Origin of the sequence: Flavobacterium kochi, from assembly GCF_048286715.1 — a bacterium.
Taxonomy (GTDB): domain Bacteria; phylum Bacteroidota; class Bacteroidia; order Flavobacteriales; family Flavobacteriaceae; genus Flavobacterium.
Genome location: NZ_JBLVPW010000009.1, coordinates 1 through 115,343 on the forward strand (window position 1 = coordinate 1; position 115,343 = coordinate 115,343).

Here is a 115,343-nt window from a genome sequence, read left to right on the forward strand (position 1 = left end):
GATTCAGCATCCTACCAACAATCAGTTGTCGAATTGGTAAGCCAAAGAGCGGCTTGTTTTTACATACGAAATGTAAATTCTGAATCCTTTAGAAAACATTGTGCTCTGATAAAAACACGGGAAACCATTGAAGTTAACTTTGAAAAAAAAAAGAAGTGGCTACCACAAATTACATCCCTTTTGGCGGCGATAAATCGTATAACGACAGAGGGGATGCAGAAAATTCTAATCGTTATTTACTCAATGATTTTAACGTGAATCATTTGCCTTTTCCGGACATGGATATGAATACTGTTTTCATGTACCTTATGGCAATGTGTTCTGTTCTATTTGAATGGACAAGAAAGATTTTGGTACAAAACAAAACCAAATACATCAAGCTCAATATGCGTATTAAAGCAGTTTGTTTTAATTACATAACCATCGCTTCAACCTTTGTAAATCACGCAAGACAAAGAACGCTACAGGTATTCTGAACAAGATTATAAAATATTACAAATTTAGAAACTGAATTTACTGAAGTTACTTAAAAAACTCTGTGGGGTAAGGGCGTATTGTGAACGTTTGTGATTAAAAATGAGCCTATCTTGAAAAAAAACAAAAATCTTTATCAGAACAAAAAATCTTTTTACCCATCAATAGTTTTGTTGCGACTTTTGGGTAGTACTAAAACCGTAAAAATTCCTGGTTTTAAGATCTTCAAACTTTGAATAGATATCAATAATCATGTTTTTTTTTAGTAAACAAACTCCTGATTGCTGCCACTTAATTCTGATTTTGATAGTTTTAAACTTTTTATAAAAATTTCATCTTGAATATAACTTTCAAAACTTAAGTCTTTATCAAAGCAAAAGACATATTTATAAGGTTTATCATTAGCTGCTTTATTTAAAGATACTAGGAGTTCCTCTTTTTTCACAACAATACTGTCGACCAGAACCACATTATTTTTGGTAAAAAAGACAACAACTCCTGATTTTGGTTTTTCCAATTTGTAAAACACATTTGTAAAAGGAATAAAAGCTAAGCTTTTTCCAATAGTATCGGCATAGGAATAGTAATTTTGAGCCTTTTCATTTTTGTGTGCTTTTTCTTCACGTTTTTTTTGTTGCAGTTTCATGACTTCAGGAATTACTAATCGCAAAGGCAGACGCTTGTCTACATTAAAAATCCAATTGGTAGAAATAATTTCGTTTTTCCTGTTTACTTCTGCCAAAGTGTCTTTTCCATTGGTTCTAAAAAAAATATAGATTGGCGAATGATCTTCTACATTTTTGACGATCGTTACATTGGCCTTTGGTAATAAAACAGCTTCTTTGTTTCCGCAAGAAAGCAACATAAAAAAGATACCCAGACTGAAATACTTCATAGCTATGAATGGATTTTATTAAATAAGGTAACACATTGCACGGCTTCCTTTACATCATGAACACGAAGGATCTTTGCTCCTTTAGACAATGCTAAAGTATTTAAAACTGTAGTTCCGTTTAATGCGCTTTCTGTATTGATATTCAAAACTTTAGAAATCATTGATTTTCTTGAAATTCCAACTAAAAGGGGTAATTCCAGTATGGTAAATAATTCCATTTTTTGAAATACTTCATAGTTTTGTTCCAGTGTTTTGGCAAAGCCAAAACCAGGATCAATAATTAAGTCATTGATTCCAAAACTTCTTGCCTGGGCAATTCGTTCCGAAAAATAGAATACTATTTCTTTTACAATATCGTCATAGTTAGTCAGCGTTTGCATCGTCTGAGGATTACCACGCATGTGCATCATAATATAAGGAACATTGTATTTACCAATTATTTCAATCATCTTTTCATCGAGGTTTCCTGCAGCAATGTCATTAATGATGGCTGCTCCACTTTCGATGGAGGCTTTCGCCACTTCACTTCTAAAAGTATCAATGGAGATAATCGTTTCGGGAAAACTTTTTAGAATCAAATCTATAGCAGGAACAATTCTTGAAATTTCTTCTTTTTCCGAAACAAATTCGGCACTGGGCTTGCTGGAATAAGCCCCTAAATCAATAAAAGTAGCGCCATCGATAAGCATTTTTTCAACTTGCGAAAGTATTTCCTTTTCATTTTTATATTTACCGCCATCAAAAAAAGAATTGGGTGTGACATTTAAAATTCCCATTACTTTGGGAGTTGATAAGTCGATGAGTTGCCCTTTGCAGTTAATAGTCATTTGTTTACAGTTTTAAAGACTTCAAAATTCTACATTCAAAAAAAATATGCTATTTTTGAAAAAATTTTAGACAAATATACACCAATAATGAAGAATACTTCAAAGGAATATGATACTGTGATAGCGATTTGTCGTTCGCTGTTTATCAACAAAATGAAAGATTACGGTTGTGCATGGCGTATTTTAAGATTGCCTTCACTGACAGACCAAATCTACATTAAAGCCCAAAGAATACGAAGTTTACAAGAAAACGATGTTCGTAAAATTGACGAAGATGAAACTGGTGAATTCATCGGGATTATCAATTATTCCATTATGGCATTAATTCAATTAGAATTAGGCGTCGCCGACCAACCCGATTTAGATGTTTCAAAAGCAACCGAATTATACGATACTAAAGTCAAACTGACCAAAGATTTAATGGAAGCCAAAAATCACGATTATGGTGAGGCCTGGCGTGATATGCGTGTGAGCTCATTAACGGATTTGATTTTGCAAAAACTGCTTCGTGTGAAACAAATCGAAGACAATAAAGGAAAAACATTGGTTTCTGAAGGCATAGATGCCAATTATCAGGACATGATTAATTATTCGATTTTTGCATTGATTTTAATGGATTTTGGAACTAAAAATTAAAATAAATTATGAAAAATATAATTACTCAATTCTCCCGAATTTTCGTTGGAATCTTATTTATCATTTCAGGATTAATTAAGCTCAATGACCCCATTGGTTTTTCTTATAAGCTGGCAGAATATTTTGGAGAACCGGTTTTTAACATGCCTTTCTTAGTAGCGTTTGCATTAGCAATTGCTTTATTTTTGGTTATTCTTGAAGTCGTTTTGGGTGTTATGTTGCTCATCGGTTACAAATCAAAATTTACGATTAACAGTCTGTTGTTATTGATTGTGTTTTTCACTTTCCTTACCTTTTATTCTGCCTATTTTGATGTTGTCAGAGACTGCGGTTGTTTTGGAGATGCTTTGCATATTACGCCATGGCAATCCTTCACCAAAGATGTGGTTTTATTATTTTTTATTCTTATTCTATTTTTCAATAGAAAATTAGTGAACCCGTTATTTGGAAATACAGTTCAAAATATTTTGGCTTTTGCAAGTATCGCTTCATGTACCTTTATAGGCTATTGGGTTATAAATCATTTGCCTATAATCGATTTTCGTCCCTATAAAGTAGGAACGAATATTCAAAAAGGAATGCGAATCCCTGACAATGCCCCAAAAAGTGTAGTCGAAATGGTTTTTATCTACAAAGTAAATGGTGTTGATAAAGAATTTAGTGAAAAAGATTTAATGGCACTACCTAAAGGAGCAACTTTTGTAGACAGAAAAGACAAAGTGATTACAGAAGGCTACATCCCTCCTATTCATGATTTTGCGATGGAAAAAGACGGATCTGATTATAAGGATGAGTTCTTAAATGAGCAAAAATTAGTTATGATTGTGGCTTATGATTTAGTTCATGCTGATAAAGAAGGTTTAATTAAATTAGAAAAATTGAATCAGGAAGCGAAAGCAAAAGGCTATAAAGTAATTGGGATGACAGCTTCTTCCCCAGAAGAAATTGCTAAATCAAAAAAAGAATTTGGGCTGACATTTGACTTTTATTTCTGCGATGCAACAGCTTTAAAAACAATCGAAAGAGCCAATCCCAGTATCATAGTACTTGAAAAAGGGACAATTTTACAAAAAGTACATTATAATGATATTGCAGATTTGAAGCTATAGTATAAGTTACGACTTCCAAAGACAGAAGAAAGATCATCATTCAAGGTGTTATGACAGCGCTACCGAAGGAATGAAACACCTTTAGACATGTATTTTTTGTGCCGACCAGTTTCTTTAATCACTAATTACCTAAAATATTTATTTCAGGGAACTATGAAAAGTCCAATTACAGGTAAGGAAATGGCCTTACGAACCAGTAAAATCAGTTTTCCGTAAGAAAGAGTTTGAATATTTTTATTTGAGCCATTTTTAAGATAGCGGAGAGCTATTTACAACAACCGAAATAGACGAGTTAAATTTAAATCAAGTTTACAACCAGTATAGGGATAAGTACAATCTCATTTTTGCTGAAGAGATTGTCTAAGCCTTACCTATTATATATTCATGCAGATCCCGCATTAGGCAATATATTTTACTGAAAAAGGTCTCAAAAACTAAAAAATCAGTTCGTTTTTAAAGCCCCACTTTTAACTTATTTCAACAAACGCACCATCTAATAGCTAACTATTACGATTTCACTACTTTTAACATTACAAAAAAATCATTTTTTTTGACATAACCGTTGAGTATTCAAAATTCGTCAATCTATATTCCCCATTCAAATTGTTTGTTTAACTTTGTTCCAAATTATAAAAAATGAAAAAAATATTCGTTTTATTTATTGCTTTCGTTACATTTTCTTGTACTCAAGCTCAAAAAACAGCATTTTCAAAAGAAGCCTTATCAGAAACATTATTGTCAACTAATGGAAGTCAGGTTGCTTTTAAAAATATTTTAAAAAAGCACAAAGGCAAAACTCTAGTGATAGAAGTTTGGGCGTCATGGTGTGGCGATTGTGTAAAAGCAATGCCAAAAATTAAAGAATTACAGGCTACTAACCCTACTGTGGCTTACGTATTTATTTCAATGGACAAAGCTGTTGATAAATGGAAAATTGGTATTGAAAAACACGAATTAAAAGGAGATCATTTCATGGCGAACGACCAAATGAAAGGTGTGTTTGGAAAAGCAATTGATTTGGATTGGATTCCAAGATACATCATCATTGACAAAACCGGAAAAATAGTTTTATATCGTGCGATAGAAACCGATTTTGACTTAATAAATAAAACTTTAAAAAAATTGAAATAATAGCACTATTCATTTCAAAAAACTACCTAACTAAAATAAAAAACAACAAAATGAGAAAGAAGATTGTAGCAGGAAACTGGAAAATGCATAAAAACGCAGAACAGACGGAAGATTTATTGAATGAATTAATTGCAAAAATCCCAACAGAAACTAAAGCACAAGTAATTGTAGCTCCAACTTTTGTAAACCTGGCTTCTGCTGTTGATCACTTAGAGTTTACAAATATTGACGTGGCGGCTCAAAATGTACATCAAGCTGAAAGCGGGGCTTTTACAGGCGAAATTTCTGCTGATATACTTAAAAGTGTTGGCGTGAATATCGTGATTCTTGGACATTCAGAGCGTAGAGCTATTTTTAATGAAACGGATGCTTTAATTGCGAGTAAAGTAAATACCGCTTTGGAACATGACATGACCGTTATTTTCTGTTTTGGTGAAGAATTGAAAGACCGTCAATCTAAAAACCATTTTAATGTTGTTGAAAATCAATTGCGTGATGGTTTGTTTCATATTGAGGCAAAAGACTGGGCAAACGTTGTTTTAGCCTATGAGCCAGTTTGGGCAATCGGAACAGGTGAAACTGCTTCTCCTGAACAAGCGCAGGAAATGCACGAATTCATCAGAGAAACTGTTCGTAAAGCTTTTGGAAGCGATATCGCTGAAGATGTTTCAATTCTTTATGGAGGAAGTGTAAAACCAGAAAATGCAAAAGAAATTTTCTCTAAACCAGATGTAGACGGAGGTCTTATTGGTGGAGCTGCATTAAAAGCAGATGATTTTGTTGCTATTATAAACGCAATATAATTTTTCACCCTAAATAGAACAAAGGTTTGATATTTTTATCAGACCTTTTTTTTGTTTTAATTCTTCAATAAAAAGAGATAGTACTATCTTTGCAAAAAAAATACATGTCAAACATTTATATCGGATATCATTTTACCATAGAACCAAAAGAATTAGGTTCAGAAATATTAATTGCCCAATTGGGAGAAAAAGCATTTGAAAGCTTCACTGAAACCGAAACGGGGATTTCTGCTTTTGTACAAAAGGATTTATGGGATGAAATGATTCTTGATGAGATTCAAATTTTACAATCGGAGGAATTTAAAATTGACTACACTTTCGAAGAAATAGAGCAAGTCAACTGGAATGAAGAATGGGAAAAGAATTTTGAACCTATCGATGTTGATGGCAATTGTCACGTACGTGCTCCCTTTCATCCTAAAACAGATGCCGAATTTGATATTGTAATCGAACCAAAAATGAGTTTTGGAACCGGTCACCACGAAACCACTCACATGATGATACAACATTTATTGGAAATCGATATAAATGGTTTAAAAACACTTGACATGGGTTGTGGAACAGCAATTCTAGCCATTCTTGCCGAAATGAAAGGAGCCCAGCCTATTGATGCTATTGATATTGACAATTGGTGTTATTTGAATTCCATCGAAAATGCGGAACGCAATAATTGTGAACATATTACAGTTTATGAGGGGGATGCAGCTTTGTTGAAAAATAAAAAATATGATTTGATAATTGCGAATATCAATAGAAATATTTTGTTGAACGATATGCAAAGTTATGTGGATTGTTTGAATCCTAAAGGAACGTTACTTTTAAGTGGTTTCTATGTCGAAGACATCCCATTTATCGATACTTCATGCACGGAAAAGGGGTTAACATATGTTAAAAAAATCGAAAGAAACAACTGGGTTTCATTAAAATACGTAAATTAGTTCTTTATTTTTTTATTAATAATAGAAGTACAAAAAACCTACAAAATGAGTACTAAAGAAAAAGTAAGAGAAAGAGTCAGTGTAAAAGAAATTATATCCATTGATAACGAAATTATTGTTTATAATGATGATGTAAACACTTTTGACCATGTCATAGAAACTTTAATACGCGTTTGCAATCACACTGGAGAACAAGCCGAACAATGCGCGTTGATTGTTCATTACAATGGAAAATGCACCGTAAAAACAGGTCCTTATAATAAACTAAAACCGCAGTGTACCCAACTCTTGGAAGCTGGCTTAAGCGCTGAAATTATTTAGCCGTATTTAAATTTCATGACCTGTTGTAGAATTATTACAAATAATTCAAAAAATATATACTTTTATTATATATTTGAACAACACATCTGGCTTTTATGGAAGAATACGGGAAAATTTTAGTTTTTGCAATGCCTGTTTTTTTACTATTAATCATAATAGAAAAAACATACGGTCATTATAAAGGAGAAGATACTGCTCCTACTATGGACTCCGTTTCAAGCGTAAGTTCTGGAATGATCAACTCCGTGAAGGACGTTTTAGGACTTAGTATTACCCTTATTTCTTATGATTGGATCGCTTCAAAAATCGCAATTTTCCATTTAGACGCTACTGTTCTTGCTTATATCATTGGCTTCATAGCCATTGATTTTTATGGCTACTGGAGCCATCGTTTTTCACATCAAATCAATTTTTTGTGGAATAAGCACGCAATTCATCACAGTAGTGAAGAGTTTAATTTAGCCTGTGCTTTACGACAGCCTATATCCAGTTTTGTAAATTTATTTACCTTTCTGCTGATTCCTGCAGCTCTTTTGGGAGTCCCGTCAAAAGTAATTGCGATTACACTTCCCATTCATTTATTTCTTCAATTTTGGTATCACACTAAACACATTAAAAAAATTGGCTTTCTTGAAAACATACTGGTTTCCCCATCTCATCATCGGGTTCATCATGCTATCAATCCAGAATACATGGATAAAAATCATTCACAGATCTTTATAATTTGGGACCGCTTTTTTGGAACATTTCAAGAAGAACTAGCATCAGTCCCACCTGTTTTTGGAATTACAAGACCCGCACAAACCTGGAATCCGATCCGTATTAATTTTCAGCATCTTTGGTTAATGATAACCGATGCCTGGCGTGCTGAAAACTGGAAAGATAAATGCATTATTTGGTTCAAACCAACGGGATGGCGTCCGGAAAATTTTGAAGAAAAATATCCTGTACACAAGATTAAAGATGTTTATGCTTTTGAAAAATACGACACCCTCCCTTCCAAAAAATTAATGATTTGGTCTGTCACTCAAGCCACAGTTACTTTATTACTTATCAGCTATTTATACAATTCTATTGCGATAATCGGTTTACCCAATGTGTTCGTATATGGAGCGTTTATTTTTGTAACAGTCTATAGCTATACTGAGTTAATGGATACCAAAAAAACTTCCGTCTTTTGGGAAATCCTCCGATTTGCATTTGGGATAGGCATTATTGCATATTTTGGTGACTGGTTTTCAATGAATCAAATAATCCCTTACGCAAATTATATCATTATTGGATATCTTACGTTATCCTTAATAGCCACAGTCTACTTTGTACGCGTAAATTTTGAAAAAGAAACAGTAGTTCCGGCATAATCTTAAAAAAAATTCATGAGAAGTACCTTATCATTCAAAGCCTATATCGGAATTAGTTTCGTTTATCTTTTATTAATCATTTTGGGAAGAGAAGACATTTCTTGGTTTATGAAACCTTTTTTGATTCCTTTTCTTTTTCTTGCAGTGTATTCTTGTGGAGATTTTCCCTCTAAAAAATTCCTTTTAATAGCCTTAACTTTTTCTTGGATGGGAGATGTGGTTTTAATGTTTGCTTATAAAGCTGAAATCTATTTCATAATAGGACTGGTAGCATTTCTGATCTCTCATATGGCCTATATCGTTTTGTTCAGTAAGCAATTAAGGATAAATTCGTCCAGAAACAAAGCCGTTTTTTGGGTGGGGATTACAGCTATTATTGTCTATCTAATACTAATGTTATCGCTATTACTACCGACTTTGGGTAATTTAACAATTCCAGTTTTTGTTTATGCGATCCTACTCTCAACGATGCTATTATTTGCATTTAAAGGGTATTTAAAATGGAGTAAACCTGCTGGGACCTATATATTGCTTGGCGCCTTAATTTTCGTCTGTTCGGACAGTATTCTGGCTTTCAATAAATTTTATGAGCCCGTCATTTTCAGTTCATTTCTTATTATGGCAACTTACCTGTTTGCACAATACCTGATTGTAGTTGGTATTTTAAAATTAAACAGAAAAAAATAACATTTCCTTTAAAATGCTATTCAAATTCAAATTTTAGTGGAATTAATGAGGCAATTTATCTTTAAGCAGCCCATACATAAAGGTACCTAACAAAGCGCCAAAAAGCACTAAAAGCACGCTCCAGAAACCAGCGCCGATTAGAATAAATATAGGACCGGGACAAGAACCTACAAGTGCCCAACCCAATCCAAAAAATAATCCGCCAATCCAATAACGGTAAGAACCTGCTTCTTTATCAATAATTGCTATCGGCTGTCCTTTTATATCTTTTACATTTTTTCTTTTTATAATTTGAATACCAATCAACCCTGTCAAAACAGCCACGGCAATAATTCCGTACATGTGAAACGATTGAAATTGAAACATTTCATAAATGCGGTACCATGAAACCGCTTCCGATTTCGTAAGAACAATCCCGAAAACAAATCCAACAAATAAATATTTTAATACATTCATGTTCTAAAAAATTAATGGTAATAAAAAATGAGCCATAATCAATCCTCCTACAAAAAATCCTATAACAGCTTTCAAAGAGGGAAGCTGCAAATTACTTAAGCCTGATATAGCGTGCCCGGAAGTACAGCCTCCCGCATAACGAGAACCAAAACCAATTAAAATCCCTCCTATTATTAAAATAAAAATGATTTTTGGTGATTGCCAAATTTGCGCACCAAAGAGTGCTTCCGGCATTAATTTTCCGTTCGGTGCATCGATTCCCAGTTGCGCTAATTGTACAATGGTTTTAGGATTTATAGCAACATTTGAAGCGTCACTCATAAAATGAACAGCTACAAAACCGCCTAGCATAGCTCCTAACACAACAACTAAATTCCAACGCTGTTCTTTCCAATTGAAATCAAAAAAGGCGACCCGTTTACCCAAACCAGCGATGGAACATAGGGAGCGCAAATTAGATGACATGCCAAAAGTCTTTCCGAAATAGATTAAGCAAAGCATAATCATACCGATCAAAAATCCCGAAAAATACCACGGCCATGTTTGAGAAATTAAATTCATATTCGTTCTTTTTTTACAAAAATAAGAATTCTACTTTTTAAAAATATCACAATAAAGACACAATTGTTGGCTGAAGTAACAAAACCTCTTTTATATTTGTATTTTTTTAATCAGATTGCATTAGCATACTGCTTAAATAATTATTCAGGATAAAGAAAAACAATCAAAATAATTGTTGTTTCAAGCCCATTAAGGAAGTTTAAAAAAATATTAAAATATGAAAAAGACACTACTTTTTGTCGTTTTGCTTCTCGCCTGTGTTTCTTGCGTGAGCACCAAATCTACTTTGAAAAACGTAGACAACAATGCGCCTAATCTCACCGTCACCAATCAAAATACTTTTGTGATAACGGAATACAGCAAAGACAAAAAATATGGTTACAACGAAGATTATCCCATCAATGTATTTTATAGAAATACCGCAAATGACACGATCAATCAGGAGCGTTTTCTAAATGCATTGGCTGGACCTAAAGGAGAAACAATCACTTACACAAAATTAGAAAGTTGCTGCCCTTTTCCAACAAAAAACACCGATTTAGGCGCAGGTTTTCTTGATGTGTATGAAGTAAAGTGGACCGGACTAAAAAAACCAATAAAACTCTATCTAAATATTTACGAAAAAGGTATTCTAATGGTACCTGTTGGTTTTACTTTAAAAAAGTAATTCAATAAAAATTACACTGCTGTGAGATTCCTTTTCTTTTTTGATGACAAAAAAGAAAATAGTGTAATGGCTGGCAGGAAATAGCTTCAAAAAAATACTAAATCATAATTTCTAATTATCTTTGCACCTTCAAAAAAAAAAACAAATTTTATGAACTTACAACATATTCCGCTAATCAAACATACTGAAAGTGGCAACTTTTTTCTACTTGCGGGGCCTTGTGCCATTGAAGGTGAAGAAATGGCGATGCGTATTGCAGAAAAATTAATCGGTATCACCGATAAACTGGAGATTCCATTTGTATTTAAAGGCTCTTTCAAGAAAGCCAATCGCTCTAGAATTGATAGTTTTTCTGGAATTGGAGACGAAAAAGCATTGAAAATCCTTAGAAAAGTTTCTGAGACTTTTAATGTTCCAACAGTAACTGATATCCACACCAATGAAGATGCGGAAATGGCGGCTCAATATGTAGATGTGCTGCAAATTCCAGCTTTTCTTGTTCGCCAAACTGATTTAGTTATGGCTGCTGCTAATACCGGAAAAGTGGTAAATTTAAAAAAAGGGCAATTCATGAGTCCTGAAAGCATGAAACACGCCGTACAAAAAGTTTTGGATTGTAACAATCAAAACGTAATGGTTACGGATCGTGGAACGATGTTTGGTTACCAAGACATGATTGTAGACTTTAGAGGCATTCCTACGATGCAACAATATGCCACTACGGTCCTTGATGTTACCCATTCGTTACAACAACCCAACCAAACGGCTGGAGTAACTGGCGGAAGACCAGATATGATTGAAACTATTGCCAAAGCTGGAATCGCTGTTGGTGTAGACGGAATTTTTATTGAAACTCATTTTGATCCCGCTAACGCTAAAAGTGATGGAGCTAATATGCTGCATTTAGATTATTTTGAAGGTTTAATGACCAAATTAGTCGCCATAAGGAAAACCATAAATACATTTTAGAACTTAGCTCCCCCAATTCTTTGAAACATTTTTTTTTTTATTTCCCATTTTTAATTCTACTTATTTCAATAAACACATCTGCTCAGCAACAGATTAAATCGCAAGATAAATATACCGCTCATAACAAAGGAAAATTCTTTGTATCATGGGGTGGGAACAGAGATAATTACACCAAATCTGATGCAACCTTTCGAGGTAAAGATTATAATTTTACGCTCGATAATATGATTGCTCATGATAAACCGAAAGGTTGGCATGTGGATTATATCAATCCGTCGAAAATGACAATTCCCCAAACTAATTTTAGAATGGGGTATTTCATAAATGACCATTACAGCATTGCCGTTGGATTGGATCACATGAAATATGTAATGACACAGGATCAAACGCTGAACATGACCGGAACGATTTCAGGAAATGCGCCCTATGACGGTGTTTACGACAATACACCAACTGTTATGACTGAAAGCTTCTTACTGTATGAGCATACAGACGGTTTAAATTATGTAAATACTGAATTTTCAAGGCATGATGATATTTCGTCACTATTTAAAATTGGAAATACAGATAAAATCCAGATTAATTTAACCAAAGGTGCCGGAGTCGGTTTATTATATCCAAAAACAAATACGACTCTTTTAGGAAAACCGCGTCATGACGATTTTCATGTTTCAGGTTATGGAACTTCTTTGAAAGCTGGTTTAAACATCACTTTCTTTAAACATTTTTATATTCAAGGGGAATTAAAAGGGGGCTACATCAACATGCAGGATATTAGAACTACTCAAAATCCCGAAGACAGAGCCTCTCAAGATTTTTTCTTTATGCAAAGAATAATTGCTTTTGGGGGTATTTTCAAAATATAAATAGTGTGTAACTAAATACAAAACGAGGCTGTCTGTAAAGTGGCAGCCTCGTTTTGTTTGATTAATTTTTTCATTTAAATGATGACGATTTATCTTATTTTAATTCTAAATTTGTTTTTAGCATTAGTTTTATTATTTTTATAAGTATTAGTTTTATTATTTTTATAAGTATTAGTTTTATTATTTTTATAAGTATTAGTTTTATTATTTTTATAAGTATTAGCTAAATTTGACACCACCTTTTCTTCCAAAATAATAAAAATTAAACGATCACAGTATTTCAATTTGTCTACAATCCGAACAACAAAATAACTTTTAAACGCAATGACTAAAAGAAATCCTGATTCAGATGGAGCCTATCACTTCGATAATTTTTTTAATATCTCAGCTGATTTTATTTGTATTGCAGGTTTTGATGGCTATTTCAAGAGAATAAATCCAGCTGTTTCAAAATTATTAGGTTACTCAGATGAGGAATTGTATGCAAGCCCCATAAGCAGTTTTGTTTACGCACCAGACCTTAAAATTACTATCGAAACCAGAGAGCAGGTATATAAAAACAAACCTCTTTTAAATTTTGAAAATCGGTATTTAACTAAAAATGGAGAGATTGTTTGGTTATCCTGGACGTCAATGCCTGTTGAAAATGAAAAATTGGTTTATGCTATTGCTAAAAACATTACGCATAAAAAAAAAATTGAAGAAGAACGAAACTTACTTTTGGCGAATCTGACAAAAATCAATAAAGACCTTAAGCATTTATCTTATACAACTTCACACGATTTGAAGTCTCCAGTAAATAATTTACTATCTGTATTTAGTTTGATTGATATTTCAAAAATTAATGATCCGGAAACACTTGAATTCATATCGATACTAAAATCAACAACGGAGACTTTAAGACAAACGTTAAAAAACTCTGTAGATGAATTAATTCATAAAGATGAATTAAATGCTCCTGTTGAGGAGCTCAGTTTGAATGAAAATTTAAATGAAGTGCTGTTTTCTATAAATTCCTTAATAGAAAATTCAAAAATTACAATTGACATCGACTTTTCAGCGCTCACTGAAATTAATTTTAACAAAGAATACCTGAAAAGTATATTCTTAAACTTGATTACAAATTCAATAAAATATTCGAAACCAGATGTTCTACCTTGTATTTCTATTATTTCTAAAAAAGTAAACGGAACAAGTCAATTAATTTATTCTGATAATGGATTGGGTTTTGATATGGAAAAAGTCAAAGACAAAATTTTTGGATTACATCAAAAATTTCATAATCATATAGACAGCAATGGCATTGGGCTTTACTTAATATATAATCACATTACTAATTTAGGGGGGCACATTGTAGTGGAGAGCAAAATTAATGAAGGCGTAAAATTCATCATTTCTTTTAAAAATTGAGAATTGCACGCCTTCGTAATTATTTTTTTGTTTTTTAGATTTGATAAGCTATGGCATTTCCTTGCTCACTTCAATTCCATTTTGATCTATCAAATAGAGCAATGAAGCCATTGTTGCAGCTCCAAGTTCCAGTTCTCTTTTATTAACCGCATCAAATGTATCATTTAAAGCGTGATGATAATCAAAATAACGTTGCGAATCTGGTTTTAAACCTGCTTTTACAATCGTTTTAGAAGTCAATGGCTCGATATCAGATCCACTGTGTCCTATTACAAAACTATGGATCAAATAAGGCTCAAAAAGGTTTTTCCATCCCAGTATTTTATTAAAATTAACAGCGTCACTTTCAAAAGAGAAACCTCTGGGACTGAATCCGCCTGAATCACTTTCCAAAGCAAAGATGTGGTTTTCTTTATTGGTTTGAGCCAATTCTTCATATTTTTTCCCGCCTTTTCCACCGTTTTCTTCATTCATAAAAAGTACGACACGAAGGGTGTTTTTTGGTTTGTAGCCTAAATTTTTAAAGATATTTACCACTTCCATGCTTTGAACCACACCTGCTCCATCATCATGAGAACCATCGGCTAAATCCCAGGAATCAAGATGTCCCCCGACAACCATAATATTTTCCGGATGCTCACTTCCTTTTATTTCTCCTATGACATTATAAGACAAAACATCATCCATTTGCTGACAGGATTGTTTGAAATAGAATTTCAATTTTGGATTATTTTTCAAAGTTTTGCTTAACAATTCTGCTCCGTTTGTGCTAATAGCTGCAGTCGGGATGTATTGTGATTTTGGAATATCACCATAACTTTGAGCTCCCGTATGAGGAAAATCATCCAGTCGTAAATTCATAGAACGCACAATGGTTCCGACTGCACCAAATTTTGATGCTTCTTTAGCTCCGGCATATCTTTGATCCACACAACCACTATAAGAGTTGAAGGCTTCAATATTTTCCGGTTCCATTGGCCTGTTAAAAAACACGATTTTACCTTTAATTTTAGTTCCTAAAGCTTCTAATTCTTTAATGCTATGCACTTCAACTACTTCAGCAGTAAGCCCGTTTTTTGAAGTAGCAACAGAACCACCCAGTGCACAAATAGGAACATTTATTTTAGTTTTATTGTCTTGAATGTAAGCTGTTTCTTTTTCACCCCGAACCCATTTGGGCACCATTACTTCCTGAAGGTAAACCTTATCCAATCCCAGAGTTGCTAATTGCTCTTTGGTATACTGAACCCCTTTCTCAGCACTGGCAGAGCCTGATAATCGAGCTCCGATTTTATTCGATAAATAATCCAGCCAAGAATAACATTTAGAATGGGTCAATGCTGACTTGTAAATTTCTTTGATAATTTTTTCATCATTTGTCTGCGCAAAAAGAAAAAAGCTATTTAAAATCAGGACAACAGATAGAATTGATTTTTTCATTAAATTTTTTATTACAATTTTGTATTCAAATATATTAAAAAACAAATTGGGTATAACTATCAAAAAAATAATTTATACCCAACAGATTTAATTATAAGTTGAATTTATCTACTTTCTTAAACTAGATTTTCACCAGTCTTTTTAGAAAATCGTCAAATAATCCCTAGTCATACTAGTTCACTTCTGCAATCAAAAAACCCTTCGGTACTACTACCGAAGGGCCATCACTAAATAAACAAACCACATTTATTTAATCAACTCCAAACTAACTTTCTTCTCTGTGTTTGAATCCGTGCCAACAAAAATTTGAAACGCACCTGGTTCAGCAATAAATTGTAAATCTGAATTATAAAATTTCAACTCTTCAACTGAAATTTCAAAGGTTACCGTTTGTTTTTCCCCCTTTTTAATGGCTATTTTCTGAAATCCTTTCAACTCTCTTAAAGGTCTTGTAACAGAACCCACCAAATCTCTTATGTACAATTGAACGACTTCTTTGCCATCAAAATTTCCGGTATTTGTAACATCAACGGTAACTTTTACTTTTTCGTTGAAATTCATTTTATCCGACGAAACTTTCAGGTTCGAATAGTCAAATGTGGTATAACTCAATCCAAAGCCAAAAGGAAATAAAGGCTCGTTTCTCAGGTCAATATAATTAGATCTGAATTTTTCGAACTTCCCTTCTTTATTTAAAAGCGGTCTTCCTGTATTTTTTTGATTGTAGTAAATAGGCACCTGCCCTACACTTCTGGGAAAAGTAGCAGTCAATTTTCCCGAAGGATTTTCATTTCCAAACAAAACGTCAGCAATGGCACTTCCTGCTTCACTTCCTGCAAACCATGCATTAAGAATAGCAGGAACAGTTTCGCTTTCCTGATTTAAAACCAATGGACGTCCGGTAAATAAAACCAGCACCACCGGCTTTCCTGTTTTAAGTAATTCCTGTAACAAATCTTTTTGAGCTTGCGGAATTTCTAAATTGGTTCTGCTGCTGCTTTCCCCACTCATTTCAGCAGATTCACCAAGAGCGGCAATAATTACGTCCGATTGATTGGCAATTTTCAAAGCTTCTGCAAGTAATTCTTCCTTGGTTCTGTTATCACGGTGTAAGGTTTTACCAAACATGGTTGCCTTTTCTTCGAAAACAGCATCATAATCCAAATTACTTCCTTTAGCGTAAAGTACTTTAGTTGCATTTCCTGCCACTTCTTTAATTCCAGCCACTAACGAAATAGATTTCTCCATATTAGAAGCTACACTCCAGGTACCCGCCATGTTTTCTTTCGCATCAGCCAAAGGCCCAATCAAAGCAATAGTCCCAGATTTTTTCAACGGAAGCAGTTGGTTTTGGTTTTTAAGTAAAACCAAAGATTGTGCAGCAATTTTTCTGGCTTCCGCTCTGTGATCCGTTGTAAAAATTTCAGTTTTAGCTCTTTTTTCATCACAATATTTATAAGGATCCTGAAATAATCCCAAATCATATTTGGCATTCAAAATAAGTCGGACAGCATTGTCAATTCGTTCCATACTTACTTTATTTTCGTCTAATGATTGCTTTAAAGTTTTAAGGAAACCTTCGCCTACCATATCCATTTCAACTCCGGCATTTAAAGCCAATGCGGATACCGTTTGCAAATCACCCATTCCATGATCAATCATTTCGTTGATACCGGTATAATCAGTAACCACAAAACCTTTAAAACCCCATTGCTTTCTCAACACATCGGTCAATAACCATTTGTTTCCTGTTACGGGAATTCCGTCAATTTCATTGAAAGATGCCATAACCGAACCAACTCCGGCATCAACAGCCGCCTTGTATGGAGGAAAATAATCATTGTACATTTTTATTCTACTCATGTCAACGGTATTGTAGTCACGCCCTGCTTCCGGCGCACCATATAAAGCAAAATGCTTTAAGCAGGATAAGATAGTATTGTTTTTTGACAAATCATCTTGCTGATATCCATGTACCATTGCTTTTGCAATTTGGCTTCCCAAAAACGGATCTTCACCCGAACCTTCAGAAACTCTTCCCCAACGCGGATCACGAGAAACATCAACCATTGGAGAAAAAGTCCAGTTGATTCCATCAGCACTGGCTTCCTGGGCTGCAATTTGTGCACTTCTTTCGATCAGTTTCATATCCCAGGTACAAGATAATCCAAGCGGAATAGGAAAGGTCGTTTCATAGCCATGAATAACATCCATTCCAAAAAGTAATGGGATTTTCAGTCGGCTTTTTTCAACTGCAATCTTTTGTACTTCTTTAATTTTTTGAACGGACTTGATATTAAATAAACCACCAACTTTACCTTCTTCAATATTTTTAGCCACATTAGAACTGTTGGCTGCTCCAGTTGTAATATCTCCCGAAGTGGGCAAGTTCAATTGGCCTATTTTCTCCTCCAAAGTCATTTTCGACATTAATTCGGCTACGAATTCGGTTTTGGGTTTAATTTTAACTGTCTTTTTAGCTGCCTTTTTTTGGCTGTAGCCAAAAAGTGAAAAGCCAAAGAGTAGTACAATTAGTTTAATTTTCATTTTTTATCTGTTTTAATTTGTTTGAACATCCAATCATAGATTTCTTGATTGTCATATACTTTTGACCAGCTATCGTGGCCCGCATCATCAAAGATGGTGAGCTGGACGTTGGCATAACAGGTCTTTAATTTTTTATAAATGGTAATCGCATAATCGACAGGGACAACATCATCTAACAAACCATGAAAAATTCGGATGGGAATGTTCTTGATTTTGCAGTCTTCTATCATCGGAACTCTATCTACAAATCCTGCAATAGGAACTAAGGCAGCAAATGTTTCAGGATGTGCAAAGGCTAGATTCCAGGCTCCCCAACCTCCCATGCTTAGGCCCGATAGGTAAATTCTGTTACTATCAATATTATTTTCTTTTTGAACTTTTAAAATCAGGCGATACAAAACTTCTTCATCCCAATATTCATTTTCAGGACATTGCGGCGCCAGAATATAGGCATCCAATTCGTGGCTTTTTAAGTATTTGAAAGGGCCATGGATTTTTACTTTTTCAATATCCGTTCCTTTTTCACCAGAACCATGCAGAAAAATAATCAATGGCTTTTTTTCTTTAGTATTCGCTGGAATATGTAATGCATAACCTAATTCATGTTTTTCAACAATTTCAGTTTTCATTCTTCCATTGACATCCGACTGCGAAAAGGAATGCAGTGAAAATAAAAAAGCAACTACTATAATTGTATACTTCATAATTTGCTAAAAATTATATTTCCCTGAATGAAAACCAAGTTTTACTAAACCTTGTTTTACTTCCGGTGCATTCATAAATAATTTCCATAGTAAACCCGTACGATAATTTTCAATCATTGGTGCAATTGTTCCTTGATCGATTGCTAAATAACGTGTTGTTACCCAATTATAATGCGGAGAAAAAGCATCATAAGGTCCTGCTATTCCAACTAAAGAACTCTTTTTCTCATCATATAAATAATGTAGAAATTTCATTGATTCTGTTGGTGTATAAGGGAAAGAGGATAAAGCTGCTGTTGGTGAAATTACTCCTAAATCATTATTAGGCTGATGCGCTGAATATCCTGTAGATCCATCACTATTACGCGAATAACTTGCTGTTAATCCCCAACATTTTTCAGAATAATCCTTCCACTGATGTGGATTGGCAATGCAATATTTGTTCATGATTCTTGCATGATTTTGAGTCAGTGCCCAATAATCCGCATACTGATCCGTCAGGTTTGTAGGGTCTAAGCCTAAATAGGAATAATGCGCCCAAAACATGGGACCTATATTTCCTGTAGCTCCGTTATAATTGAATATTACTGGAATTCCGTATTGTGAACCACTATTTACAATTGCTCCGTTTCTTGCCCAAGCCTGATGATAAGCTGCAGCAGGTATCGGATGAGTTGGAGAAGCGGCACCCATTACGTATGTTATCAGGCATTCATTGTATCCTTCCAGTTTAAAATTCATTTCCCAACCGTAGGTAGGTGACCAATGCCAGTACAAAGCATTTTCGCCTTTTGTATACCAGTCCCACTCTACGCCTTTCCATAAATTATCTGCTTTGATAGCCAAAGCTTGTTCTACTGTCGTTCCGTTTTTGAAATATTCTCGCACAGCTAATAAACCCTGACACAAGAAAGAAGTTTCAACTAAATCTCCTCCGTTATCTTTCGTCCCAAATGGAATTACATTACCGGTTGTCCCATTGATCCAATGCGGCCATGCACCGTGAAAGCGATCAGCATTTTCGAGAAAAGTTAACGCAGTAGCAAGTCTTGAAACAGCTTCGTTTCTACTAACAAATCCGCGCTCAACACCAACGACAATTGACATTAACCCAAAACCTGAGCCCCCGGTCGTAACAATATTAGCTTCAAAATTAGGATCATCAGTATGATACCTTTCGCGGGCTAATTTTGAATTGGTTTCAGCATAATCCCAAAAATATTTGATTGCATCCTTTTGAACTTGATCCATAGCTTCTGTATCTGTTAAAACGGGAATAGGAGTTGTAGGAGTTGTTGGCAATGGAGTACCTCCGCCACCCTTACCTTCAGGGGATGATGAAGAGCAGGAGTTGAAAAGGTTCAAAAAAATTAACAAAAATAAGCTACTTTTCATTTTTATAAAATAAGAGGATTAATAACTAAAAAATACACACCTAGTTTTAGGTAAACTAGGTGTGTCAATAGGTCTTTATCTGTTATCTTTTTCTAATTTATACAAAGCAACCACTTCATTATCAGAAAGTGCAGCGTTATAAATCCTAAACTCATCCATTAGACCGGTATAATTCAACATCCAACCATCCGGAGCACCCCAGGGCATACCTAAATGTTGCTGATATCCGCCAATAATGAATTTTGAAACATTTGAATTGGCCAGTTCACCATATCCAACTCCACCAGCAAGAGGGTCGCTGGCATATCTTTTTGCTATTGAAGCAGGCAAAGCAAGCTTTTGTCCATCAATATACATACTGTAAGTCGAACTGGCCCCACTATAGGTCCATACCACATGTTTCCATTTTCCAAACATATTAGTTAATACGTTAGCACCGCTGTGTTCAATAAACTGACCTGACCAGGCAATACTTGGAGTTACATCTTTTTGAAGGTGATTTTTCATTAACATAGTAGTGGCCGGCCCCGTACCTTCAATCAATGAGAAAATATTTCCCCAAAAATCTGTCGTTTTTGGTAACATAAATAACGATTGTGCTCCTCCTGTGTGTGGATTGGTATTGATCCACATAGCAACAGTGATGCTTTTTATACCTACCAAAGAACTTGCTACTGTACTATAAGCGATAAAAGAACTTGCAGATCCTTTATAAGCTTTCCCTTTTACACCGTTATCATACGAAACATTTGTTCCAACGCCACCGGTAATTCCATTCTTTGAATCCGTGATATTGTTCTCAAAACTCAGTTTAGCAATCAAATTAGCGGCAGCAACATCATCTGAGTTTTCATAACCTCCAATTGACTCATAAGGAATTGGGCTGTTTACTTTATCTATACTATCCTCATTACAGCTTACAAAAAATTGAGAAGCCAGAACAGAAGCAAATAAGAAAATATATTTATTTTTTTTCATTTTTACTGTTTTTAAAATTAATAACCAGGGTTTTGTGTCGATAACGTACCTGCTTGTGTAATGAATGATTGTGGCAATGGAAACAATTCATGTTTACCGGCAACAAACGTTTTTCCATCAAGAGCAAAAGCAGCTACGGCTTGTCCCGTACGCACTAAATCAAAGAATCTGTCGTGTTCAAATGCCATTTCAACTCTTCTTTCTTTCCAGATTGCAGTTCTAACAGCTGCTTGAGTTACTGCTGTTGTATTTAATAATCCGGCTCTTGCTCTGATTTGGTTCAACAATGGAATAGCTGCACCAGTTTGATTTAACTCGTTTAGTGCTTCGGCTTTCATTAATAGTACTTCAGCATATCTCAAATATTTGATATTCACATCCGTTTCCCAAGCATCGGTAAAAGCAGAAGAATACGCTTTATAATTGTATCTAGGGTTTTCGACCGTTGTTGGTACTACTCTGCCGTCATATAAAGTGCTTCCTGCAAAAATGATGGTTGCATTTTTTCTTACATCACCTGTTTCATAAGCATTTACCAAACTTTGAGTAGGTGTATTGAAACCCCATCCCCATCCACCGGCACCACGAGCACCTTGTGTAGCAGAATATCCTGAGATTCCTTTGGCCGGAGTTGAACCGGTTCCCTGAATTTCAAAAATAGATTCGGCATCATTTTCTCCAGCCAATCTAAACATAGAAGCATAATCTGAAACGATCGAATATCCTGTAATCAAATTACAGTTGTCTACCACTTTCTGCCAGTTTTTTTGATATAAATTTACTTTCGCTAGCAGTGCATAAGCAGCTCCTTTCGAAGCTCTTCCTTTTTCAGCAGCAGCATATTCTGATTTGTTTGGTAATGCAGCAATAGCCTCAGCCAAATCACTTTCGATAAAAGCATATACTTCAGCACTTGTTTTGCGTGTTAATTGCATGATTCTGTCTTCATCAGAAGATGGATTTGGCAAGTGGTTCACGATTGGCACACCTCCGTAGGTTTTTACCAAAGTAAAATACATGAAAGCTCTCAAAAACTTAGCTTCGCCCAGTAATCTGGCTCGTAAAGCCGGATTTGCCTGATCCAATTGTGGGATGATGCTTAATGCCTGATTGCATCTATTGATTCCCTCATAATTGGCCGCAAAAACCTCACTCGTTGATGGACTTGAAGCATTGTAAGTCAATGCATCCATTACATCTTTATCCGAACCTGTATCTCCAGGTGAAGATCCTTTGTCAGCATCATCAGAAGCAATGCTTGACAATCCAATCCAAGAAAATGAAGTCATGTTCCAATCTAAAAATTTACTATAGATTGCCGTTACAAAAGTAGCTGCTCCTTGATCATTGTTGAACAATGCTATATCTTTCGTAGAAATAGATTCGGTTTGATCTACATCTAAATAATCGCTTGAACATCCTGAAACAAAATATGCGGATAGCACAAACATTGATATATATATCTTTTTCATAATATTAAAATTTTAAATTAGCACCAATAACAAACGATCTTAATGTAGGATACGCATCCAACTCGATACCTTGAGTCCCGTAAGGATCGCCATCACCATTTAATTCTGGAGAAAAACCTGAGAATTTTTGAGTAATAAATGGATTTATTGCATTCACATATATTCTGCAAGAATTCAAAAATCCTCCTTTCAATGGAATTTTATAACCCAGTGTAATATTATTGATTCTAAAGAAATCCCCTGATTCTAAATAGTAAGTAGAAGCTACCGGAACCAAATTAAAGGGTGCAGGATTCACAGCAGTTGTATTGTTTGGTGTCCAGAAATCGGTAGCCAATGATTCTTCGATATTTTCTCCGGTAAAACGTTGTGCTTTTTTACCATTGTACACTTTTGCTCCAGAAGTACCATATCCGTCAACTGATAAATCAAAGTTTTTATAGTTCAACCCTAACGTAACACCATAGGTAGAAGTTGGTAAAATAGAACCTACATATTTTTTATCCGCTTCTGCTAAAACATCCTGGGTTACTTTTGCCCCAGTAGCGTCAAAATATAACATTTTACCATTTGTAGCATCTAAACCAGCATATTCATACATAAAGAAACTACCCAATGGCTGACCTATAGAACTATTATCCAGTAATTTTGTCCACTGTCCGTTTCCTAATCCACCTCCATTAATTGGAGATAATGTAGCATTTTTTAAACCTGTAAGTTCATTTTTGTTGTTAGAAAAATTACCTCCAACCCAGTAACTCAGGTTATCAGTCAGTTTATCATCCCAACGTAAAGCTATTTCATATCCTTTATTAGAAACTTCCCCAACATGCGCAGGTGAAGCATTGCTTATTCCAGAAGTAGTGTATGGTTTTGTATTTAAAATAACATTAGTTGTTTTTTTATCATAAAGATCAAACGATCCTTTCAATCTGTTATCCAATAATTCAAAATCGATACCTCCTGAAGCTTCTTCGGTAATTTCCCATGACAAACTTGGGTCAACCTGAGAATTAATAGTGGTCCCCTCATTCAATATAGAACCTCCTAAATAACTACTAAGTCCTGAAGAATAAGCTTGGTTATTAAGAGGAACATTCTGGTTTCCTAATTTACCCCACCCCGCTCTTAATTTTAATAAATTGATTCCTTTAGCATTAGCCATAAATTCTTCTTTGGTAACAATCCAACCTAAACCAAAGGCAGGAAAAGTTCCCCAACGGTAATCTTTACCAAAATTTGATGAGCCATCACGTCTAATTGTTCCGGTAAATAAATACCTGTCCATTAATTTATATTGGAATCTGCCAAAATAAGAAGCCAATTTATTTTCGTTAAAAACTTCATCCTTATAGCTAGTCACTGTACCTACATAATCAACATCTTTTAAAGACCAGTAATGAGAATCAGCATTCACATTTTTTCTGGCTATGGTCAATTTTTCTCTTGAACCTTTAACCGAAGTTTCAATACCACCGGTAACTTCAATATCATGGATTTCTCCAAAAATTTTATTGTAAGTAAAATAATTTGATAAGTTCCAATTGAAATACTGCTCTCTACCTTTAGTTAATAAATTAGTATTAGCAGTGCTGCTATATTGTGATCCGTTTCTGCTTGGATCAGCAGCTAGCCAAATATTTTTGGTGTCTTCGAAATTGTAGTTTTTCCAAGTATAATATTCTCCATTGAACTGTGAAGTGAATTTTAATGATTTTACAATTTCATAGTCTAATTTTAAACCGCCTTGCAATGTTATGCTTTTTTGTTTTTCATTAAAAAAGTCCAATTGAGCTACAGGATTCCCTACATTATTAAATGAAGAACCTGTTGTTCCTGCAAAACCATCGTTTCCGACAAAAGACACACCATATTGCCCATTTGGAAAACGAACTGGAACTATTGGAGATTGCTTGTATGCACTTGTAAAAGCACTCAATGGTTTTGGAGTTGAATTTGTAGAACCAAAACTAAAGTTTTGATTCAAAGTCAATTTTTTAGAAATTTTGTATTCATTATTATTTCTAAAAGTAGTACGACTATAATCTAAGCCATTAAGAATTGCTTTCTCTTCATAATTTCCTAAGCTGAAAAAATATTTTATATTTTCTGTTCCGCCCGAAACCGAAACATTATTTTGATTATACGATCCTGTTCTGGTAATGGCATCAAACCAATCTGTATTTAGAGGCTGATCTTGTGAAAAAGTAGTAGTTTGCAAAGCTGCATTAGAATAATGAGAATACTTATTACTACCCCCCATTTTTACTTTTTTCAGTGGTTCTCTAAAACCAGCGAAGCTTTCAAATTCTACAGAAACCTTATCGCCTTTTCCTTTTTTGGTGGTTATTATTATTACCCCATTTGCAGCTCTGGTTCCATAAATTGCTAATGAAGAAGCATCTTTCAATATCTCATATGAAGTGATATCATTGGTATTGATGTTATTAATATTCGCAGTAGGCATACCATCTACAATAAATAAAGGAGTTCTTCCCCCTAATGCAGTTCCTAAACCCCTAATAACAACAGAAGGTGTACTTCCGGGTAAGTCGGAAGAAATTACCTGAACACCCGCAGCTTTACCTTGTATTGCCTGTGACGCATTCAAAACTTTCGTTTTAGATATTTCTTCTGCTTTTAATGAAGTAATTGCAGTAGTGTTATCAATCTTTTTTCTGGTTCCGTATCCAATAACAACCACTTCTTTTAATTCGGTGTCTTTGGCCTCTTTCAAGGAAATGTTCATCGATCCGGCCGTTGCATTCACTGATATGGCATCAAAACCTACCATACTAATTTTTAATACCTCACCTACTTTGGCATTGATATTAAAATTACCGTCAAAATCAGTATCCGCTGAAGTCTTAGAATCAACAGCAAAAATCATTGCTCCAGGAATTCCAATTCCACTCTTATCCGATACCTTTCCCTTAATTACTTGACCAGACATATATGCCGGAAGTAGAATGAGTGCTAAAAAGCTAAAAATAAAATTTCTCATATATTAATAATTTGTTAAAGTTAGTGGTGCCAAATTAGATAATTACAACGTTATAGTAACCACAATAGAGTTACTACATGAATACATCAAAATAGTAAAAAACGACAAAAAATCCATGTTTTAAAGCACCTAAGGAAGGTAAAGAAGTACCACACTACATCGATATGATGTAGTAATGATGTATTATAATTTCGTAAAAAAAATGTTGAAATATTATATTATCAATAAAAATACAACTTATTTTATATCGTTAATAAAAATTTAGAAAGATTTTCTTCCTGAGTAAGATTTAATTTCTTTCTTAGTCGGTAGCGGTGCAGTTCAACGCCTCTGAAAGAAATATTCATCATGGGTGCAATTTCTTTGGAGGAAAGGTTCATTTTTAAGTAAATACAAAGCTTAATATCCTTTGAAGTAAGGTTTGGATATTTTTTGGAAAGGTTAATGATGAATTCGTTATGAATTTGATTCAGATTTGTTTCAAATGTTTCCCATTCATGCTTATTGACTGCATTGATTTTTATGGCTTTTTTTATCTCGCTTTTTAGTTTGTTGAAATCTGTTTCAGAATCTAAAATTCCTTGAATATTCTCTATCATTTCACTTTGTTTGGCTATTGAAAGAGATTTACCCGCAACTTCAGATGATTTTGATTGCAATTCCAACTCGAGAATGTGTTTTTCATATTCTTGCACGTTCAACTCGTTTTCGGCTTTTAATTCCATTTCCAGAATTTCCTTCTGATGCTTTAATTCTTCTTCCTGCAATTTCAGTTTTTGAATATATTTCATCTTATTCCATTTATAATAAAGATATAATATCAGACCTATTACGATCAGGTATACCATATTCATCCAAAAAGAAAAATACCATGCCTTTGCAACTATAAATTGAAAATTGGAAACTTTATTATAACGCAGACCATCGTTAAGATAAACAGTCACATCGTGCGAACCACTATTGAGGTTATTCAAAATAATCAGCCCTTCTTTAATAGGAATGAATTCTTTTGTCCCATTAATTTTATAAAACAAATCAGGTCTGGTCGCTCCATAAATTCCGGATATCACATTTATTTTAAGCTCTGAATTGTGCTTTATTTTTGATTTATTTTCCACCAAAATATCATTGTTGAAAGCTTCAATCTTTATGTTTATTCTTGGTTTATTTTTATATTTTAACTGAAGAGAAATAAAACCATCATCCAGATTCAAAAGATAACTGTCGTTATTCTTATATACTTTCAAATTATCATTGATGATTTTTCCTTTATAATATTTCTCCTGAATACTGTTCCTGATGAATTTATTACCATCCGCATAAACATGATACAACAGTCCCTCTTGAAGCACCATGAAGTTATTTTCGTCAATAGCAACAATATCGGAGACGTCTTTGAAATTGGAATTAAACAATTCATTCTCTTCCAATTGATTGGTGATTGAATTATAAGTGTACCAGGAATTGTGTATTAAAAAAAGAATTTCATTTCTGAACTCAAATATTTTTACACCAAAATCATTGGTGATTTTACTGCGCTGTGTAACATTGTCGATATCGATTGTCTCGTAGGCATCATTATAAAGAATGCGATACAAACCTCTGTTATTATCGGCAGCCCAGATCTCATTTTTCCTGTTTTGGGCCACATATTTGATAGGTTTCAATACTCCTTTTATAACAATCTTTTGATTCAGATCATTGGGATCACTATAAATAATTACACCGCTATAAGTAGCCTGTAAATAAGAATTATTAATACTGCTTTTTGTTAAATTCCAACCTCCATTTATAGTACTTAATTTATTAAATGATCCATTATCATAGATAAAAGTTCCTTCGTTATGGCCTATGAGGTATTTATTATTTATTTTACTGATATTCCAAGCCTGCCCTTGCGTATTTGGAATTAATGCCAGTTGCTTGCCCTCATATTTAAAAACACCATGATTGGAAGCCATCAGATAGCCCTTTGGAGTGTTTGCCACGGAATAGACAGAACCTAAAATCCCTGAACTGTCATAAAAGATAGAAATGGGAGAATTGACTTCAATATGAGCAATTCCATTATCCAGTCCCAACCATAAATCATTCTCTTTATCCTGACCAATACTTAAAATGGAATTGTTCATCAGCACATTATTTCGATTGATGTTTTTATACAAATCATCATTCAGATCAAAAATATAAACCCCTTTATTTGCGGTTCCTATTATCAGTTTATTGCTTTTTATAAACTGGGCAACGTTAATGTTTGCAGCCTTCAAAATGTCATTTAAAGGATTTTTCCAAGCAATCAAAACGCCATTTTCCAAAACATAAACACCATTTTTTTTAGTAAAAAAATAGGTTTTGTCATGGTGCTTTTGAATACCGTGAATAACATTATTTTCTAAAACGGCCCATCCCTTTACTTTTTCTATATGCCCGCTATTCATTCTATAAATTCCCTTCTCCACTGAAGCAATCAACAGTTGATTGTCTACAACAAAACAATAGGAAATAAGAAAAGGAAACTTTATTTCCCTGATTGCTTTTCCATCAAAAAGAAAAACCCCATTAAAGGACTGAAAATAAATTTTATTATTGAATTTAAATATCTTCCAAATTTCTTCATTGTTATTTTCATCAAAAACCTTATTGCCTTTGGAAATCGAAACATAATGCATCTTTCCTTCTTTTCGAAACCAATAACCAAATTCTTTATAAGAACCGGAATATATCTTATCACCGTCAACCATTATGGAGCGGATAATTGTTTTGTTAGGCAAGGTATATTTCTCCCATTTTACGCCATCGTATCGCAATAAATAATAATTGTTAGCAAAATACATGGCAGCATCATTTCCTTGAGCCACATTCCATATTTGGTTATCGCCCTGATAATTGGATTTGCTGTAATTTTCGACAAAAGGAAGTAACTCTTGAGAATAAAGTTGGAATGAAATAAAATATAATAGGGTTATTACTGTAATTCTTGCTTTCAAAATGTGGCGTTTTATCTCCAAATATAAACAGATTTCTTAAATAAAAAGCATAAAAAAAGCTTCTCTGCGGAAGCTTCTTTAGAAAACGAAATTTTTTAATTGGTCAGTAATTCAAATACCTGATTTGCAATTTCTATTTCTTCATTGGTTGGAATAACCAATATTTTAGTTTTTGAATCGGGTGTATTAATTTCTCTAATTTCCTTAGAACGAATTTCATTTTTGGATTCGTCCAATTCAATTCCGAAATAAGCCATATCCGTACAAACTAATTTTCGAATAAAGGATGAATTCTCTCCGATTCCCGCTGTAAAAACTATGGCATCAAGCCCGTTTAAAACTGCTGTATAGGAACCAATATATTTTTTAATTCTATAGGCATTCATATCTAAAGCCAACTGGCAATCAGCGTTTCCGTTGGCTGCATTCGCTTCAATATCCCTCAGATCGCTGTAGCCGGTAAGGCCTAGCATTCCGCTTTGCTTTTGCAACATGGTATTTACTGCCTCAAGTGAATAACCGAGCGAATTAACGAGATAAAAAATTACTGATTGATCCACATCTCCACTACGGGTTCCCATAATCAAACCATTCATTGGACCAAAACCTAACGTATGATCGATACTTTTTCCTTCTTTTATAGCCGTCATGCTACACCCATTTCCTAAGTGTATGGTAATAATTTTTGATCCTTTATTTTTAGAATCCCGTTTTAAATACTGGATCGCATTTTCCGAAACATATTTATGACTGGTTCCGTGAAAACCATATACCCGTATTTTATTTTCTGTTAAAAGGTAATTCGGCAACGCATATTTGTGCGCCACGACAGGAATTGTCTGATGGAATGCCGTATCAAAAACAGCCACTTGTTTTGCTGTGTTGAAAATTTCCTCAGCCACATTTATTCCTTCTAAATTCGCCGGATTATGCAAGGGTGCTAAATCAAAAAGCTGCCTAATTTTGTCTTTTACTTCAGTGGTAATAATTACGGTATTCGAAAAAGCACTGCCGCCATGCACCACACGATGCCCGACAGCTTCAATCTCATCAGTACTTTTAATCACTCCAACTGTCTCGTCCATTAACAATTGAGCAATTTTTTTTAATCCTGCTTTATGGTTGGAAATAGGCAAGGTTTCTTCTAATTTAGTTATATCGGTAACATAACTCAAATTTGAAGTTTCCAATCCTATCCGGTCAATCATCCCAGAACAAATGACTTCATTAGCCGGCATGTCAATTAATTGGTATTTTATGGATGAACTCCCTGAGTTTATAATTACTATTTTCATATGTGTTTTATAATCCTTGTGCTTGAATAGCCGTAATCACGACTGTATTTATAATATCATCTACTGTACAACCGCGGCTTAAATCATTTACTGGTTTGTTCAACCCTTGTAACATGGGACCAATTGCCAGTGCGCCAGTTTCTCTTTGCACCGCTTTATAGGTGTTATTTCCTGTATTTAAATCCGGAAAAATCAAAACGCTGGCTTGTCCTGCTACTTCTGAATTTGGCATTTTACTTTTTCCGACAGCCATATCGACCGCTGCATCATACTGAATGGGTCCTTCAATTTTTAAATCGGGACGTTTTTTTCTTACTATTTCAGTTGCTGTTCTCACCTTATCTACTTCATCACCTTTTCCTGAAGAACCGGATGAATACGAAAGCATGGCTATTTTTGGTTCTATTCCAAAAGCTAAACTGGAATCAGCGGAGGAAATTGCTATTTCTGCCAATTGTTCCGCAGTTGGATTTGGATTGATGGCGCAATCCCCAAAAATAGAAACCCGGTCTTCCAAACACATGAAAAATATCGAGGAAACCACAGATGAATTTGGTCTTGTTTTAATGAATTGTAGCGCTGGTAAAATGGTATGCTGGGTCGTGTGTGCTGCTCCGGAAACCATTCCGTCCGCATGGCCTTTATACACCATCATTGTTCCAAAATACGAAACATCCTCCATTAAATCCTTAGCCATTCCTAAAGTTACGTTTTTTGCTTTTCGCAACTCATAATAGGTATTTACATAGTCATCATAATGTTCCGATTCTATTGGATTAATAATTTTAATTTTAGAAAAATCAAAATCCAAACTGAGTTCCGAAACTTTGCTTTCTATTTGTTTTCTGTTTCCAATAATTGAAATATCAACCACATCCATCGCTAGTAAGCGTGAAGCCGCAACAATGATTCTTTCATCATTCCCTTCTGGTAAAACAATGTGCTTTCTATGCTTTCTAGCTCTTTTTACTAAGTTGTATTGGAACATTTTTGGTGTCATTCCCTCGGCTTCAAAAGTAATTAGCTTTTCTGCCAAATTATCCAAGTCCACGTATTTTTCGAAAGTATGAATCGAAGTTTCAATCTTTTGTTTGTTATTGGCGTAAATTTTGGATTTAATGGACCCTATTTTATTGGTAATATAATAGGTTCCTTCCTCTACTGCAAAAATGGGAACAACCGGAGAAAGTCCCTCTATCAATTTTAGGATACTCTGTTCAGGCAATATATTTCCCGTAAGAAGTATTCCGGAAATTGTTGGGTAATTTACCGATTCATTCGCCTGAAGCGCGCCAAGAATAATATCGGCCCTATCGCCAGGGGTAATCACCAGACTGTTTTCTTTCAAATGCAAAAGATAATTACAGAGTTGCATAGCCCCCACGCTAAAATTACCGGTCTGGTTATTTAAATAGGCTGAGCCAAACAGTACTTTAGCATCTAATTTGTTTACAATTTCCTGAATAGTAGGGTTGTTTAAATTAGAAATTAAAGGAATCGAATTCACTAATACACTATCCGGCAAACTTTTTTTCAAACCGGTACTTACCAATTCAATGTTTTGAGGCTGTACTTTGTTGGCGATTACAGCCAAAACTTCTACTTCTTTTACTTTGAATGAATCATAGGCAAGATAGAGGCTATCAATTAATTCTTCTAATGTTTTTCCAACCCCGGAGCCGACAATAATAGTTGGAATCCCCAGATTTTTGGCAATCAAAACATTCATATCCAATTCGATAACAGTTCCTTCTCCGGTAAAACTGGTTCCTTCAACCAAAACAAAATCAAATCGTTCTTCTAACTTCTTATATTTTTCAATAATTAAATCGAGAACCTCCCCTATTTTTCCTTTGTTCTTCTTTTTGATTAATTTACTTTTTGTTATGGCAAAAGCATCATCAAAATGAATATCCAACCCAAAATGACCAATCACAGTTTCTATATGATTGTCAAATCCTCCCTCTTCAAAATCTTCCACAATAGGTCTAAAATAACCTACTTTGGCTGTCTTGCCAATAAGCATGCTCATCAACCCTAAAGTTATAATTGACTTACCACTATTTTGTTCGCTTGTTGCAATATATATGGCCTTGTTCATCTTTTTGTTTTTATATTTAATTCCAAATAAATTGGATGCGTTGTTTTTTTATTCCTAAAACCAACGCCGTTTCTTAAAATAAATAATCATTCCGATTACTACTAAAAACATAATACCTACAACTATATAATACCCATTGTGGTATTTTAATTCGGGCATATTTTCAAAATTCATTCCGTAAACTCCCACTATAAAGGTAAGTGGAATAAATATTGCCGATACAATGGTAAGGGTTTTCATAATCTCATTCATCTTATGCGTTTGTGCCGAAAAAAAGAAATTAGAAGCACTTTCCAGCGAACCCATATCGGATTCAATTTGTTCCAACAGCTCTAAACTCTTTTGATGCAATCGCGCAAAAAAACTAAAATTGTCCATTTCCATTGCGTTGAACACATTATCGTCTTTTATGCTTTTTATGTCATACAAAGAATCCCGTAGCGGGATGATGGATCGTTTCAAAAAATTAAAATTATCACGATGCTTTTCAATTCTTTCCAAAATTATCGGATCGGCACTTTTCTTCGAAAGGTTAATCAATTCTTCTACTTTGTTCTCTTCATTTTCAATGGTTATATAAAAATTTTGCATGATGGAGTCCAAAAGTATATAAAGCAAATAATCTGCTTTTTTTGTCCTTACAATTCCCGAATGCGTTCGAATGCGCTCCCGAATATGAGTAAAAAAATCACTTCGCTTTTCCTGAAAAGAAATTAGGGTATCATCTTTTACCAGAAAACTAATTTGCTCCACGCTTATATTATCTGAATCTCCAGCGGGTAATAATGACTTTATATTAAAAAACAGGACATCTGATAACTCCTCTAATTTGGTTCTCCTTGTAGTATTCAAAATATCAGCCAGCATAAAATCATCTATTTTAAAGTAGTTTCCAATAGACTTTACTAATTCAACATTACTTAAACCATGTAAATTCAACCAATTTGTTTTTTGCGGATCAATATATTTATCCAAATCCGAAACTTTAAAATCTTCGTATTCAACTAAATCAAAATTGTCAAAAACAAACAACTGCATCTCGGACTCTTGAGTTTTATGAACTCCGGTATACTCAAGGTTATATGGCTGAAGTTTTCTGCCTTTTTTGTATTTAATTTTTCTCATGCAAAATCATTTATGTAGTAATATTACAAAAAACTTTTGTCAATAAATGGTTACTTTAGGAATTTGGCATTCCTAAAAATGATATTCTCTTATTGATTTATTTTATTTTGAAAAACAAAGGTATACAGAAATAACAATCCGTTTTATGAGATTAATCATGTTTCATTTACAAATATCAAAAAAAACCGAGCTAAAAATTAAACTCAGTTTTTTATCAATTCAAATTATAGCATTTATTTACCCTCAACATAATCCTGTAAATAACTAAATCTTGGAGTCAATTTTCCTTTTTCAGTTATTTTAGCTCTTTGCAAAATTCCATCTTTGTCCCCGTTGAAAAATGCCGGAATTACATGTTCCATAAACATTTCTCCAAAACCTTCACTGGCATCCTTTGGTAATTCACAGGGTAAATTATCCACTGCCATTACCACAATTGCTGCCGGATGGAAAACATCCACTTCTTTATTTTCACTTGGCAGATATCCATATAAAGGCTCTGCTATTGTTGATGATCTCAACGTAGAGGCGATTGGACCATTGACATCACAGGAAATATCCGCAACAACTTTTATTTTACAATCTTTCGACTGTAGCATTTCGCGTGTAAGGATTACAGGGGCCTCATTGGCATGAAAATGTCCCGTAATATAGATGTCTGAAACTTTAGTAAATCGTTCAAAATCGGACACATACTCTTTAGGATTTTCATAAAAATCGGTAAAATCAATTGTTTGCCCGTCTTTGCGTTTGTTGTATTCCAACACATCGATTTGAGTGTAAACAGGTTGTGCATAATTCTTTGTCAGGTAATTTTCAACTGAAACTTCCTTCACTTTAATAGCGTCCAACACTTCTTTCGCTCCATTACCCACTTTTCCGGTACCGGTAATCACAAATTTCAAAGGGGGTAATACCAATCGCTTTAGATGAGCGATTAACGCTTCTTTACCGGAAAGTGTATCCGCTTTTGGCAATTTGAACAATTCGAATTTTATCCCAAAAGCACGAATACTATTGTAAACACCTACAATTCCCGCATACTTTCCAAAACCAATTAACCTGTGATTGTGTGCATCCACAATAGTCTCATGATCGTAGAGATCAATATTTTTTTCTAAAATTGCCTGCAACAACTTTCTGTTGTAAGGCTGTTTCTTTATAGTATGTGAAAAAAAGAAATACGCTTTATCAGGAATCAGGTCTTCAACAGGAACTTCTTTCACTCCAAATAAAACATCACAATCACTGATGTCATCCGTAACTTCAATTCCTAAATTTTTATATTGTTCGTCGGTAAAAATTCGAATATCGGAACTTTCTACTTTTATCGAAACACCTTGATACAGTTGTTTTACTCTTGCTAATTCATCTGGAGAAAAAACAACTCTCCTATCTGGTGGGTTTTTTCTTTCTTTTATAATTCCGAATTTCATTTTCTATATTTTTCTATTGATTTAATATAACTTATTTCGTGCTATTTGTTACAAATATAACGATTTTAAATAAATTGATTTTCTTTTTTAAATAAATTTACAAGTCATAAACCAATTAAAAGCTGATGTCCAAAATGATACGAAACAGCAAGTATAAAACGTTGATAAAATAGTGTTAAGGTTTCGGAAAAAAGAGGAATCAAAAGGGATTGATTCTATATATTTGTCGTTCTAGTACTATGAAAATGATATTTATAAAAAAAGCAAATATACTACAATTACTCGTCCTGATAATAGTTTTGAGTTCTTGTACCAAAGAGAAAAAGAAAACAGCATTAAGTGACGCACAACTCCCAAAGAGTACATTGCCTAAAATGAAACCTTTAACCAATGAAAGTCCTAAACTAACTGCGGAATATATCGATTCTAAAAAAAGGTCCATTGAGTCTTTTTATAATAGAACTTGGCCCAATCACAGTGCTAACGGAAGTTTTCTTGTAGCTCAAAATGGTCAGATTATTTATGAAAATTATGAAGGCTATGCCAATTTCAGAAAGAAAAGATTAATAACGAGCACAACACCGCTTCATTTGGCCTCTGTGAGCAAAGTATTAACTGCAACCGCGGTTTTGAAATTAATTAATGCTAAAAGAATTGATTTAGACCAAAAAGTTAATACGATTCTAAAAGAATTCCCTTATCCGGATGTTACTGTAAAAACTTTGCTGGACCACAGAAGTGGCATGCGCAACTACGCTTATTTTACGGATCGGGACAAAACGGTTTGGGACAGACATAACAGGTTAACCAATCAAGACATATTAACCATTATGGCTACTAAAAACATTGGATTGGAATTTAACACTGATACACGATTTAGTTATTGCAATACCAATTATGCCATGCTGGCACTGATAATTGAGAAAATAACTAAACTTTCTTATAAAGAAGCGATGAAACAAATCATTTTCAGTCCGCTGGGTATGAAACATACTTTTGTTTTTGATTATGAAAAAGATAAAGATAGTATTGCCCCTTCTTATAAAGGAAATGGAGTAGAAATTGGAAAAGATTATTTAGATGCTGTTTATGGGGACAAAAATATTTATTCTACCCCTCGAGATTTATTAAAATTTGACAGAGCAAGAAATTCTACTGCTTTTTTAAATTCAAAGTTGTTTAAAAAGGTTTTTACAGGATACAGTAACGAGCGCAAAGGAGAAAAAAACTACGGCCTTGGCATTCGTATGATCAATTGGGAAACCGGACAAAATTTCTATTTCCATAACGGTTGGTGGCATGGCAACACGTCATCTTATGTCACTTTGCCAAAAGAGAAGGTTACAATAATTGCTTTATCCAATAAGTTTACAACAAAAACTTACAAAGTCAGAAAATTGGCAAGGCTATTTGGCGATTATCCATTCCACTTGGATAAAGGCGAAAAAGAGGAATGATTTTTGTTATGAAGTTAAAAGTTTAGCGATAGCAATTCAAGTTTTAAATTGTATATTTGTAAACTCAAAATAAAAAGGGGTCGACTGGTTTTGACAGCAAGTCGAATTGAAAAGTAAGCACGTCGAGAACTGGGACAATTCTCGTTAATAAAAGGTTTCAAAACACATACACGGCGAAGGAAACTACGCTCTTGCTGCATAATCTGAATTATAGTAAGATTAGCCTCGTTCCTATCAGATAGGAAAGCAGGATTTACCTCGAAAGCTTTGGTTTATAGCGGTCGATAAAGGTAAATCGTAAATTTAAACCTAGATTTCCATGAGCTTCGGGTGGATTTCGAAATTAAGAAGATAAGTCTTGTGCGACTGTTTCTGGTCAAACACAAGATCGAAAATCTAATCAGGAAATAAACGTGTAGAAAGCCTTTTAGTTGCTTGTTTGGACCCGGGTTCGATTCCCGGCGACTCCACAAAAGGAAGGTGTCGAACACCTTCCTTTTTTATTTTTTAAAGCACTTTAAATCAAGTGTTTACGAATTTAATAATTTTAAGATCGAGACAAATTCCTTAAGTATACTAAAAATCCGTTGGGAATCGAACACCTTAAAACACTAACAATCAGGGTCTAAAATATTAAAAAACAAGTGTTCGATCGAAATTTCTCACTCCCGTCCACTATCCTTCATTCTTTTCATAGAATTCTTCAAGTGTCTTTCCCACAATAACTCGGACAAACCAATCAACTATAGCAGCACGTTTTTCCTTTTCTTTACTCTTTTTTTTAATTCCATCACTTTTTTGAGACTTATTAGATTTTGGTTTCATGGCAAGACTATTAAATCAAATTGCAAAAACTTTTATCAAAGCATATAATTCAATTTAAATTGATCATTAAATAATAATGATTTTTAGATTAATACTTATTTGATTAATACAATATCTAAATATTTATCTTCGAACAGGTATTTATACCTGTTGATTTATGTAAGTTAATCAAGGTTCTGTCGCAGCTGTCGATTACAAATCTACTTATTATTGCATTCGGTGGGTTATGCTACCAATAAACAGAATGATTTAAACATAGTTATACCAGGATTAATCATCTGTTTCTTTCGTAACATATGTACAACTTCAATTCCACATAACGTTGTTTTAGCTGATTCAAAAGCTGCAAATCCTAATCCATTTAGAATTCTCCACTTGATAAAACGATGATCTTGTTCGACAATGTTGTTTAAGTATTTACATTGCCGGATCACTATTTTAGAAAATGAACCTTGATTATATACTCTGATAGCGCCTATGTTTGATCCACTTTTGTCAATATTTATTATTTCTGGTTTACCATTATTACCAATTGCTTTAATTAAAAAAGATTGGGCACTCATCCTTTGCTTTCTCTTTGTTAATAGGAAATCTACTGTATTGCCTGATTTATCAATTGCTCTGTACAAATAACACCATCTACCCTTAAACTTTTATATAGGTTTCATCAATTCTCCAACTTTTCCCAACTCTTAGTTTTCGTTTTTTCATTTGTTCCTCGATAAAAGGACTAAACTTATACACCCAAAGCTGAATTCTCGCATGGTCAACCTGAACTCCCCTCATTTTCATTATTTCCTCAACATCACGATAGCTTAACGTAAATCTAAGTTTGAAATATACAGCTTGAAGAATAATAGATTTTGGATAGCAGTGACCTTTGATATTCATGGATCGAATGATTTAAAAGCCCTAAAGATAAAAAGTTCTTGTCAGATGCGACAGAACCTGAAAAAGCGTAATGTGACGTTGATGCAAATGGATATTTCAAAGGGAAGTATATCGCTTTATTTGGGTTTTTAACCCCCTATTTTGGATAAAAAATATACCTTATCAAAAAGCCAAAAGATCAAATTCAAAAAAAAAATAGAAAATATCCGTTTGGCAGAGCTAATTCAGCCAAGCTATACCATGTAATTTTAAAAATAATGTTCAGTTCTTAAAAAAAAGTGTTATTTTTACATTTATCTTTTTTTTCATAAAACTTTTACAAATCAAATAAATTTTTAACCTAATGAAAGCAGTAATACTATTATTTTTTATTTTTTTTTCCAATATCATGCAGTCCCAAACCGTTTCTGCCAGCAGTCCCAATAAAAACATAAAACTTGATATAACGTTAATAAATGGCTCAGCGTATTATAATATCTTTTATTCCAAAGATGAATTCCTGGCTAAATCACCCCTGGGACTGACATCCTCGCTTGGCGATTTTTCTAAAGGACTTAAAATGATTAACCACATCAATAGTAAAATAAATGAATCATATACCTTAAATCATTCTAAAGTGAGTAAGGTTATATATAAAGCCAATGAAATAAAATGCACATTCACAAATACAGCAAATGACACTTTACATATTGTCTTCAGAATAACAGATAGAGATGTTGCATTTAGCTATATAATTCCTGAAAATGGAAAAGGCACTATCGACTGTACTATTAACAAAGAAATAACTGGTTTTAAACTTCCTGCAGGATCTACAACTTTTATTACACCACAGGCTCCGCCTCTAAGCGGTTATGAAAAAACCAAACCGTCCTATGAAGAAGAATACACAAGGGAGCAACCCGTGGGCATAAAATCACGATATGGGTTAGGCTATACCTATCCTGCCCTTTTTCATTTGGATAAAAAAGGATGGCTCTTAATTTCTGAAACGGGTGTCAGTCATAATTATGTAGGCACAAGGCTGAGCGATGCCTCAGCAGACGGAATTTATACAGTGGCATTCCCGCAAGAGGGTGAAAATAACAATAAAGGTGCAGTAACAGCCACTGCACCATTACCAATGCAGACTTCCTGGAAAACAATTACCATTGGTAATAATTTAAAACCAATAGTTGAATCTACTATTGCAACAGATCTGGTAAAACCGCTCATAAGCTCTACAAAAATATTCGATACCGGACGTGCGAGCTGGAGCTGGATCGTTTGGCAGGATGCCAGCTGCAACTATAATGATCAGATAACTTACATAGATCTTGCCGCAGCCTTAGATTGTGAATTTATTTTAATTGATGCCCTTTGGGACATCAATATTGGAAAAGAAAAAATGGCTGAACTTGTAAATTATGCTAAATCAAAAAATGTCGGCGTGCTGTTATGGTACAATTCGAATGGTCAGTGGAATACTGCTCCACAGACGCCTAAAGACAGAATGGATACCTCCGAGGCAAGAATAAAGGAGATGCAATGGCTGCAGCAAATTGGCGTAAAGGGACTAAAAATAGATTTTTTTGGAGGAGATAAACAAACCACAATGAAACTTTATCATGATATCCTTACAGATGCTGCTGTCTATGGGCTGACCATAAATTTTCATGGCACCACCCTGCCACGTGGATGGGAAAGAATGTATCCTAATTTTATGACCGGCGAAGCTGTACTAGCTTCAGAAAATCTGGTATTTCAGCAATCATTTAGTGACCGGTACGCCTCTACTGCAACCATATACCCCTTTACCCGAAATGCAGTTGCAGCAATGGATTTTGGGCCTGTTTTTCTTAACAGTCGACTGAACCGCAACCCTAATGAGGGTACAATACGCCGAACCACAGACGCATTTGAAATGGCGACTGCTGTTGTATTTTTTTCACCTCTGCAACATTGGGGATTAACACCAGAAAATTTAAAAGAAAAACCAAAATACTTATTTGATTACCTCAAAAAAGTACCAACAGTATGGGATGAAACCCGCTTTATAGATGGATATCCCGGTAAATATTGTGTTATAGCCCGCCGCAAGGATGCAAAATGGTATATCGCTGCTATCAATGGTGAGCATAATAAAAAAACGATTACAGTAAACTTACCTATGCTTAAAGGAAAAAAAACAGCTGTTATAGAGGATGATCAAGGTTTAGGATCTAAACTCAGCTATAAAGATTTTGGTAAAAATACCACTTTCGATTTAAAACTATCTGCAAATGGCGGAACAGTGATTTACATGCAATAAACATTTAAATATAAACTGAAACTTAGGTTTGTATTGTATCAAATTTTCGAACCATAAAAAACCTCCAAAATCAAAATTAATTTGGAGGTTTGTATTTTTGGTGGTCCATACGGGACTGTTTACGAACCATTTTTTACATGATTTAAAGAAATTAGCTTCAAAATAATTGCATAAAAAAAATCTTTATGTAATTAATTGGGTATTCCGGGGCAAACTGGATTGGGCAAGTTGTCGAATAATCCGCTGATGTAATGTTTGACATTGGTATCCCATGAAATGCGAGAAGACGAATAGATCATAAAAAATGTATCATGAATAGTCTTGCAATCCCACCACCCTCCTTTTATCAATTATCCTGAGAAATATGTACATAGCCAACATAAATGAAGCTTTTGGAACAGAAATGTCATCAGTTATAGAAAAAAAAAAAAAAAAAAAAAAAATGAAATCGATTATTGGATTTATGGTTATCATCATTTTAATGTAGAAGATTTTAACATTGGAAAACCAAAATTAATTACCAATCAATTGGGATATATAAAATACAACGAGAATGACGAAGAACCACTTTCCCTGGAACACCCACATTCGGCAAATTATTGGATTACAACTTTCTGATTAAGCAATTCAACATTAAAGTTGATTTTTGCATTTAAAGCTTTAAATACTTTAATAATTGTATCAAATCTTGCATCAGTTAAACTGTTTTCAATTTTTGAGATTTGAGCTTTTTTTACACCAACTAATTCTCCCAATTGTTCTTGAGTCAAATTTCTTTCTTTACGAATTTGTTTGATAGTTTGTCCTATTAGTTCAAGCTTTAATTCATTTTCAAAAGCATCTCTATTTTGAGTGCCTTTTTTCCCAACGAATCTATCAGTTACTTCGTCTAAATTATATGTTTTCATAATGATTTACTTTTTTTCGTTAAAATATTTAATTCTCAAAGATTCTGCACGTTCGATTTCTACTTTTGGAGTTTTGTCAGTCTTTTTTATAATTCCATGTGTTGAAATAATAATTGCATCTTGCTTGTCAGATTTGTCCCAAAATGCAAATAATCGAAAATATTGTTTATTATATAAGGTTCTGAATTCCCAAATTTCGTTATCAAGCTTTTTGAAGAGTTCGTTATCATTTACGCTTCTTGATTTCCAAATATTGTAAAGTATTTTTTCTTTCGACTTTTCATCTAACCGGTCGCTGCAAATATAAGCCGTTCTACACTCAGTTTGCTCGAAAAAGGGGAAGCTGTTACAGTTTCTACACTACTTCAGGTTTTACGTGTATTAGATTTGCTTTATATCATGGATGTTTTCAAAATACAAGAGCAAATAAGTCCAATAGAATTGGCAAAATTGGACCAACAAAAAAGACAAAGAGCTAGAAATAGCGATAATAATACAAATAAACAAACAGACTGGTAATGATAACAACGGCTTTTGTAAAAATTTGGAACGAAACCATCGGTGCTGTAGCATGGAACACAGAAACGGGTGCAGCCAGCTTTGAATTTGAACCAAAATTCCTGTCCAAAAAATGAGATATTGCGCCCTTAAAGATGTCTATTGCAAATGCTGCCCGCCAATAGAAGCTAATTCTTATGACTAGTTCTTCGGTGATTTATACCTTTCTTTTCCCTAACTTCGTTACAGTAGAGGATTTTTTTTTCCAGTTAGCCACTCTTCCTCGACTGTGAATGACAAACGGTTCAAATAACTTGTTTACAAAAAACAAACAGGATGCCAAAAACTGAATAGAGTAGGCAATAAATTCAAATCAAATCAAAATGGAAACGAAAACATTTAGCGTTGTAGCCTCCGTATCAATGGTATTAACATTTACAGTAGCAGTACTCAGTATTATTGGTATTACAATCACTGGTCTTTATCCGGGGATTATTGTGTTATTTTTAGTGGCTTTGATTCCCATTACTTCTAAGTTTTACGCAAAAAAAATTATTAGCAAGTCAAATGATTTTCAGAGAAAGTATTATACAACACTCACAATTATTAATTTACTATCAATCCTAGTCGTGCTATGGATGACATTTGTAATCGTACATGACCGTGTTCTTCATGACTGTTGTTGATTTATATCAGGCGTCACATTGATTCCTCAAAAATGGACTGATTCAATAATCACTAATTAGATAAAAAGGACATTTGAAGTTGAATACAAAGAGGCTCAAGTAAAAAGGAAAGGGATTTATTAAAAAATAAATGAGCAATTATTAAAATTTTCACCAAAATTGACGAAGAACCCGGAAAAACTACCACTTATTCCATAGCTAGTATACCACTTTATGCATGAATTAATACTGTTAACGTACTGACATTTCGTATTCCGGTAAAAGTGTACCATCTTAATTATTAAATATTTTATAAAAATACCAGCAGGAATAGTATTTGCGGAATAATCGTACAATAGATTTATAACTTATTGTATCTAATTATTTTTTATTTTGCAGTCCAATGGCATAACAATTACCATCGGCACTTCCAAAATAAACAGTATTATTGGCTATAAACGGAGAAGAAACAATAGAACCCAGCTTATAAAATTTATCCATCACCGTTTTATTGACATCATACAAGGAAAGATCTGCTCCTTTGGCCGCAAAAGAAAAATCAATGAGATTGTTATTTAGTACTTCCGGAGCAAATAACTTTCTGTTTTCTGTGCTAAAACTATTCCATTCCTTACCCGAAGATTTCGTATTTACAGCAAAAAAATTACCCGTAAAATCCCCAAAATAAGCCATTTCACCAGCTATTGCCGGAGAGGAATATACATAACCGTTTGCTTTAAACTTAAATAGCTCCTTTCCGGTTTTAGCATCCAGACCCAGCAATAAAAATGTATCTGATGTACCTACATACACTACATTGTTAGCTACAACTGCTGAACTTATTATCCAGGAATAAGCGGCATCGTATTTCCAAACCAGTTTCCCCGTTTCGGCATTTAAAGCAAATAAAAATGGATCACGAGCACCAAAATAAACCATGTCATTGGCAACTGTCACGGTGGATTGGACTCCTGTAAAACCCGTTTTCTTTCCTGTTTCGAATTTCCAGCGCTCTTTTCCGGTTTCCCTATCTATTGCGTACAGATTAGCATCCCAACTGCCAATATACAAATTGTTTTTATACAGAACGGGGCTGCAGTGAATTGAACCTTTAGCTTTGAACTTCCATTTTAGCTGACCTGTATTTGCATGAAGCGAATATACATTCCCGTCACTGCTCCCAAAGAAAACGCTTGGATTTTTCGAGTCGGGACTTATAACTGGAGATGACAAAAAGAAATCCCACAAATCGTCCATGTATCTATCAACGGGTTTCAGTCCTAAAAAACCTATTTCGCCGGACCAATGTTCACCTCCTGTTTTAAATTTCCATTTCAAATGACCTGTTTTGGTATCAATGGCATAATAATAACCATCAAAACTGCCGATGTAAACTGTGTTGTTGAAAATAACTGGCGAACTATGAACAGCGCCGCCAGTCTTAAATTTCCAGTATGTTTTTCCATTTTTTTCATTGATAGCATAAAGACAGCCGTCTTCGCTGCCTATATAAACAATTCCGTTATGAACAACTGGTGATGAAAAAATTTTACCATTTGTTTTAAAAGCCCATTTTAGGTTTCCCAAAAGTTTGTAGTTCCCCTCTTGAAAGACCCGTTTTTGAAAGGCACTTATAGTTACTTTTTTTTCTTGCTGTCCAAAAACAGCAGCAGTATTTACTACCAAAAGAATTAGTAGTATAGCTATTAAGTACGTTTCTTTTATGTGCCTCATGTTATTTTTTTAGTCCAAGATACCTATTTTATTACAAAACAAAAATAGCAAAAGCTTGCTCCCTTATTTTTCCAACTCCAACACCCACATTTTCAGGGCTGGAATAGCTGTTTTATTCAAAACATTTCGTCTTTCATCAGTAATAACATTTTTTGCAGCTGTAAAACCGGCCGTTCTTTCGTCATACTTTTGAAAGTCAATTTCTTTTTCGGTATTGCTTGTATTCATAACACACATTATAGTTTGATTTTCATCGTATCTGAAATAAACATACAAACCATCGACAGGAACATAATGCATCATTTTCCCTGTTTTAAGCGCCGAGGCATTTTTTCTGAAATTGGCCAGTTTACGAACTAAATTTTGAGTTGATTTTTCATCGTCTGTCATTCCTTTGCCTGTAAATGCATTTTTGGTATCTGCTGCCCAACCACCAGGAAAATCAGCACGAACGAGCCCATCAGGCGTTTTAAATCCTTTCATCAATACTTCCGATCCGTAATACAGTTGCGGAATTCCTCTGCAGGTCAACAACCATTGAAATCCCATTTTTTGCTTTTCGACATTCTCCCCTACTAATGAAAAAAAACGAGGCTCATCATGATTGTCTAACAAGAGTACTTTTTGCATTGGATTTTTACTCAGGAAATCACTGCTTAAAGTATAGTACAATCTGTTAACTCCTTCTTTCCATCCAAATAGCTCTGTCAAAGCAGGAATAATTCCATAATACAGACTTTGAAAATCCACTACCGACGGCAAATTGCTTTTGAAACTGGCATCCATATTATTTTGTTCAAAATAGGCCTGATTGGCCACACCGTGAACCATAACTTCTCCGAAAATGGTCATTTTAGGATACTCATCCATAATGGCCTTATTGCAACGATTCGCAAAATCCAAATCATTATAAGTATAGGTATCAAGACGGACACCGTCAATACCAAACTTTTCAATATGCCAAATACAGTTTTGAATAATGAAATTAGCCATAAATGGATTGTCTTGATTGATATCTGGCATCATTTTATCAAACCAGCCATCACTCATTCGCTTTTTATCTGATTTTGTACCATACGGGTCGAACAAAGGAATCTCTCTGTAATTCGTTTGAGTATATGTCGGCCAGCGATGTACCCAATCATTGGCAGGAGGATCCAGTTCTAAAAAATGAAAAGATCCAATATGATTGTAAACCGCATCAAAAATGAGTTTCATACCGCGCTTGTGTAATTGCTCACTCAACTTTTCATACAAAGCATCATTTCCATATCTCTTATCGATTTTATAATGATTGGTAATGGCGTATCCGTGCTCCGTTCTTTTTTCCATATCATTTTCCATAATGGGAGTAAACCATAATGCCGTAACGCCAAGTCCTTGAATATAGTCCAGATTATTCATTACCCCCTGTAAATCGCCTCCATGCCGATCATACATTTCGTTTCGGTTAAGAGACTGATCTCTCATTCCTTTTACCTGATCATTTGTCGCATCCCCGTTACTAAAACGATCCACCATAATTAAATCAATAAAATCACTCGAAGTCACTCCTTGAGCATAATGGGTTCCATTACCCGATCTGCGGTTATGAAGAGGCCATTTTATTTTTTGTCTGCCTCCTTTTTTATTCAATTCGATAATCACATCTCCAGCAAATGCCTCAGGTGCTATAACAATATCGATCGCAATATATTTTTGATTTGGAAATAAATGAGTCTTCACCACGGTTATTCCCGGATAGTTAATACTGACTGTATCCGTAGAAAAAGAATCATCCGTACTTCGAATAAGTAGTTGGATTGAATTGGTCTTCATACCTACCCACCAGTTTGTGGGATAGACTTCGGTATTCTTGGCCTGTGTTGCCACAGAAAAACCAACTAATAGCATTAAAATTAAAGCAGTTTTCTTCATAATAGTTACTTAAGGTTTAAATAGTTTGCGAAAGATATCTCCCTTTTCGGTTATCAAAAAGACATTTATTTAAACAACCTGATTGGTGTTGCAAACAACAATTTGAAACTCTTATGTCATTTAAATACGAAAAAGTGTTTTCTGTACCCGATCGATTTTGATTGTAAAACAAAACCCCTAGCTTTACATTTCAGAAAACAAATTCGAAAATGAATAATTCAGCCCTGTCCCAAAAAATAAAAATGTATGTATGCTATTGGTTGGGATACATCTTATTATTCAGTTTGATTCAAGGTTTACCAACAGCCGATTTTTGGAGAGCATTATCCAATGAATGTTATAGTGTACTGCCTAAAATAGTGTTTGTTTTAGTAATTGTTGAAATAGCCATGCCGTTTCTATTCTTCAAGAAAAAAATGGCACTCTTTATTTTCACCTATCTTTTTTCAATCCTTTTCTTTGCTTTTATTCAGCGATTAATTGACAACTACATTATTATTGCTTTTTATTTAACCGATTGGAAAGGTGAACCATTATTATCAGCTCCAGTTTACTTGTATAATGTGATTAAATTACAATTTGTTGTCACTATCCCGCTGGCAATAAAACTTGTTTATTACCTAGCTGAGGAGAAAAACAGGGTTCAATCGATTCTGTCTGAGAAGTTGCAAGCTGAATTGTCTTCATTGCTAAATCAATTCCATCCTCATTTTTTATTTAACGTACTCAATAGTTTGTACTCCAAAATCCTGAGTAAATCGGACGATTCTGCGGATATTGTACTTAAGATTTCGGATTTTCTTCGGTATTCCGTTTATGAGGTAAATACCAAATGCATTCTATTAGAAAAAGAAATTGAATATCTAAAAAACTACATCTCGTTGCAGCAATTAAGATTCGACAACCGGCTCGAACTTAGTTTCAGTACCAATGGTATTAGGGAAAATCAGGTCATCGAACCTTTTTTAATACTACCTCTTATTGAAAACAGTTTCAAATACTGTTTAGACGATGCCCATTCCCCAGCATGGATTACCATTTCTATTGCTGTTTCAGAGGAATGGCTGGTAATTAAAATCGAGAATAGTTTACCTCCTAATTTTGTGAAAAATAAAAACATTCAAAATCCATATAGCGGAGTCGGAATCACTAATGTAAAAAGGAGACTGGAATTACTCTATCTAAATCAACATGTTTTGACTATCAAAAATGAAGTTGATTCCTTTTTTGTTTCTTTAAAAATAAAAATAAATGACACCAACTAGAATCAATTGTATCATTATAGAAGATGAGCTCCCTGCCTCAATACTACTTGAAATGCATATTGCTAAATTTGATTTTCTGGAGTTGAAAGGAAAATTTATGAGTACGAACAATGCTTTGAATATTTTGAAGACTCAAAAAATAGCGTTACTCTTTTTGGATATTAATTTACCCGGAAAATCAGGAATTGAATTTGCAAAATCATTACCAAAAGATATTGGAATCATTTTTACGACTGCTAATCCACACTATGCAGTAGACGGATTCGAGTTGGAAGCGATTGATTATTTATTGAAACCTATTTCATTAGAACGATTTTCGAAAGCAATACATAAATACTGTAAAATTCAGAAAACATATCAGGAATTTGAACAATTAGGTCAGGCGCAAACGGAACGTTCTTTTATATTTGTAAAGTGCGAAAGAAAAACCCTCAAATTGTTTCTGGATGAAATTCACTATTTTGAATCGCAAGGAAATTATCTACTCATCCATACCGAAACGGATTGTTTCAAAACCTATCAATCCATTGGGGAGATGATCGAGAAATTACCGGAAGGATTATTTTGTAGAATTCATCGTTCTTTCCTGATTACACTAAAAAAAGTTTCTCAATTCAACAGTCGCACAGTAACCATTCAGAATAAAGAATTACCTATCGGACGATTATACGCTTCCAAAACGAATGCACTATTGCAATCCATTGCAAAAAATAATTCTTGATTTTTGAGGCTAAAAAATTGTTTAATTATGATTTTCTTTGCCGTTATCATCATAAATTAATACTCTAAATTTTTTTGATTCCAGTAGTCCGGAATTTTGTTCTATTTTTTTTTGATTTATCATAAGGCTTTCACCAATGATACATCATCTACGTTACAAAAGGTATTTGCTGCACCATCTGCCAGAAAACCAATCTCAACCTTTCCGGCATGGACAGGTATATTTGCAATACGGATCGTTTGCCAAGATATATTTTCCTTTTTGATACTGTATTTGAGTGTTTTGCCATTGCTTAAAGCGTACACTTCCAGATTGGAAAAACCACCGCTATTCTTTACTTTGGCAGTCAGTGTATAAAACCCATCTTCCAGTTTTACATAGGCTGAAGATGCAATGGTCTGGAATATTTTTCGCTTAAAGCTCGTTTTATCACTGATATTCAAGCTTTTTTCACCTATTACAATCTTTCTGTCACTTTCGCTATTAAAATAGTTTAAGACCGGTGACGTGGTACCGTCAAGTCCAATCTCATTCCCTTCGATAACCTCAGTGATCCAGCCTGTTAATTGCAATTGCACTGGTTTAACAGTACTGGGAATATACCTGCGGTCTCCCTCAAAGCTACCATTCTTCACATAATTGTTATCATCGGCTACTTTCCATTTACCCGTTTTGGCATTCAGGTTCCAAGAGCCGAGTGAATTGAAGTGGGGAGTTTCACCGTCAAATGAAAGTGGAAACCATTGGTTATATCCTAATCCGTTGCCAGCGAAATTAGCCCAGCGGTCTCCGCAATAAACGATTGTTTCCTGTTTGCTACCTTTTACAGAACAGAAAAAACCAGTCTGCGTCACGTGCGCGAAGTCATCTGAACTTCCTTTCATAACCAACATTTCGTTGGTGGGTGTATAAGGCCCCCTGATACTATCGGCTACTAGATAATAGGCAAAAGAAGCATCCCAGCCATAGATATTTGACGCAAACATATAATACTTGCTATTGTACTTGAACATGCAATTTCCTTCACGACTTTCGCCTTTAAAAACCTGGGTGCAGTCCAACAGATTTACCTTTCCGTCTTTCACTCCTATTTCAGAAACATATATTTTATTCCTACCGTTCCCATAAGAATAAATCAGGTACGACTTCCCGCTGTCTTCATCGGTAAATACCGTCTGATCTCCGGTGTTGGTAGTACCAATCATATCCTTCATACTTATTTTCTGATGCCATGTAAATTCACCTGTTGGCGTATCTGAAACAGTTATCAGCACTTCTTTATCGTGCTGTACAAACATCGCATATTTATTCAGTTCCGGGATGTATGCAACTCCCAAACGACCTACCCAGGTCTTCCCTGACTTATCTACTTTGTCTTTAGTTAAAACATCACCTTCAAAAGTCCATTTTACTAAATCAGTCGAGCTGTAGCAGGTAACAGATTCAAAGGTGCAATTCGGGAATGATACAGTTGGGTTGCTGCGATAACTATCTGCTTCTTTATAGTATACTCCATACCAGTAATATTTCTTAACTCCTGTACCCGGATCAGCAAATCTGAATACACCGCCACCCTGACTGTTAATCGGCTGCCCGTCTTTGGTATTCCAAAACACATCGTTTTTAACAATACCGGTCTGTGCTCTTAAATTGCTGCTGCCCATCCCTATAGTACAAGCCAATATCATGGCAAGAGTAAAAGAAAAATTATTTTTCATTCTCATATTATTTTTCCGATTGTTAAATTAATAAAATCATTTTTGACGAATTATCTAACGATTAATTTTCAAAAGATAGCGGCTAAAGTGGTCGACAGCTCTATCAGATACCGTCTACTATAACCGACATCACGGTTGCAGGACCAGCCAGAACCATTTTATTGGGACTAAACATAGTATAATTGTTGCTTTGGCAACATCCATCAGTTTATGTAACCTTTTCATTTGTCTCTGACTCCGCTGATTAATCAGGCGATTTCTCGAATTAAATAACTTTAATGATTAATTCCAGCTACATGGTAAATATATCTTTATTTAAATTCTTACTTATCCTGTGCTATCCTGTTGCCTAGCTGACTTGAATTCCTAATACTTTAAATGAGATAATCAACGATGATTCCGTCTTCTAACATCCCACTTACGCTTAGTGGATATTTCTTTTCTGGATAATTATTACTTTTGATTTCTAAGTCCTAATTTTTGGATTCTAAACATAAATTCCTGAAATTTCCGAAATATTAAAACTAAATTTAACAGAAAAGACTAATGAGTTATATTGTAGTTGATATAGAAGCAGACGGACCAATACCTGGAGATTATTCGATGATTTGCTTTGGGGCTGTCCTAGTTGATGAGAATCTTGATAAAACTTTTTATGGTAAGTTAAAACCAATTTCTGAAAATTTCAATCCTGACGCACTGGCAATTTCAGGATTTAGCAGAAATGAGACTTTAGAATTTACTGACCCCACCAAGGTGATGCATGATTTTGAAGCATGGATAGAAAATAATTCCAAAGGAAAACCAATCTTTATTAGTGATAATAACGGATTCGACTGGATGTTTATTTGTTGGTATTTCCATCACTTTATCAAAAGAAATCCATTTGGTTATTCATCACGAAGAATTTCTGATTTATATTGTGGATTAGTAAAAGATACTTTTGCACAATGGAAGCATTTAAGAAAAACGGCACACACGCACAATCCAGTAGATGATGCAAAAGGGAACGCAGAAGTATTACTTCATTTGAAAAATGAAATGGGACTTAAAATAGCTTTAAAATAACAACGAAGCAGCAAGACTTTATTAAAATAGTAACAAAGTTAAATACTGCTGCATTTAACTTTGTTGTCCTCTCACACCACGGTGCATTTCCTATCCGTTTTTTAATTGTAATGCCCTTTGCAAAAAACTCTGATTAGCAATTTTATTTTCAGCTTCATTGATAGCTTTAAGCAAATTGTTTTGATTGTCTGCAATCTCGTTAAGCACGCTGGTCATAATATCCCATACCGGTTTCATTTTTAAAATTAGCTCCTGTCCTTTGGCAGTAAGTAAGATTAAACGTTTGCGCTCGTCCTGCCTGTCTTTTTTAGAACGGATGAGTTTTTGCTTTTCCAGTTCCTTCAACAAGCTAATGGTTGAAGGGTGCGAATAACCGATCTCGTTCGCAATTTCAACCACACTCAATACCCCTTTATGGTAAAGGGTATAAATCACCGGAAACCATTTTGGCTCGAACTCAATATCAAACGATTTATAAAGCAAAGCACCATCTTTCCGCAGCTGTTCACTGAGGCGTTGCAGCCTTGTAGATATGGCCAGGATACCCGATTCGTCTATAACATTCATTATATTTGATTTAGGGTTAAATGACAAAATACATTATCCGGATTCATTAACGGGAATGCTTCGGGAAGTGCTTCCTTCTCGACACGTATAAAATTATTTCTTTCATAAAAACGCAGGGCTGCTTTCAATATCGAAACCGTTCCCAGGTACAAGTGGTGCAAACCATTTTCCTTGCTATAGGTGATTAATGTGTCCAACAGTTGTTGGGCGATAAACAGTTCTTTACCTCTATACTCTTTTTTTACAAACATTTTTCTTATTGCACCTCCATGATCGTCATATTTGACCAGGGCAATCGTACCTATTAATTCCCCATCCATAAAGGCACCCCAAAAACAGCCTCCCCTACGATGGTAAAAGTTACTAATTTCCAAAAGATCAGGCTGATCTTCCAGAGTGATCGGTACATTAAATTCCTTTTGCTGAATGTTTAAGATTAAATCAATCACCGCTTCTGCATATTCGTTTTCAATGGGTATAATTGTTGTTTTCATAGTCAAATATTTATTATACAAAACTACGTAGTTAAATACATAAAAACAAATTATTTTTATTAAAATGACCTTTTAAAAAGCAAAATAGCGTTGCGATTATTTTTAATTTGCTATTTTTCAATAGCTTAAACAATAAGTTAAAATCATTTTTTGAATTGGATTATTCAAATATTTAGTAAAACAGTAATGTATTGATACAAAGTAACAGTGATGAATGCCAGCTCTTTTGGTAAAGAATAATCTTTGAATAATGCACTTGATCATAACGGTGACAATATGAATATTGGAACCAGCATCATCCTATTTTATTTTAAACATAATTGCCTGATGGAGTCTTCTTTTAAAAGTTTAAAAAAATAAAAGGTACACTTATTTTGTATTGTCTATTACCTATTAAAAACCTTAAAAAAACCCCGAAAGTTGTACTCCCGGGGTCACTAACTAATCCATTATGTAAAATAAGGCACACTTATACCTGATGATGGATACAGACAACCAAAAGCCTGTAGTAGTTAGTTAGCATTTATATTTAGTTTACATATATGACGCTTCAATTAAGGAAAGGGTGAAAATGAATTTATCCACACGGAAAGAAACTCAGTTCAATATATTATTTACCGTCCATTTCTATAATTTTCACACTCCAGGGAGTAAGCGTTATCAGCTCGCTATTGGTGTATTTTTGATTCGTCAGGAGCTCTGTTCCGCTGCTGAAAGGGTATTTTATTTCAACTGCCTTATCAGAATAATTCATAATATATCGGATTGTCTTCCCTTCTGTATTGATTCCGTCTTTTGTAATTATTGGAAATTCCAGGTTTTGTTTCACATCCCACAACCCTGCTTTTTTAACTACGTCTTTCAGAACTTCTTCCAAAAGTTTATCAGTAGTCATGGCGCCTACATAAGTAGCCAGACCTTTACCGTACTTATTTTCAGTTATCGCAGCATAATCCTTCCAAACCGGATGGTCATAATATGCTAATACTTTTGCAGTAGTTGGTTGTATCAACTCCATCAAAGTATTGATTTTATTTTCAGCGCCTACTTTATACGGATCATCTTTAAGCGAAACATTTTCCGGTACAGTGAACTGGCTATAAGTAATACCACACGCTATATTAATGATCCCTGGCTGAAGAGAACTTCTTACTTTGGTATATTCGTTGGACGAACCACTTTGAAAAGAATAAACAACGTGCCCGCCATTCTTAACAAAGACGTTGAGTCTTTCCAGCAATTCGTCTGGCGCAGCATATAATACAGGTACCACAATAAGTTTGTAGTCTGAAAAATTCTGGACAGATGGGTCAATGAAATCTACACCAACGTTCATTTTGTAAAGCGCGTCATAATAAGGACGTAAAACATCATTGTATTTGGTTTTAAAAACCCCTTCAAAACTATTAAATGAAGTTTGTGCCTCGTTACTAAACAATAGGGCAACTTCATTTTTCTTTTTTAGGTTAACCAGTTTATTGCTAAGCTTTTGAAAGTCTTTACCTATAGTCTTCGCTTCATTGTATGTTGGATTTGGTTGAAAATCATGACCTAGTAAACCTTTCCAATAGGTTTCTGCTGAGTTATGGATAGAATGCCAGTGCCAGTAGGCTACCATGCTAGCTCCTGAAGCCAAATGACTGAAAGCTTGTAATCTTAACTGTCCCGGATAGGGAACCCATTGCGGAAAACCCTGTGCCTCGGTTTCGATAACAAAATAATTTTTCCCTCCTTTCATAGAGCGGGTAAGGTCACCTGCAAAAGAAATTTCAATACCGGTAAGGTGGTCTTGTGTAGGATGATAAATGTCTACGCCTGCAATATCCAATGCTTTGGCTGCATCGAAATGGTTGACGTTAGTTTGTATTCCATAGGAATAGCCTCTCCAGTCCAAGTCAAAATTATGGGTTACAAATTGATTCGGTTTCGCATATTCTTTTATAATAGCGGTTTGCCAGGCTAAGAAATCCGTCACTAATTTTCGCTGAAACTTAGAGAATTCAGCGCTTAAGCTGGCATTTATAGTGCCTACAGTCGACGGGAAATCATCCCAATTATTAATTCTGTTACTCCAGTAATCAAGTCCAAATGTACTATTAAGAGCATCGAGCGTAAATTTTTCTTTCATCGAAGCCACAAAAGCCTTTTGTACATTATCGCCGGCGGTATCATAATGTTTTGTTTCATTGTCAACCTGATAACCAATTATTGCTGGATGATCTTTAACGTGTTCCATTATTTTCCTAATCACCCGTTCGGCATGAAATCGAAAATGCTCATTAGTAATATCCATTTGCTGTCTTGCGCCGTATTGGTATTGTCCTCTTGCGGTTGTGGCCAAAACAGAAGGATACTTCTTAACCAGCCAGGTAGGCACTGCATAAGTGGGAGTTCCGATTATTACTTTAATTTTTGCTTTATACATCGCATCAAGCACGCGATCGATGTGCTTGAAATCAAATACATTGTCTTGCGGCTCTACCGTACTCCAGGTAGATTCTGCAATTCTAACACAATTAATGCCAGCATCTTTCATCATTTTAACATCCTGCTCCAATCGTTCGTAAGGCATGTATTCATCATAATAGGCTACCCCAAAAAGTAGTTCCCCTATTGGCTTTTGTTGCCCAATAGAACTGTTTATGGTAAGGACTAAAAAAACAACCAACAGGTATATCTTTTTGAATGTAGTCTTCATATATTATCAAATATTAAGGTTAACAATTGTGTTTAAATTCTATTTAATCGATTCTAATAGTATTGAATGAATCTGCCTGTAATGTAATTTCATAAAAGGTACCATTTAACTTAAGGGATACTTTTCTTTCATTCGGTTTTTCATTCTGAATGATAAGTACAAGACTTTTGTCCGGGTTTTCAAAAGCAAGAAGATCGTTGAACGCTCCTGTGCTTTCAAGAAATTTGGCACCGGGTAAAACAAAATGACTGATATGTTTCATCAAATAGTATTCATGATTGAATTGATAGGTATGCTTTTTTGTATCAACACTTACTAAACTATTCTGTTTCCAGCCCCAAGTACTGATTCCTCCTTCTTTTAAAGCCGTATTCCAGTACATATAGGCATTGGCTCCGTTTTTTATATAATGCTTCAGCAGATTCCAAGAGTATTTGCATGCTTTCCAGTCATTCTCACCGTTACCACACTCCTGTTCCGTCTGATACAGTCGTAAATCCGGATAGCGTTTATGAATTCCCCGAATCGCATCTTTACCTGCCCACTGAAACCCTACGCCTTCAATATATTTACTTGCAAGAGGATCTGTAAGGACTGTGTCAACAAGGGCTTCCGAAGGGCGTTCCATTGTGCCAAACATAACAGCTACGTCTAGCTTTTTCATTTCAGGGCCCAAATATTTCCCTATAAATTTAGCCAGGCCGGAAGATGTCCAGGTACAACTTGGAAAAACCTGTGCAGAATTAAATTCATTTTGCGGCATTACCATATCGATATTGATATTTTGGTCACGATAGGCCTTAATAAATTTGCTAAAATAAAGGGCATAGGCATTAAAGTATTGGTCTTCCTGTATAAACATGTTCGTCCCTTCCTTACCTTCACGTTCCACAGGCAATCCATTGTTAATCCCCCTCAAGTCCATTCCCCATTCCTTCGATTGCAAATCAGAATCCCCGAGTAAACTCTTGGCAGCATAATGCTTGTTATATTTCATCCAAGAAGGCGGTGACCACGGTGATGCCCAAAGTTTAAGGGTACTATTATATTTTAAGGCATTTTTAATGAAAGGAACCAAGGTTTCTAAATCATTAGCAATGCTAAAATTTTCCATTAAAAAATCGCTGTCGGTTTCATTATAGGAATACCATTTTTGTGCAAAATCATTAGCTGCTATTGGCATTCTGCATAGTGTAAAGTTGGCACCATATCCCGGCTCAAATAATTCCCTCATTATCGACGCTACATCAGTATCGCTTAAACTTTTAAGAGAAGTCCAGCCCAATTCATTAAAACAGGTTCCAAATCCTTCAATAGTCTGTAAGCTGTTGGATCTGTTAATAGCTATATCTGTTTTGTCCATCGATTTAACGATCTTAAATTTAGGGTTCGTTTGCCACGGTGCAGACTCCGTTGTAGTAATCATTTGTACTTTTTTTTGCGCACAAACAACTTGCGAAAAGGCAAACAAAAAAAACAGAAAATGTTTCATATTATTTTTCATAAAGTTTTAATAAAATTAATGTCAAGCTCTAGTAAAAGCCTTGCAAGTCTTTAGAAAATAGGTCCCCAGTTTTATCAACGGAGGACCTTATAGCTAAGGTGTTTAATACTAATTTTAAACAGCTAACTATTCTCTTCAGTAATCCGAATACTAATTATATCCGGCATTCTGAGGAAGAAGATTGGCATTGATTTGTATATCACCTAAAGGAATCGGTAACAGTTTATGATAGCTTTGCATATTGTAATTAAGATTTTGGAGACCTGAATTTACTTGACTATTCATTACATCTACTATCTTAATCACTCCATTTGCATCGGCACGCTTTAAATCATTCCATCTGGTACGTTCGTAAACCAATTCCAATCGGCGTTCTTTAAGCACCGCTAAAGCCAATTCGCTCTTTGTCAAAGCAGTAGTATTTGCTAATCCGGCTCTGGTTCTTATGCGGTTTAACAAAATTGTGGCCTCAGGCAGTTTTCCAAGTTGCACATTTGCTTCAGCAGCCAACAAAATGATATCAGCAAGCCTAATCATAATGAGATTATCCCCATTTGTCCAGGTGTCACTATACGAAAATTTACCACAGAATGGAATTGCTTTCGTTGGATCCCATGCATTAAAAGGCATATTAAAAGAGGCGCCTGTAACCTGCCAATTGAAAGTGGATTTGTATCTTGCCCCATTATCTCCGGCATCCTTAAATGCTTTTACAAGGTCGTAAGAACCTATCTGACGTTTGGGCCAGTTATCAAATGGACCATAGGAAAGGACATTTAGCTTCCAAACGTTATAAGGAGAGCCATTAGTAGGAACCTGTAATTCAAAAATAGATTCTGAGGTATTCTTGTTTGAAAGCCCCCATAATTTAGCATAATCATTTACTAAAGCATATGGACCTTCATCAATGACCTTATTGGAATACAGTAGACAATTTGCATAATCCCCCATCTGAGCATAGGTTTTTGCCAATAATGCTCTTGCAGCACCTTTTGTAGCTCTTCCATTATCACCACTATAAGGGGCATCGTTCAATGTATTTTCTGCATATTTTAAATCTTTAATAATTTGAGCATACACTAAAGCTGCACTGGTTCGGGAAGGATAGTAATTGCCGCCGTTTGTAGCCGAAAGAATTAAAGGTACATCACCCCATGAGGTAACCAGCCAATAATAGGCAAACGCTCTTAAAAAAGTTGCCTCAGCTAGTATTTGCTCTTTTCTGTTAGTACCTTCCCATTTTGGGTCATTAATAAGCGTTACATTATCAATTGCCGTATTTGCTGCTGTAATATGTTTATACAATTCTTCCCAACTTAATTGCACCTCACCATTGGCAGCGGTAAAGGTGAAATTTTCCAGCGGCTGCTCCACGTTATTATCTCCATTAATATACGTATTGTCCGACATACCTTCCGTAGTAAAAAAGTTACTGTAGGAATAATAATCCGGCATGGCATTATAAGCTCCATTCAATATACTTTCAGCATCACCTGCTGAAGTTAATGAGCCTGCCGCCAATTGAGACTCGGGTGCTTTTTCAAGAAAATCCTGAGTACATGACGTAAGTAGTATGGTTACTACAAAGAGAGGAATGTATTTTGATAAATTAAATTTCATAATAATATTTTTTAAAGTTGAATGTTAACACCCGCAGTAAAAGTCTTCGCTGATGGGTAGGTTCCTCTGTCAATACCAAGCGACATCAACGATGACCCAGCGCCAGCATTTTCAGCCTGATTATTGGTTCCTTGTCCGAAACCATTAACTTCAGGATAATACCCCTTGTAATTATGAAGCGTTATTAAATTTTGGGCCGTAGCATAAATTTTAAGTCCTGAAAACCCTATTTTTTCAACGATACTTTTATCAACATGATAACTTAAAGTAATATTTCGTAATCTGACAAAAGAGCCGTCTTCTATATAGTGTGAAGAAACCCTGTTTTGCAACTGTGCCGCCGCACCTGAATTAGTGGTACCATTCCCTAGTGCTCTGGGAACGGAAGTGATATCTCCCGGATTTTGCCATCTATTTAATACATTGGCACTTTCATTAGCATAACCTGATAAAGCTTCAATTTCCATTCTTGTTGCATTATACACTTTATTGCCTTGAACGGCATCGATAAGAAACGACAAAGACAGTCCCTTGTACGTAAACTCATTTGAAAAACCTACGGTGTATTTAGGTAAAGCCGATCCCAGATTCATCAATTCATTACTATAAACCAAATTACCGGTTTGCGGATCTACCCCTTCCGATTTATACCCCCAGAATGTTCCAAGAGGATAACCATTCTTAATAATTTGAGTGTAAAGAGGCACATTACTTCCTCCAATTGTTATTGGTCCTGTCTGGAAAGAGGTGTTTGAATCGATACCCTCTATCACATTTTTGTTTTTAGAAAAATTCACATTAGATGACCATGCAAAATCGTCTGTTTTAATTATGGCTGCATCTATTGATAATTCTATACCTTCATTAATATCATATCCTGGTAAATTCATTGCTGTTACAGAACTCCCTGAAGTTTTTGGCAATTGCAGCGTGAAAATCATGTCTTCCACTTTCTTATGATAATAATCTACCGTTAAATTTAAACGGCTATCTAAGAAACCTACCTCTAAACCAAGATTGGTTTGTGTTGCTGATTCCCATTTTAAGTCAGGGTTACCTAACTGAGCGGCTGGCTTGATACCAGGGGCAATATCAGAGGAATTGTAAGCATATGGAGCGCCTGCATTAAGTAAGCTGTATGAAGGATATAACATGGTGTAAGGAGGTAGATTACCCGTTTTTCCCCACCCGGCACGTATTTTTAGATTTTGCATCCATTTTACATTTTCCATGAATTTTTCATTAGAAATCTTCCATCCTGCAGAAAAGGCTGGGAAATTTCCGTACACAACATTGTTACCAACTCTGGATGATCCATCACGACGGAACGTAGCTGTAAAAAGATACCTGTTGCCATACCCGTAATTAAATCTTCCGAAATAGGAATTTGTAGACCATTCGTACTCTCCTGTTCCAATTTGAAAGTCTGAACTAGCTGCATTTAAAGTTGGTACAGCACTTGTTGCAAACCCAGCTCCGGATTGACGTGAATTCGATATTGATTCGTTCATTGCGGAAGTTCCAAAAATCACATCAAAAGAATGTTCCCCAAAGGTTTCTTTGTAATTCAATGTGTTATCCCATTGCCATCTGAAAACTTCAAAATAAGTGCTTTCACCACCACCTTGAGAACTACGTCCACTAAGGCTGCTATAAGGATCTAGGAAATAATCGTATTTTGAATTTTGAACAACACCGTTTAGCTGACTTTTAAAAGTGATGTTTTTAGGCAACTTGGCTTCTACAAAAGCGTTCCCCAATAAGTTATTCCCAATAGTTTTATTGGTATTGTTATAAATCAATGCCAAAGGATTTTCACCGGAATAAAAATTACTCACACCATATACACCTGGAATAGGTGCATTTGACGGCATATAAACCGGAATATACTCTGGAGTAACAAGTGCACTAAGTACAACGCCACCAAAATTAGCAGAAGCATTATCTGTTATTGATCTTTGATTCGTTCTGTTATAGTTAATGGACCCCCCTATTTTTATCTTTTCTGTTACATCCTGATTAACACTTAGATTAGCGGAATACCGTTTAAAATCTGACCCTACTATGATTCCTTCCTGGTTTAGATATCCCAGACCCAGGTAATAATTACCGGTATCGGAACCACCAGAAGTATTTACATTAAAACTCGTCTGACCTGCAGTACGATAAATTAAATCCTGCCAGTTGTTGTTGGTTCCTGATAAATTATAATAACTTGGAACACTAGGCTCGGTACCTAAAATCTCCGTTTGTAAATCAAACCATTGCGAATTGTTTAAAACCGGTAATTTTTTAACAATCTGTTGTACGCCACCATAGAAATTGATCTCTGTTCTGGGTTTGCCTTTTTTCCCTTTTTTAGTTGTTATCAAAACCACCCCATTAGTGGAACCGGCAGCTCCATAGATACCTGCTGCAGACGCATCTTTTAAAATGCTCATTGATTCAATATTATTAGGATCAATTGCCTTGATATTACTGGTAAGAGCACCATCTACAACATATAGAGGCTCCCCTCCATTTGGGGACCCTATTCCTCGTACACGAACAGATAGAGAACCGCCAGGAGTTCCCGATGAAGAAGAAACCTGAACCCCGGATGCCTTACCGGTAATCGCTTCAACTGCATTAACGATAGGCCTGTCGGATACATCACCCAGCTTAACAGTAGTGATTGCTGAAGTAACATCTTTTTTCTTTTGACTTCCATAACCTATTAATACGACTTCATCTAAACTTGCCGCCTGTGATTTAAGTACGATAGTTAAGGTTGTTTTTCCATTTAAAGGAACTTCCATGGTAGCAAAACCAGGGTAGCTGACTATTAATACCGCATTTTTACCGGTGCTAATTTTAAACTTGCCATCAAGATCAGTGGCAACACCATTTGAACTTCCCTTCTCTAATACATTTACACCTGGTAATGGCCCTCCTATTTCATCTGATACCGTTCCAGTAGTTTCTTTTGTCTGAGCTTGCATTATACCGGCGGCCAATAAAAATAAAATCAAAAAATATTTTTTTGTTCTCATACATTCATAATTTAGTTTTGGTTGATAATTTAGTTTCTAGTTAATAATTTAGTTTGGTTCATAAATCAATGCGTTTTTAATAATTTCATTTTTAAAAATTTTATCGTTAATATGTTGATTAATTGATGCAAAAGTAGAAACGTTTTTACGATTATAATAATTACAAAGCAATACAAAAACCATACAGACTGCATTTCACAACCATTCAAAAACCAAACAAAATCACAAATATTTATTGATTTACAGTGACTTGTACCTAATTTAATACTGTACTGCATAATTTTAATATCAAATAATAACAATACATTTGTATATTGCGTCAAATAAAGCCCTTTTTTAAAATCGGCAGTAGCAATAAGGCAGTGATTGAAGTGTTATTCTTACATAAAAAATAGTACATAAACCTATTGATACCATCATGAATTTTATAAGAACCATTATCATCCTATACTTCGTTTTATTTTCAAATTATCTGTTAGGACAGGATAAAGTGATTGGTCTGCCTGAAATCAGAAATTATAAAAAAACAGATTATAAAGGAGACCCTCAAAATTGGCAAATTGATCAGGATAAAAATGGGAACCTTTATTTTGCCAATAATAAAGGACTGTATCAATTTGACGGCTTCTCCTGGCGCAGATACGCCTTGCCAAATTCTGGTTTAATCCGGTCTTTTAAAATTGATCCATCAGGAAAGATCTATGTCGGCGGCACAAATGAATTTGGGTATTTCAAACCCAATTCAAAAGGAAAAATGGACTATTTTTCCCTATCTAAATCCATTACTAAAGATGCCCTTAAATTATTTGACATTGTTTGGAAAATACACCTCTTTAATGATGAAGTAATTTTTCAATCCTTTGTGGCAGCCTACATTTTTAAAGAAAATAAATTAACGGTATTAGTACCGCCGAGTCGGTTCCAATTTTCATTTCAAGTGAACAACCGGCTTTACTTTCAGGATCATAGAATCGGCATTCTTGAATATAAAAACGATAACCTTTTTCCTCTGAGCGGAACTGCTGTTTTAAATGGGGACGAAATTTGGGGAATGTTTCCAATGCCCGATAACAAATTATTAATTGCAACATTAAACAGTGGTCTCTATTTATATGATTACAAAAAAATAACCTCCTGGAACACGGAAGCCAATACCTTTATAAAGAAAAATGTTTGTTTGGGAGGTGTTGCACTTAAAAACAAATCTATTGTTCTTAATTCATCGATAAACGGCATTATACTATTTGATACCACCGGTAAAATAGTACAACATATAAACCATGAAAAAGGGCTTCAGAATAACACTGTACTGGCTTCATTTGCAGACGATAAAAATAATCTTTGGGTAGGATTAAATAATGGTGTTGCATTTATTAACGAAAACTCCCCTATTACGCACATGAGCTACAGTTATGGGCTTAGCAGTGTATATGCTTCGGCCATATTCAAAGAAAATATTTATGTCGCCACTGATCAAGGGCTCTACTATCATTCTTTAAAAGACAATCGGAAAGAAGAAGCTTTTAAATTTGTAGCCGGTACCTCAGGCCAGACCTGGAACATACAAGTAATCGACAATCAATTAATCTGCGGTAGCAATAAAGGAGCATTAGTAATCGATAATGGAAAAACAGTTAAGAAGATCAACAGTCTGGGCCATTTATTTTTCAAGAAAATTCCCACCAACCCTGATTATATGATTGGGTCTAATTATAATGGCTTTGACATTTTTAAAAAAGTTTCCAATAACTGGCAATTTATAAATCAGGTACAAGGAATTAACGGTTATCCCTTTGCATTTGAAATAGACAACAAATACATTTGGTATAAAAAGGATGATTTAATCTATCGGTTGACGCTGTCCAAGGACATGAAGCAATTTGAAACGATCAAAACCTACAAAAACATATCCAGTTCAAACAAAGGTATTGGAAGTATTCAAAGCATAAACAATACTGTTTATTTTCAAACCGATAATCATTTTTATACCTATTCCTCTGATAAAGAATCATTCATTGAAGATAAAAAATTAAGCAATCTATTTAAAAATAGTGCTAAAATAAAAGCATTAAATGAAGATGCCAATGGAAACTTATGGTATGTTTTTAATGAATCGATAGGCGTTTTAATGAAAGAGCAAAATGGCTCCTACAAAAATGTTGTCGCTCCTTTTTCTAATTTTGCAGGAAATCTGGTTACTAATTTCTTTTCTGTTAACACCTTTAATGCTGAAAATATATTTATAGGATTAACAGATGGTTTAGCACATTATAATGCAAAACAGAAAAAAAATTACAGTACCAAACCAAAAGCCATTATAAGAAGTTTTATTCACTCCGGGGACACCTTAATTTTAAACAATGGTCAGAAGAAAATAGAGGGATATAAACTTCCCTACAAGTTTAATAATGTAAAATTCACCTTTTCTTCACCGACCTACGAAAATCTTGACAACGTAGCATTTTCGTTTCTATTGGATGGCTTTGATACCAGATGGAGTAGCTGGTCCAACACTGCTGCGAAAGAATATACTAATTTGCGGGAAGGTAATTACACCATGAAATTAAAAGTGCGCAACAGCTATGGTGTTCAATCGGAAACGACTTCGCTGTTATTTACCATTTCACCTCCGTGGTACAGGCATCCATTAGCCTATTTCATTTATGTCGTAATCCTAATTTTTAGCATTTACATGATACGCGAAAGAATGAAAATGAAAATTAGAAAAAATCAATACTACCAGACCATCGAACAAAGAAGGCTGTATTTGGAAAAAGAAGCTAAAATAAGACAGGAGCAATACGAATTGGAAAAAGAAATCGAAAAACTTAAAAACGAAAAACTTAAGGTAAAAATCCTGGTGAAAGATAAAGATCTAGTGAGTAATTCTCTGCAAATAGTTAAAAGCAATAAAGTTTTAAATGGAATTATCAGCAAGTTAAAAGATATTAATGAAGAAGCATTTGATGAATCCACCAAATCTCAATTTACCAAATTGAAAAAAAGTATTGCAAAAGAAGTAAGTACAGATAATAACTGGGGGAATTTAGAAAAACATGTGAAAAATGTACATTTTGATTTTTTAAAACGACTAAAAGAGAAACATCCAAAAATTTCCCCAAGAGAACTTGACCTATCAACCTACCTCCTTATAAACATGTCAACCAAAGAACTTGCAGAAGTTATGAATATCTCTATTGGTGGAGTTGAAGTAGCCCGCTACAGATTGCGAAAAAAATTAGGACTGAATAATAAAGAAAACCTAAATAGTTATTTAATGAGTATTTAATAAACAACCCTGAACATAATAGATTTCTATTGGTTTTTTGGTATAAATCTTCTTAAGCAGCTGAAAGTCCTATTTCTTGTAAATCAACTGGGCCCGAGACAGAAAAAAGCAAGTATTATAATTCTTGGAAAAATCTTTAAATAATGTGCTTTTGCCAGAATCATTGGGTCCTGCAAATATTATTATTTTTTTATTACCTGGTTATGCAGCACCATTCCTTTGAATAAGACAAATCGGGTTTCAATAGCCTCTTCTCTTTTTTTATAGCTTTTTTTGAGCCATCGGCCGGAATAAGCAAAAGAAAAAACAGTTTGGACTCGAATATCCAGTTTTATTCCACAAAAAAATACTCTCGCCTTTGAATAATTCCATGCTATTTATTTTTGAAATATAATAAAATATCTTTACATCTCTAAAGAATTAACAGGAACTACTTTACCCCTATTACTTGTCGCTATGTGACGTAATATTGCGTTACAACAACTTAAAAAAGCAAACTAACTTTACAACATTATGTTAATTGACTCGATTCTAACCGACTATTTTTTAACCTATTTTAAGTGGATACGAGTGATAATTTTTATAAAACGGAAAAACAATTAAATTTGAACTTTAATTTTAATTAGTTTAACAAATAAAATGAATACTACACCAGCAAATAGGACACTAAAATTTACAAAGAATGATTTCCCCAGTAATGCAAAAGACAAAGAAAATTATATCCTGGAATTTAACGATGAATTTGAAAAAAATGAAATTGATACGACAAAGTGGATTCCCTATTATTTACCACAGTGGAGTTCAAGAGAAATGTCAAAACCAAATTATGAAATTAAGGAGGAGAATTTGATTTTGAAAATCACTGAAAATCAAAAAGCGTGGTGTCCTGAATTTGATGGCAATATAAAATGTTCTTCCATTCAAACTGGTGTTTTTTCGGGAGCACTTGGTAGTACTGTCGGGCAACACAAAATGAATCCGAATTGCATCGTCCGACAAGAACAGCATGCTGAAGAAACTTATTTACCAAAATATGGATTTTTTGAAATTAGAGCAAAATCAACGGTTACCAGATCAAATGTTGTGGCCTTATGGATGATAGGGTACGAAGACAGTCCTGAAAAATCCGCAGAAATATGTGTTTTTGAGATCAAGGGTTGGAATGTTTTAAAAAGCAAGGCAAAAATTGGCTTTGGTATTCACAAATTCAACGATAAAAAGTTGCAAGAAGCATTTTATGAAGAAGATTTTAAACTCGATGTAACTAAATTTCATATTTATTCCGCCGAATGGACCCCTGAAAAAGTAGTGTTTTATATTGACAATCAAAAAATCAAAGAAATAGCACAATCTCCAAATTATCCTATGCAGTTTATGTTAGGGGTCTATGAAATTCCAACTGACCAAAAAGATAACTCCAACGAAAAATATCCAAATGAATTTACAATTGACTATGTCAGAGGATATAAACAAAAAGAATATTTTCCCTCCGAGTTGGCGTAGCTGAACTTCTTAATCCCTAACAGCATCAAAAAAACTCATGTTAGAAAAGCAATTTAGTAGTCCATAGAAATAACGCATGATATGACAATTTCAGAACAGTAAATTAATGGATCGTTACCACAGCGCATTCCTAAAAAGTTTCCTTTGAAGTAAACCTTTTGTCCCGATGAAATAAACCATCAAAGTTCCTTATCTTTCATTTAAATTAAAAAAACTACTATATCACCTATGCGATACTTAAACCTATTACTATTCTTGTTTATACTTTCATGTTGTTCCACTGCACAATCTCAGGTTCGGACCGTTTTGCCTTTTAACGATGATTGGAAGTTCAGTTTTGTTTATACTTCTTCTAAGGATTATACAGTTAAGGACGTAACGCTCCCGCATACCTGGAATGCCAAAGATTTGGCTTTTGAGCGGACTTCGGCTGTGTATCGCAAAGAATTCCATGCAGAACAGAAGTGGTCTGAAAAAAGGGTATTTTTGTACTTTGAAGGTGTAAACACGGTGGCTGATGTATTTGTCAATAAAAAATATGTTGGTAACCACAAAGGAGGCTATACCGCTTTTGTTTTTGAAATTACCAAAATGCTTAACTACGGAGAAACCAACAGTATTAATGTGATGGCTTCCAATTCCTACCGTCTGGATGTATTGCCCCTAAACGGTGATTTTAATGTTTTTGGAGGAATCCATCGTCCGGTTAAATTGATCATCACCGATAAAAACTGTATTTCTCCATTGGATTATGCTTCTTCGGGTGTTTATATCTCCCCACGGGATGTCTCAGAAAGGAATGCTTCCATAGATGTAAAAACCTTAATTTCTGCCAAACAAAAATCGGATAAACTTCAATTGAAAGCCATTCTAAGAAAAACGAACGGAAAAATTGTGGACCAACAGCTTTCCAAAGTTTCTGATTCGGTTGTTTTTCAACATTTTTCGATAGCAAAGCCCCATCTTTGGAATGCAAAAAAAGATCCTTATCTGTATAAGATGGATATACAGTTGCTCGAGGGGGATAAAGTGATTGACCAGATTTCAGAAAATTTTGGGTTGCGTTCCTTTGATGTAGATGCTGAAAAAGGATTTTTCCTCAACGGTAAATATTATGACTTGTATGGTACAGGGTATCATGAAGACACCTTTGAGCATGCATCGGCTTATCTTCCCCAGGATTACAAAACGGATGAACGATCATTTGAAGAAATCGGAATGACTGCTTTGCGTTTGACCCACTATCCACACGGAAAGCCTATATACGATTGGGCTGATAAATCCGGAATGGTGCTTTGGACAGAAATCCCGTTAATTGGTTTTGGAGGAAATGTTGGTGAAGGTTATGTAAATTCCCCTGAATTACATAAAAATATTGAGCAAATGTTACTGGAAATGGTGCGTCAGAATTACAACCATCCCAGTGTTTTCTTTTGGGGACTGAAGAACGAACTTACGGTAAACTTTGATAATGCCAACCCGTTTTTAGCAAAGATGAATGCTATGGTAAAAAAAGAAGATCCTAGCCGAAAAACCGTTTTGGCCACCCATTTAGAAACGGGTGCTTTTGAAAACAGTACCGATTTGGTCGCTTGGAATAAATATTTCGGTTGGTATGAAGGTCAGCCGGAGGACATCGGAAAATGGATGGATAAAAAACATGCCCAAATCCCAAACAGGCCCATTTCATTGAGCGAATATGGCGCTGGCGCCAGCATTAACGATCATAGTTCAGAAGTGAAAAAGCCTGTTACCACCGCTAAATTCCATCCCGAAGGCTGGCAAACTTATTTTCATGAAATGCATTGGAAACAGCTGGCCGAACGTCCCTACATTTGGGGCAAGTTCGTTTGGGTTTATGCTGATTTTGCTTCGCATAACAGAAACGAAGGTGATACCCGCGGAATTAACGACAAGGGCTTGGTCACTTACGACAAAAAGACCAAAAAAGATGCCTTTTATTTCTATAAGGCCAATTGGAATAAAGAGCCAATGGTTTATATTGCTGACCGAAGATTTGTTGAACGTAGCGAAAAATCAACTGCCGTAAAGGTATTTTCAAACTGCGACAAGGTAGAACTATACCTTAATAACGTTAAAATCGGAACAAGCTTCCCTGATCAATATAAGACTGTCATTTGGGAAAACGTTACACTTGCCGATGGTGAAAATAAGATTAAAGCAATTGCATATAAAGGCAAAGTCAAATTAGAGGATAATTGTATCTGGAACGTGAAACAGTGAATAAAATAGTAAAACGGGTCAACTTCAATACCGTTGTTGTTGCTTTTTATTAGTATACTCTTAGCCAAGAGCCTTTAATAATAGATTAAAAAAATCAAAACTTCTCAATGACAAATACAATAACTTTCAATGGAATAAAAATGAGAAACCTTTATTTAATGCCACTATTGTCACTTCTTTTTTATTGTCAAATGACCATGGCACAGGCTACAGGGAAAACAGCATGGTTCGATCCGAACAAACCGGCATCCACTTATTGTAACCCCATTAATATCGGTTACAATTACTCTGTTGAGAATCACAATGGCATTCCTGAATCACGCCGTTCGAGCGCCGATCCTGTAATTATTACCTATAAAGGGGACTATTATCTATTCGCCACCAACCAGGCCGGATTCTTTTGGAGTAAAGATATGTCGGATTGGAAATTTGTATACGGCAGTTTTCAGCGACTTCCCGGCGATGACGATCAATGTGCTCCCGCTGCTTGGGTAGTAAACGATACCTTGTTTTATGTAGGTTCAACCTGGAAAAAAGACCATCCGGTTTGGAAAACAGCCAATCCGAAATCCGGTAAATGGACGCGCCATGTAGAAACAGCCATGTTGCCGACCTGGGATCCTGCTATTTTTCAGGATGATGATAAAAAAGTATATATGTACTATGGATCAAGCGGAAAATTACCGCTTTGCGGTGTGGAAGTAGATTACAAAGCCTGGTTGCCAAAAGGGAATCAGGCCGATTATGAAAAACTGTATGCCGCAACTGAAGTGGAAGACATTCAAAAACCGTATGGTGAAATAAAAGCAGTGGCTACTTTAGATCCTGCAGCGCATGGTTGGGAGCGTTTCGGACCTAACAATGATATGGAACCTGCTCCTTGGGGAAATTTTATCGAAGGAGCCTGGATGACCAAACACAATGGCAAATACTATATGCAATATGGCGCTCCGGCAACCGAGTTTAAAGGCTACGCTAACGGTGTTCATGTGGGTGACAGTCCATTAGGTCCTTTTGTTTACCAAAAGCACAATCCAATGTCTTACAAACCGGGAGGTTTCGTCATAGGAGCTGGCCACGGAAATACATTTGCTGATAATTACGGTAATTATTGGAATACCGGAACCTGTAAAATTTCAGTAAAAGATCGTTTTGAACGCCGCATTGATATGTTCCCTGCCGGATTCGATAAAGACGACATTATGTACTCCATTACCTCTTATGGCGATTATCCAACGCTTCTTCCAACCCAGCAGCGTGATCAGACCAAAGGCGCTTTTTCAGGATGGATGTTGCTTTCGTATAAAAAAACGGCTACGGTGTCTTCTTCTGAAGACTGCGCGCAGGTACAGACCCACAGGGTGGACACCGGTGGTAAAAAAGTATATGAGAAAATCTGCTACGATGCCATAAACCTGACCGATGAGAACATCCAATCGTATTGGTCGGCAAAAACCAGCAAAGCCGGCGAATGGCTGCAGGTTGATTTGGGAAGGAAAATGGAGATAAACGCTTTACAGATTAACTATGCCGATCACAAAGCCACACAATACAACAAGGCGATGGATATTTATTACCAATACCAAATCTTCATGTCGGATGACGCTGAGAACTGGACCTTAGTGATTGACAAATCCAATAACGATAAAGATGTTCCCCACGATTATGTGGAACTGTCAAAACCGATTGGAGCCCGCTATGTAAAAATGGTGAATGTTCACAATGCATCAGGATTGTTTGCCGTTTCTGATTTCCGTGTATTTGGAAATGGACTGGCAGCAAAACCAAAATCAGTTACCGGATTCAAAGTGGATAGAAATGCTACTGATCCGCGCAATGCAATGATTCATTGGAACAAACAAGCAGATGCTATTGGTCATACGATTTACTACGGAATTGCTCCCGATAAATTATACAACAACATAATGGTTTACGATGGAGACTCCTATGATTTTAGAGGTCTGGACAAGGGAACGGAGTACTATTTCAGTATTGAGGCCTTTAGCGAAAACGGAAAATCACCCTTAGCTACACTAGTAAAAGTCAAGTAAAAAGTACTGCCATGTAACAATCGTTGACAGTATAATTCTTCAAACAACAAAAAAATGAAAAAAATAGGAATCATTTCGGTACTGGTATTATTTACCTATTGCAGCAGCCATAAAAAAAACAGTTACAGTACCTATGATAAAAATGAAACTCAAAGCAGTATTCTTGGAAAAACGGCCTGGTTCGATCCTAATACTCCGCAAAAAACGTACTGCAATCCAATAAATATAAGCTACACGTATGGCGTAGAAAATCACAATGGCATTCCGGAATCCCGCCGCTCCAGTGCAGACCCGGTGATTGTTACTTATAAAGGAGACTATTATTTGTTTGCCACAAACCAGGCTGGATTTTATTGGAGCAAGGACATGTCGAATTGGGAGTTTGTTTACGGAAGCTTTCAGCGCCATCCGCATAGTAGTGATATTTGTTGCCCTTCGGCTTTAGTCATGAACGATACTTTGTTTCTAATTGGCCCCGACAGGAATATGCCGATCTGGAAAACAGCAAATCCAAAAGAAGGGCGCTGGACGCGTCATGTGGACAGCATTATTCATCCGGCAGGGGATCCTGGTGTCTTTCAGGACGATAACGGAAGGTTGTATTCCTATTACGGAACCAGTGGAAAATATCCATTGGTCGCCTGCGAATTGGATTATAAAACCTGGCAACCTAAAAAAGCTAAGGATTACGTTCCCCAGCCTCTTTCAACATATACCAATCAGGAAGAAGCTGTTGATTTTGATAAAAAAGGCATCAAAGAAGTTTTATGGATTCGTCCTAAAGAACACGGGTGGGAACGTTTCGGTCCGAATAACGATATGGAACCTGCCCCCTGGGGAGATTTTATCGAGGGAGCCTGGATGGATAAGCACAATGGCAAATACTATTTGCAATATGCTGCACCAGGAACGGAGTTCAAAGGCTATGCCAACGGTGTGTATGTTTCAGACAAACCATTAGGACCGTTTACTTACCAAAAACACAATCCGATGTCATATAAACCGGGAGGTTTTGTAATTGGGGCTGGTCACGGGAATACGTTTAAAGATTTAAACGGCAACTATTGGAATACCGGAACCTGCAAAATTTCAATGAAAGATCGTTTTGAGCGACGCATTGATATGTTCCCTGCCGGATTCGACAAAGATGACGTTATGTATTCCATAACTTCTTATGGGGATTTCCCGACGACATTGTCTCAAAACCAACGTGATCACTCCAAGGGGGCATTTGCAGGCTGGATGCTGCTTTCCTATAAAAAGCCAGTAAGCGTTTCTTCAACAGACACCTGCGCTTCCACTCGTACCCACAGGATAGACAATCAGGGTAAGAAAGTTTTCGAAAACCTGTGCTTTGGAGGTGAGAATGTAACCGACGAAAATATACAAACATGGTGGTCGGCAAAAACAAATAAACCAGGTGAGTGGCTCCAGATTGATTTGGGCAAAAAAATGGTACTAAACGCTTTGCAAATCAACTATGCCGATCATAAGTCGAATCAGTACAACAAGGCCATGGACCTGTACCACCAATATAGAATCTTTGTTTCAGACGATGCCCAAAACTGGAAACTGGCTGTTGATAAATCAAAAAACGACAAAGACGTCCCTCACGATTATGTTGAATTAACCAAGCCGATAACCGGGCGCTATGTAAAATTAGTCAATGTTCACACCGCAACGGGATTGTTTGCCGTTTCTGATTTTCGTGTATTTGGAAATGGACTCTCCGAAAAACCAAAACCGGTTACCGGATTCAAAGTCGATAGAAATCTTTCAGACCCCCGCAATGCAATGATCCACTGGAACAAGGAACCAGATGCCATTGGTTATTCCATTTACTATGGTATCGCTCCCGATAAATTATACAATAGCATTATGGTGTACGACGCAGACTCCTATGATTTCAGGGGGTTAGATAAGGAAACAGCCTACTATTTCAGCATTGAGGCTTTTAACGAAAACGGGAAATCAGAACTAACTAAAAAGCTAAAAATCAATTAAAAAAATAATTATGTTACCATCCAGAAAATATCCAACAGTGCTGCTATTACTGCTTTTCAGTATTTTTATGAATGCACAGCGTTTAAAAATAGTAACCTATAATATCCGTTTGGATCTTGCCTCCGATGGTGAAAATGCCTGGTCAAAAAGGAAAGATTATTTTGCCGGACAGCTTCAGTTTTATGAACCGGATATTTTTGGCGTTCAGGAGGCCACCCCGGTTCAGGTTACCGATATATCGACCTTACTTCCCCAATATGCCTCGATCGGAATTGCAAGAGATGGTATAGGGAAAGGCGAAGCTTCCAATATTTATTTTAAGAAAGACAGATTAGCGGTGATTGAATCCAGTACTTTTTGGCTTTCGGAAACCCCGGATATGATTTCAAAAGGCTGGGATGCCGCCTACAACAGGGTCTGCACTTATGGATTGTTTAAAGATCTAAAGACAAGAAAGAAATTTTGGGTTTTTAATACCCATTTAGACCACGTTGGAGAAACGGCAAAAACAAAAGGACTCCAATTGATCCTGTCAAAAATAAAACAGTTGAATAGTAAAAATTATCCCGTTGTCTTTATGGGAGATTTAAATTCGGAACCCGAAACGAATCGCATAATTGAAATAAAAAAAGTGATGAATGATTCCCGGGAAATTTCGGCTCAACCGCCTTTTGGCCCTTCAGGAACATTCAATGCATTTAGACATGATCTGCCTGTTACCCGATTAATCGACTATATTTTCCTTTCGAAAGACAGTGCCATAAAAGTAACTAAATATGCTGTTTTAAGTGATTCAAAAGATTTAAAATATCCTTCAGATCACCTGCCTGTATATATTGAAATTAATTTTAAATAAGTACTAAACTGTAAATTCCAGTGGCATTGACCAGCTGATTCCAATTCAAAATTGACTACCTGATTTCGGAGTAAATAGATTCCCTATTCAGGTGGTTTATTTTATGGAAATGCAGTTCTGGCAGCTGCAAGAATTCTATTGATAGCGACTGCCCGGGAAAGGAAAAACAAAACAATAGGTTTCAGATGTCTTCCTTCAATAAATAAAAAATTATGAGCCTATAAAATTCTAGTGAATTAGAACAAATCATCCGTCGCAATCTGGTTTGCAGACTCATAATAAAAAACTCCGTTTTTTTTTATAAACTATAATCCCGAATTGACAAGTATTCTTCATAAAATAAATAGACATCTCATCAGCTACGTCTGAACATATCCGCCCACCAATTATATCAATCAACTAAATTCTGATTAAAGTTCCCAACTAAAAAAACAAATACTTCATATATATTAACATACATCCATTAAAAGAATAATTTTAATATTGTTGATGGCAGTTCATTACTATCGACTGTAAGCCAAATCAGTACCATCAACGCAAATCCAATAATATCACTTTAACTGCCCAAATGCCCCTATATCCATTTCCAGGCATATATAGGGATCAGACGTCACCAATAGAATCACATATACAATTCAAAACTGACCACACTAATTGTCGAAAAAACTAAATGAATTAACTAACAACTGAATTAATTAATTGTAATTTCGTTTTCTTCACCATGATCCGGAATTTTAACATAAATAATTCCTGCAATTTCATCCCAGCTATAAGAAACTTTTTCAAAGTCTGCATCGACAGTTTTTTGTAATACTTCTGTTTTAACTTTTTTAATTTTTAAAGCATTAACAGTAATTCCTTTAGGTTTATTCAGTGTATGCACTTTAATTATATAATTTCTTTGGCCTACTGGTTTATACCCTTTTTCCTGTCTTGCATTAATCTTAATTGTAAATCCAGATTGGTTGGTTGAAGCGGTGAATTTTGTTTTGCAAAAAATATCTCTTTCATAATCCCTACTCTCTCCGTCATCTTCATATAACAAAAAAGAGGCTTCTTTAGTTGCTATTCCGGGGAAAACCTCTAGACTGACTGGATAAGAAGGTTTTTCATGTATGTATTGCATCACTGGCATTGTTGGTATAATTGATCCTTTTTTCACAAAAAGCGGAATTACATTTAGTGGGGCATCAACAGTTATCCATTGTCCTCCTTTATAAACCGTTTTTTTGTCATTATAATTAATCCATTCCCCTTCCGGGAAATACACCTCTTTGGTTATAGCTCCTTTTTCAACAACAGGTGCCACCAACAACTCCCTGCCAAAAAGAAACTGGCTATTTAATTTATACGTTTCTGTATCGTTAGGATATTCAAGTAATAAAGCCCGCATTATTGGCATTCCCGTATCATATGCTTCACGTGCATAGGTATAAATATAAGGGATTAGTTTATATTTTAGCTGAATAACCTCACGCGTGATATTTTCTGCCTTTGGACCAAAAACCCATGGTTCCACTGCGTTACCTCCTTCATGATGCGCACGACTCAGCGGATTGAAAACGCCAAACTGCATCCAACGAACATATAATTCTGCCATCGCATCATAATCTTTAATATCGCCACAATAACCCGAAATATCGGAAGTCCAAAACGGAATTATTCCCATACCTGCAGATAGACCTACCGGTATCTGATTGGCAAATTGACTCCAGCCCTCCAATACATTGTTACCATTACCGGAATCACCTGACCAGCCAAACGTATAACGTTGCAACCCGGCATAAGCAGCCCGTGTCATCTGAAAGATACGTTTGTTGGGATTATGTTTATAAAATTGTTCGGTGACCACCTTATCCCAAGTTAAACCATACACATTATGGATTTCGTCATGCATCCCTAAATAGTGTTTCATTTTCAGTCTGTCAGTAGCCTCTTCATTACTCCATGCAGGCTCTCCCATATCAGTCCAGAATCCACGCACTCCGTCATTCAAAGGCTTTTGCTGGTAGTTTCCCCACCAGTCTGCTACCTCCGGTTTTGTAAAATCAACTACACCACAATTACCTCCCCACGGCCACGGCATATCATAACTCTTACCTGTACGGATATCTTCAGTGAAATACCCATTAGCATTGGCCTCTTCCCATTGTTTTTTATTTACCTGTGAAATAACAGGATCCTGTGAAACGATCATTTTAAAGCCAAGATCACCCAGTTCCTTTACCATTTGTTTTGGATTCTCATAATTGCTTTTCTTCCAGTCAAAATCCTGAAGGCCTTCAACCCAACCGATGTCCTGGTAAATAATGTCACAGGGAATTTGTCTTTTTCTAAACTCAGCCGCAATTTCTCTAGCCTGGGCTTCCTGCGTATAATTACCTCGGCATTGCGAAAAGCCTAAAGCCCATTTTGGAGGCATGATGGGTTTACCGGTAAGCGCTATATAATTTTGGATGATTTGTTTGTAATCATTGCCATACATAAAATAATAAATCATTTCTCCTGCAGGTGCTTCAAAAGAATAATAATCGTTTGACTCACTACCCAATTTAAACTCAGTCTTGTACGTATTGTCAAAGAAAATCCCGTAGTGATTGCTACTCATAAAAAAAGGAATGCTCTTGTAAAGAGGGTCTTCATTAACACCATAACAAGGCTGGTCACTGTTCCACATTTTATAACTCTTCCCGCGTCGGTTAAGCGACCCTGCTTTTTCTCCCAGTCCAAAAAATTGCTCGTCAGATCGCAATGTTTTGTAGCTCGAAATACGACTGTTATTCTTGACGAATCCCTTTTCATTATAGTCTCCGAATAGCATTTTTTGATATTTATCGAATATCTGCAATTGAAACGGCGATTTATTTATCCTGATTCTCAATTGTTCCGTAAAAATCTCATAGGCTGAAGTTTCTTCTTTAATATTGACTTTTCCAGACCAACCCAGGTCTTCATTGACAACCGCAAATGACTCGTTAAGGCGCTTAAAAGTACCATCCGCAGAAACCCATATTTTTACCACCTGACCGCTACAGAATTGCAACAATACTTTTGCATTGTTTTCACAATTAAAAATCACCTTATTATTCTCTGTTTTATAAGAGAAACAATTGCCAAGGGTTTGTAAATTTTGCGCCCTAAGATTCGCATGAATCAATAGGCCAATCAGAAGTAAATAAATTGATATATTTTTCATAATTTATGTTGCTGTTAATCTCTATTTTGTCCTTGTAAATTAATGTAAGTTTTTGTTTGGAACAGACCGTTACTTTCTCTTTTAAAAAATGTAAATCCTGACATTATGTTCCTGTTTTTTTTACGAAATGAAATGCAAACGCCTCCTAAAAAACAAGCCGGTTTTTACAATTTTATAATCCTACAAAAATCCAGCATGGCGGTGTTTTCATCTACATTCATATTGTTGTTCCAGTCTTCAAATATAACATTGATAGAGTTCTCTCCTTTATTTAATTGTACTTTATGTGAATTACTATACCCCCAATCTGACCATTCGTTTATACCACGCTGTGGCATTACAATCACGCCCGAATAATTCCCATTCGCATACAAGCTCCTGATGGCACATTTATTATCCGTATTCCACGGACCGTTGCCGTTAGAATAGCTAAAATCAACCTGATACAATCCACTTTCGGCTACTGTAACTTTTACCATTAGCTTTTGGTTTCGATTTTTTGAAACATCGACAAAACCATTGCCGGTAAAATTAATATAAGGTTTATTGGATTTTTCTGCAAAATTTTCCATTTCTATTTTTTGTTCTGCAGCTGGAGGATATACTAAAATGGGTTCACTGGTAAAACTTTCATACCCTTTTTCATCCACCGCACTAATTTTGTATTCTGCAAAACCATCTGTTACTATAGGATAGGTAACACTCTTACTTACGTTAACCACAGTCCCATTTTTATAAATACTATATGCTGCAGCTCCTGCAATTGGATTCCAGCTAAGTGCTCCATTATTCAGTTTAACTTGTGGATGATTAGTTGAAAAATGATTGTCTGCAAGATTGATATTCCCACTAAAGCTGTTGTTTTTCATCACAATTTCAATAGTATGATTCCCAACAATAGCATTAGAAATAAAATGTGTTCCTGTTTTTTTACCATCCATGGTAAAACTTGCAATCTGATTGCCATAACCTTTAACCATAATACTTAAATTGGCTTTTCTGTACCTAAAGTTTTCCAACTTTTTAGTTCCCCCATATTCTTTTGGAATTGCCGGATGAAATAAAATACCTTCCTCGCTAAACTCCATTCCGATAAAAACACGATATACCATCGATAAATTGCCGGCCATACTCCAAAGCATGCGATGAGAATTGATTTCGGTCCCTTTGAAATCTCCTGTTTCCGCTACCATATTTTCGTAGTTCGTTAAAAACAAACCACTTGCTCTGTACAATGAAGCCAAACCATGGTTTAAAACCTTTTCGTTTCCAACTTTGGCTGCGGCCAAATTCCAATACGACTGGACAAAAGGCCAAATGGCATTGTTATGATACGGAGGAATTCCAGGGATTTGTGGATAAATACAGGTCACACCAAATTCGGTTAAAGGACTTTTGGATACGATAGCTTTGCTTTGCTTTTCCTCGGCAACATCAAATAAAACAGCCAGGGCTTCACCCAAAGCCTCAAAACGTTTAGAAGGTGTCAAAACACTTCTTCCATAAAGATATTGAGCGTAATACCCTTTGTCTTCCATCCATAAATGTTTGTTTATTCCTTTCTTTATTTGCGAAGCGATGGTATCATATTCTCCATGAGGCTCTCCTAAAATGGCTGCCATCCTGGATAAAATTTGATGCGTTTGATAGTGCACCACATTGGTCCCTAAATTTTGCGACACGTAAATATCCATATTGGACATCCATTTGGGATAGGTCTGCTCTCTCCAGTCCAAGAAAGAAGATTCTCCGGAATACATTCCGGTTTGGGATGAACGAATGGTTTTGTAATCGTCAGCCGCTGAATTCTTGATAATGGTATAGGCTTTTTTCAACCATGCGGAATCACCCGTCGTTTTGTATACTTCCCATGCGGCAAGCGCCCAAGTGGTTCGGTCCGAAGAAACCGGCCACGCACCACCGGAGCCGGTATCCTGAATAATACGGTCTCTTTTGACTTTTTTCAGCAGACTTATTTTGGCCACTTCCGGTTCCAGATAGGCAAATGCTAGAACAATACTATAACTGATATCCCTGGTCCAGACCCCCGCCCACTTTGCTCCGGTTCGGAAAGTACTGTCCGGTTCAACAGCCAACTCGGCTTCTTCCAAGGAAAGGTTGTACAAGGCATCCACTATAGGCTGCTCCGAAGTATAGGTTGCTTTAGCGGAAATATCCTGGGTCAATTTCCACGTTTTATCCTCAATTGGAATTAACGGGTTTAGTTTTAAAGTAATTTCAAAAATGCCATCATTATCCGTATCGGTCATTTTTAGTCCACGCTCTTCCAGGTTCACAAAATCCCAGGTAAGTGGCAAAGCCCCCCCGGCTATATAAACCCCTTTGAAATCGGATTGGGCAATTTTAGAGCCATCGGAACATTGGTAATAGCCTCTTTCCTTGAATTGTTGAAAAACAGCTCTCATGTCCAATTTAAAAGTAAAATCGGTATTTGTTGGTAAAATTCCTTTTGGGGAATCCGTATTTTCAGTTTGTTGTTGCCCAAAAACATATACTGGAGAAACTTTTTGATTCGTAATTAAAATTTGACGGTCCACCCCTTGCGCCACATCATTGTCTTTTTCATTGATGCTGAATTTGAATGCGATTAAATTGGAGTAGGTCTGATTCTCGGTGCTCTTATAATTTGATTGAATCAGTGTTGGCGACAACACTTTGGCAACATTTTGGCCTTGCATTACTTTATTATTGTAAATGCTAAAGTTTTGGGACCTATATAAAACAGACGAATCACTTTTGCATGAAGAAACAATACAGGCAGTGGCCAACACTGAAATCGCTAAAAATTTAATCTTTATTTTCATGGGTGTTTTTATGTGTAGCGTTATTTTAAACATTTTTTTTGAATGAACTAGCTAATTCATATGGCATTAGGAATAACATAACCAAATCAAAAGTTAATTGACAAACCAGCGTAAGCAACAGAATTCTGCTGCTGTCCCTGAGTTTGATAAAAAAGCCGCTGCTCTGCATTTTTTCTAATAGTATTAATGGATGATCTATCGAATAGCTATCCTATGCAAATTGCTAAACAATTAAAATTTAAATTATTGAAGCAAAACAAACTAACAATTATCCTTATTAATACTCCACTACTATCATTCCCCAGTATTGGAGCGAAGGGACATTAAACACCAGATATCCGCCAACCTGACTGAAAGTAAGCACTTTTGAAGCACCTCCATCCAAATCAGGGGAAGCATACCAGACTTTAGAAACGGTCTGACTGTTTTGCAGGTTCAGGGTCAGATTCTTTTTTGTGTTCGGTACTGCCTGTTCTCCTTTGGTATCCCTCCAATTTAAGTTGTTTGCATTGGTGAAGTTAATGAGATGAATAACTTGTTTGTTACCCACTTTTTTACCAACAACGGAAACACTGGAGGAAACGGGAGGCCAATTATTCAAGCTTACTTTTCCGTCTCCCGATAATAAAACCGGATTATTAAAGGTACCACCATCACGTAATAAATTTTGGTAACCAACCAGGAAATCGTAGTATTTTGGAAGCGTTTTTTTCAATTCCCCGTCCATTTGCAAATTATTGTTAGGGAAATATTCTTTTGCCAACATATGTTCTCCCAATTCCAAATGAGCACCACCAAAAGCAAAGATAACGGCATCAGTCAATAGTACGCCCGGGGTATTGAAAAACCCTGTCCCGTTTGCCTTATCGTAATCCATATAGGCCGCAAGTACCGTATTGAGGGTATTGTCGGAAAGCGTATTGTTTTCTTTAATAATTTCAGCAAGATCCTTGTAACCGTCACGCGGGCCCCAGACTTCGGTGTAAGCCACATCAACAGGCGCACTTAAAATATTTGCCTGCCCGTATTGTGCAACCGCATTGAACATGTTTTTTTTGTTAGGAAATTTTGCTTTCAAATTTTGCAAAAAAGGAGCAAACGTTTCATTCAACGCTACTGAATTTCCATTGTAACCATACACATTTCCTCTGTCTCCCAACTGATCCAAATGCCAGCCATCAAAATTCAGATTCTGGTATATCAGATTTGTTTTTTCGAAAATATAGTTTTGCCAATCCGTATTTCCGGGATTGGTCACCAAAATGTCGCTTTGCCATGAATCCGGCAAATCATGTTTATCGATGTTGGAATGATTCTGGTCCTTATACAAAAACCACTGGTTTGAAACACCGTCAACACTGTAATCGCTCCAGGCTCCGTAAAGCAAATTATAACTCATGGAAGCCATATTGATACCATGTGCCTTGTCAATATAATTTTTAACGGTACTGAATGCCATTTGCCTGCCGGCAATGTCCAACCAATTGGTCGCCGGAATCGTTCCGTTCATTTTCAGCGGCGAATGGTGCTTGTTCCCCCAATCATAATACTGCAGGGCATTGATATGGTAGTTTTTCAGGTTATCAATGGTTGTTGCAATCTGGCTTTCGCTCCCAGCGCCAAATTCAGATAAAAAACCATATCTCGGAAATTTGGTCCAGTCCGAAGATACATCCACGGCAACCGTCCCCATTAAGACTTCAACTCCGTCAACCGTTTTATACAACTCCACCCAATAGCCTTTATAATCACCAGATGGCGGAGTCCAGGTCCAATTGGCACTGGTCAAAGGCTGTTCTGACAGTATTGTATTTAAATATTTATATCTGATTGTGCTGTTTTCAGACAGCTTGTCAACAGTAAAAGCAACTAATTCCCCTGGAATATATTTAGCCTTATCGGTTTTTAGTGCTATTTGTGTTATTGCTGCAGGTGGCTCAGGCGTGTAATCAAAACTCTTATCGCTAGTATCACAATTAGTAAAGAGTAAAGCCAAAAACAAAAATTGTAATGTTCTCAATATATTTCGCTTCATCGTAATTTAGATTTAAAAATTGACAGCGTTATCAATGCAGTAACGCTGTCAGTACATTCTTTTATTGATGTGTAATAACCATAGATGGAGCATCCAGATTTATAGTAATAGTATATAAACCAGCATCCCCTGTCTTCAATTTCCATTTATTATCCGGACCATCACAGCCATGGGTAATAATATAATTTCCGTTGGTGATAGGCTGATTCGCCGTAGCGGCATTTAACCAGTCACCATCACACCAATTGCCGTAGAATTTTGAAATTTTAAATTCTCCCGCGGCATTATTGTCTCCTAAAGGTCCATTAAAAATAAAATTACCGTTACTGTAACTCATCGCTGCAGGACTTCCAATGTTCCAACCATTAGGACCGCCATCTCCTATGATATACAAATTAACTTTTTGGATGCTGATCGTATTATTTTGAATGTTCAGGGTTATTTTATACCTACCCGCATTTGCTGCGGTTATATTCCATTTATTATCGACGGTACAACCAGAATTTTGAGCAACGCTGGTTGATGATAACGCCTGACCATCTGTTAGCGGTCTGTACCATTCACCACACCAATTACCTAAAGAACCTGCCAGAATTTTAAATGATCCCGGAACAAAATTAGCCTCGTAAGTAAATAAAAACGGATTATTGGGATCCAGTGTAAATGGTTTTGGGGAATCAACAGTCCAGCCGCTTGGGGATGCATCTCCAACAATCCAGATTTTTGTAAACAAAGGCCCTGCAGACGCTTCAATAGTAATTGTCAGGTTCAACAGATCCACAGTTATTTTATACTGCCCTAGCTGTGTAATTTGCCATTGTAAATCTTGTCCGCTTCCGCCAATATTACGAACCATCATATCAGCAGCTGCCGCACTTTTTGTGTAAAAATCCTGACACAGACAAGCGTCCTTACTAACGGGTAATTTAAAAGACCCGGGGCTTAAAATTCCTTGAAAAACAAATTTTCCAGGCGTGGATGTTGAAGGAATAAGCTGGATAGCATTAGCAATATTCAACCCAGCCGAAGTAGCACTTCCTACAATATACAATTCTTTTGAAACCGGTTGATAAGGCGTTACTGAAAAAGAGGCTGTTGCAACCTGAGGTACGGCAGAATTGGCCACCGTCGCGGTAACTCTTGCCTCAAATTTTTGACTGACTCCCGGTAAAACACTAAAAGTATGTAATACAATAGAATTTAACGTGGTAGCATTAATGGAATGCGAAAAACTATTGGTTCCCATTTCATATTTCAGAGGGTGGGCGAAGTTATTCCCTTTTTTATCTATCTGCAATTCATAGCTGATGGAAGCGCTGGTTCCGGAATTGGTTCCTGTTGTCCAATTTAAAGTCAGATTTTCGTTGGGTTTACGCTCCTCTAAAACCAGATCTGAATTGGAAACTTTTAGCGTTAATTCATCCTTACTGGTAAGAATGGGGTCGCTCATTAAATCTTCACATGAAGTATTCAGTAATGCTAAAAATAAAGCACCAAGAATAAAAAGTGTTCTTATAAAATTATTTTTTTTCATAATGTTAGTTTTTAGTACCCTGGATTTTGGGTTAATTTTGGATTCCTATCTCTTTCTATTTGGGGAATTGGAAACAATAATTGTTTTTGTGTTGCATTTGTTTTTCCAATGGAATGAAGAAAATCAAGTCCATACTGTCCTTTATTCACTCTTATAAGATCAAACCATCGCTGACCTTCAAAAGAAAGCTCAATTCTTCTCTCACGCAGTACCTTTTCTTTAAAAGCGGACTGACTTAATCCTGATGCAATATTGGGTAGTCCGGCTCTATTTCTGACACGGTTTAAAGGAATTTGAGCCTGAGCGGTTTGCCCAAGTTCATTCAGTGCTTCCGCTTTCATTAACAAAATGTCGGAAAACCTTAATATTGGAAAATTTAAAGGACTATTATCATAAGAGGAAAACGTGCTTAATGGCACCAAGAATTTCCTAACATTATATCCTGTTAACGAATAGGATGGATTGTATGCTTTTCCCTCAAAAGCAGGAGCACCTTCGTAAAATACGGTTATGGCTTTTCTATTGTCATTAGCCTCATACGAATCGATAAACTCCTGAGTAGGCTGGTTCCATCCAAAACCTCCTCCAACAAAATTACTCCCTCTGGGTCCCATAAAAGGACTTGCCCATGATGCCTGATTCTCATCACTCCAAAAGCCATAGCCACCATTACTGGCATACTGCACTTCAAAAAGTGATTCAACAGAATTTTCAGTGGAGGGGTTAAAATTATCGGCATAATTGGCATTTAAATTAAATCCCAAGCCTTCTACCTGTGTCGTTAAATCGACTACTTTTTGCCAATTATTACCTAGAGTAAGATAAACTTCAGCCAGTTCTCCCAAAGCAGCCCCTTTATTTGCTCTTCCGATGTCACTTCCTGTATAGTCACTTTTGTTAGGGAGCAATTCAGCCGCCTTTTCCAAATCGGAAATAATTTGCTGGTAGATCAAATCTTTGGAAACCCTTGCCGGAAACAAATCATCATCTGAACTCTGCGGAGTTGTAATTAAAGGCAAATCACCAAAATAACGTACCAGAATAAAATAATAATGCGCTCTTAAAAAATAAGCTTCCCCCATACTGCGGTTTTTTATGGCAGTGTCTATGGTTAGAGCCGGTGCTACTTTTAAAACTATATTAGACATCAAAATTCCAGGCCACGGCCCTCTCCAGATATCCAGCACTCCCGCATTATCGGTTGTGGTGACAAAATTGGACATATCCTGGGTTTCCACTCCATCGGATCCCCCTCCGGCACCCACAATACTATTGCCGGCCATAATATCAGAGGTCCACATTCTTAAATTGTATAATTTAGGTCTTTGCAAAGGCTGATATGCCCCGTTCACCAAGGTGATTAATTCTTTTGCATTCGAAGGGTAATTGGATGTGTTTACAGTATCCAAAGGCGTTTTCTCCAGGTAATCACTGGAACATTGTGTACAGGCAAAAATTACCAATACAAAAACTATTTTTTTTATAAATTTCATGTTTTCTATTTATTAAAATCCAACATTTAAACCGAGAGAAAGTGTTCTTGTTAACGGATATACATTATTATCTATACCGTTACTTGATACCTCCGGATCAAAACCAGTATACTTTGTGAAGGTGAACAAATTCTGTCCGGACAGGTACACTTTTACATAATCAAAGACTTTCTTTCCCTGTAAACCAATTGGAACTTTATAGGAAAGTGTCACATTTTTAATTCTCAAATAAGTACCGTCTTCAATATACCTGGAGGAAGTCCTGTTATTGTTATTTGGGTCTCCATATACCGCTCGTGGCATACTGTTACTGGTCCCCGGGGCGGTCCATCTGTCTAAAACCGATAGGGATTGGTTAGTGGTGATCGACATTGCTTCCGTATACAGTCTGTTGGCATTGAAGATGTCATTTCCATATACCCCCTGTAAAAAGACACTTAAACTAATGTCTCCATAGGTAAGGGTATTGTTTAAAGAATAGGCAAAATCAGGATTGGGATTCCCAATAAAAGTCCTGTCTGCGTCAGTAATCAAACCATCATTATTCAAGTCCTTGAACCGAACATCTCCCGGAGAGGTACTGTTACTGGGTGATGTCCCCTGCACTTGTACCGCGTGATCATCAATTTCGGTTTGAGTTTGAAAAATCCCGTCCTGAACAAAACCATAGAATACATTGACAGGATATCCCTCCTGGATTCTGGATACATTATAATTTAATCCAAGACTTCCTGTAGTCAAAGGCACATCACCGTTTAAATCAATTACTTTATTGCTGTTGGCTGAAAAAACAAGGTCAGTGCTCCATGAAAACTTTTCTTTTTTTATGATTTTAGCATTGATCGCTACCTCAATTCCTTTATTTTGAATTTTACCTGCATTGATGTAAGGAACGTAGATATCGGAATACCCCGAAGTAATGGACACCGCTTGTGGAACCAGCATGTCATTTGTATTTTTTACATATGCATCTAAAGTAACATTTACCCTATCATCAAAAAGAGTGGCATCAATACCTGCATTATACTGTTCCTGTTCTTCCCATTTAACATTAGAATTAGGTAAAACGGTTGGAATGGCAGCACTGACGTAGGTCCCATTAAAATTATACAGATAGGTATTGTAGTTGGAAGAAAAGGAATAATTTCCAATTTCCTGATTTCCGGTAATTCCATATCCAAATCGTAATTTTAAATCAGTAACGACTTTCGATTTGAAAAAATCCTCGTTAGAAATCCTCCAGGCTAAGGAACCGGATGGGAATGTTCCATATTTATTCCCTTGGCCAAATCTTGAAGAACCATCTCTTCTTACCGTTGCAGTTACGTAATATTTACTTTTATAGTCAAAATTACCCCTTGCAAAAGTGGAGAATATTGCCCATTCCGAACTGCTTCCATGAAGGGTTGTCTGGTTAATTCCATTGTTTAGGGTTTGAGTAGTTTCACTGGGGAAATTCTGAATGGACCCGTTGATGTATTCAAATTTATTTTCCTGTGCACTAGTCCCGACAACTCCTGTTACATTAATTCCACTATCAAATTTTTTCTGATAGGTCAGGGTATTATCCCAAAGCAAGGTGATGGCTTGGTTTGAAGATTCAGACAAATAAGCATTTTGACTTACTTTATTATCCCAGCTATAGGAAGGAACCCAAGTCCTGTTTTTCCAAAAATTAGCTTCAGCACCTGCCAGTGTTTTAAACTTGAAATCTTTTAAAAATGTCAGTTCTCCAAATAAGTTTCCTTGAATATTGTACCCTTTTGTGGCATTATCCACTATAGTGGCTTTTCCGATTGGATTTTCTATATCACCGGAATAAATAGGTTGTCCTATAGGACCTGAGAAATCGCCGTCTTCCCTGTAAATGGGTTGTGTCGGTAACGAAAGCAGTGCATTTTGAATATTAAAATCACCCTGGCTTTTGACATCATGATTTAATTTCACACTATTTCCAAACTTTAAATTATCAGAAATTTTGGTATCACTGTTGAATTGCAAAATATATCTTTTATAATCTGTATTTAGAATTATCCCCTGCTGATCAAAAACATTTAAAGAGGTATATACTTTTGATTTATCGTTTCCAGACATATAGGACAAAGTATAATTATTTTGAAATCCTGCATTGAAAAACGCATCCACCCAATCCGTTCCATTGCCTAAAGATGCCGGATTTTGAAAATTTGGATTCGGACTTAAACCTGCATTCCCTAATATTTCATTATGCAAACTTGCAAATTGTGAGGCATTCAACACCTGAAGCATTTCTGTTGCCTCGGATGTTCCTGTAGCAACATCAAATGTCAGCGACGCCTTCCCTACCGTTCCTCTCTTTGTTGTGATAATAACAACACCATTTGCACCCCTGGCACCATAGATCGCTGTTGAGGAAGCGTCTTTCAGCACTTGTAAGCTCTCAACATCATTCATATTTACCTGATTCAATCCTCCATTCAAAGGCATCCCGTCAATCACAATCAATGGATCATTGTTCCCGATGGTTCCGGTACCCCTGATTCTAAATGTTGGATTGCTTCCCGGTTGTCCGGAAGAGATTACCTGAACACCGGCAGCACGACCCTGAATCGCGTCCCCAATATTGGCAACAGGTTGTTTGCCCAGATCGGTCAGCTTTACAGTAGAAATGGATCCGGTTATGTCTTTGGATTTAACCTGACCATACCCGATTACGACAACATTATTCAGCGTGGTTGATTCCGGCTGCAGTTTAATTTTCAAAAAATCTTTTCCCGATACGGCTTCCTCTATAGCTTTATAACCAAGGAAGGAAACAATTACAACTGGATTTTGCTCGGACACTAAAAGATCGAAACTTCCATCGGCACGAGTAATTGTGCTTATGTTAGTATTCTTAAGCATAACGGTTGCACCTGGTAAAGGAAGGTTGGTTTCGTCCATAACTTTACCGGATAATTTGATTTTTCCGTTTTGAGCCATCATAAGGAATGGTGTGACAAGAAAAATTAAGAGTAATAGGGCCATTTTTGTCCTATCAAATGAAGTAATTTTCATAATACATTAATTTTGGGTTAAGTTAAAATAGCATTTGATAATGTTAGTTTGGAACACCATCAATCCATACAAAAATGCATAAATAACAGGCCGCGAATACTGCCCAAAAAAAACGTATAGAAAAAAACGGTTAATATCAAGTTAATTCAATGCGTAAAACACTGATTAATTTGATTTTACAATTTAATACAACCAGAACACCATATAGAAAAAAGGTCTTTTTTATAGCTTTAAAGTGGTCTTTTTGAGCAATTTTTGATCAAAATCATCCTTATTAATGATAGAATTATTACGGATTTTAGTTTTGTAGGCATAAATGGAGTTGATAGAATACCCTAAAATTTGCGCTATAATTTCATTATGTGTAATTCCTAATCGTATTAATGCATAAATCCGTAACTCCTTTGTAAGAAATTGCCCCTTGTCCAGTTTAATTTTATATTCTTCTTTCATTAGCGAATTAAATTCATTGATGAAATTTGGGAAAAGATTTATGAATGCGGTATCAAAATTCTCCAAAAGTTTTTCTTTTTCACGCTTTAGATCATAACTCGAAATATTACGTTTGGCTTTTTCATAATTTTCTTCGTCAATATATTTCTTTATGGTAATCATGAAAAAATTAAACTTTTCAAAAATAGCATCGTATTGGGTAAAAAATAATCCTAAATACTCCTCTTTAATTTTATTGGCCTCCAACAGCTGTTTGTTAACCTGTTTAATTTCTATATTTCGCGATTTAATTTTGTCATTCACGCTTCTTAATTGTTTGTTGATGCTTTCCAGGTTTTGATGTGCATCCGCAATAATTTTCTTTGCCTTATTTAATTTTCGATATTGGAAATAGATAATGATAACAAAACAGATAGCAAGAATTAACAAAGAACTTACAATGATGTACTGCCAATAAATGCGTTGTTTTTCTTTTTCAACATTTTGGAGGATTTCTTGTGCTATGAGCGGTAAAATTGCCCCGACCTGTATTTTACGCTGTTGCGCTCCATAAAAAAAAGCATCTTCATTTGCCTTTTGAATCAGTATGGAAGCGTTCTTCAGATCCCCTTTTTTAAATAAAAGTTCAGAAAGTTTTATAATCGCCAACGATTCTTTGGTAGCCGTTTCAATATCGGAAATCACAGCATCGGCAAAATGAACAATGGCGTTGTCGCTATCCCCTAATTTCTGATAAATATCCCCCAGCATATAGTGAACTAAGGCATTATCGTGACGCTTATTTTTCTTTTTTAAAAGAATATTAAATTCAGTAAGCGCTTCGGTTAATTGGTTATTCTTAGATTTATTGAATGCTTTTAAAAAAAAGTAAAAAAAATCTCCCTCCTGAGTTAAGGAAAGTGCCTTTTCCCGATACTTACGTGCCAGATCATTGTATTCTTTTTGAAAATAGGGAATATTACTATATTCTGCCATATCGCCATAACAACGCCCCAATACCCCATAATAAAGCGTTCCATAATTTCCATCGGCTTCGTTACGTTTCAAAGGCTCTAAAAAATCTAAGGCCTCTTTATACATTCCTGATGAAACGCAAATATCGGCCAGGTTCATATTGGCATTGGAAATAAGTACTTTATCGTTTATTTTAAGCGCCAGGTCTTTTGATTTAATACCATAGTAAAACGCTGAATCCCGTTTAAAAAATTTAAATTGGTAAAACATTTGTTCATTTAACTGATACTGAACCAATAAGTCATTTTTTTTAGTCTTCTTTAAAATAGTTCTGATACTATCAATTTCAAAGCGTTTTTCTTCATCATATTTTGATGAGTTTTTAATAATTCGATTCAAATTTTTAAAAATATCTTTTTCCTGACTTGTTCCAATTGTAGTTATCAACAAACAAATGGCAATTAAAAATTTTAGATTTTTTAAAGAGAAAGATGCTATCATAATTATTTTTTAAGCTGTAAACCAGATCTATTTAATTTGTTGAGGGTATTATGTGAAGTGAAAAAATAAGACAAATAACGCTCAAGATATTTAAATTCAATATTTTACTGTCGACAACAAACTAACAGCTATGACAAATATAATCAAAAGTTATTATAGCTTTTTAGAAGCTGCAGGTTCCTTGAATCAAGTTTGAAATCAAAATAATCGCATTTATATAAAGCATAAACACATAACATATAGACTCTTGAGTTAAATAAAATGGTTAGATTTATGCCCGTTGATAATACGATTCATTTTTCAATCAGTTTAAAAATGAGCATATTCCTATTTATTTGAACTGAGCCAGTTCAATAAAAGAAGAGTAAATTAATGTAGAACAAAACCTATTTCGACACAACATTGCCGTTTAACATCACGGGCAATCAGGGGTACATCATTCCTCATCTTCACACGTTCACTACCTATCTTCGTCAGCCTTCACACAGTAATCGGGTTGGCTCTGTTGTCACTCTGCCCTAAATCAAGGCATTCCACATTTTTAAAATTGAAATAATCCACTATTCCTCTTTAAAAATAGTCTGTGAGCACTTGTTTTTATTGAATAATTCACCTTCATAGCGAAGTCTATTGTTGAATCTGGATTAAGATATTTAATAAAAACAGATCGTTTGGTGGAACGAAGACCCGGCAAGTCTCCCAAAGAAATTAGTCGGTTTGTGTTGGGCAAAAACAAATGTCCAGGAAAACGTAACTTAACTCAGCAAAGCAATCCATTTACGAATTGCTTTTATTGTTAGTTAACCGCGTTGTGCAGCTCCATTTTATCTTCATAAATTAAGAAGTGCTCGATGCAATCGAGCACCAATGGGGGTACATGTCCAGCCCACGCAATGAAGACCTCGGAGAGCGGGATGTGCGTTTGCTGAAGAACTATTTTAAAAACTCCTACTTCAATTTAAAAATATAACTTGTGAATATTTATTCCAAAATCTAATTGTAAAACACCGATTAATTTTAATATAAATTTAAGGATATTCCAATGGTACTTCCCTAACTTTAATCTTTTAAATTTAATCACAAACAATTGATTTATAGGATTTTATATTTATTTCAACAATCTTAAATTATCAAAAAAAATTGCTATTTATCATCCCCAGGTAGAGGAAATAAATCCTATAGCGGCAACCCCGACATTGACAACCTACGTTTTACAGAAAAATAGAACACACCTTACCCTAAAAAGGAATGTTCTCTGATTGGATTTTGATGTATTTAGCATCAACTGGATATGTAACGGAATTGTTAGTAACGGTTTAAAAGTAACTGTTACCAATAAAACGGTGTCATAATGAAAAGCTAAACTAAAATCAATTGATTTTAAATGGAATTATTTTTAAATTAAAAATCAAAAAAATGAAAAAAATACTATTTATTGGCCTTGTCCTAGGGATTTTGACCATTTGTGGCTTTATTGGAAATGAACAAGTAACTGTGCAAGTAGAAAAACAAACTGCTGCAAAAATGGAAGCTGCAACAAAGCCGGGACCAGATTGTCAGACAACATATGCAAGAAAATGTAATTTTGGCAATCCTCTGTTAATTCTGCCAGGACAAATTACGAGTCCGACAGATGTCGAGAATTATTGTCGTCAAACTTCCATTTCATGTCCAGTAACAGAATGTGTCGCTAGACTTAATGTAATGTATGGCTTTCTACCTGGTTCGCCAAAAGTTGATTCCTGCCTTCCGGCTGGTTATAGAGGCAAATAATAAATTATTATGAGATATTTACTACATATTGTCTTGAGCGTTGGTTTATTATTTGCCTGTACAAAGAAGGTGAGCAAAACAGATGAAAAGTGGACTAAAGACTCTCTAGCATTTGCCAAAGTGAGAAACTACATTGCTGATCCTGCTAATGGCACAACAATTAGTTGGATTGACACTGTATACAAAGAGCTGGATACAGTGACTGCAGGCAAAATGGTAGAAGTGAGTTGGGCCTTTGAAAATTCTGGGGGTAAACCGTTGGTTATTGCAAATGTAATGACAAGCTGTAAGTGTACAGTAGTCGACAAACCTAAAAAACAGCTATTGCCGGGAGAAAAAGGTATTATCAAAGCCAAATTTGATACTAAAGGCCTTCAGGGATGGCAACGCAAGGATGTGTATGTATTAGTTAATAATAAGTCTAATCTGATACAGACACTATCATTTGCCGTGCATGTAATGAAATGAAATGAAAGTAACTAATTGCAAAATAAAAAAATGACCGCTCGGTAAATCTGAACGGTCTTATTATTGTCTGCGATAACATCACATTTATTCTGAAAAGAAATTTACCAAGAAAAGAGTCATTTTTTTCCAATTATTTATCCTTCTTCTTAGCCGAGCCAATTAGAGTAACATCTATAAGTTCCAGAGATTTAACTATATCTTTAACAGTCTCCTTGTATTTCTTAAAATGAGTTGTTTCTATGTGTAATTTGTATGCAGCTGTATCAGCATATATTTCAAGTATTGTGATGTGTGAGGGGTCGCTTTTGTCTGCAACGGCGTAATATGTTAATACACCTGGCTCAAGACGAACTGCAGTAGTCATTTGTTCTTTTAGTGCAATATTATACTTGTCCAATTGCAATGGATCAACTTTAATTTTTGCTAATCTAACCATTTGAATTTTTTCCTGAGCCATCGCATTTATACTAAAAGAAAGTGTTATTAAAAATAAAGCGACTACCGCGGTCAGCAATTTAGTTCGGCCTAATTGCACTTTGTTTGTTGGTTTAAATATTATTTTCATATTTATTGTGTTCTAGTTAAAATTATAATTGTCAGTGGCCTTTTGGTATTTGTCTATAAGTTGTTTCAGTTGTCTGATTATACGTTGTCTATAAGGTTGCCGCAATTTGTTTATACCAGCCAAAAGTGGATCATTTACATGCTCAACTCGGGTAGAATCTTATTTTCCAAACATGCAAAACCATTTCTACTATTTAAGGTCTTTCTCGTTATCATAAAGGTAATAAATAATCTTATTCATAAAAATGCTTCCGATAAGTGTCTAATTTTGGGGCAGTCCACTGAGGCTATTTTTTTGCCTAGTCTGAGATGATAGACCATTTTATGGGTATTCCAGTCCAAACTGGGGCCACCCATTCCAATCTAAACTGGTCTCAATCTTAAGTAGTTTTATACGTGTGGTCAATTTCTTTATAGTAATCTTCAAAGTTAAATTCTATATCTAGCAACTCCTTTGGATGAACCCTAAGACCTTTTGCAATTTCAAATATTGTATTAATTCTAAAATCTATACGGCCTTTTTCAATTTTGCTAATTTTACTAGCATCTAAATTACACCGCGAAGCAATCTTTGCATATGACTCACCTCTTCTAACAAGCTGTATTTTGTCTCCAATTTTCTTTCGTAGTTCTAAACTAATGTCCTTACTCTCCATTATTATATTTTTTTTTAAGCAAATTCAATTTTTTTAAGGAAAAATTTATGGTCGATTTCGACCACGTTTCAAATAATTTCATATATTTGTATTATAAATACGTCATAAGATGTATTTTTGCGTTTCTTCATATAAAACATTTGAAGCATTCGCTTTGAATCTCGTTTTCAAAAACTAGTACTTTTAACACGCGAGATGATAAGTAAGATGCTCACGTCCCATGGCGTGGGCTCACTTATTCGTGTGTGGGTATACTAGTGCCTTGAAAGCGTTTAAGATGAGTTCTGCGCCATTTTTTTTATTCTCTTGGCACAATACTCTCTTTAATTCTTAGCACCGCTTCTTCATTTTTCACAGTCTCGCAGCAGTTCAACCCGCTAAAACCCGCCCGCATGCCTATGAGTAAAATGCAACTACACACCTAAAAACACACTACGCTAAGCGTTACCAGTGGTTTCAACCAGTAAACCACATAAATCACCAGCAAGAAAAAAGCATTTTCTTAGACGGTAGTAAACTCTTATACCTAATTCCAACTAAAAACGATGACTGAAAACTTAAAAAAAAACCGCCTATGATTAAATAAGATTTACTCATAACTATAAAACACCTGCACCGAAAGGTCCTTTGAACACCTGGTTAATTTAATTTGAATTTATTAATAAAAGGTGCAGGTTATTTAATCCAACCGAACAACCATAAACTAACCGTAAAAAACCGCCTGCCTATGACAAAATAACGACTCAGCGCCTTCATGGCAGGCACATAAAAAAAGGCCCTCTATCTCATGTCGGAAAACTAGCATAGAGGACCATCGCAAACAAAACTAACGTTTCATTTAACTAAACCAATATTATGAAAAATATTTCATTTTACAAGGGCGGTTCGGCTTTTTGGTACCTGATTCTTTTTGGGTTATCACTATCCTACACCCCAGCTCCGGCAAAAACCGTACTGAGGCAACTGCAGTCTCTACCCCAGCAAAACCAAATCAGTGGTACCGTCACCGATGGCACCAGCCCCTTACCGGGGGTTACCATTTCTGTAAAAGGTCAGCCAAAAACAACAGTCTCTGACATCGACGGCAAATTTACCCTGACAGCGTCGCCAAACGACATCCTTGTTTTTATCTATATGGGCTTTACCACCCTTACAATTCCTGTTGAGGGTCGTACTGTAATTAATGTTCGCATGCAGGAAGACGCGACGGCACTACAGGAGGTCAAAATCAATGCGGGTTATTATTCCGTAAAGGAAAGCGAACGCACCGGAAGTATCGCTAAAATCACCTCGGCGGCCATCGAGAAACAACCTGTTTCCAACATACTGGCTGCCATGCAGGGACGCATGGCGGGAGTTGATATTACCCAAGACGGCGGAACGCCCGGCGGCGGCTTTCAAATAAAAATCAGGGGATTGAACAGCCTGCGCGAAAACGGCAATGAGCCGCTATATATTATCGATGGGGTACCCTATTCTTCAGAAATCGTAGGATACGGCAATACGACCAGCGGGGTGCCTACCCCAACGAGTCCGTTAAACAGTATCAATCCCGGTGACATTGAAAGTGTCGAAGTCTTGAAAGATGCCGATGCCACGGCCATCTACGGTTCTCGCGGTGCCAATGGGGTGGTACTGATTACAACCAAAAAAGGTCAGGCCGGAAAGACCAAAATAACCGTTTCGGGCTCATCCGGAGTGGGGAAAGTCACCAAGAGTCAGGACCTGATGAATACACCGCAGTATCTGGAGATGAGAAGACAGGGCTTTGCCAATGACGGTATCACCACTTACCCTGCTTCAGCCTATGACATCAACGGAACATGGGATGCGAACCGCTATACCGATTGGCAAAAGGAACTCTTGGGCGGCACTGCTGAAATCAACAACCTGCAAACATCAATATCCGGCGGTTCGCCATTAACGCAATACCTTTTAAGCGGCACCTATCGCTCCGAAACAACGGTACTGCCGGGGGATTTTGAGTACGACAAAACAGCGGTCCACTTTAGTATGAACCACGGCACGGAAGACAAAAGATTCAAACTCACTTTTTCAGGGGGATACACTGCTCAGGACAACCTGCAATCGGCAACCGACCTAACCCGTACCGCGCGCAATCTCGCTCCAAATGCTCCGGCATTATACGATGCCTCTGGCAACCTGAATTTTGAAAATGGCACCTTTCAAAATCCGCTGGCCGCTCTTCGGGGCATTACCACGGCAAAGACCAATGACCTGGTGGCCAATACCGTGCTTGCCTATCAAATCATCCCTAGTATAGAGCTCAAAACCAATCTGGGGTTTACGGATTTAAAGAATTCCGAACAGCGCCTATTGCCTTCCACTATGTATGATCCGATCTACCAGTTGGGCAGCGATAATTCCTTGCTGTATACCAATCTGACGATGCGGCAATCCTGGATCGTGGAGCCACAGCTGCGTTGGACTCATGCTTTTCAAAACAGCAAAATTGATGTTTTAATCGGCGCTACGGCCCAGCAGCAATGCTCCTCCAGGCTCTACCAGCTCGGTATAGGATTTTCGAGCAACAGCCTGATCACCGATATGGCCTCTGCCACCAACAGGTATGTTTTTGCAAGCGACGAGACGATTTATAAATACCAGGCCTTCTTTGGAAGGGTGAATTACAACTGGAATCAGAAATACATCCTGAACGCAACCGGCAGAAGGGATGGCTCCAGCCGCTTTGGACCCGGCAGACAGTTTGCGACTTTCGCAGCTGTAGGTGCTGCCTGGCTGTTCTCTAATGAAACCTTGTTAAAAGACAGTGCTGTTTTGAGCTTTGGAAAGCTCCGGGGAAGCTATGGCAGTTCGGGTAACGACCAGATCGGAGATTACCAGTTTTTAAATACCTATGCTTCCAATGGCCTGAACTACAACAATGCCATTGGTCTTGATCCTACCCGCCTGTACAATCCGGATTTCAGCTGGGAAACCAGCAGAAAGTTGGAGCTTGCCTTGGAGACCGGATTTTTAAGGGACCGGATCTTCTTTACCGCCGCCTGGTACCGCAACCGCTCTTCCAATCAGCTGGTGGGTGTACCGCTGCCGGGCACCACGGGATTCACCTCCATTACTGCCAATCTGGACGCGACGGTGGAAAATTCCGGTGTGGAGTTGACACTGCGCACCCTGAATTTTGACAGCAGCGGCGGCTTTAAATGGTCCACCAATTTTAATATCTCGGCTTCAAAAAACAAACTGCTTTCCTTTCCCGGACTGCAGGGCTCCACTTATTCCAACCGGTATGTCATCGGGGAATCCACAAGTATCGTGAAAGTCTATCACTACACCGGGGTCAATACGCAAACCGGGCTCTATGAAGTGGAAGATGTGAACGGGGATGGTTTGATTACCTCGTTGGGCGATAAGAAAACGGTGGCGGACCTCACTCCCAAATACTTTGGAGGCCTGCAGAACCTGCTGCACTATAAAAACTGCCAATTGGATTTTCTTTTGCAGTTTGTAAAGCAACGCAATTATGATTACAGTCCCAACGTTCCAGGGGGCAGCCCCATCAATCAGCATGCCGATATGGTGAGCGCCTGGCAACAGCCTGGGGATGTACAACCCTTTCAAATGAATACCTCAGGGCAAAACGGGGCCGCGGTAAATGCCTATTACAACTATGTGGACAGTGATGCCGCAATTGTGGATGGCTCTTACATCCGTTTGAAGAACATTGCGTTAAGCTATGACTTGCCGTTGCTGCTCAAAGGCGGCGTGAGCTGCAAACTATCGCTGCAGGGACAAAATGTATGGACCTTCACGCCCTACAAGGGAGGTGATCCCGAATTTAAATATACCGGATACTTACCGCCCTTGCGCCTATTTACTGCCGGTGCACAGCTCACTTTCTAACTTAACAATTACAGCCATGAAAAATACATTCGATTTTTTAAAAACCGCATCCTTATCCCTACAAGGTGTTTTGCGCTCCCATTATAAGAAGTCCTCCTTACTGGCGGTCTGCTTCTTTCTCTTCTCCTGTGACAGTTTTGTGGAAGTCGGCCTGCCGGGTTCCCAATTGACAGGCGAAGCCGTATTTGAAGATACGGTTACCGCTACTGCAGCGATGGCCGGGCTATATGCCAAAATGAGGGACAACGGTCTGTTAGCCGGAAATGCAACAGGCGCTTCCTGTTACCTGGGCCTGTACACCGATGAATTTGATTACTTCCAGCAAAATGCGGTGAGTACTTTTTATAACAATGCGCTATTTGCCGGTGAGCCCGGAGTGAGCGATATATGGAACCAGAGCTACAATCAGATTTATTCCGCGAACGCCATTATGCAGGGCGTGAGCCACTGCGCCTCGCTGCCGGAAGCACAGAAAAAACAGTTGCGCGGTGAAGTCTTGTTTATAAGAGCGTTGCTTCATTTTTACCTATTGAACCTCTATGGGGATATCCCGTACATCACCACTACCGATTACAAGCAGAACAGTACCGTTTCAAGAATGCCCGCTGACAGGGTTTACGGCCTTATTGTAGAGGACCTAAATGAAGCGATAGGCTTGCTGTCCGAGGATTATGTTTCCCCAGAGCGCACCCGTCCCAATCGCAGTGCGGCCCGCGCGCTTTTGGCGAGGGTGTATTTGTATACGGGATCTTATGCCCAAGCGGCCAATGCGGCCTCGGCGGTGATTAACAGTACGCTGTACGCCTGGGAGACGGATCTGGATAAAATATTCCTGAAAGAAAGCAGCACCACCATCTGGCAATTCATGCCCAATGCCCCCGGAGTGAATACCGCCGAAGGAGACCTGTATCTTTTTGAGGGGGGACCACCGCCTATTGTGGGACTGAACCCCAATTTTGTGGATGCCTTTGAGCCCAACGACCAAAGAAAAGTGCACTGGACTAGGGCAGTAACCGATGGTACCACGACCTGGTACATGGCCTGCAAGTACAAACAGGAATCCAGTACCGCCGGTTCGGTGGAGCACTCCATCGTGTTTCGCCTGGCAGAACAGTACCTGATTCGCGCAGAAGCCCGGGCCTACCAGGGTGATTTAATTGGGGCCAAAGAGGATTTAAATCTAATCCGCACTACCGCCGGGCTTGCCAGTATCAGTGCCGTGACGGCCGAGGATATAATAGCGGACATTCTCCATCAGCGGCGTTTTGAATTGTTTACCGAATTTGGGCAGCGTTTTTTTGATTTGAAACGAACCGGAACACTTAACCAGACCTTGTCGCTGTCTAAGCCCGGCTGGAATGCTACCGATGCGTTATGGCCGCTCCCTGCTTTGGAATTGGGCGCCAATCCTAATTTGAACCCACAGAACCCTGGCTACTAAAAAAAAATTATGAAAGCGATCAATTTAGTTGAAAGAGAAATTAATCGGGAAATTAACAGGGAGCTTTCCAGTTTAGTTGTCTCCCTTCTTTTTTTGCTGATTTCCTGTCCTGTTGTAGGACAGGATCAGCAAAAAAAGCATTTAAGTGAGGCGGATTACGGCAGGTGGGGAACACTGGAGGTAAAAGCTATTTCCGATCAGGGAAAATGGGCCAGTTATGAAATGACCTATGAGAATCACACCGATACTTTATTCTTACAGGCCACATCGGAAAATCAGCGGTATACTTTTCCCAAAGGCAGTGAGGCTCGTTTTGGCGCAGAAAAAGTTTTTGCTTTTTTAGAGCCACAGTCCACATTAAAAGTTGTTCATCTGCAGACCGGTAAAACCGAAGTACTTGCAAATGTCAAAAGGTACGAATTGTTACCTGACGGCAGATACATCCTAACTTTAGATCAGGGGTATGGCCAGAAAAGTACCCTGAAGATTAGAAATGAACAAGGAATTGTCATCGACAGCATCATTGGGGTAACAGAATATGCTTTAAATAATGCTAAAGACGCAGTGTTGTTTGCCACAACTAATCAAGGGCGTAATGAAGTTGGAATGGTGAACTTTAAAAAATATTCCCGTTTCACGCTGTCAAAAGGAGGTAAATATCATAACCTGGTATGGCAAAAAAATGCTGCCTCAGTGGCGTTTTTGAGTGAAACGGATTCGGTTTCAAAAGCAACGCTTATCCATTATTTTAGAATTGCTGATAAAAAATTGTTTTCGTTTGATTATTCTGCTAAAGTGGGTTCAAGAGATAATCTGTCCATTTTCAATGATATCTCAATATCCATTTCCGATGATGGTACAAAAGTGTTCTTTATGGCTGCAAAAAAGGAAGATCCAACATTTAAAAACGATCCTAAAACGGTCGAAGTTTGGAATGGTACCGATACCTGGCTATTTCCTGATAGAAAACGAATGGAGAACTGGGGCGATATTCCTAAGCTGGCGCTCTGGTATCCTAATACTGATTCTTGCTCCCAAATCAACAGCAATGACTTGCCTGATATCATGCTCAGCGGTCAACAGGATTATGCACTTATTTCTAATACTTACAGCTACGGCCTGCAATCGAAATATTATGAAGAAGTCGATTACTACCTTAAAAATATAAAAGACGGCACTGAAAAGCTTATTTTAAAAAAGCAATCCCACGACCCAAACCAAATAGGGTTTGATCCTTTCAGTAATAAAATACTGTATTATCACCAAAGCAACTGGTGGATTTATGATCCGATCAAAGAAACACATACAAATCTGACCAAAAAAGTCACCACTAAGTGGGACAATAGTAGTAATACTGCTGCTCCCAACCAATTTATGGTTTATGGTAATCCTGGCTGGAGCTCAGACGGCGCAACCGTTTTATTGTATGATGCCAATGATATTTGGCTCGTGGCTATCGATGGTTCAAACTGTACCAGATTAACCAAAGGACAGGAGAAAAACATCGTTTTCAGAATAGCTCCCATTGAGTATACTGGCATTTCACAGGTCAATTATAACGGAAGAGCTCCTGTTACTTTTGACCTGTCTGAAGATCTAATACTCCAGGCAAGTAATACCGAAGATTGGTCAACCGGATATTTTATTTATAATGCCAAATCAGCAGAAAAGTCTTTGGTATATGGTCCCAGTGAAATTGATGAAATCCGCAAGAGCAAAAACAATAGTTATATTTTCCAGAATCAAACCTTTAATCAACCTCCACGGCTTGAATTCAAGAAAAAGAGTGGTGCCGCTGCTGAAATTCTATTTGAGTCCAACAAGCAACAAAAGGAGTATTCTTTTGGGAAATCAGAATTGCTCTATTACAAGAACAGCCAAGGAGAAAAATTAAAGGCGGCCCTATTCTATCCTGCCGATTATAACCCCAGACAAAAATACCCAATGGTGGTGCACATTTATGAAATAATGTCTAAGAACCTCCATCATCATGTCAATCCATCCCTTTTAAACAGTGAAGGTTTTAATGTGACTAATTATACGCTCAGTGGTTACTTTGTCTTGCTGCCTGATATCACCTACCAGATGGCGAATCCAGGTATTTCAGCAGTTGATTGTGTAACAGCCGGGGTTGCTGCGGTTGTGGATAAGGGCCTGGTGGCTAAAACCAAAATTGGTTTGTCTGGACATTCTTTTGGAGGATATGAGACCAATTTTATTATTTCTCAAACCCCTATTTTTGCAGCCGCTGTTTCCGGGGCCGGAATTAGTGACATCATTGCATTTTATTTTAATATAGGAAAAAATGCCGTTTTTCAATCCGATATGTGGCGTTTTGAAAACCAGCAGTGGCGCATGGGCAAATCGCTTTATGATGACAAAGAGGGATACTTGAGGAATTCTCCCATTATGCATGCGGATAATGTTAAAACCCCCTTGCTACTATGGACAGGTAAAAATGATAGAATTGTTCCGTGGAATCAGAGTGTTTCCTATTATTTAGCCCTGAGAAAATTGGGAGTTGAAAACAGGCTGCTGGTATATCCTGACGAAGACCATTCACTACAGAATCCAACCAATCAAACCGATCTCAGCAAGCGAATGATGGCATGGTTTGACCATTTATTGAAAGGGGAAGCTAAACCCGAATCGCTATCACAAGGAACTTCTTCTGAGTAACAAACAGATAATAAAAAATAATGCAGTTTCCTTTTTTTGGAAACTGCATTATCTTCACTAAAAAATCAGTTCACCTAATTACGGTGCAATTGCAATGTACAAGAATTTGGAGATTCTTTAGCAAATGCTGTGAAGCTGCCACTAAGACAAGTTGGGCCTGGATTAGGGCTACAGTCGACCTGAACTTCTTTACAACTGTTAACTGCCGGATCGTGAATGTAGGCCGTAATTAAAACGTCCGTTTTACTTTTTCCTGCAGTGTTGGTACTTACCGCACCGGCACTTGCCAGTGCAAATGCTGCCACTGGCAACACAAACATTTTTAAAACTGTAGTTTTCATAATATTAAAATTTAAATTATTAAAAATTTGATCTACTCTTTTTTACAGGTTTTCGATCGTTACTCCTGTCACTGGGCCTAGTGTCTTTTAATCATAGTATTTAACTATGGAATTTTGATTGGATTCTTTCCCCATATCCATATTTGAGTAGATAATGTCCCGAAATGATATACATCGCTGAATCGCCAGCGAAAAAGTTTTTCATCCGAAAGCCCTCTTCATCATACACATAAAAACTTAAGACATAGGTTTGTTTTAATATATCATACAAATCCACAACAGTTGCATGTTTCCAGACATCATTCCCTTCATATTTACCCCGTAACAGGGAATTAACAAAAAGTAAGTTATTCCGTACTGTCGTATGACGGTTCACCATATAAGGGGGTGCTCCCAGTTTTATATCGCCGGATTCTTTCATTTTTACCACCTTCAGTTTTGCTTTAGTTGTTGTATCAATGGTATTGGCACGATAGGCAACAACTAAATTTTCATCTGTAACAATGTACTGGTTGCGATAGTAATAGGTAAAAATTAGCTTATGCAGTGCTGCGCTATACTGCAGTGTCCCATCGGTATCGAAAATTCCATCCAGCTGTTTTTGCAATACCTGTGGATTGTATTTAATTTTTGGGCTAGCATAGTTATTGGCTATACCTAAAATATTTTCTCCTGTGTATGGCTTTTGAGTTCGAAAGGCCAGCTGCTGCGTATTCATGAAGACGATGTCTGAAAAATATTTTTTTTTCTCACTAATCACTTTAGCTTTCCAATCGGAGATCAATCCTCTGTAAATAACAGGTACTGTCCCGTCAAATACATAAAAGTAAGGAGCACTCACTCGAACCTCAACTGCCCGAAATTTAAAATCTTCACGATCAAGCTGTATGGTATACTGCCTTTTACTTTTTAAATCGGAACCAATTTCAAGGATTTGAAGTGGTGCCAGGCGATTTGCCAAATAAATCTTCTCCTTTTCAGTACCTGCCACATAGTACGATATATTCTTTAAATCTATTCCTGCAACTTTTGCAGCCGTTCCTTGAGGAAAACGTCGAATAAAAGGGTTTTCCTTTTGCATGATATCCTCCGAAAACAGAAATAAGCCCGTAATACTGGAAATACTCAGTAGCATTAAAATTGATAATCTGATTAGAATACGATTAGTCAGTGACTTTAAGAGAATAGCAACTATCCCCAAAACTACAAACACGGTATTAAAAATCAAATGCGCTGTCCATCCTAATTTCTCAAGAATACCACCGCACGAACAAGGAACGAAGGAACTAAAATTGAGAATGATGACAATATAGGTGGTAAACAGTATCATAAGGGCAACTGCACCCCACAAAGCAAAATATCTTAATTTTGGAATGCTCAACAAAATAGCAATACTAAATTCTATACTAATTACACCAACGGATACATAATCCGCAAAGGGACTTAAGAGTGGCGACTGTCCTAACTGAGTCTGAAAATTTTCAAAATCCATTAATTTGCTCACCGCCGCATAAACGAATAACATTATATAAAGCAAGCAAATGCCTTTCACAATTATTTCTTTAAAATTTACTTTTGATTTCATGTTAGTTGAATTTTTAATGTATAATAAATGCTGAAATTATTGCTGGTAAATAACTATTCCCTACGTACTTGCCAATTAGGATTCCCAAGAGATTCTTATATAAAATTTATTCTTTCATTATTGCGGTAACAGTAAAAAAGGGGTATTTAACTGCCTGAATTAATCATAGGAAATGGAGGAAGCAGATACAAATTTACTCTTGATAAAGTCAAAATAAGATGTCAAAAACGAGCCAAAAATTGACAAAAACAAGCCATTTTTGTGTTACAGATAAATATTCAATGCATCGCGGAATTGGAGTGGACCAAAAACAGAAAGGTTACCCGAATTCATCAAGAGATTTGTATGTGTTTTTTTTTCTTTCATTATTTCCAATAAGTAAAAAAAGGGTCTTTAACTGTCTTAATTAATCACAGAAAATGGAGGAAACAGATACAAATTTACTCTAGATAAAGTGAAAACAGCATCTCAAAAACGTGCCAAAAACTCGTAAAAACATACTATTTTAGGCAAAAATGGCATATTACGTATGTTCAATGTATCGCGGAATTGGAGTGGATCAAAAACAGAAAAAACACCCCGAATGTATCCTGGTCAAAATATGCACAGGATTGGTCAGGTCGATAACCTTTTTTATATTCGTAGGGAATAGCTGAAATAGGAACCTGATAAAATGACTGTTATGAATTTCACAACCCATACAATAACACTAGTACAAGCTAAGGCAATAGATATGATTAGCTATTTGTCTATTCTAGGTTTTAAGCCTTCTAAAATCAGAGGACAGGATTTCTGGTTCTTCTCCCCTTTCAGGGAAGAAAGAACGCCCTCTTTCAAAGTCAACCAACAGCTTAATTGTTGGTACGATCACGGAATCGGAAAAGGCGGTACCTTAATTGATTTTGGAGTACACTATTACAACTGCACGCCTGGTGAATTATTACAAAATTTAAGTGGCACTTTTTTACTTCAACAGCCAATAATTCTACAAGCTGAAGACATTGGTAAACAGGAGCCTAAAATTAAAATTCTGAAAGCCGTTAGACTTACCTCCCCGCCCCTTTTGCGTTATCTCGAACAGAGAAGAATTCCAATTGAAATTGCGCAAGACTATTGCTCAGAACTCCGATACACTTTAAATAAAAACACCTATTATGGAATTGGCTTTAAAAATGATTTGGGAGGCTTTGAAATTCGAACCCCTTACTTCAAAACAAGCAGTGCTCCTAAGGGTATTACCTCTTTTGACCACGGCAATAATGAGGTTGTTGTTTTTGAGGGCTTCATCGACTTTCTTTCCTTCAAAGCCATGAACAAAAACCTTCCTGAAAACAGTCAGGACTTTGTTATTCTAAATTCCGTTTCTTTTTTCGAAAGAGCGCGCCCTTTTATGGAAAACCATCAATCAATCCGGCTTTATTTTGATCGGGACGAAACGGGACAAAGTTATACCAGGCGTGCACTTTCTCTGAGCCCTAAATATAGCGATGAAAGCAAACTGTATCCAAACTATAAAGACCTAAATGATTGGGCTATGAATTTCGGAAAATCAGAAAAAAGGCATCTCGGACGAAAATTAAGATAGCAATCCATTCCCTAAAGGCTATAAATGATTACCAAAAGTTAGACTATAAGAAGATTTAAGATTCGCATAAACCTAACTAAAAGACCGCTACGTTCCTGCAATCAGCAGCTGTCCGTTTGATCACTAAATGGTCACTCGGAATTCTTACCAGTTACACTGAAATGATAAAAAGAGTTTGAAATCAATAAAAATGAAAGATTATGAAAAAAGAGAATTCATTCAGATCACGCCAAATCACGGTGTACGTTACACCTGAAGAATATGCAAAAATTGAGCACAATCAGAAAGCCAGTACTTGCCAAAGCCTAAGCGAATATGCACAAAAAAAACTCTAAGACAAACCCATTACAACCAATTATAGGAATCAATCACTGGATGATTTTATGGAAGAAACAATAGACCTTCGCAATGAGCTTATTGCCATCGGGAATAATCTCAATCAGCTTATAAAAAAACTAAACACCCTGCAACATCTTACCGAATTCAGAGACTGGATTATACGTTACGAACTGGAGAAAAAAATTCTTTTCAACAAGGTGGAAGACATCGAAAAACACTTTCAAAAAATTACGGACCAATGGTTACAATCCTAAATAGGGGCTACTCGATCCGTAGCATTTTATATTACAATGAGAACAAGGTGAAAGCAGGTGTAGCGGTATGCATCGGTGCAGGAAACTATTCTATCGATGTCGATAAAATGAGTGCTGTCATAAAGCTAACCCGATTTATAAAACGGATTGAATTAAACGACAGAGCAAAGTGCAACAGTGTCCATATTTCGCTGAATTTTGCCCCATTAGAAAACCATTCCAAAGAAAAACTAATGGCCATTGCGAATACCTATATGGAGAAAATAGGTTTCGGAAAACAACCCTATTTAGTGTACCAGCATCACGATGCTGGACATCAGCACGTGCATTTGGTTTCAATAAATATTGAGAGGGACGGCAAGCAGATTTTCATGCATGATTTAGTCATAAAAAAATCAGAGCCAGCAAGAAAGGAGATTGAAGAATTGTTTGGCCTTGTTAAAGCGGAAGGACAAAAAAAGGTAGCGGAATTTCATTTGCAGCCCGTTGCGATCAGCAAAGTGCATTACGGTCGGATGGAATCAAAGAAAGCCATAACCGATGTTTTGAATGTGGTACTGAACCAATACAAGTATGCGAGCCTTCCCGAACTTAATGCGGTTCTAAAACAATACAATATTATGGCTAATTGCGGTGGTGAGCATTCAAAAATGTTTTTAGTTGGAGGACTAATGTACCAAATACTGAACGAACAGGGTAAGCCAATTGGGGTTCCAATTAAAGCAAGTGATTTTTACAACAAGCCAACTTTAAAATTTTTAGAGGAAAAATTTAAGGGCAATGAAATCCGAAGAATACCTGACAAAACACGTATAAAAAATGGCATCGATCTGGCCCTGCTTAGACAGAAAGTAATGACCGTGAACCAACTGGTTAAAACGCTGGAAAAGGAAGGAATTAATACTGTTTTTAATAAAAATGATGCAGGTCTGCCTGATGAAATAATTTATATAGACCATGTCACCAAATGTGTTTTTAATGGTAGTGTACTAGGCAGGCAATACAGCGCCCAGTCCATTCAAGAGCGTTGTGGATTAAGTATAGTAAATGGACAAAAAATAACAGGCTCTGTTAATGAAAAATCACATGAACTAGCCGCTCAAACGACTATTATGGAAATGGATAAAACTGTCGCCGGTGATGCCAATAAATCTGTTGAATCAAATACTGTACTTGCAAAAGTAGCGGATGTACGAATCCAATTCGAACAGATTGCAATGCATTCCAAACCAACTGAAAGGCAGGCGAAAAAGAAAAGGACAATCTTATAATCAATAAAACGGGAAGTTATGGCTATGCATACCGGAGAAAACGAACAGGCATTGCGAAAAATCATGGATATGACAAGACTAATCAGTGTCCTAATACTGCTAATCCATTTTTACTATTACTGTTACGCGGCTTTTAGAGCATGGCATTTTGTTAGCGGTATAGGAAATACCATTTTAGGCAATATCCAAAATACGGGATTGTTCAGTAACTTTCATAAATCCAAATTCTTTGCGCTGGGATTTTTAATGATTTCCCTGATAGGTGCCAAAGGACGTAAAGATGAAAAGCTGAATTATAAAACAGCCTTTGCCTATAGTATTACTGGCATCCTGATTTATTTTATCGGCTACTTTTCATTATACCTAAAAATACAAATAGTACAGACTGCAATAGTATACATATCCATTACTTCAGGTGGGTTTCTTCTGATCCTTTCGGGTGGTACACTACTATCCCGTATTATAAAAAACAGGCTAAACCACAAGGATATTTTTAATAAAGAAAATGAAACCTTTCCACAGGAAGAAAGGCTCCTGGAAAATGAGTATTCCATCAACCTGCCGGCGCGCTACCATTTGAAAGACAAAGTTAGAAATAGCTGGATCAATATCATCAATCCTTTTCGTGCTTTAATGGTCTTGGGCACTCCGGGATCCGGTAAATCATACTTTGTAATACGACACGTCATTACCCAGCACATCCGTAAAGGATTTACTATGTTCGTCTATGATTTTAAATTTGATGATCTTTCCAGAATCACCTATAATACCTGGCTGAAATACAAACACCAGTATCGCAAAACCCCTCAATTTTATGTGATCAATTTTGATGACCTGACCCGTACCCACAGATGCAATCCTTTAGAGCCTTCCGCTATGACCGACATCACCGATGCAGCAGAGTCAGCGCGAACAATTTTATTGGGATTAAACAGGGAATGGATTAAAAGACAGGGAGACTTTTTTGTTGAATCACCGATTAACTTCCTGACTGCTGTGCTATGGTATTTAAGGAAATATAAAGAGGGTCAATTCTGTACGCTTCCACACGTTATTGAGCTCATGCAACTGGACTATGACAGCTTGTTCACGCTATTGCGAACAGAGAAGGAAATTGAAGTACTCATCAATCCTTTCGTAAATGCCTATCTCAATAATGTAATGGAACAATTGGAAGGACAAATCGCTTCCGCTAAGGTTGCGATGGCAAGGCTCTCCTCTCCACAATTGTACTATGTACTATCAGGAAATGACTTTACATTGGACATCAATAATCCTGATGAGCCAAAGATTGTCTGCATTGTGAATAATCCTCAGAAAATACAAATTTATGGTGCGGTAATATCCTTGTTTGCAGCCCGTCTGGTAAAACTGGTGAATCAAAAAGGGAAACTGAAGAGCAGCCTGATATTTGATGAATTTCCAACCATTTACCTCAACAATATGGACAGTCTAATTGCCACGGCCCGAAGTAACAAAGTAGCCACTTGCCTGGGGATTCAGGACTTCAGCCAGCTTCGCAAAGATTATGGACGGGAACAGGCTGATGTGATTATGAACATCACTGGGAACATCGTTAGCGGTCAGGTAAACGGTGACACAGCCAAACAACTATCAGAGCGCTTTGGAAAAATTATGCAGGACAGGGAGAGTTTGTCCATAAATAGCGGTGACACCTCCATCAGCCGTTCCAAACAATTAGAGTCAGCCGTCCCTCCTTCGAAGATTTCTACTTTAAGTTCTGGTGAATTTGTAGGAATGGTTGCCGATAATCCTGGTTGTAAAATTGAATTGAAAACTTTCCACTGTGAAATAGTCAATGACCATGAAGCGCTAAAAAAAGAAGAAAACAGTTATAAAGACATTGAGATCATCAGGAAGATTGACACTGCAATAGTGCAGCAAAATTACCTACAGGTAAAAAAGGATATTCAGGATATTATTCATTCTGAAATGGAACGGCTCTTAAATGACCCTGGGCTCACTTTTTTAATAGTAAAAAAACAATAGTCTCCTGACCTTTTAAAAATATAAAAAGAGGGTTACTACTTCACGTTCCGATTGTTAAACAGAGTCAAAATGCCTATTAAGAAAAGGATCGATAGCAGTTGATAAAAAATTTTAGCGGTTATGCAAAGCATCACTGCTGCTTCACTGGTAATAAAATAAACACATAAATTAATAACTCTACTTGTCATATAGAATTAATACTTTATATTTGCTTCAGATTTAAGTATTAAAACAAATTCTGTTGTGCATGTATCTTAAGCATTAATTCATCATTTAATCCTACTAATTATATATAATTACAATGACTAATAAAATAAAAATAAAAAAAATGCATTTTTGTCCTTATGTCTTTTCAAAAAAATTCAATTAGCACGCTCCAAAGGAGCGGGAATATAAATCATCTTAAAAACTAAAACAATAAAATGAAAACAACTAAATTATCACTGGTCGCTGCAATTATGGTACTATTTATCAATACAGGTACGACAAAAGTAGCAGCACAAGAATTAAAAGGAAATATCAGTATTTCGGGAGCATTTGCCTTGTATCCCATTACCGTAAAATGGGCCGAAGAATTTAAAAAAATTCATCCCGGAGTCAAAATTGACATTCAGGCCGGTGGAGCCGGAAAAGGAGTAACTGATGTGTTATCAAAAGTAACGGATATTGGATTAGTATCAAGAGACCTGAATGCAGCCGAATACAAAAAAGGAGCTTTTGCAATAGCAGTTACAAAAGATGCAGTAATACCTACCATAAGCGCTGCAAGCCCATTCAGAAAAGTTTTGTATGAAAAAGGCGTGCGAAAAGGGGCTTTCAATAACATCTTTGTTACAGGACAATATAAAACCTGGAATGCATTGGGTCTGAAAAGCAATGCTCCAATACATGCTTACACAAGATCTGATGCTTCCGGAGCAGCAGAAACCTGGGCGAAATATTTTGGCAAAAAACAGGAAGATTTACTGGGAGTGGCCGTTTTTGGTGATCCTGGATTGGCGCAGGCCGTAAAAAGAGATCCTTTAGCAATCGGATATAATAATATTGTTTATATCTATGATACAAAAACCAATAAGGCGACAAACGGTGTTGTTCCTGCGCCAATTGACATCAACAATAATGGAAAATTAGACCCGGATGAAAACTTTTACACTACTGTTGACCAATTAATTGCAGCCATAATTTCAGGAAAATATCCTTCGCCACCTGCAAGAGATTTATATTTCGTAACCGTTGGCAAACCAAAAAATCCAATCGTTAAGGAATTTATAAAATATATCCTGACCAGTGGTCAACAATTTGTTACTGAAGTTGGATATATAAAATTTTCTAAAGAAAAGTTAAACAAAGAATTAGCGAAAGTGAAATAAGATTCTAATAAAATTTTTAAATCCCCGTCACAAATCACTTGAACAATACGATTGCGAATGAGTTTTGAGGATGGGGTTAACAACAAACAAATGAAAAATATACGATTACTAAAAGACAATTTATTGGGGAAATTGTTTTTTATTCTCACCATCCTATCCATTTCTACGGTTGTACTATTAGGATTGGGTTTGTATTATAAATCAATACCGCTTTTAAATAGTAGTTCGTTAGGACATTTACTTTTTTCCTCGGAATGGAAACCCTTTAAGGAAGCCTTTGGTTTTTATCCCTTTATTATGGGAACGCTTTGGGTAACGGCTATTGCAATCGTGATTGCTTTGCCCCTCTCCTTACTTACGGCAATTTACCTTTCGGAATATGCGCCTATCCGGATCCGAAAGGTAGTCTTGCCATTAATTGAATTATTGTCGGGAATTCCACCCGTGCTTTATGGCGTTTGGGGAGTTTTGGTAATTGTTCCTCTGATACAGGACCATTTAGCGCCCCATTTCGTGGAATTCACCACCGGCTATTCTATTTTGGCGGGAGGAATTGTTCTTGCAATTATGATTTTCCCTTTAATTATCAGTATTTTAATAGAGGTTTTCGACAATGTACCTCAGGAATTGAGGGATGCTTCTTTAGCTGTTGGAGCGACCCAATGGCAAACCATCAAAAAAGTCCTACTTCGAAAATCAGTTGACGGTATTGTTGCTGCCACAGTGCTGGCCATTTCGAGAGCTTTCGGGGAAACCATAGCCGTTTTGATGGTTTGCGGGAACTTAGCCCAGGTTCCAAAAAGTATTTTCGATTCCGGTTATCCCTTACCGGCACTTATTGCCAATAATTACGGCGAAATGATGTCCATTCCAATGTATGACTCGGCATTAATGTTTGCTGCCTTACTTCTATTCGTAATTATACTTTTGTTCAATACTATTTCGAGAATTATTTTATTCCGAATCGATAAAAGAACCAACTAAGAACCATCATCATGAGAAAAATAGAAGAAAATATATTTAAAGCACTGATGATATTGTGCACAATTATAATAAGCAGCACCTTGTTTATGATACTATACACGATATTTTCAAAAGGATTGGGTTCCCTGAATTGGGATATGGTTTCCAAAATTCCCGAAGGAGGCTTTTATATAGGTAAAGGCGGGGGTATTCTAAATGCAATTATTGGCTCCCTCTATATTACTTTAGGCTCCACATTATTGGGACTTTTGGTGAGTATTCCAATCGTGGTTTATATCAATATCTATGCTAAAAAAAATGCAATGCTAGCCACTATTACCCGGTTGAGTTATGACATTTTATTTGGAATTCCATCCATTGTTTATGGTGCTTTCGGATTTGCAATTATGGTGTATATGGGATTAAGAACTTCCTTACTGGCGGGAATAATAACCGTAACTTTAATGATAATTCCCATATTAGTCCGAGCAATGGACGAAGCGATAAGAGTTGTGCCAGAAGAGATGAAGAACTCTGTATATTCCCTTGGAGGCACCCGATATGAAACAGCAAAAATAGTGTTGCGACAATCCATTCCCGGAATTGTAACTGCCATATTATTATCATTTGGCAGAGCGATTGGCGATGCGGCCTGTGTGTTATTTACGGCAGGTTTTACGGACAACATTCCCACATCATTAGACCAGCCGGCAGCAACATTACCCTTATCGATCTTTTTTCAATTGAGTAGTCCCATTGAAGAAGTACAAAACCGGGCGTATGCCTCAGCGGTAGTCCTTACGATAATCGTTTTAATCATAAGCATAACAGCAAAAATAGCCAGTAAAAATCTTTCAAAAAATAAAATATGATCATTCAGCCTCATATCAGCATCCAAAATTTAAATGTGCATATTGGTAGTAACCATATCCTTAAAAACATCAATCTTGATATTCCGGATAAAAAAGTCACCTCCTTGATCGGTCCTTCGGGATGTGGAAAAACCACACTCCTAAAAACGATGAACCGGCTTCTGGATCATCAAACAGATGTTCGTGTGGAAGGAAAAGTATTGGTTGATGGTGAAAACATCTATGGCCCAAAAGTAGAAGTAACGCATATAAGAAAGAAAATGGGATTGCTTTCACAAAGACCTTTCCCGTTACCAATGAATATTTATGACAATGTTGCTTATGGCCAACGAATTCACGGAAACAACAACAAAAAAGAACTAGACCTAATTGTAGAAAAATACCTTCGGGATGTTAATCTTTGGGACGAGGTGAAAGACAGGCTGAAATCACCTGCCACTCGCCTTTCCATTGGGCAACAACAGCGATTATGTTTAGCCAGAGGACTTGCCATTGAACCCGAAATTATTTTGGGCGACGAGCCAACATCGGCTTTGGATCCCATTTCTACGCAACACATTGAGGAATTGTTTTTACAATTAAAAGACAAATACACTATCGTATTGGTAACCCATATTTTGCGCCAAGCCAGAAGGGTTTCGGATTATATCGGGTTTGTATATATGGGGGAAATAATAGAATTTGGACCTACCGAAGAAATTCTTCTCAACCCGAAAGAAAAATTAACTAAAGATTACGTAAAAGGTTTTTTGAGTTAGGTTTCAGATACAATATCAATAAAAAAATTCCATTTAGAAGTTCACTTTTCACTGGGATTTTTTTAAATGTCGCTTACCCTTTTTGTTTTTATTTTCATATCTATAACAAACAGTAGGATGTGCTCCTCCATTCAAAAAAATACAATTAATGTTTTATTTCGAAAAAAAAATAAACACTTAAAACCAGTTGCTGACGTTATTTTAAGCATTCAAAAAATGGTAAAATTGGCAGTAAGTGTTCGGCTATTCCTCCTTTAAGGAGTGAAAGGGAAATAGCCGGACATTATCTCCTATTTTTTTAAATCAATACTTTACTAAAATCATACAACAAGAGTTTGACATCGTTTCTTGCTTAAGACTAATTAATTTGCTTTCGACAAAAGGAATCCTGATGTCAACGATCACGATCCCTTTTTAACATCATCATCATTTTCTGCTACTTATCCTTCACACATCGGAATCCCAAGTGATTACAGGCACTTGTCGTCTCTCCTTTGCCACGGCTTCCTGCAACGTATCTGATGCAATACTGATCGCTGCATAAAAAGGAGCCACCTCTTTGTACATGTTTTTCTACTCCTGGTTCTTCGGGATCATTACTGATTGAAGGTCCTTTCGGATTATCATTAGGACTATTTTTATAATAATCATCACGGTATAAATCGCTGCACCATTCCCATACATTTCCTTCCAGATCATATATTCCAAAAGGATTTTTCGGAAAAGACTTTACTGGAGCAGCTCCTGTAAAACCATCTTCGGCGGTGTTGTTGTTTGGAAAACTACCCTGAAAAATGTTTGCCGGCCATTTCCCGTTTGGTTTGAGTTCAGTTCCCCAATAATACTTGGTATGATCTCTTCCTGCTCTGGCAGCAAACTCCCATTCTGCCTCCGTAGGCAGTCGTTTACCTGCCCACTGTGCATACGCCTCGGCATCTGCATAGCTGATTTGAACTACAGGATTATTTTCGAGTCCAACAATACTGCTTTGTGGCCCCGTAGGATGTTGCCAGTTTGCTTCCGGTACGTACTTCCACCATTGTTGAATATTTTCTAATGACACTTTATCTGTTGGTGGTGAAAATACCGCCGAACCCGGTAATAACATATCGTGCGGAACACCAGGATAATCATCAGGATTCAGTGGTCTTTCTGCGATGGTGCTGTATTTAGTTGCTTGCACAAAAGCAGCAAACTGTACATTCGTCACTTCATGTTCATCAATCCAGTATCCTTTTACAGAGACTTTATGAATGGGCTGCGCATCCGGATAATCATTTGTTCCCATGCTGAACTCCCCCGTTGCTACCCATACCATTCCATAGGTTGAAGCAGTAACAGAAGTCTGTGACGTATTCTTTGTTATGGATTGTAACAACAATGCTTTCTTTGAAGTGTTTGCCTTGCAAAAAGCCTGACACTCTTTTGTGGCTCCAACGGCAACAGCTTTACTTTCCTGCGCAAAAGCAGCACCTAAACCTGACAAAACAATTCCTGTAATTAAACCGTATATTTTCATAAATTCACTGTTAATCATCCGTCTCCGCTATAGCGCCGTGCTATTAAAATGAAGCAAAACGGATTCCTGAAATTTCATTTCTCCGTTCTGGTCTTCTAATCGCTATAGGGAGCAACTGATGACTGTTTTTATTTCACTTTCTTATTTTTGTGCTAACGCCACATCAACATCCTTTTTTAAATCACCCAGACCTTCCTTTTTGAAAACAATTGTACCGTTTTGGTATAAAATCAAATACGGAAATACATTTACCGTTTTTAAATGAGCGATCAGCTGTGGGTTTTCTTCCAAATCAATTTCGACAATTTTTAAATGCGCTCCATATTGGGCTCTGATGGTTTCCAAAACAGGTTTTACTTTTTTGCAGGCACCACAATATCTGGACCCAATGTCAACCAAAACAGCGTTGTTATCGGCAATGATTTTTTTATATTCCGCTACTGATAATTTGCTTTTTAAATTGGTATAAAAAGGCTTTCCTCCTCCAATCCAATTGGCTATTCCTCCTTCTAAATCATGCACCTGCGAAAAACCATTTTTCAATAATTCTTTTGCTAATATACTACTTCTTCCAATATTAATCGAATAGATAAATACGGGTTTTGATGGATTCAATGCAGCCACATACTTCGCATAATGCTCCGTTTGCAGATTAAAATTAACCGCACCTTCTATGTGGTTTAACGAAAACTCTTCCGGGCTTCGGGCATCTATGATCTGAGGCTTTTTTTCACTCTTTATTTTTGCGTAAAAAGAATCCAGGGGCAATGTAATCGTATTTTGATTCTGGGCAAAAGCCCCAAATCCAAAAAATAAGACTACCGTTGTGATACGGTTTGTAAAACTTTTATTTTTCATGATGTTTTTTTAGGATTGAACTTGTTCGTAATAGCTAGGACTCGGTGAAACAGCATCTCTTTTTGGAGCAATTGGAACAGCAAGCACACCCGCTGCTAAAGCGCTCCCTACTTTTTTAGATTTGAATATTGGCCATAGAAATTGTGCGTACCATTCTTCCTGTTTGTATGATTTCATTCCGTATGATTTTGGAAATTTTCGCGTAATTAAACCCGTTCCGAATAGCACATCCCACAGGAAAAACATATTACCAAAATTGCCTTTAAAATGACCAATTCCGTCACCGCTTGTATCGGCATGATGCGCGTGATGTGTTGCAGGAGTCGAAATAAAACGTTCCAGAACCCAGGCTATCGGATGTAGTATTCTGTATTTATAAAATGGTTTGTCCCAGGCTATGCTCGAATGCGCACCCAAGGTGATAAAACTTTTTATAACCAGAACAAATAAAGCCGGTAATCCCAAACCTAAATACGTTAAGGTCGCGGTTAAATAAATTTGAGAAAAAAACACCGTGTAAATAAAGTTTTGTCTCGAAGCCATCGCCATTCCCATATACGGAGCCGAGTGGTGCGTTCTGTGAAAACGCCATAAAAAAGGTACCTGATGATGCAAACGATGGTACCAGTATTGCGTGAGGTCATCTGCTATGGCAATTAAGAAAAAGCCTCCCCAAAATGGAACCCAGGAAAGGGTGTTTTGAAGATTCGGAATTATATAGGGCAAAGCGGTTAAGCTAAAAAAAGCAATAATTGGTGGCAAAAATAATTTCGGGGCCAGAAAACTAACAATGTCAATTTTGCGCTCTTCCCCTGTCCATTGGTCGTCGTATAATCCCGCAGCAAATTCAACAACTCCTAAAACCAACATAAAAACGATTAATCCCCAGGTTTTTATGTTGACGAATGCGGGTTTCGCAAATTCTAAAAATGCGGGCAAGGTAGTATGTGATTCTGCCACAATACCATTATTTAATTTAAAATAAAGGTAAATCGCCACTACTGGCAAGGTGTAAATCAAAAGACTTATACTTAAGTCCCTTGTTAGTTTTCCTTTTAATTTTTGATTCATGATTTCTTATTTTAAAAATTGATTTACTAAGGCTAAGCCTCCAACCAGAATGACTAGCGGCACTAAAAAAACAATCGCTCCAACAGCAATCTTTTTTCCTATTATTTCATAGTCTACTCGTTTCATAATTATTTTATTTTTTAAATTTTATTAAAACATTCAGGTCTTTTATAAGTTTTGACAAAAGACCTGAATGCGCTTTTTATTTTATTATTTATTAATGGGTTCCTCCAGCCTGTGTTGCTTTTTGAATCAATTGCTGAATGTCTTTGTCTTTATCCTTTCCGGTATTGTGAATCCTTCTTAGTCTCACATCTTGCCAATCGATTAAAGGATACAAATTGTTTTTCTTAGCTTGCTCGTCAAACAATCTTTTCAGCTCCGCTAATTTTTCAGGATGCTTTTTAGCTAGATCCACACGTTCGTTAAAATCGTCGTTAATATTGTACAACTCCCAGACATCTTTATCGAAATCGCTTACCCCCAGCGCTTCTTTTTTGTTTAAAGCCTGAAAAACTTCATAAGAGTCCGGGTGATGTGCTGCAGCGGCCTTCCAACCCTCTTTGTAAATAGCTCTGGCCCCAAAAATGTAATAGTGTTGGATTTTATGCAGCGACGCCACTGTTGCATCATTCAGGGAATT

The 115,343-nt window shown here is 36.4% G+C and carries 80 protein-coding genes, 1 other RNA gene and 1 pseudogene (1 of these 82 running past the window's edge); 38 read left to right on the forward strand and 44 right to left on the reverse strand.

Annotated elements, in window-relative coordinates; translation table 11 throughout:
- The first annotated feature begins 155 nt into the window (after window positions 1-155).
- Window positions 156-476 carry a hypothetical protein gene (locus ACNQGH_RS09570; protein ID WP_417955779.1) on the forward strand — a complete coding sequence of 107 codons (321 nt, stop codon included), beginning with the start codon at window positions 156-158 and terminating at the stop codon, window positions 474-476.
- A gap of 260 nt (window positions 477-736) precedes the next feature.
- On the opposite strand, the gene ACNQGH_RS09575 is transcribed toward ACNQGH_RS09570, so the two are convergent.
- Both ACNQGH_RS09575 and folP read right to left on the reverse strand, forming a co-directional pair.
- A complete protein-coding gene (locus ACNQGH_RS09575) occupies window positions 737-1,369 on the reverse strand; it encodes a hypothetical protein (protein ID WP_417955780.1) in 633 nt (210 codons plus the stop codon).
- Window positions 1,370-1,371: 2 nt separating this feature from the next.
- Window positions 1,372-2,196: a dihydropteroate synthase gene (folP, locus tag ACNQGH_RS09580; protein ID WP_417955781.1), complete on the reverse strand. Its 825-nt coding sequence runs from the start codon at window positions 2,194-2,196 to the stop codon at window positions 1,372-1,374.
- Window positions 2,197-2,283: 87 nt separating this feature from the next.
- On the opposite strand from folP, the gene ACNQGH_RS09585 reads away from it, so the two are divergent.
- From ACNQGH_RS09585 to ACNQGH_RS09620, 8 genes are all read left to right on the forward strand, one after another.
- Window positions 2,284-2,832, forward strand: coding sequence for a DUF1599 domain-containing protein (locus ACNQGH_RS09585; protein ID WP_417955782.1), 549 nt, complete (start codon window positions 2,284-2,286; stop codon window positions 2,830-2,832).
- Between the two features lie 8 nt (window positions 2,833-2,840).
- Window positions 2,841-3,941, forward strand: coding sequence for a BT_3928 family protein (locus ACNQGH_RS09590; protein ID WP_417955783.1), 1,101 nt, complete (start codon window positions 2,841-2,843; stop codon window positions 3,939-3,941).
- Between the two features lie 636 nt (window positions 3,942-4,577).
- Window positions 4,578-5,072, forward strand: a complete 495-nt coding sequence (locus ACNQGH_RS09595) for a TlpA family protein disulfide reductase (protein ID WP_417955784.1) — start codon at window positions 4,578-4,580, stop codon at window positions 5,070-5,072.
- Window positions 5,073-5,122: 50 nt separating this feature from the next.
- The gene (gene tpiA, locus ACNQGH_RS09600; protein ID WP_417955785.1) at window positions 5,123-5,875 is read left to right on the forward strand and encodes a triose-phosphate isomerase; all 753 of its coding nucleotides are present in this window, start codon (window positions 5,123-5,125) and stop codon (window positions 5,873-5,875) included.
- Between the two features lie 104 nt (window positions 5,876-5,979).
- Window positions 5,980-6,813 (forward strand): 50S ribosomal protein L11 methyltransferase, encoded by an 834-nt coding sequence (gene prmA, locus ACNQGH_RS09605; RefSeq protein WP_417955786.1) that lies wholly within the window; start codon window positions 5,980-5,982, stop codon window positions 6,811-6,813.
- 45 nt (window positions 6,814-6,858) lie between these two features.
- Window positions 6,859-7,134 (forward strand): ATP-dependent Clp protease adaptor ClpS, encoded by a 276-nt coding sequence (locus tag ACNQGH_RS09610; RefSeq protein ID WP_417955788.1) that lies wholly within the window; start codon window positions 6,859-6,861, stop codon window positions 7,132-7,134.
- Between the two features lie 95 nt (window positions 7,135-7,229).
- Window positions 7,230-8,495, forward strand: a complete 1,266-nt coding sequence (locus ACNQGH_RS09615) for a sterol desaturase family protein (RefSeq protein WP_417955789.1) — start codon at window positions 7,230-7,232, stop codon at window positions 8,493-8,495.
- A gap of 15 nt (window positions 8,496-8,510) precedes the next feature.
- The gene (locus tag ACNQGH_RS09620; protein ID WP_417955790.1) at window positions 8,511-9,182 is read left to right on the forward strand and encodes a lysoplasmalogenase; all 672 of its coding nucleotides are present in this window, start codon (window positions 8,511-8,513) and stop codon (window positions 9,180-9,182) included.
- A 42-nt stretch (window positions 9,183-9,224) separates the two neighbouring features.
- On the opposite strand, the gene ACNQGH_RS09625 is transcribed toward ACNQGH_RS09620, so the two are convergent.
- Both ACNQGH_RS09625 and ACNQGH_RS09630 read right to left on the reverse strand, forming a co-directional pair.
- On the reverse strand, window positions 9,225-9,638 hold the full coding sequence (locus ACNQGH_RS09625; protein ID WP_417955791.1) for a DUF6691 family protein: 414 nt from the start codon (window positions 9,636-9,638) through the stop codon (window positions 9,225-9,227).
- Between the two features lie 3 nt (window positions 9,639-9,641).
- The gene (locus ACNQGH_RS09630) at window positions 9,642-10,199 is read right to left on the reverse strand and encodes a YeeE/YedE family protein (RefSeq protein ID WP_417955792.1); all 558 of its coding nucleotides are present in this window, start codon (window positions 10,197-10,199) and stop codon (window positions 9,642-9,644) included.
- A 217-nt stretch (window positions 10,200-10,416) separates the two neighbouring features.
- Between ACNQGH_RS09630 and ACNQGH_RS09635 the strand changes: the two genes are divergently transcribed.
- From ACNQGH_RS09635 to ACNQGH_RS09650, 4 genes are all read left to right on the forward strand, one after another.
- Window positions 10,417-10,866 (forward strand): 2-dehydro-3-deoxyphosphooctonate aldolase, encoded by a 450-nt coding sequence (locus tag ACNQGH_RS09635; protein WP_417955793.1) that lies wholly within the window; start codon window positions 10,417-10,419, stop codon window positions 10,864-10,866.
- A 150-nt stretch (window positions 10,867-11,016) separates the two neighbouring features.
- The gene (gene kdsA, locus ACNQGH_RS09640) at window positions 11,017-11,835 is read left to right on the forward strand and encodes a 3-deoxy-8-phosphooctulonate synthase (RefSeq protein WP_417955794.1); all 819 of its coding nucleotides are present in this window, start codon (window positions 11,017-11,019) and stop codon (window positions 11,833-11,835) included.
- Window positions 11,836-11,855: 20 nt separating this feature from the next.
- Complete coding sequence (locus ACNQGH_RS09645) at window positions 11,856-12,701, forward strand: hypothetical protein (protein WP_417955795.1); 846 nt, start codon at window positions 11,856-11,858, stop codon at window positions 12,699-12,701.
- 324 nt (window positions 12,702-13,025) lie between these two features.
- Window positions 13,026-14,111: a PAS domain-containing sensor histidine kinase gene (locus ACNQGH_RS09650; protein WP_417955796.1), complete on the forward strand. Its 1,086-nt coding sequence runs from the start codon at window positions 13,026-13,028 to the stop codon at window positions 14,109-14,111.
- Window positions 14,112-14,159: 48 nt separating this feature from the next.
- On the opposite strand, the gene ACNQGH_RS09655 is transcribed toward ACNQGH_RS09650, so the two are convergent.
- The 12 genes from ACNQGH_RS09655 to ACNQGH_RS09710 form a co-directional block, all read right to left on the reverse strand.
- On the reverse strand, window positions 14,160-15,551 hold the full coding sequence (locus tag ACNQGH_RS09655; protein WP_417955797.1) for a M28 family peptidase: 1,392 nt from the start codon (window positions 15,549-15,551) through the stop codon (window positions 14,160-14,162).
- Between the two features lie 246 nt (window positions 15,552-15,797).
- Window positions 15,798-18,098 carry a beta-glucosidase BglX gene (gene bglX / locus ACNQGH_RS09660; RefSeq protein ID WP_417955798.1) on the reverse strand — a complete coding sequence of 767 codons (2,301 nt, stop codon included), beginning with the start codon at window positions 18,096-18,098 and terminating at the stop codon, window positions 15,798-15,800.
- Window positions 18,095-18,802, reverse strand: a complete 708-nt coding sequence (locus ACNQGH_RS09665; protein WP_417955799.1) for a carboxylesterase family protein — start codon at window positions 18,800-18,802, stop codon at window positions 18,095-18,097. Before ACNQGH_RS09665 ends, bglX begins: the two co-directional genes overlap by 4 nt.
- Before the next feature lie 6 nt (window positions 18,803-18,808).
- Window positions 18,809-20,197, reverse strand: a complete 1,389-nt coding sequence (locus ACNQGH_RS09670; RefSeq protein WP_417955800.1) for a glucoamylase family protein — start codon at window positions 20,195-20,197, stop codon at window positions 18,809-18,811.
- A gap of 75 nt (window positions 20,198-20,272) precedes the next feature.
- Window positions 20,273-21,175 carry a LamG domain-containing protein gene (locus ACNQGH_RS09675; RefSeq protein WP_417955801.1) on the reverse strand — a complete coding sequence of 301 codons (903 nt, stop codon included), beginning with the start codon at window positions 21,173-21,175 and terminating at the stop codon, window positions 20,273-20,275.
- A gap of 17 nt (window positions 21,176-21,192) precedes the next feature.
- Window positions 21,193-22,647, reverse strand: coding sequence for a RagB/SusD family nutrient uptake outer membrane protein (locus ACNQGH_RS09680; RefSeq protein ID WP_417955802.1), 1,455 nt, complete (start codon window positions 22,645-22,647; stop codon window positions 21,193-21,195).
- 4 nt (window positions 22,648-22,651) lie between these two features.
- A complete protein-coding gene (locus ACNQGH_RS09685; protein ID WP_417955803.1) occupies window positions 22,652-25,651 on the reverse strand; it encodes a SusC/RagA family TonB-linked outer membrane protein in 3,000 nt (999 codons plus the stop codon).
- A 242-nt stretch (window positions 25,652-25,893) separates the two neighbouring features.
- Entirely contained in the window at window positions 25,894-28,638 is a 2,745-nt protein-coding gene (locus tag ACNQGH_RS09690) for a helix-turn-helix and ligand-binding sensor domain-containing protein (protein ID WP_417955804.1), read from the reverse strand.
- Window positions 28,639-28,733: 95 nt separating this feature from the next.
- A complete protein-coding gene (locus ACNQGH_RS09695) occupies window positions 28,734-29,933 on the reverse strand; it encodes an acetate/propionate family kinase (RefSeq protein WP_417955805.1) in 1,200 nt (399 codons plus the stop codon).
- A gap of 7 nt (window positions 29,934-29,940) precedes the next feature.
- Window positions 29,941-32,034 carry a phosphate acetyltransferase gene (gene pta, locus ACNQGH_RS09700; RefSeq protein ID WP_417955806.1) on the reverse strand — a complete coding sequence of 698 codons (2,094 nt, stop codon included), beginning with the start codon at window positions 32,032-32,034 and terminating at the stop codon, window positions 29,941-29,943.
- A gap of 54 nt (window positions 32,035-32,088) precedes the next feature.
- Window positions 32,089-33,159 (reverse strand): magnesium/cobalt transporter CorA, encoded by a 1,071-nt coding sequence (corA, locus tag ACNQGH_RS09705; RefSeq protein WP_417955807.1) that lies wholly within the window; start codon window positions 33,157-33,159, stop codon window positions 32,089-32,091.
- Between the two features lie 233 nt (window positions 33,160-33,392).
- Window positions 33,393-34,595, reverse strand: coding sequence for an NAD(P)-dependent oxidoreductase (locus ACNQGH_RS09710; RefSeq protein ID WP_417955808.1), 1,203 nt, complete (start codon window positions 34,593-34,595; stop codon window positions 33,393-33,395).
- Window positions 34,596-34,834: 239 nt separating this feature from the next.
- Here ACNQGH_RS09710 and ACNQGH_RS09715 point away from each other — a divergent pair, with 239 nt between their 5' ends.
- The gene (locus ACNQGH_RS09715; RefSeq protein ID WP_417955809.1) at window positions 34,835-36,052 is read left to right on the forward strand and encodes a serine hydrolase domain-containing protein; all 1,218 of its coding nucleotides are present in this window, start codon (window positions 34,835-34,837) and stop codon (window positions 36,050-36,052) included.
- 76 nt (window positions 36,053-36,128) lie between these two features.
- Window positions 36,129-36,525, forward strand: a transfer-messenger RNA (tmRNA) gene (ssrA, locus tag ACNQGH_RS09720).
- 202 nt (window positions 36,526-36,727) lie between these two features.
- Here ssrA and ACNQGH_RS09725 read toward each other — a convergent pair.
- Window positions 36,728-36,877: a hypothetical protein gene (locus ACNQGH_RS09725; RefSeq protein ID WP_417955810.1), complete on the reverse strand. Its 150-nt coding sequence runs from the start codon at window positions 36,875-36,877 to the stop codon at window positions 36,728-36,730.
- A 224-nt stretch (window positions 36,878-37,101) separates the two neighbouring features.
- Window positions 37,102-37,768 (reverse strand): annotated as a pseudogene (locus ACNQGH_RS09730) (IS6 family transposase).
- A 343-nt stretch (window positions 37,769-38,111) separates the two neighbouring features.
- On the opposite strand from ACNQGH_RS09730, the gene ACNQGH_RS09735 reads away from it, so the two are divergent.
- Window positions 38,112-40,055, forward strand: coding sequence for a glycoside hydrolase family 97 protein (locus ACNQGH_RS09735; RefSeq protein ID WP_417955811.1), 1,944 nt, complete (start codon window positions 38,112-38,114; stop codon window positions 40,053-40,055).
- A gap of 596 nt (window positions 40,056-40,651) precedes the next feature.
- Here ACNQGH_RS09735 and ACNQGH_RS09740 read toward each other — a convergent pair.
- From ACNQGH_RS09740 to ACNQGH_RS09755, 4 genes are all read right to left on the reverse strand, one after another.
- Window positions 40,652-40,963 carry a helix-turn-helix domain-containing protein gene (locus ACNQGH_RS09740; protein ID WP_196853182.1) on the reverse strand — a complete coding sequence of 104 codons (312 nt, stop codon included), beginning with the start codon at window positions 40,961-40,963 and terminating at the stop codon, window positions 40,652-40,654.
- Window positions 40,964-40,969: 6 nt separating this feature from the next.
- Window positions 40,970-41,266, reverse strand: a complete 297-nt coding sequence (locus tag ACNQGH_RS09745; protein WP_417955918.1) for a type II toxin-antitoxin system RelE/ParE family toxin — start codon at window positions 41,264-41,266, stop codon at window positions 40,970-40,972.
- A gap of 1,241 nt (window positions 41,267-42,507) precedes the next feature.
- Window positions 42,508-43,860, reverse strand: coding sequence for a beta-alanine-activating enzyme beta-propeller domain-containing protein (locus ACNQGH_RS09750; protein ID WP_417955812.1), 1,353 nt, complete (start codon window positions 43,858-43,860; stop codon window positions 42,508-42,510).
- Window positions 43,861-43,923: 63 nt separating this feature from the next.
- On the reverse strand, window positions 43,924-45,777 hold the full coding sequence (locus ACNQGH_RS09755) for an alpha-amylase family glycosyl hydrolase (RefSeq protein WP_417955813.1): 1,854 nt from the start codon (window positions 45,775-45,777) through the stop codon (window positions 43,924-43,926).
- Window positions 45,778-45,986: 209 nt separating this feature from the next.
- Between ACNQGH_RS09755 and ACNQGH_RS09760 the strand changes: the two genes are divergently transcribed.
- On the forward strand, window positions 45,987-47,042 hold the full coding sequence (locus tag ACNQGH_RS09760; RefSeq protein ID WP_417955814.1) for a sensor histidine kinase: 1,056 nt from the start codon (window positions 45,987-45,989) through the stop codon (window positions 47,040-47,042).
- Window positions 47,029-47,763: a LytR/AlgR family response regulator transcription factor gene (locus ACNQGH_RS09765; RefSeq protein WP_417955815.1), complete on the forward strand. Its 735-nt coding sequence runs from the start codon at window positions 47,029-47,031 to the stop codon at window positions 47,761-47,763. The genes ACNQGH_RS09760 and ACNQGH_RS09765 overlap by 14 nt, the downstream gene beginning before the upstream one ends.
- Window positions 47,764-47,882: 119 nt before the next feature.
- Here the strand turns inward: ACNQGH_RS09765 and ACNQGH_RS09770 are convergent, their stop codons facing one another.
- Window positions 47,883-49,481 (reverse strand): family 43 glycosylhydrolase, encoded by a 1,599-nt coding sequence (locus ACNQGH_RS09770; RefSeq protein ID WP_417955816.1) that lies wholly within the window; start codon window positions 49,479-49,481, stop codon window positions 47,883-47,885.
- A gap of 546 nt (window positions 49,482-50,027) precedes the next feature.
- Here ACNQGH_RS09770 and ACNQGH_RS09775 point away from each other — a divergent pair.
- Window positions 50,028-50,549 (forward strand): 3'-5' exoribonuclease domain-containing protein, encoded by a 522-nt coding sequence (locus ACNQGH_RS09775; RefSeq protein WP_417955817.1) that lies wholly within the window; start codon window positions 50,028-50,030, stop codon window positions 50,547-50,549.
- A gap of 90 nt (window positions 50,550-50,639) precedes the next feature.
- Here ACNQGH_RS09775 and ACNQGH_RS09780 read toward each other — a convergent pair whose 3' ends face one another.
- From ACNQGH_RS09780 to ACNQGH_RS09805, 6 genes are all read right to left on the reverse strand, one after another.
- Window positions 50,640-51,116 (reverse strand): MarR family winged helix-turn-helix transcriptional regulator, encoded by a 477-nt coding sequence (locus tag ACNQGH_RS09780; protein ID WP_417955818.1) that lies wholly within the window; start codon window positions 51,114-51,116, stop codon window positions 50,640-50,642.
- The gene (locus ACNQGH_RS09785; protein WP_417955819.1) at window positions 51,116-51,610 is read right to left on the reverse strand and encodes a GNAT family N-acetyltransferase; all 495 of its coding nucleotides are present in this window, start codon (window positions 51,608-51,610) and stop codon (window positions 51,116-51,118) included. The genes ACNQGH_RS09780 and ACNQGH_RS09785 overlap by 1 nt, the downstream gene beginning before the upstream one ends.
- Window positions 51,611-52,220: 610 nt before the next feature.
- Window positions 52,221-54,308 carry a beta-galactosidase gene (locus tag ACNQGH_RS09790; RefSeq protein ID WP_417955820.1) on the reverse strand — a complete coding sequence of 696 codons (2,088 nt, stop codon included), beginning with the start codon at window positions 54,306-54,308 and terminating at the stop codon, window positions 52,221-52,223.
- A gap of 43 nt (window positions 54,309-54,351) precedes the next feature.
- Window positions 54,352-55,734, reverse strand: a complete 1,383-nt coding sequence (locus ACNQGH_RS09795) for a glycoside hydrolase family 30 protein (protein WP_417955821.1) — start codon at window positions 55,732-55,734, stop codon at window positions 54,352-54,354.
- 228 nt (window positions 55,735-55,962) lie between these two features.
- Complete coding sequence (locus ACNQGH_RS09800; protein ID WP_417955822.1) at window positions 55,963-57,432, reverse strand: RagB/SusD family nutrient uptake outer membrane protein; 1,470 nt, start codon at window positions 57,430-57,432, stop codon at window positions 55,963-55,965.
- Window positions 57,433-57,443: 11 nt separating this feature from the next.
- Window positions 57,444-60,464 carry a SusC/RagA family TonB-linked outer membrane protein gene (locus tag ACNQGH_RS09805; RefSeq protein WP_417955823.1) on the reverse strand — a complete coding sequence of 1,007 codons (3,021 nt, stop codon included), beginning with the start codon at window positions 60,462-60,464 and terminating at the stop codon, window positions 57,444-57,446.
- A gap of 418 nt (window positions 60,465-60,882) precedes the next feature.
- Between ACNQGH_RS09805 and ACNQGH_RS09810 the strand changes: the two genes are divergently transcribed.
- From ACNQGH_RS09810 to ACNQGH_RS09835, 6 genes are all read left to right on the forward strand, one after another.
- Complete coding sequence (locus ACNQGH_RS09810; RefSeq protein ID WP_417955824.1) at window positions 60,883-63,753, forward strand: triple tyrosine motif-containing protein; 2,871 nt, start codon at window positions 60,883-60,885, stop codon at window positions 63,751-63,753.
- A gap of 639 nt (window positions 63,754-64,392) precedes the next feature.
- Entirely contained in the window at window positions 64,393-65,256 is an 864-nt protein-coding gene (locus ACNQGH_RS09815) for a glycoside hydrolase family 16 protein (protein ID WP_417955825.1), read from the forward strand.
- Between the two features lie 228 nt (window positions 65,257-65,484).
- Window positions 65,485-67,500, forward strand: a complete 2,016-nt coding sequence (locus tag ACNQGH_RS09820; RefSeq protein ID WP_417955826.1) for a glycoside hydrolase family 2 protein — start codon at window positions 65,485-65,487, stop codon at window positions 67,498-67,500.
- Between the two features lie 140 nt (window positions 67,501-67,640).
- Complete coding sequence (locus ACNQGH_RS09825) at window positions 67,641-69,551, forward strand: discoidin domain-containing protein (protein WP_417955919.1); 1,911 nt, start codon at window positions 67,641-67,643, stop codon at window positions 69,549-69,551.
- Between the two features lie 54 nt (window positions 69,552-69,605).
- Complete coding sequence (locus tag ACNQGH_RS09830) at window positions 69,606-71,555, forward strand: family 43 glycosylhydrolase (RefSeq protein ID WP_417955827.1); 1,950 nt, start codon at window positions 69,606-69,608, stop codon at window positions 71,553-71,555.
- A 10-nt stretch (window positions 71,556-71,565) separates the two neighbouring features.
- Complete coding sequence (locus ACNQGH_RS09835; RefSeq protein ID WP_417955828.1) at window positions 71,566-72,411, forward strand: endonuclease/exonuclease/phosphatase family protein; 846 nt, start codon at window positions 71,566-71,568, stop codon at window positions 72,409-72,411.
- Between the two features lie 691 nt (window positions 72,412-73,102).
- Here ACNQGH_RS09835 and ACNQGH_RS09840 read toward each other — a convergent pair.
- The 7 genes from ACNQGH_RS09840 to ACNQGH_RS09870 form a co-directional block, all read right to left on the reverse strand.
- Window positions 73,103-75,607 (reverse strand): glycoside hydrolase family 31 protein, encoded by a 2,505-nt coding sequence (locus ACNQGH_RS09840; protein WP_417955829.1) that lies wholly within the window; start codon window positions 75,605-75,607, stop codon window positions 73,103-73,105.
- Between the two features lie 164 nt (window positions 75,608-75,771).
- Window positions 75,772-78,432, reverse strand: coding sequence for an alpha-L-rhamnosidase-related protein (locus tag ACNQGH_RS09845; protein WP_417955830.1), 2,661 nt, complete (start codon window positions 78,430-78,432; stop codon window positions 75,772-75,774).
- Window positions 78,433-78,709: 277 nt separating this feature from the next.
- Window positions 78,710-80,467: an endo-dextranase gene (locus ACNQGH_RS09850; RefSeq protein WP_417955831.1), complete on the reverse strand. Its 1,758-nt coding sequence runs from the start codon at window positions 80,465-80,467 to the stop codon at window positions 78,710-78,712.
- Window positions 80,468-80,528: 61 nt separating this feature from the next.
- Window positions 80,529-82,001: a SusE domain-containing protein gene (locus ACNQGH_RS09855; protein WP_417955832.1), complete on the reverse strand. Its 1,473-nt coding sequence runs from the start codon at window positions 81,999-82,001 to the stop codon at window positions 80,529-80,531.
- A gap of 11 nt (window positions 82,002-82,012) precedes the next feature.
- Complete coding sequence (locus ACNQGH_RS09860; protein ID WP_417955833.1) at window positions 82,013-83,494, reverse strand: RagB/SusD family nutrient uptake outer membrane protein; 1,482 nt, start codon at window positions 83,492-83,494, stop codon at window positions 82,013-82,015.
- Between the two features lie 12 nt (window positions 83,495-83,506).
- Window positions 83,507-86,530, reverse strand: a complete 3,024-nt coding sequence (locus ACNQGH_RS09865; RefSeq protein ID WP_417955834.1) for a SusC/RagA family TonB-linked outer membrane protein — start codon at window positions 86,528-86,530, stop codon at window positions 83,507-83,509.
- A 222-nt stretch (window positions 86,531-86,752) separates the two neighbouring features.
- Entirely contained in the window at window positions 86,753-88,438 is a 1,686-nt protein-coding gene (locus ACNQGH_RS09870; protein WP_417955835.1) for a DUF6377 domain-containing protein, read from the reverse strand.
- A gap of 1,416 nt (window positions 88,439-89,854) precedes the next feature.
- On the opposite strand from ACNQGH_RS09870, the gene ACNQGH_RS09875 reads away from it, so the two are divergent.
- Together ACNQGH_RS09875 and ACNQGH_RS09880 are read left to right on the forward strand one after the other, a co-directional pair.
- The gene (locus ACNQGH_RS09875) at window positions 89,855-90,211 is read left to right on the forward strand and encodes a hypothetical protein (protein ID WP_417955836.1); all 357 of its coding nucleotides are present in this window, start codon (window positions 89,855-89,857) and stop codon (window positions 90,209-90,211) included.
- A 9-nt stretch (window positions 90,212-90,220) separates the two neighbouring features.
- Entirely contained in the window at window positions 90,221-90,679 is a 459-nt protein-coding gene (locus ACNQGH_RS09880) for a DUF1573 domain-containing protein (RefSeq protein ID WP_417955837.1), read from the forward strand.
- A 130-nt stretch (window positions 90,680-90,809) separates the two neighbouring features.
- On the opposite strand, the gene ACNQGH_RS09885 is transcribed toward ACNQGH_RS09880, so the two are convergent.
- Together ACNQGH_RS09885 and ACNQGH_RS09890 are read right to left on the reverse strand one after the other, a co-directional pair.
- Complete coding sequence (locus ACNQGH_RS09885; RefSeq protein ID WP_417955838.1) at window positions 90,810-91,244, reverse strand: putative quinol monooxygenase; 435 nt, start codon at window positions 91,242-91,244, stop codon at window positions 90,810-90,812.
- Between the two features lie 379 nt (window positions 91,245-91,623).
- On the reverse strand, window positions 91,624-91,899 hold the full coding sequence (locus ACNQGH_RS09890) for a helix-turn-helix domain-containing protein (protein WP_417955839.1): 276 nt from the start codon (window positions 91,897-91,899) through the stop codon (window positions 91,624-91,626).
- 855 nt (window positions 91,900-92,754) lie between these two features.
- Between ACNQGH_RS09890 and ACNQGH_RS09895 the strand changes: the two genes are divergently transcribed.
- Genes ACNQGH_RS09895 through ACNQGH_RS09905 form a run of 3 tightly spaced genes read left to right on the forward strand, consistent with a single transcriptional unit; the run spans window position 92,755 to window position 99,904 of the window.
- On the forward strand, window positions 92,755-95,784 hold the full coding sequence (locus tag ACNQGH_RS09895) for a SusC/RagA family TonB-linked outer membrane protein (protein WP_417955840.1): 3,030 nt from the start codon (window positions 92,755-92,757) through the stop codon (window positions 95,782-95,784).
- 16 nt (window positions 95,785-95,800) lie between these two features.
- Window positions 95,801-97,225 carry a RagB/SusD family nutrient uptake outer membrane protein gene (locus ACNQGH_RS09900; protein WP_417955841.1) on the forward strand — a complete coding sequence of 475 codons (1,425 nt, stop codon included), beginning with the start codon at window positions 95,801-95,803 and terminating at the stop codon, window positions 97,223-97,225.
- A 9-nt stretch (window positions 97,226-97,234) separates the two neighbouring features.
- Window positions 97,235-99,904 (forward strand): alpha/beta hydrolase family protein, encoded by a 2,670-nt coding sequence (locus ACNQGH_RS09905; RefSeq protein WP_417955842.1) that lies wholly within the window; start codon window positions 97,235-97,237, stop codon window positions 99,902-99,904.
- 74 nt (window positions 99,905-99,978) lie between these two features.
- Here ACNQGH_RS09905 and ACNQGH_RS09910 read toward each other — a convergent pair whose 3' ends face one another.
- Window positions 99,979-100,245 (reverse strand): hypothetical protein, encoded by a 267-nt coding sequence (locus tag ACNQGH_RS09910; protein ID WP_417955843.1) that lies wholly within the window; start codon window positions 100,243-100,245, stop codon window positions 99,979-99,981.
- A gap of 100 nt (window positions 100,246-100,345) precedes the next feature.
- Complete coding sequence (locus tag ACNQGH_RS09915; RefSeq protein ID WP_417955844.1) at window positions 100,346-101,830, reverse strand: MauE/DoxX family redox-associated membrane protein; 1,485 nt, start codon at window positions 101,828-101,830, stop codon at window positions 100,346-100,348.
- 682 nt (window positions 101,831-102,512) lie between these two features.
- Here ACNQGH_RS09915 and ACNQGH_RS09920 point away from each other — a divergent pair.
- The 8 genes from ACNQGH_RS09920 (at window position 102,513) to ACNQGH_RS09955 (ending at window position 111,252) form a co-directional block, all read left to right on the forward strand.
- Window positions 102,513-103,415: a toprim domain-containing protein gene (locus ACNQGH_RS09920; RefSeq protein WP_417955845.1), complete on the forward strand. Its 903-nt coding sequence runs from the start codon at window positions 102,513-102,515 to the stop codon at window positions 103,413-103,415.
- A 383-nt stretch (window positions 103,416-103,798) separates the two neighbouring features.
- Entirely contained in the window at window positions 103,799-104,008 is a 210-nt protein-coding gene (locus ACNQGH_RS09925; protein ID WP_417955846.1) for a hypothetical protein, read from the forward strand.
- The gene (locus ACNQGH_RS09930; protein WP_417955847.1) at window positions 103,993-105,279 is read left to right on the forward strand and encodes a relaxase/mobilization nuclease domain-containing protein; all 1,287 of its coding nucleotides are present in this window, start codon (window positions 103,993-103,995) and stop codon (window positions 105,277-105,279) included. The genes ACNQGH_RS09925 and ACNQGH_RS09930 overlap by 16 nt, the downstream gene beginning before the upstream one ends.
- 24 nt (window positions 105,280-105,303) lie before the next feature.
- Window positions 105,304-107,289: a conjugal transfer protein MobC gene (gene mobC / locus ACNQGH_RS09935; RefSeq protein ID WP_417955920.1), complete on the forward strand. Its 1,986-nt coding sequence runs from the start codon at window positions 105,304-105,306 to the stop codon at window positions 107,287-107,289.
- Between the two features lie 422 nt (window positions 107,290-107,711).
- Window positions 107,712-108,659 carry a PstS family phosphate ABC transporter substrate-binding protein gene (locus ACNQGH_RS09940; RefSeq protein WP_417955848.1) on the forward strand — a complete coding sequence of 316 codons (948 nt, stop codon included), beginning with the start codon at window positions 107,712-107,714 and terminating at the stop codon, window positions 108,657-108,659.
- A 90-nt stretch (window positions 108,660-108,749) separates the two neighbouring features.
- On the forward strand, window positions 108,750-109,643 hold the full coding sequence (gene pstC, locus ACNQGH_RS09945) for a phosphate ABC transporter permease subunit PstC (protein ID WP_417955849.1): 894 nt from the start codon (window positions 108,750-108,752) through the stop codon (window positions 109,641-109,643).
- Window positions 109,644-109,654: 11 nt separating this feature from the next.
- The gene (gene pstA, locus ACNQGH_RS09950; RefSeq protein WP_417955850.1) at window positions 109,655-110,494 is read left to right on the forward strand and encodes a phosphate ABC transporter permease PstA; all 840 of its coding nucleotides are present in this window, start codon (window positions 109,655-109,657) and stop codon (window positions 110,492-110,494) included.
- Window positions 110,491-111,252, forward strand: a complete 762-nt coding sequence (locus tag ACNQGH_RS09955; RefSeq protein ID WP_417955851.1) for a phosphate ABC transporter ATP-binding protein — start codon at window positions 110,491-110,493, stop codon at window positions 111,250-111,252. Before pstA ends, ACNQGH_RS09955 begins: the two co-directional genes overlap by 4 nt.
- A 436-nt stretch (window positions 111,253-111,688) precedes the next feature.
- Here the strand turns inward: ACNQGH_RS09955 and ACNQGH_RS09960 are convergent, their stop codons facing one another.
- From ACNQGH_RS09960 to ACNQGH_RS09975, 4 genes are all read right to left on the reverse strand, one after another.
- On the reverse strand, window positions 111,689-112,771 hold the full coding sequence (locus tag ACNQGH_RS09960) for a formylglycine-generating enzyme family protein (protein ID WP_417955852.1): 1,083 nt from the start codon (window positions 112,769-112,771) through the stop codon (window positions 111,689-111,691).
- A gap of 141 nt (window positions 112,772-112,912) precedes the next feature.
- Window positions 112,913-113,629, reverse strand: coding sequence for a rhodanese-like domain-containing protein (locus ACNQGH_RS09965; RefSeq protein ID WP_417955853.1), 717 nt, complete (start codon window positions 113,627-113,629; stop codon window positions 112,913-112,915).
- Window positions 113,630-113,638: 9 nt separating this feature from the next.
- Window positions 113,639-114,700 carry a sterol desaturase family protein gene (locus tag ACNQGH_RS09970; protein WP_417955854.1) on the reverse strand — a complete coding sequence of 354 codons (1,062 nt, stop codon included), beginning with the start codon at window positions 114,698-114,700 and terminating at the stop codon, window positions 113,639-113,641.
- Between the two features lie 217 nt (window positions 114,701-114,917).
- Window positions 114,918-115,343 carry the final stretch of an arylsulfatase gene (locus ACNQGH_RS09975; protein ID WP_417955855.1) on the reverse strand. It continues 1,494 nt past the right edge of the window, so only the last 426 of its 1,920 coding nucleotides appear in the window; the start codon falls outside the window, past its right edge — the gene reads right to left on this strand; the stop codon is at window positions 114,918-114,920.

What these genes read in the sequence shown, in the direction of transcription:
- ACNQGH_RS09575 (WP_417955780.1), bottom strand. Translation starts at nt 1,369, where the DNA reads ATGAAGTATTTCAGTCTGGGTATCTTTTTTATGTTGCTTTCTTGCGGA.
- folP (WP_417955781.1), bottom strand. Translation starts at nt 2,196, where the DNA reads ATGACTATTAACTGCAAAGGGCAACTCATCGACTTATCAACTCCCAAA.
- ACNQGH_RS09585 (WP_417955782.1), top strand. Translation starts at nt 2,284, where the DNA reads ATGAAGAATACTTCAAAGGAATATGATACTGTGATAGCGATTTGTCGT.
- ACNQGH_RS09590 (WP_417955783.1), top strand. Translation starts at nt 2,841, where the DNA reads ATGAAAAATATAATTACTCAATTCTCCCGAATTTTCGTTGGAATCTTA.
- ACNQGH_RS09595 (WP_417955784.1), top strand. Translation starts at nt 4,578, where the DNA reads ATGAAAAAAATATTCGTTTTATTTATTGCTTTCGTTACATTTTCTTGT.
- tpiA (WP_417955785.1), top strand. Translation starts at nt 5,123, where the DNA reads ATGAGAAAGAAGATTGTAGCAGGAAACTGGAAAATGCATAAAAACGCA.
- prmA (WP_417955786.1), top strand. Translation starts at nt 5,980, where the DNA reads ATGTCAAACATTTATATCGGATATCATTTTACCATAGAACCAAAAGAA.
- ACNQGH_RS09610 (WP_417955788.1), top strand. Translation starts at nt 6,859, where the DNA reads ATGAGTACTAAAGAAAAAGTAAGAGAAAGAGTCAGTGTAAAAGAAATT.
- ACNQGH_RS09615 (WP_417955789.1), top strand. Translation starts at nt 7,230, where the DNA reads ATGGAAGAATACGGGAAAATTTTAGTTTTTGCAATGCCTGTTTTTTTA.
- ACNQGH_RS09620 (WP_417955790.1), top strand. Translation starts at nt 8,511, where the DNA reads ATGAGAAGTACCTTATCATTCAAAGCCTATATCGGAATTAGTTTCGTT.
- ACNQGH_RS09625 (WP_417955791.1), bottom strand. Translation starts at nt 9,638, where the DNA reads ATGAATGTATTAAAATATTTATTTGTTGGATTTGTTTTCGGGATTGTT.
- ACNQGH_RS09630 (WP_417955792.1), bottom strand. Translation starts at nt 10,199, where the DNA reads ATGAATTTAATTTCTCAAACATGGCCGTGGTATTTTTCGGGATTTTTG.
- ACNQGH_RS09635 (WP_417955793.1), top strand. Translation starts at nt 10,417, where the DNA reads ATGAAAAAGACACTACTTTTTGTCGTTTTGCTTCTCGCCTGTGTTTCT.
- kdsA (WP_417955794.1), top strand. Translation starts at nt 11,017, where the DNA reads ATGAACTTACAACATATTCCGCTAATCAAACATACTGAAAGTGGCAAC.
- ACNQGH_RS09650 (WP_417955796.1), top strand. Translation starts at nt 13,026, where the DNA reads ATGACTAAAAGAAATCCTGATTCAGATGGAGCCTATCACTTCGATAAT.
- ACNQGH_RS09655 (WP_417955797.1), bottom strand. Translation starts at nt 15,551, where the DNA reads ATGAAAAAATCAATTCTATCTGTTGTCCTGATTTTAAATAGCTTTTTT.
- bglX (WP_417955798.1), bottom strand. Translation starts at nt 18,098, where the DNA reads ATGAAAATTAAACTAATTGTACTACTCTTTGGCTTTTCACTTTTTGGC.
- ACNQGH_RS09665 (WP_417955799.1), bottom strand. Translation starts at nt 18,802, where the DNA reads ATGAAGTATACAATTATAGTAGTTGCTTTTTTATTTTCACTGCATTCC.
- ACNQGH_RS09670 (WP_417955800.1), bottom strand. Translation starts at nt 20,197, where the DNA reads ATGAAAAGTAGCTTATTTTTGTTAATTTTTTTGAACCTTTTCAACTCC.
- ACNQGH_RS09675 (WP_417955801.1), bottom strand. Translation starts at nt 21,175, where the DNA reads ATGAAAAAAAATAAATATATTTTCTTATTTGCTTCTGTTCTGGCTTCT.
- ACNQGH_RS09680 (WP_417955802.1), bottom strand. Translation starts at nt 22,647, where the DNA reads ATGAAAAAGATATATATATCAATGTTTGTGCTATCCGCATATTTTGTT.
- ACNQGH_RS09685 (WP_417955803.1), bottom strand. Translation starts at nt 25,651, where the DNA reads ATGAGAAATTTTATTTTTAGCTTTTTAGCACTCATTCTACTTCCGGCA.
- ACNQGH_RS09695 (WP_417955805.1), bottom strand. Translation starts at nt 29,933, where the DNA reads ATGAAAATAGTAATTATAAACTCAGGGAGTTCATCCATAAAATACCAA.
- pta (WP_417955806.1), bottom strand. Translation starts at nt 32,034, where the DNA reads ATGAACAAGGCCATATATATTGCAACAAGCGAACAAAATAGTGGTAAG.
- corA (WP_417955807.1), bottom strand. Translation starts at nt 33,159, where the DNA reads ATGAGAAAAATTAAATACAAAAAAGGCAGAAAACTTCAGCCATATAAC.
- ACNQGH_RS09710 (WP_417955808.1), bottom strand. Translation starts at nt 34,595, where the DNA reads ATGAAATTCGGAATTATAAAAGAAAGAAAAAACCCACCAGATAGGAGA.
- ACNQGH_RS09715 (WP_417955809.1), top strand. Translation starts at nt 34,835, where the DNA reads ATGAAAATGATATTTATAAAAAAAGCAAATATACTACAATTACTCGTC.
- ACNQGH_RS09725 (WP_417955810.1), bottom strand. Translation starts at nt 36,877, where the DNA reads ATGAAACCAAAATCTAATAAGTCTCAAAAAAGTGATGGAATTAAAAAA.
- ACNQGH_RS09735 (WP_417955811.1), top strand. Translation starts at nt 38,112, where the DNA reads ATGAAAGCAGTAATACTATTATTTTTTATTTTTTTTTCCAATATCATG.
- ACNQGH_RS09740 (WP_196853182.1), bottom strand. Translation starts at nt 40,963, where the DNA reads ATGAAAACATATAATTTAGACGAAGTAACTGATAGATTCGTTGGGAAA.
- ACNQGH_RS09750 (WP_417955812.1), bottom strand. Translation starts at nt 43,860, where the DNA reads ATGAGGCACATAAAAGAAACGTACTTAATAGCTATACTACTAATTCTT.
- ACNQGH_RS09755 (WP_417955813.1), bottom strand. Translation starts at nt 45,777, where the DNA reads ATGAAGAAAACTGCTTTAATTTTAATGCTATTAGTTGGTTTTTCTGTG.
- ACNQGH_RS09760 (WP_417955814.1), top strand. Translation starts at nt 45,987, where the DNA reads ATGAATAATTCAGCCCTGTCCCAAAAAATAAAAATGTATGTATGCTAT.
- ACNQGH_RS09765 (WP_417955815.1), top strand. Translation starts at nt 47,029, where the DNA reads ATGACACCAACTAGAATCAATTGTATCATTATAGAAGATGAGCTCCCT.
- ACNQGH_RS09770 (WP_417955816.1), bottom strand. Translation starts at nt 49,481, where the DNA reads ATGAAAAATAATTTTTCTTTTACTCTTGCCATGATATTGGCTTGTACT.
- ACNQGH_RS09775 (WP_417955817.1), top strand. Translation starts at nt 50,028, where the DNA reads ATGAGTTATATTGTAGTTGATATAGAAGCAGACGGACCAATACCTGGA.
- ACNQGH_RS09780 (WP_417955818.1), bottom strand. Translation starts at nt 51,116, where the DNA reads ATGAATGTTATAGACGAATCGGGTATCCTGGCCATATCTACAAGGCTG.
- ACNQGH_RS09785 (WP_417955819.1), bottom strand. Translation starts at nt 51,610, where the DNA reads ATGAAAACAACAATTATACCCATTGAAAACGAATATGCAGAAGCGGTG.
- ACNQGH_RS09790 (WP_417955820.1), bottom strand. Translation starts at nt 54,308, where the DNA reads ATGAAGACTACATTCAAAAAGATATACCTGTTGGTTGTTTTTTTAGTC.
- ACNQGH_RS09795 (WP_417955821.1), bottom strand. Translation starts at nt 55,734, where the DNA reads ATGATTACTACAACGGAGTCTGCACCGTGGCAAACGAACCCTAAATTT.
- ACNQGH_RS09800 (WP_417955822.1), bottom strand. Translation starts at nt 57,432, where the DNA reads ATGAAATTTAATTTATCAAAATACATTCCTCTCTTTGTAGTAACCATA.
- ACNQGH_RS09805 (WP_417955823.1), bottom strand. Translation starts at nt 60,464, where the DNA reads ATGAGAACAAAAAAATATTTTTTGATTTTATTTTTATTGGCCGCCGGT.
- ACNQGH_RS09810 (WP_417955824.1), top strand. Translation starts at nt 60,883, where the DNA reads ATGAATTTTATAAGAACCATTATCATCCTATACTTCGTTTTATTTTCA.
- ACNQGH_RS09815 (WP_417955825.1), top strand. Translation starts at nt 64,393, where the DNA reads ATGAATACTACACCAGCAAATAGGACACTAAAATTTACAAAGAATGAT.
- ACNQGH_RS09820 (WP_417955826.1), top strand. Translation starts at nt 65,485, where the DNA reads ATGCGATACTTAAACCTATTACTATTCTTGTTTATACTTTCATGTTGT.
- ACNQGH_RS09825 (WP_417955919.1), top strand. Translation starts at nt 67,641, where the DNA reads ATGAGAAACCTTTATTTAATGCCACTATTGTCACTTCTTTTTTATTGT.
- ACNQGH_RS09830 (WP_417955827.1), top strand. Translation starts at nt 69,606, where the DNA reads ATGAAAAAAATAGGAATCATTTCGGTACTGGTATTATTTACCTATTGC.
- ACNQGH_RS09835 (WP_417955828.1), top strand. Translation starts at nt 71,566, where the DNA reads ATGTTACCATCCAGAAAATATCCAACAGTGCTGCTATTACTGCTTTTC.
- ACNQGH_RS09840 (WP_417955829.1), bottom strand. Translation starts at nt 75,607, where the DNA reads ATGAAAAATATATCAATTTATTTACTTCTGATTGGCCTATTGATTCAT.
- ACNQGH_RS09845 (WP_417955830.1), bottom strand. Translation starts at nt 78,432, where the DNA reads ATGAAAATAAAGATTAAATTTTTAGCGATTTCAGTGTTGGCCACTGCC.
- ACNQGH_RS09850 (WP_417955831.1), bottom strand. Translation starts at nt 80,467, where the DNA reads ATGAAGCGAAATATATTGAGAACATTACAATTTTTGTTTTTGGCTTTA.
- ACNQGH_RS09855 (WP_417955832.1), bottom strand. Translation starts at nt 82,001, where the DNA reads ATGAAAAAAAATAATTTTATAAGAACACTTTTTATTCTTGGTGCTTTA.
- ACNQGH_RS09860 (WP_417955833.1), bottom strand. Translation starts at nt 83,494, where the DNA reads ATGAAATTTATAAAAAAAATAGTTTTTGTATTGGTAATTTTTGCCTGT.
- ACNQGH_RS09865 (WP_417955834.1), bottom strand. Translation starts at nt 86,530, where the DNA reads ATGAAAATTACTTCATTTGATAGGACAAAAATGGCCCTATTACTCTTA.
- ACNQGH_RS09870 (WP_417955835.1), bottom strand. Translation starts at nt 88,438, where the DNA reads ATGATAGCATCTTTCTCTTTAAAAAATCTAAAATTTTTAATTGCCATT.
- ACNQGH_RS09875 (WP_417955836.1), top strand. Translation starts at nt 89,855, where the DNA reads ATGAAAAAAATACTATTTATTGGCCTTGTCCTAGGGATTTTGACCATT.
- ACNQGH_RS09880 (WP_417955837.1), top strand. Translation starts at nt 90,221, where the DNA reads ATGAGATATTTACTACATATTGTCTTGAGCGTTGGTTTATTATTTGCC.
- ACNQGH_RS09885 (WP_417955838.1), bottom strand. Translation starts at nt 91,244, where the DNA reads ATGAAAATAATATTTAAACCAACAAACAAAGTGCAATTAGGCCGAACT.
- ACNQGH_RS09890 (WP_417955839.1), bottom strand. Translation starts at nt 91,899, where the DNA reads ATGGAGAGTAAGGACATTAGTTTAGAACTACGAAAGAAAATTGGAGAC.
- ACNQGH_RS09895 (WP_417955840.1), top strand. Translation starts at nt 92,755, where the DNA reads ATGAAAAATATTTCATTTTACAAGGGCGGTTCGGCTTTTTGGTACCTG.
- ACNQGH_RS09900 (WP_417955841.1), top strand. Translation starts at nt 95,801, where the DNA reads ATGAAAAATACATTCGATTTTTTAAAAACCGCATCCTTATCCCTACAA.
- ACNQGH_RS09905 (WP_417955842.1), top strand. Translation starts at nt 97,235, where the DNA reads ATGAAAGCGATCAATTTAGTTGAAAGAGAAATTAATCGGGAAATTAAC.
- ACNQGH_RS09910 (WP_417955843.1), bottom strand. Translation starts at nt 100,245, where the DNA reads ATGAAAACTACAGTTTTAAAAATGTTTGTGTTGCCAGTGGCAGCATTT.
- ACNQGH_RS09915 (WP_417955844.1), bottom strand. Translation starts at nt 101,830, where the DNA reads ATGAAATCAAAAGTAAATTTTAAAGAAATAATTGTGAAAGGCATTTGC.
- ACNQGH_RS09920 (WP_417955845.1), top strand. Translation starts at nt 102,513, where the DNA reads ATGAATTTCACAACCCATACAATAACACTAGTACAAGCTAAGGCAATA.
- ACNQGH_RS09925 (WP_417955846.1), top strand. Translation starts at nt 103,799, where the DNA reads ATGGAAGAAACAATAGACCTTCGCAATGAGCTTATTGCCATCGGGAAT.
- ACNQGH_RS09930 (WP_417955847.1), top strand. Translation starts at nt 103,993, where the DNA reads ATGGTTACAATCCTAAATAGGGGCTACTCGATCCGTAGCATTTTATAT.
- mobC (WP_417955920.1), top strand. Translation starts at nt 105,304, where the DNA reads ATGCATACCGGAGAAAACGAACAGGCATTGCGAAAAATCATGGATATG.
- ACNQGH_RS09940 (WP_417955848.1), top strand. Translation starts at nt 107,712, where the DNA reads ATGAAAACAACTAAATTATCACTGGTCGCTGCAATTATGGTACTATTT.
- pstC (WP_417955849.1), top strand. Translation starts at nt 108,750, where the DNA reads ATGAAAAATATACGATTACTAAAAGACAATTTATTGGGGAAATTGTTT.
- pstA (WP_417955850.1), top strand. Translation starts at nt 109,655, where the DNA reads ATGAGAAAAATAGAAGAAAATATATTTAAAGCACTGATGATATTGTGC.
- ACNQGH_RS09955 (WP_417955851.1), top strand. Translation starts at nt 110,491, where the DNA reads ATGATCATTCAGCCTCATATCAGCATCCAAAATTTAAATGTGCATATT.
- ACNQGH_RS09960 (WP_417955852.1), bottom strand. Translation starts at nt 112,771, where the DNA reads ATGAAAATATACGGTTTAATTACAGGAATTGTTTTGTCAGGTTTAGGT.
- ACNQGH_RS09965 (WP_417955853.1), bottom strand. Translation starts at nt 113,629, where the DNA reads ATGAAAAATAAAAGTTTTACAAACCGTATCACAACGGTAGTCTTATTT.
- ACNQGH_RS09970 (WP_417955854.1), bottom strand. Translation starts at nt 114,700, where the DNA reads ATGAATCAAAAATTAAAAGGAAAACTAACAAGGGACTTAAGTATAAGT.